At 64.0% G+C, this 113268-nt stretch carries 109 protein-coding genes (1 of these 109 running past the window's edge); 2 read left to right on the forward strand and 107 right to left on the reverse strand.

Going from position 1 to position 113268, the window contains the following annotated elements; genetic code table 11:
- A protein-coding gene (locus tag A9Z00_RS03610; protein WP_296974442.1) for a copper amine oxidase N-terminal domain-containing protein crosses the window boundary here: on the reverse strand, positions 1-1846 show its 5' portion. The gene continues 134 nt to the left of window position 1, outside the view; the window shows 1846 of its 1980 coding nt (coding positions 1-1846); it begins with the start codon at positions 1844-1846; the stop codon falls past the left edge of the window.
- A gap of 199 nt (positions 1847-2045) precedes the next feature.
- Positions 2046-2252: a hypothetical protein gene (locus A9Z00_RS03615; protein WP_296974443.1), complete on the reverse strand. Its 207-nt coding sequence runs from the start codon at positions 2250-2252 to the stop codon at positions 2046-2048.
- Positions 2253-2550: 298 nt separating this feature from the next.
- Between A9Z00_RS03615 and A9Z00_RS03620 the strand changes: the two genes are divergently transcribed.
- Positions 2551-2655 (forward strand): YjcZ family sporulation protein, encoded by a 105-nt coding sequence (locus A9Z00_RS03620; RefSeq protein WP_296974446.1) that lies wholly within the window; start codon positions 2551-2553, stop codon positions 2653-2655.
- A 92-nt stretch (positions 2656-2747) separates the two neighbouring features.
- Here A9Z00_RS03620 and A9Z00_RS03625 read toward each other — a convergent pair whose 3' ends face one another.
- Positions 2748-5303, reverse strand: coding sequence for an ATP-binding cassette domain-containing protein (locus tag A9Z00_RS03625; RefSeq protein ID WP_296974448.1), 2556 nt, complete (start codon positions 5301-5303; stop codon positions 2748-2750).
- 145 nt (positions 5304-5448) lie between these two features.
- Here A9Z00_RS03625 and A9Z00_RS03630 point away from each other — a divergent pair, with 145 nt between their 5' ends.
- Complete coding sequence (locus tag A9Z00_RS03630; protein WP_296974451.1) at positions 5449-6078, forward strand: biotin transporter BioY; 630 nt, start codon at positions 5449-5451, stop codon at positions 6076-6078.
- Between the two features lie 82 nt (positions 6079-6160).
- On the opposite strand, the gene A9Z00_RS03635 is transcribed toward A9Z00_RS03630, so the two are convergent.
- The 104 genes from A9Z00_RS03635 to A9Z00_RS04150 all read right to left on the reverse strand — a co-directional run.
- Entirely contained in the window at positions 6161-7072 is a 912-nt protein-coding gene (locus A9Z00_RS03635) for a glycine betaine ABC transporter substrate-binding protein (RefSeq protein WP_296974453.1), read from the reverse strand.
- 29 nt (positions 7073-7101) lie between these two features.
- Positions 7102-7758: an ABC transporter permease gene (locus A9Z00_RS03640; RefSeq protein WP_296974457.1), complete on the reverse strand. Its 657-nt coding sequence runs from the start codon at positions 7756-7758 to the stop codon at positions 7102-7104.
- Positions 7755-8891, reverse strand: coding sequence for an ABC transporter ATP-binding protein (locus A9Z00_RS03645; RefSeq protein WP_296974459.1), 1137 nt, complete (start codon positions 8889-8891; stop codon positions 7755-7757). The genes A9Z00_RS03640 and A9Z00_RS03645 overlap by 4 nt, the downstream gene beginning before the upstream one ends.
- Before the next feature lie 351 nt (positions 8892-9242).
- Complete coding sequence (locus A9Z00_RS03650; RefSeq protein WP_296974461.1) at positions 9243-9752, reverse strand: YlbF/YmcA family competence regulator; 510 nt, start codon at positions 9750-9752, stop codon at positions 9243-9245.
- 34 nt (positions 9753-9786) lie between these two features.
- On the reverse strand, positions 9787-11340 hold the full coding sequence (miaB, locus tag A9Z00_RS03655) for a tRNA (N6-isopentenyl adenosine(37)-C2)-methylthiotransferase MiaB (RefSeq protein WP_296974463.1): 1554 nt from the start codon (positions 11338-11340) through the stop codon (positions 9787-9789).
- A 111-nt stretch (positions 11341-11451) separates the two neighbouring features.
- Complete coding sequence (pduL, locus tag A9Z00_RS03660) at positions 11452-12021, reverse strand: phosphate propanoyltransferase (protein WP_296974466.1); 570 nt, start codon at positions 12019-12021, stop codon at positions 11452-11454.
- A 359-nt stretch (positions 12022-12380) separates the two neighbouring features.
- Positions 12381-13247 (reverse strand): 2-oxoacid:ferredoxin oxidoreductase subunit beta, encoded by an 867-nt coding sequence (locus A9Z00_RS03665; RefSeq protein ID WP_296974468.1) that lies wholly within the window; start codon positions 13245-13247, stop codon positions 12381-12383.
- Between the two features lie 3 nt (positions 13248-13250).
- Positions 13251-14984, reverse strand: coding sequence for a 2-oxoacid:acceptor oxidoreductase subunit alpha (locus A9Z00_RS03670; RefSeq protein WP_296974470.1), 1734 nt, complete (start codon positions 14982-14984; stop codon positions 13251-13253).
- Between the two features lie 186 nt (positions 14985-15170).
- A complete protein-coding gene (locus A9Z00_RS03675; RefSeq protein ID WP_296974473.1) occupies positions 15171-16112 on the reverse strand; it encodes a dipeptidase in 942 nt (313 codons plus the stop codon).
- 149 nt (positions 16113-16261) lie between these two features.
- Complete coding sequence (locus tag A9Z00_RS03680) at positions 16262-16522, reverse strand: stage V sporulation protein S (protein WP_296974475.1); 261 nt, start codon at positions 16520-16522, stop codon at positions 16262-16264.
- Positions 16523-16701: 179 nt separating this feature from the next.
- Positions 16702-17499, reverse strand: a complete 798-nt coding sequence (locus A9Z00_RS03685; RefSeq protein ID WP_296974478.1) for a TIGR00282 family metallophosphoesterase — start codon at positions 17497-17499, stop codon at positions 16702-16704.
- Between the two features lie 123 nt (positions 17500-17622).
- Positions 17623-19161, reverse strand: coding sequence for a ribonuclease Y (gene rny / locus A9Z00_RS03690; protein ID WP_296974480.1), 1539 nt, complete (start codon positions 19159-19161; stop codon positions 17623-17625).
- Positions 19162-19366: 205 nt separating this feature from the next.
- Positions 19367-20029, reverse strand: a complete 663-nt coding sequence (locus A9Z00_RS03695) for a regulatory protein RecX (RefSeq protein WP_296974482.1) — start codon at positions 20027-20029, stop codon at positions 19367-19369.
- 105 nt (positions 20030-20134) lie between these two features.
- The gene (gene recA / locus A9Z00_RS03700; RefSeq protein ID WP_296974485.1) at positions 20135-21190 is read right to left on the reverse strand and encodes a recombinase RecA; all 1056 of its coding nucleotides are present in this window, start codon (positions 21188-21190) and stop codon (positions 20135-20137) included.
- Between the two features lie 207 nt (positions 21191-21397).
- Entirely contained in the window at positions 21398-22657 is a 1260-nt protein-coding gene (locus A9Z00_RS03705; RefSeq protein ID WP_296974486.1) for a competence/damage-inducible protein A, read from the reverse strand.
- A gap of 1121 nt (positions 22658-23778) precedes the next feature.
- On the reverse strand, positions 23779-24354 hold the full coding sequence (gene pgsA, locus A9Z00_RS03710; protein WP_296974489.1) for a CDP-diacylglycerol--glycerol-3-phosphate 3-phosphatidyltransferase: 576 nt from the start codon (positions 24352-24354) through the stop codon (positions 23779-23781).
- Positions 24351-25679 (reverse strand): 30S ribosomal protein S12 methylthiotransferase RimO, encoded by a 1329-nt coding sequence (gene rimO, locus A9Z00_RS03715; RefSeq protein ID WP_296974492.1) that lies wholly within the window; start codon positions 25677-25679, stop codon positions 24351-24353. The genes pgsA and rimO overlap by 4 nt, the downstream gene beginning before the upstream one ends.
- Positions 25680-25800: 121 nt before the next feature.
- Positions 25801-26295 carry a YajQ family cyclic di-GMP-binding protein gene (locus A9Z00_RS03720; RefSeq protein ID WP_296974494.1) on the reverse strand — a complete coding sequence of 165 codons (495 nt, stop codon included), beginning with the start codon at positions 26293-26295 and terminating at the stop codon, positions 25801-25803.
- 127 nt (positions 26296-26422) lie between these two features.
- Positions 26423-26584 carry a hypothetical protein gene (locus A9Z00_RS03725; protein ID WP_296974496.1) on the reverse strand — a complete coding sequence of 54 codons (162 nt, stop codon included), beginning with the start codon at positions 26582-26584 and terminating at the stop codon, positions 26423-26425.
- A gap of 69 nt (positions 26585-26653) precedes the next feature.
- Positions 26654-27592, reverse strand: coding sequence for a helix-turn-helix domain-containing protein (locus tag A9Z00_RS03730; protein ID WP_296974498.1), 939 nt, complete (start codon positions 27590-27592; stop codon positions 26654-26656).
- A 19-nt stretch (positions 27593-27611) separates the two neighbouring features.
- Positions 27612-28379, reverse strand: coding sequence for a DUF3388 domain-containing protein (locus A9Z00_RS03735; RefSeq protein WP_296974499.1), 768 nt, complete (start codon positions 28377-28379; stop codon positions 27612-27614).
- Positions 28380-28521: 142 nt separating this feature from the next.
- On the reverse strand, positions 28522-28776 hold the full coding sequence (locus A9Z00_RS03740; protein WP_296974501.1) for a DUF3243 domain-containing protein: 255 nt from the start codon (positions 28774-28776) through the stop codon (positions 28522-28524).
- A 112-nt stretch (positions 28777-28888) separates the two neighbouring features.
- On the reverse strand, positions 28889-29635 hold the full coding sequence (ymfI, locus tag A9Z00_RS03745; protein WP_296974504.1) for an elongation factor P 5-aminopentanone reductase: 747 nt from the start codon (positions 29633-29635) through the stop codon (positions 28889-28891).
- Positions 29632-30915, reverse strand: a complete 1284-nt coding sequence (gene yfmH / locus A9Z00_RS03750) for an EF-P 5-aminopentanol modification-associated protein YfmH (RefSeq protein ID WP_296974507.1) — start codon at positions 30913-30915, stop codon at positions 29632-29634. Before yfmH ends, ymfI begins: the two co-directional genes overlap by 4 nt.
- Positions 30916-30918: 3 nt before the next feature.
- Positions 30919-32202 (reverse strand): EF-P 5-aminopentanol modification-associated protein YfmF, encoded by a 1284-nt coding sequence (gene yfmF, locus A9Z00_RS03755; RefSeq protein WP_296974509.1) that lies wholly within the window; start codon positions 32200-32202, stop codon positions 30919-30921.
- 103 nt (positions 32203-32305) lie between these two features.
- Positions 32306-33067 (reverse strand): spore cortex-lytic enzyme, encoded by a 762-nt coding sequence (sleB, locus tag A9Z00_RS03760; protein WP_296974512.1) that lies wholly within the window; start codon positions 33065-33067, stop codon positions 32306-32308.
- Between the two features lie 150 nt (positions 33068-33217).
- Positions 33218-35857 (reverse strand): FtsK/SpoIIIE family DNA translocase, encoded by a 2640-nt coding sequence (locus A9Z00_RS03765; RefSeq protein ID WP_296974514.1) that lies wholly within the window; start codon positions 35855-35857, stop codon positions 33218-33220.
- Positions 35858-35940: 83 nt separating this feature from the next.
- Entirely contained in the window at positions 35941-36162 is a 222-nt protein-coding gene (locus tag A9Z00_RS03770; protein ID WP_296974516.1) for a YlzJ-like family protein, read from the reverse strand.
- Complete coding sequence (locus A9Z00_RS03775; protein WP_296974518.1) at positions 36159-36917, reverse strand: ClpP family protease; 759 nt, start codon at positions 36915-36917, stop codon at positions 36159-36161. Before A9Z00_RS03775 ends, A9Z00_RS03770 begins: the two co-directional genes overlap by 4 nt.
- Positions 36918-37231: 314 nt before the next feature.
- On the reverse strand, positions 37232-38908 hold the full coding sequence (locus A9Z00_RS03780) for a ribonuclease J (RefSeq protein ID WP_296974520.1): 1677 nt from the start codon (positions 38906-38908) through the stop codon (positions 37232-37234).
- Positions 38909-39122: 214 nt separating this feature from the next.
- Positions 39123-40013, reverse strand: a complete 891-nt coding sequence (gene dapA / locus A9Z00_RS03785; RefSeq protein WP_296974522.1) for a 4-hydroxy-tetrahydrodipicolinate synthase — start codon at positions 40011-40013, stop codon at positions 39123-39125.
- Positions 39995-41269, reverse strand: coding sequence for an aspartate kinase (dapG, locus tag A9Z00_RS03790; protein WP_296974524.1), 1275 nt, complete (start codon positions 41267-41269; stop codon positions 39995-39997). Before dapG ends, dapA begins: the two co-directional genes overlap by 19 nt.
- A 350-nt stretch (positions 41270-41619) precedes the next feature.
- Positions 41620-42216, reverse strand: coding sequence for a dipicolinate synthase subunit B (locus tag A9Z00_RS03795; protein WP_296974526.1), 597 nt, complete (start codon positions 42214-42216; stop codon positions 41620-41622).
- Positions 42213-43112, reverse strand: a complete 900-nt coding sequence (dpsA, locus tag A9Z00_RS03800; RefSeq protein WP_296974742.1) for a dipicolinate synthase subunit DpsA — start codon at positions 43110-43112, stop codon at positions 42213-42215. Before dpsA ends, A9Z00_RS03795 begins: the two co-directional genes overlap by 4 nt.
- A 160-nt stretch (positions 43113-43272) precedes the next feature.
- On the reverse strand, positions 43273-43728 hold the full coding sequence (dut, locus tag A9Z00_RS03805; protein ID WP_483316259.1) for a dUTP diphosphatase: 456 nt from the start codon (positions 43726-43728) through the stop codon (positions 43273-43275).
- Positions 43703-44968 (reverse strand): M16 family metallopeptidase, encoded by a 1266-nt coding sequence (locus tag A9Z00_RS03810; protein ID WP_296974532.1) that lies wholly within the window; start codon positions 44966-44968, stop codon positions 43703-43705. Before A9Z00_RS03810 ends, dut begins: the two co-directional genes overlap by 26 nt.
- Before the next feature lie 43 nt (positions 44969-45011).
- Positions 45012-46013 carry a polysaccharide deacetylase family protein gene (locus tag A9Z00_RS03815; RefSeq protein WP_296974535.1) on the reverse strand — a complete coding sequence of 334 codons (1002 nt, stop codon included), beginning with the start codon at positions 46011-46013 and terminating at the stop codon, positions 45012-45014.
- Between the two features lie 177 nt (positions 46014-46190).
- Positions 46191-48293, reverse strand: coding sequence for a polyribonucleotide nucleotidyltransferase (gene pnp / locus A9Z00_RS03820; protein WP_296974537.1), 2103 nt, complete (start codon positions 48291-48293; stop codon positions 46191-46193).
- A 106-nt stretch (positions 48294-48399) separates the two neighbouring features.
- On the reverse strand, positions 48400-48669 hold the full coding sequence (gene rpsO / locus A9Z00_RS03825; protein WP_296974539.1) for a 30S ribosomal protein S15: 270 nt from the start codon (positions 48667-48669) through the stop codon (positions 48400-48402).
- A 146-nt stretch (positions 48670-48815) separates the two neighbouring features.
- Positions 48816-49772, reverse strand: coding sequence for a bifunctional riboflavin kinase/FAD synthetase (locus A9Z00_RS03830; protein ID WP_296974541.1), 957 nt, complete (start codon positions 49770-49772; stop codon positions 48816-48818).
- A gap of 164 nt (positions 49773-49936) precedes the next feature.
- Entirely contained in the window at positions 49937-50905 is a 969-nt protein-coding gene (gene truB / locus A9Z00_RS03835; protein ID WP_296974543.1) for a tRNA pseudouridine(55) synthase TruB, read from the reverse strand.
- Between the two features lie 24 nt (positions 50906-50929).
- Positions 50930-51931, reverse strand: coding sequence for a DHH family phosphoesterase (locus tag A9Z00_RS03840; RefSeq protein ID WP_296974546.1), 1002 nt, complete (start codon positions 51929-51931; stop codon positions 50930-50932).
- Position 51932: 1 nt separating this feature from the next.
- Positions 51933-52286 carry a 30S ribosome-binding factor RbfA gene (rbfA, locus tag A9Z00_RS03845; protein ID WP_296974548.1) on the reverse strand — a complete coding sequence of 118 codons (354 nt, stop codon included), beginning with the start codon at positions 52284-52286 and terminating at the stop codon, positions 51933-51935.
- Between the two features lie 6 nt (positions 52287-52292).
- Positions 52293-54872, reverse strand: coding sequence for a translation initiation factor IF-2 (gene infB / locus A9Z00_RS03850; RefSeq protein ID WP_296974551.1), 2580 nt, complete (start codon positions 54870-54872; stop codon positions 52293-52295).
- On the reverse strand, positions 54820-55197 hold the full coding sequence (locus A9Z00_RS03855; protein WP_296974744.1) for a L7Ae/L30e/S12e/Gadd45 family ribosomal protein: 378 nt from the start codon (positions 55195-55197) through the stop codon (positions 54820-54822). Before A9Z00_RS03855 ends, infB begins: the two co-directional genes overlap by 53 nt.
- Positions 55190-55498 carry an RNase P modulator RnpM gene (gene rnpM, locus A9Z00_RS03860; RefSeq protein ID WP_296974553.1) on the reverse strand — a complete coding sequence of 103 codons (309 nt, stop codon included), beginning with the start codon at positions 55496-55498 and terminating at the stop codon, positions 55190-55192. The genes A9Z00_RS03855 and rnpM overlap by 8 nt, the downstream gene beginning before the upstream one ends.
- A 39-nt stretch (positions 55499-55537) precedes the next feature.
- A complete protein-coding gene (gene nusA, locus A9Z00_RS03865; RefSeq protein ID WP_296974556.1) occupies positions 55538-56638 on the reverse strand; it encodes a transcription termination factor NusA in 1101 nt (366 codons plus the stop codon).
- 40 nt (positions 56639-56678) lie between these two features.
- Positions 56679-57152: a ribosome maturation factor RimP gene (gene rimP, locus A9Z00_RS03870; protein WP_296974558.1), complete on the reverse strand. Its 474-nt coding sequence runs from the start codon at positions 57150-57152 to the stop codon at positions 56679-56681.
- A gap of 157 nt (positions 57153-57309) precedes the next feature.
- A complete protein-coding gene (locus A9Z00_RS03875; protein ID WP_296974560.1) occupies positions 57310-61617 on the reverse strand; it encodes a PolC-type DNA polymerase III in 4308 nt (1435 codons plus the stop codon).
- Between the two features lie 145 nt (positions 61618-61762).
- A complete protein-coding gene (gene proS, locus A9Z00_RS03880; protein WP_296974563.1) occupies positions 61763-63211 on the reverse strand; it encodes a proline--tRNA ligase in 1449 nt (482 codons plus the stop codon).
- Positions 63212-63226: 15 nt separating this feature from the next.
- Positions 63227-64516: an RIP metalloprotease RseP gene (gene rseP, locus A9Z00_RS03885; RefSeq protein WP_296974566.1), complete on the reverse strand. Its 1290-nt coding sequence runs from the start codon at positions 64514-64516 to the stop codon at positions 63227-63229.
- Between the two features lie 265 nt (positions 64517-64781).
- Positions 64782-65930 carry a 1-deoxy-D-xylulose-5-phosphate reductoisomerase gene (locus A9Z00_RS03890; protein ID WP_296974567.1) on the reverse strand — a complete coding sequence of 383 codons (1149 nt, stop codon included), beginning with the start codon at positions 65928-65930 and terminating at the stop codon, positions 64782-64784.
- Between the two features lie 43 nt (positions 65931-65973).
- Positions 65974-66771 (reverse strand): phosphatidate cytidylyltransferase, encoded by a 798-nt coding sequence (locus A9Z00_RS03895; protein WP_296974569.1) that lies wholly within the window; start codon positions 66769-66771, stop codon positions 65974-65976.
- Positions 66772-66776: 5 nt separating this feature from the next.
- Positions 66777-67553 (reverse strand): undecaprenyl pyrophosphate synthase, encoded by a 777-nt coding sequence (locus A9Z00_RS03900; protein ID WP_296974572.1) that lies wholly within the window; start codon positions 67551-67553, stop codon positions 66777-66779.
- A 91-nt stretch (positions 67554-67644) separates the two neighbouring features.
- Positions 67645-68199, reverse strand: a complete 555-nt coding sequence (gene frr, locus A9Z00_RS03905; protein WP_296974575.1) for a ribosome recycling factor — start codon at positions 68197-68199, stop codon at positions 67645-67647.
- A complete protein-coding gene (pyrH, locus tag A9Z00_RS03910) occupies positions 68199-68927 on the reverse strand; it encodes a UMP kinase (protein WP_296974578.1) in 729 nt (242 codons plus the stop codon). Before pyrH ends, frr begins: the two co-directional genes overlap by 1 nt.
- 98 nt (positions 68928-69025) lie before the next feature.
- Positions 69026-69676 carry a translation elongation factor Ts gene (gene tsf / locus A9Z00_RS03915; RefSeq protein WP_296974579.1) on the reverse strand — a complete coding sequence of 217 codons (651 nt, stop codon included), beginning with the start codon at positions 69674-69676 and terminating at the stop codon, positions 69026-69028.
- A gap of 166 nt (positions 69677-69842) precedes the next feature.
- Positions 69843-70541 (reverse strand): 30S ribosomal protein S2, encoded by a 699-nt coding sequence (gene rpsB, locus A9Z00_RS03920; RefSeq protein ID WP_296974581.1) that lies wholly within the window; start codon positions 70539-70541, stop codon positions 69843-69845.
- A 173-nt stretch (positions 70542-70714) separates the two neighbouring features.
- A complete protein-coding gene (locus A9Z00_RS03925) occupies positions 70715-71356 on the reverse strand; it encodes a hypothetical protein (RefSeq protein WP_296974583.1) in 642 nt (213 codons plus the stop codon).
- Positions 71353-71907, reverse strand: coding sequence for a hypothetical protein (locus A9Z00_RS03930; protein ID WP_296974586.1), 555 nt, complete (start codon positions 71905-71907; stop codon positions 71353-71355). Before A9Z00_RS03930 ends, A9Z00_RS03925 begins: the two co-directional genes overlap by 4 nt.
- A 16-nt stretch (positions 71908-71923) precedes the next feature.
- Positions 71924-72244, reverse strand: a complete 321-nt coding sequence (locus tag A9Z00_RS03935) for a hypothetical protein (protein ID WP_296974588.1) — start codon at positions 72242-72244, stop codon at positions 71924-71926.
- Between the two features lie 56 nt (positions 72245-72300).
- Positions 72301-73704, reverse strand: coding sequence for a flagellar assembly protein A (locus tag A9Z00_RS03940; RefSeq protein ID WP_296974589.1), 1404 nt, complete (start codon positions 73702-73704; stop codon positions 72301-72303).
- Between the two features lie 22 nt (positions 73705-73726).
- Positions 73727-74536 carry a FliA/WhiG family RNA polymerase sigma factor gene (locus tag A9Z00_RS03945; protein WP_296974591.1) on the reverse strand — a complete coding sequence of 270 codons (810 nt, stop codon included), beginning with the start codon at positions 74534-74536 and terminating at the stop codon, positions 73727-73729.
- A 176-nt stretch (positions 74537-74712) separates the two neighbouring features.
- The gene (locus A9Z00_RS03950) at positions 74713-75144 is read right to left on the reverse strand and encodes a hypothetical protein (protein WP_296974592.1); all 432 of its coding nucleotides are present in this window, start codon (positions 75142-75144) and stop codon (positions 74713-74715) included.
- Between the two features lies 1 nt (position 75145).
- Entirely contained in the window at positions 75146-75628 is a 483-nt protein-coding gene (locus A9Z00_RS03955; RefSeq protein ID WP_296974594.1) for a chemotaxis protein CheD, read from the reverse strand.
- Positions 75625-76245, reverse strand: a complete 621-nt coding sequence (locus A9Z00_RS03960; protein ID WP_296974596.1) for a chemotaxis protein CheC — start codon at positions 76243-76245, stop codon at positions 75625-75627. The genes A9Z00_RS03955 and A9Z00_RS03960 overlap by 4 nt, the downstream gene beginning before the upstream one ends.
- A complete protein-coding gene (locus tag A9Z00_RS03965; protein ID WP_296974598.1) occupies positions 76242-76709 on the reverse strand; it encodes a chemotaxis protein CheW in 468 nt (155 codons plus the stop codon). The genes A9Z00_RS03960 and A9Z00_RS03965 overlap by 4 nt, the downstream gene beginning before the upstream one ends.
- A 46-nt stretch (positions 76710-76755) precedes the next feature.
- The gene (locus A9Z00_RS03970; RefSeq protein WP_296974600.1) at positions 76756-78807 is read right to left on the reverse strand and encodes a chemotaxis protein CheA; all 2052 of its coding nucleotides are present in this window, start codon (positions 78805-78807) and stop codon (positions 76756-76758) included.
- 63 nt (positions 78808-78870) lie between these two features.
- Positions 78871-80082: a protein-glutamate methylesterase/protein-glutamine glutaminase gene (locus A9Z00_RS03975; RefSeq protein ID WP_296974601.1), complete on the reverse strand. Its 1212-nt coding sequence runs from the start codon at positions 80080-80082 to the stop codon at positions 78871-78873.
- A 28-nt stretch (positions 80083-80110) separates the two neighbouring features.
- Entirely contained in the window at positions 80111-80974 is an 864-nt protein-coding gene (locus A9Z00_RS03980; protein ID WP_296974603.1) for a MinD/ParA family protein, read from the reverse strand.
- Positions 80967-82274 (reverse strand): flagellar biosynthesis GTPase FlhF, encoded by a 1308-nt coding sequence (gene flhF / locus A9Z00_RS03985; RefSeq protein ID WP_296974605.1) that lies wholly within the window; start codon positions 82272-82274, stop codon positions 80967-80969. Before flhF ends, A9Z00_RS03980 begins: the two co-directional genes overlap by 8 nt.
- Entirely contained in the window at positions 82271-84304 is a 2034-nt protein-coding gene (gene flhA, locus A9Z00_RS03990) for a flagellar biosynthesis protein FlhA (RefSeq protein WP_296974607.1), read from the reverse strand. Before flhA ends, flhF begins: the two co-directional genes overlap by 4 nt.
- Before the next feature lie 20 nt (positions 84305-84324).
- Complete coding sequence (flhB, locus tag A9Z00_RS03995) at positions 84325-85425, reverse strand: flagellar biosynthesis protein FlhB (RefSeq protein WP_296974610.1); 1101 nt, start codon at positions 85423-85425, stop codon at positions 84325-84327.
- A 21-nt stretch (positions 85426-85446) separates the two neighbouring features.
- A complete protein-coding gene (gene fliR / locus A9Z00_RS04000) occupies positions 85447-86226 on the reverse strand; it encodes a flagellar biosynthetic protein FliR (protein ID WP_296974612.1) in 780 nt (259 codons plus the stop codon).
- 12 nt (positions 86227-86238) lie between these two features.
- Complete coding sequence (gene fliQ, locus A9Z00_RS04005; protein ID WP_296974614.1) at positions 86239-86508, reverse strand: flagellar biosynthesis protein FliQ; 270 nt, start codon at positions 86506-86508, stop codon at positions 86239-86241.
- A gap of 27 nt (positions 86509-86535) precedes the next feature.
- Positions 86536-87291 (reverse strand): flagellar type III secretion system pore protein FliP, encoded by a 756-nt coding sequence (gene fliP / locus A9Z00_RS04010; protein WP_296974616.1) that lies wholly within the window; start codon positions 87289-87291, stop codon positions 86536-86538.
- The gene (locus A9Z00_RS04015) at positions 87288-87920 is read right to left on the reverse strand and encodes a flagellar biosynthetic protein FliO (protein WP_296974618.1); all 633 of its coding nucleotides are present in this window, start codon (positions 87918-87920) and stop codon (positions 87288-87290) included. The genes fliP and A9Z00_RS04015 overlap by 4 nt, the downstream gene beginning before the upstream one ends.
- A gap of 4 nt (positions 87921-87924) precedes the next feature.
- The gene (locus A9Z00_RS04020; RefSeq protein WP_296974621.1) at positions 87925-88287 is read right to left on the reverse strand and encodes a response regulator; all 363 of its coding nucleotides are present in this window, start codon (positions 88285-88287) and stop codon (positions 87925-87927) included.
- Positions 88288-88309: 22 nt separating this feature from the next.
- Positions 88310-89560: a flagellar motor switch phosphatase FliY gene (gene fliY, locus A9Z00_RS04025; RefSeq protein WP_296974623.1), complete on the reverse strand. Its 1251-nt coding sequence runs from the start codon at positions 89558-89560 to the stop codon at positions 88310-88312.
- Positions 89550-90548 (reverse strand): flagellar motor switch protein FliM, encoded by a 999-nt coding sequence (gene fliM, locus A9Z00_RS04030; RefSeq protein ID WP_296974624.1) that lies wholly within the window; start codon positions 90546-90548, stop codon positions 89550-89552. The genes fliY and fliM overlap by 11 nt, the downstream gene beginning before the upstream one ends.
- 43 nt (positions 90549-90591) lie before the next feature.
- Positions 90592-91062: a flagellar basal body-associated FliL family protein gene (locus A9Z00_RS04035; RefSeq protein WP_296974626.1), complete on the reverse strand. Its 471-nt coding sequence runs from the start codon at positions 91060-91062 to the stop codon at positions 90592-90594.
- A 3-nt stretch (positions 91063-91065) separates the two neighbouring features.
- Complete coding sequence (locus tag A9Z00_RS04040) at positions 91066-91287, reverse strand: flagellar FlbD family protein (protein ID WP_296974629.1); 222 nt, start codon at positions 91285-91287, stop codon at positions 91066-91068.
- A 70-nt stretch (positions 91288-91357) separates the two neighbouring features.
- Positions 91358-92179 carry a flagellar basal body rod protein FlgG gene (flgG, locus tag A9Z00_RS04045; RefSeq protein WP_296974632.1) on the reverse strand — a complete coding sequence of 274 codons (822 nt, stop codon included), beginning with the start codon at positions 92177-92179 and terminating at the stop codon, positions 91358-91360.
- A gap of 93 nt (positions 92180-92272) precedes the next feature.
- Entirely contained in the window at positions 92273-92659 is a 387-nt protein-coding gene (locus A9Z00_RS04050) for a TIGR02530 family flagellar biosynthesis protein (protein WP_296974635.1), read from the reverse strand.
- Positions 92652-93098 (reverse strand): flagellar hook capping FlgD N-terminal domain-containing protein, encoded by a 447-nt coding sequence (locus A9Z00_RS04055; protein WP_296974637.1) that lies wholly within the window; start codon positions 93096-93098, stop codon positions 92652-92654. The genes A9Z00_RS04050 and A9Z00_RS04055 overlap by 8 nt, the downstream gene beginning before the upstream one ends.
- Before the next feature lie 31 nt (positions 93099-93129).
- Positions 93130-94611, reverse strand: a complete 1482-nt coding sequence (locus A9Z00_RS04060; RefSeq protein WP_296974746.1) for a flagellar hook-length control protein FliK — start codon at positions 94609-94611, stop codon at positions 93130-93132.
- A gap of 50 nt (positions 94612-94661) precedes the next feature.
- Positions 94662-95549, reverse strand: coding sequence for a MotE family protein (locus A9Z00_RS04065; RefSeq protein ID WP_296974750.1), 888 nt, complete (start codon positions 95547-95549; stop codon positions 94662-94664).
- 39 nt (positions 95550-95588) lie between these two features.
- Positions 95589-96035: a flagellar export protein FliJ gene (fliJ, locus tag A9Z00_RS04070; protein ID WP_296974639.1), complete on the reverse strand. Its 447-nt coding sequence runs from the start codon at positions 96033-96035 to the stop codon at positions 95589-95591.
- A gap of 10 nt (positions 96036-96045) precedes the next feature.
- Entirely contained in the window at positions 96046-97371 is a 1326-nt protein-coding gene (fliI, locus tag A9Z00_RS04075) for a flagellar protein export ATPase FliI (RefSeq protein ID WP_296974641.1), read from the reverse strand.
- Entirely contained in the window at positions 97352-98188 is an 837-nt protein-coding gene (gene fliH, locus A9Z00_RS04080) for a flagellar assembly protein FliH (RefSeq protein ID WP_296974644.1), read from the reverse strand. Before fliH ends, fliI begins: the two co-directional genes overlap by 20 nt.
- Positions 98181-99200 (reverse strand): flagellar motor switch protein FliG, encoded by a 1020-nt coding sequence (gene fliG, locus A9Z00_RS04085; protein ID WP_296974647.1) that lies wholly within the window; start codon positions 99198-99200, stop codon positions 98181-98183. The genes fliH and fliG overlap by 8 nt, the downstream gene beginning before the upstream one ends.
- A 10-nt stretch (positions 99201-99210) precedes the next feature.
- Complete coding sequence (gene fliF, locus A9Z00_RS04090) at positions 99211-100785, reverse strand: flagellar basal-body MS-ring/collar protein FliF (protein ID WP_296974649.1); 1575 nt, start codon at positions 100783-100785, stop codon at positions 99211-99213.
- A 43-nt stretch (positions 100786-100828) separates the two neighbouring features.
- Positions 100829-101125 carry a flagellar hook-basal body complex protein FliE gene (gene fliE / locus A9Z00_RS04095; protein ID WP_296974652.1) on the reverse strand — a complete coding sequence of 99 codons (297 nt, stop codon included), beginning with the start codon at positions 101123-101125 and terminating at the stop codon, positions 100829-100831.
- A gap of 24 nt (positions 101126-101149) precedes the next feature.
- Positions 101150-101608 carry a flagellar basal body rod protein FlgC gene (gene flgC / locus A9Z00_RS04100; protein WP_296974653.1) on the reverse strand — a complete coding sequence of 153 codons (459 nt, stop codon included), beginning with the start codon at positions 101606-101608 and terminating at the stop codon, positions 101150-101152.
- Between the two features lie 5 nt (positions 101609-101613).
- Complete coding sequence (gene flgB, locus A9Z00_RS04105; protein WP_296974753.1) at positions 101614-102024, reverse strand: flagellar basal body rod protein FlgB; 411 nt, start codon at positions 102022-102024, stop codon at positions 101614-101616.
- A gap of 280 nt (positions 102025-102304) precedes the next feature.
- Complete coding sequence (gene codY, locus A9Z00_RS04110) at positions 102305-103078, reverse strand: GTP-sensing pleiotropic transcriptional regulator CodY (RefSeq protein WP_296974656.1); 774 nt, start codon at positions 103076-103078, stop codon at positions 102305-102307.
- Positions 103079-103160: 82 nt separating this feature from the next.
- Positions 103161-104555, reverse strand: a complete 1395-nt coding sequence (hslU, locus tag A9Z00_RS04115) for an ATP-dependent protease ATPase subunit HslU (RefSeq protein WP_296974658.1) — start codon at positions 104553-104555, stop codon at positions 103161-103163.
- A 40-nt stretch (positions 104556-104595) separates the two neighbouring features.
- The gene (hslV, locus tag A9Z00_RS04120) at positions 104596-105138 is read right to left on the reverse strand and encodes an ATP-dependent protease subunit HslV (protein ID WP_296974660.1); all 543 of its coding nucleotides are present in this window, start codon (positions 105136-105138) and stop codon (positions 104596-104598) included.
- 41 nt (positions 105139-105179) lie between these two features.
- Complete coding sequence (gene trmFO, locus A9Z00_RS04125; RefSeq protein ID WP_296974663.1) at positions 105180-106493, reverse strand: FADH(2)-oxidizing methylenetetrahydrofolate--tRNA-(uracil(54)-C(5))-methyltransferase TrmFO; 1314 nt, start codon at positions 106491-106493, stop codon at positions 105180-105182.
- A 66-nt stretch (positions 106494-106559) separates the two neighbouring features.
- Positions 106560-108650: a type I DNA topoisomerase gene (gene topA, locus A9Z00_RS04130; protein ID WP_296974665.1), complete on the reverse strand. Its 2091-nt coding sequence runs from the start codon at positions 108648-108650 to the stop codon at positions 106560-106562.
- A gap of 36 nt (positions 108651-108686) precedes the next feature.
- Positions 108687-109802: a DNA-processing protein DprA gene (dprA, locus tag A9Z00_RS04135; protein ID WP_296974666.1), complete on the reverse strand. Its 1116-nt coding sequence runs from the start codon at positions 109800-109802 to the stop codon at positions 108687-108689.
- A gap of 254 nt (positions 109803-110056) precedes the next feature.
- Positions 110057-110989: a succinate--CoA ligase subunit alpha gene (sucD, locus tag A9Z00_RS04140; protein WP_296974669.1), complete on the reverse strand. Its 933-nt coding sequence runs from the start codon at positions 110987-110989 to the stop codon at positions 110057-110059.
- 39 nt (positions 110990-111028) lie between these two features.
- Positions 111029-112186 carry an ADP-forming succinate--CoA ligase subunit beta gene (gene sucC, locus A9Z00_RS04145; protein WP_296974672.1) on the reverse strand — a complete coding sequence of 386 codons (1158 nt, stop codon included), beginning with the start codon at positions 112184-112186 and terminating at the stop codon, positions 111029-111031.
- A gap of 375 nt (positions 112187-112561) precedes the next feature.
- The coding region (locus A9Z00_RS04150; RefSeq protein WP_483316260.1) for a transposase family protein at positions 112562-113268 on the reverse strand (707 nt) is incomplete at its 5' end.

The following is a 113268-nucleotide window of genomic DNA, read 5'->3' on the forward strand; positions in this document are numbered from 1 at the left end:
GTTTCAGGATGCTGCCCTTCGTCACCTCAACGATCCGGCCGTTCACGGCGAACGCCCCCGAGTAATGGCCGCCGCGCGGATTGAGCGAGATGAGCGTGCGCGGCGCGACGTTCAGCTTCAGGCGATACAGCACGCCATAGTTCCCGAGGTTGAGCTCGTTCAGCCCGGTGTTGTCGTCGATGCCGTACAGGTACGGATCATATTTGCCGTCGCCGAACACGAGCCGCTGCTTCGTCCGCCCGAGCTGGCCGGCGACCGTGATCGTGCGGTCGGCGTAGTCGAAGGTGCCGCGCACGTGGACGCCGTCGCGGTCCAGAACCGGAAGCGTCTCGAGCGACTTCAGCGGATCAACCCCCTCCGGCACGACCACGATGCGATAGCGGATCGTTCGGTTCGATTGAATCTCCGCATAGGCGGAGATGACCTGATTCGGCTTGAGCGGCGCGGCGGACAGCTTGTCGGCCAGCAGCACGACGGATTCCTTGGGCGGGATGCGCACCGTCTCGCCGGAGACGCCCCGGCTGACCGCGTCGAGATAGCGGACCGTCGACATCTTGCCCGCGGTCGCCGAATAGGTGGCCGGTCCGCCGACGCCGTGGGCGCCGACGGCCACCTCCGCGGCGGCGGAATCGACGTTCGTCGCGATGAGGTACATCTTGACGTTGTGCGGCATCGAGCTCTGGTTGTAGATGAGGAGCCGCACCCGGCCGTTCTGGACCGTGTCGTACGCGACGCCGACCGACTTCAGGAACTCCGGACTGTTGCTCTTGAGCAGCCGCATGTCGCCCTTCTCGATCTGGTACTCCACCGGTTCGAACGTCAGCGCCTCGCCGGGCGAGATCGCATATTTTTCGCCGATCCCGGTGAACAGCCGGTAGTACTCCTCTCGCGTATACAGCACTTCGTCCAGGATCGTGATCGTCTTCGACACCCGATGCGTCAGGCCGTGCCGGTCTTCCACTTCCAGCTCGATCCGCTTCTCGCCGGGCTCGAAGAAGACCTGCTCGTTGCCGGTCCAGGTGCGGCGGACGATCGCGTTTTCGTCGTCCCTGCTGAGATCCGTATAGTGCACGGGCTCGCCGATCCGGTACGCCTGCTTGTCGGTCGTGAAATCCGCGACCGGCGGAAGATTCGGCGGCAGCACCTTCACGGTGACCGAATAAGGCTCGCTCCAGCGGCCTTCCGCGTCCATCACCCGGCGCGTCACGGTATAGGTTCCGGGTTCGGGAAAAATGTCCCGACGCCCTTCCCAGATTTCCTGTACGATCTCAAGTCCCATCGGATGGCTCGCCCTGTCCGTGTAGACGACCTGAGTCTGTCCGGCGTGGATTTCCTCCGGCCCGATCTCGAATGCGGCGATCGGTCCGGTGACGCCCCATTGGAGCGTAATGCCGCCGCCGGACATCCCGATCCGGGCTCCCGTTAGGTTCGCCCACGTCCGGAGCGGCACCATCATGTAGCCGTTCCGGATGAAGGACGGCCCCGCAGCCTGCACGTCGGTACCGTTCACCTTGACGACCGGGCTTCCGTCCCGGAATCGGAACTCGAGCGACTCCGATTTCACCACCGTTTCCCGCGTGTTCGCATCATAACCGATCTTGAAACCGAACATCGGCGCGATCGATTTGAGCGGGACATACACCCTGCCCTCCACGTAGACGACAGGTTGCACGCTCCGGATTTCCTTGCCGTCAAACCGCATGATGTCGCTGTCCCTGGCCAGCTCCAGCACGTGAACGCCGGCCGGAGGCAATTCGGCGCGGACGGATGCGGCGGGAAGGAACAACATGAAGGCGATGATCGGGAGGATGGCAATGACGAACGGTTTGTGCTTCGCGTGTTTCATCCTTTTCTACTCCTTCGCAATCCGCGCTTTATTTTCCGGCACAACACAATAGACGCCATATCGATGAAAAGGTTTCGCTGCCGTGCCCGACAAAATCATGCAGGCGCACGGCGGCCGGACGACGCGCAAGAGGAAAGCCCCCGCCGCCGGAGCCTGCGCTCCGGGCCGACGGGGGCGACGTGCCGCGCGCGGACGGCGTTCAGACGTACCACCGGTCGAGGATCAGAAAGAAAATGATCGCGCTGACGACAGCCCCTCCGAACGAAATCCAACCCGCGCGGAACCGCTGCTGGAACATGCGGAGAATGCCGAGGCTGAGCAGCGAGAAAATGAGCAGGATGAATACGCAGCCGAGAATGAACAAATCGGCAGGAATTTGCGATACGTCGGTTACGGTCAATGGCATGCACTCCCGGGTTCCGGGCCGCCGGAACGGGTTCCGCGGTCCCGTGTTCTACCCGAAATTATAGCGGATTCGTACGCCGTTCCGCTACGGGACGGCCCCTCCGAATTGTATCCGATATGTGACAATTCTATGCAGCGCGGACCCGAGGCGGATGCATCCGGGTGTCGTCCGCCCATCCGGGCGTTCGCGCAAATCCGCCGCAACCCGGACAAATGTCCAAAAGTCGCGGCGTCCGGGGGCATAGACTGCAACTGTGATCCGGGGATCACACGAATAACCGACGGGAGGGACAATGTTCATGAGCTACGCAGGCGGTTACGGCGGTTTCCTGAAGACGAGCACCGGTGTCATCCTGGTTCTCTTCATCCTGCTGGTCATCGTGCTGCGCTCCGGCTGGTTCTGACCGGCCGAAGCGGGGCCGCGCGGAACGGGACCTCCCGCCGCGCGGCCCGCGGTTTTTTTCGGACGCCGAAGCAGCAGGCGCGGCCGGACGGCTCAGACGGCCGCATCGACGAACCGGAGCAGCGCGAAGAGCGCGGCGGCGCCGGCGACGAGCGCCGCATCGCGGCGCGTGAAGCGGATCGGCAGCGCCGGCGCGGCCGGCCGTTCGCCGCCTCCGAACCCGCGCAGCGCAAGCGAAACGGCCACGCGTTCGGCCGCCTGCAGCATCGCGAGCAGGAACGGCGCGAGCGCGGCGGGCATCGCACGGAGCGGAACGCGGCCCGGAGGCACCGGATGCTTGCCGCGGGCGACGGCGATGCGCGCGAACCGGCCCCATTCCGCCGACATGAGCGGAATGAAGCGGAACAGCAAAGACACCGCCAGTCCCGTAGCCCGGACCGTCCGCACGGGCAGCCGGACGGCCGAGAGCAGCCGCTCGGCGGCCTGCCGCAGCCGGTACGGCGCAATCAGCGCGAGCAGCGGCATGCCGAGCAGCATGACCGCGAGAAGCCGCAGCATCGTGAGCGCCGTGTCACGCGCGGCGCCCGCATCCCGGGCGAAGGCGCCCGAGACGAGCACGAGCGCCGCGGTGAACGCGAGATACCAGACGATCGCGCCGCGGTACGGGCGCAGGAGCCGGCGGACGGGCAGGATCAGGGCGGCCGCGACGGCAAGGCCCGCCGCCGTGTCCGCCGGCCCGTCCGCCGCGAGGACGCCCGCCGCCGTCAGCAGATACGCGGCCCAGAGCGCGCGCGGGTCGAGCTCGGCGAGGCGCCGCTCGAGGGCGGCCTCCGGCTTCCCGCGCCCGGCGGAATCCGGGTGCGGCGCGGGCGCCGTCGCGGCCGCCTCATCGTCCGGCGCCGGTTCGCGCGTCCGCGCGGAAGCACCGGCCGGAGATGCCGCTCCGGCCGACGCGGCTTCGCCCCGCGGCACCGCGGCCGCCCGCAGCGCCGCGGCCGTCCGCAGCGCCTGCGGCAGCGCATCGGGCGGCACGATGCTGCCGCCCTCCAGCACGGTCCTCGCCCAGACCGCCTTCGGCGCCGCCTCGCGGATCGTGCCGCCGGCGAGGACGACGACGTCGTCGATGACCGGCCACAGCGCATCGAGATCGTGCGTCGCGACGATCGCGCCGCCGCCCGCCGCGCGATGGGCCGCCAGCCAGGCGCGGAGCGCGTCCGCTCCGGCGGCGTCGAGCCCGGCCGTCGGCTCGTCCAGAATGAGCCACGGCGCGCCCGCCGCCTCCAGGCAGGCCCGGGCCAGCCGGCGCTGCTCGCCGCCGCTCAGGGTCCACGGCGCAAGATCCAGCGCGGCCTCATCCGTCAGCCCCGCCCGCGCAAGCGCCGCCTTCGCCCGCCCTTCCCTTTCGCCCGCCGGCACCCCGTACGGCCGCATCGAATCGTACAGCTCGCCGCGCGCCGTGTCGCGAAACCAGGCGGACTCCGACCGCTGCATCGCGAAGCCGAACAGCAGCAGCCGGTCGCGGCGCGGCCGGCCGCCTGCCCATACCGGAACGCCGCCGAGCGTCACGCCGCCTTCGGACGGACGGCGCAGCCCGGCCATCGTTTCGAGCAGCGTCGTCTTTCCCGCGCCGTTCGGCCCGACGACGGCCGTGATGCGTCCGGCGCGGAAGACGGCCGAAACCCCGCGCAGCGCGGCCGCGCCGCCGTCGAGGCGCACCGTGAGCCCGTCGATCCGCCAATCCCCGGGGCTTCCGTCCGCGGGCGGCGCACCCCCGCGCTCCGGACATGCGCCTCCGCCCTCCGGACGCGCGCCTTCGCCCGCAACTTCCGCGAGGAACCGCTCCGCCTCCTCCGGCAGATCGCCGAGCGCCGCGATCGCGCGCGCCAGCTCCTCCGGCTTGAGCGGCAGCGGCTCGAATCCGAGGCCGAATCTCCGCAGCGCGAGCGCCGTCCGGACGGCGTGCGGCACCCCGCACCCGATCCGCTCGCACGGACTCGGTCCCCCGTCTTTTGCGAGGAAGAACGCCTCCGCCGGCCCGTCGAACACGATCTGTCCGTCCTTGAGCCCCAGCACCCGGTCTTCCCGGTCGATGTCTTCCGCCGAATGGGTAATCCAGACGACGGCGGCGCCCGCCGCCCGCATCCGGCGCGCGCCCTCCAACACCAGCGCCCGGCCGGCGGCATCCAGCATCGATGCCGCCTCGTCGAACACGAGGAGCGGCGCGCCGGAGGCGAGACATCCCGCCGCGGCGAGGAGCTGCTTCTGCCCGCCGGACAGCCGCTCCACCGGCATGAAACGCCGCTCCCACAGTCGGCACAGCCGGAGCAGGCGCGCGATCTCGCGAAGCGCCTCCTCTCCGCCGATTCCCCGCGCCTCGAGGGTCAGCGCGAGATCCTCCCAGGGCGTCGACCCGGCGATCGCCGCCTCCGGATCCTGCGTGACGAAGGGAATCGGCCGGTCCCCCGCGAAACCGCGGCTGATCCCGCCGCGGAACGTCGTTCCGGTCCCGGCCGACGGGATGAGCCCGGCGATCAGCTTCGCCAGCGTGCTCTTGCCGCTGCCGTTCGGCCCGGCGACGTGCACCCATTCGCCCGGCGCGATCTCGAGCCGGTCGACCCTCAGCAGCGTGCGCCCGCCTTCCGCCTCCACGCTCCCCCCGCAAATCCGAAAAGGTTCCGCCCGCGCCATTTTTTTCATCAAACCCCTGTACCTTCGGATTCAAACGTGCTACAATGCGAAATGGTTAACCGCAAGTCCATAATAAGGTTAACAATTAAGGGGTGAAAAAGCAATCATGAACCTTCCGATTCGCGGCATTGTCCATGTGGCGCTGTTCGCCGCCCTGTTCATCGTCATGAGCATGATCAAGATTCCGCTTCCTTTTACACCGGTTCCGATCACGCTGCAAAACCTGGCCATCATGCTGGCCGGCGCGTTTCTCGGAGCCACGGGCGGATTCTTCGCCATCGGCCTCGTCATCGCGCTGACCGCCCTCGGGCTGCCGCTGCTGCACGGGCAGGGCGGGCTCTCCTACGTGCTCGGCCCGACCGGCGGCTTTCTGCTCGCGTTCCCGTTCTGCGCGGCGGCGGTCGGCTGGTGCACCGGGAAGCTGTTCGACACGCGCCTGCACCGGACGAACCGCATCCTGTTCACGCTGGTGATGTTCTTCATCTTCCTGATCTGCGGCTCGCTTCTCTCCTATCTTGCCGGTCTGCCCTGGCTGGCGCGCGTCGCCGGTCTCTCCTTCGCCGGCGCGATCGCCGCGGGCTTCGCGCCCTTCATCGGCGGCGACATCGTGAAGTCCGTCATCGCCGCCGTGACCGTCTCGGCGCTCGCTCCGCACGTGATCGCGCTGCGCGGCCGGATGCGGTCGTCCCGCGCGGCGGACGCAGGGGTGCCTGCCGACGGGACCCGCGCCGGATGAGACGCGCGCCGTCCCGGCCGACAACCAAAACATCCAAACCTCCGTCCGCCCCATGCGGTCCGGCCGGAGGTTTGGATGTTGATCAACCTTCAATCAGGCCGAGCTCGACGAGAAATTCCCTTGCCACGTCTTCCTCTTTCAACCCTTCGGCATCGACCTTCGCGTTCAACCGCTGCATCGTCACGTCATCCAGTTTGCCCGCCAGCCGGTTGAACAGCGCTTCGAGCCCCGGATACCGTTCCAGCGCGTCCTGACGGACCAACGGCGCCCCGTGGTACGGCGGGAAGAACGACTTGTCGTCCTGCAGGATCTTCAGCTGATGCACGACGAGCATGCCGTCGGTCGCATAGGCGTTGATGACGTCAACCTTTCCTTCCCCGATGGAAGGATAGCGCAGTCCGGCATCCATGCCTTTCTCGTCCGCGAACGTCATGCCATAGACTTCCTTCAAACCAGGCAGACCGTCCGGGCGGTCCAGAAACTCGAACTCGCAGCCGATCACCAGCCGGTCCGACACTTTCGCCAGATCGCTGTACGTCTCGAGGCCGAGCTCATCCGCCAGGTCCTGTTTGACCGCCAGCGTATACGTATTGTTGAAGCCCCAGGGCTCCAGGAACTTCAGATTGTCCCGTTCCACCAGTTCCTTCGCCCTCGCGAGCGTTTCTTCCGCATTTCCGGTTTCTTCCTGATAATAATTGGCCACAATCGTGCCGCTGTAATCGACATACATCTGGATATCGCCGTTTCGCAAGGCCTGCCATGCGACATTGGAACCGCCGAGGTTGACTTTCCGTTCAACCCGGATGTCCATGTTTTCTTCGATCAGGATCGCCATCATGTGAGCCAGCAGAATGTTTTCCGTGAAGTTTTTCGAACCGACCGTCAGTTTGCCCGCTTTTTCGCTTCCGCCGTTTCGTTCGCCTCCGCCGCCGCAGCCTCCGAGCACCAGGACCAGCACCAGCGCGAGAGCGGACAGCGACTTGACAGCTTTCATCCATCACGACTCCTTTCCCATGGTTTTTGTCAGATTTTCAGACCTTTCGGCGTGACCGCCCGTTCCAGTCTGCCCAGCACGAAATCGAGCAGCAGCGCCAGCAGCGCCGCGGGGACCGCGCCGATCAGCACGAGCGCGTCCATGCTGCGGGATATGCCCAGAAAAATGAAATCGCCCAGTCCGCCCGCCCCGATGAAGGCCGCCAGGGTGGCGGTGCCGACATTGATGACCGTCGAAGTCCGGACGCCGGCCATGATCACCGGAAAAGCGATCGGCAGCTGAATGCGGAACAGAATTTGCGTATCCGTCATCCCCATTCCGGAAGCCGCCTCGATGACCGACTTGTCCACGCTCACGATGCCGGTGTGCGTGTTCCGGATGATCGGGAGCAACGAATACAGGAAAAGCGCGATGATCGACGGCAATTCACCGATTCCGAACAATGGAATCATGAAGCCGAGCAGCGCCAGGCTCGGAATCGTCTGCAGCATGCCGGCCGTCCCGATGACGGGACCTTCCAGCCTCCTGAACCGGCTGACGGCGATGCCCAGCGTGACGCCGATGACGATCGCAATGCCCACGGAGACGGCGACCAGCTTGATATGCTGGAGGACGGCCATTCCCAGTTCCGCATGCCTCATCTCCAGTTGCTGCACGATTTGTTCCCACAACGACCGTCTGTTCATGAACCCACCCCGGCTTCCGCTTCCTTCCATCGACCGGCAAGCACGGTCAGGAGCGATCCCTTGGTCACAACCCCCGTCAATTTGCCTTGGCTGTCGACGACCGGGATCAATCCGAAGCGGGATTCCGATATTTTGACCAACGCGTCCCTGGCTGTCGCTTCGAGGGGAAGGATCGGATCGGCCGGCTGCATGATTTCGCCGACGGACTGAATGCGGGCGGCATCCCCCTGCAGGTCGTACGCGCTGACGATTCCGAGCAGCCTGCCCTGCTCGTCGACGCACAGCAGCGTATCCGTATGTCGTTGCCGCATGTGGGAAATCGCGCGCTCGGGGGATCGATGGGGGGAAATGGTTGCCGGGTCGGAACGCATCACCTCGGTGACGGGGAGCAGCTCCGGATTTTGGAATATTCGATTTTTTCCGATAAATTGCTCCACAAATCCGTGCACCGGGTTCGTGAGCAGCCGTTCCGGCGTATCCAGCTGCAGCAGTTCCCCGTCTTTGAGGATGGCGATGCGATCGCCCATGCGGATCGCCTCGTCCATGTCGTGGGTAACGAAGATGATCGTCTTTCGGAATTCCTTCTGCAGCCGCAGGAACTCGTCTTGCAGCTGTTCGCGCGTGATCGGGTCCAATGCGCCGAACGGCTCGTCCATCAGGATCAGCTCGGGATCCGCGGCCATCGCCCTGGCGACGCCGACCCGCTGCTGTTGTCCGCCCGACAGCTCCTTCGGATAGCGCCGCGCGAACACCGCCGGATCGAGCCCGACGAGATGAAGCAGTTCTTCCACGCGCTGGCGGATCTTTTTCCGGTCCCAACCCTTCAGGGCGGGCACGAGCGCAATGTTCTCCTCAATCGTATAATGGGGAAACAGTCCGATCTGTTGGATCACATAGCCGATATTTCGCCTGAGCTCCACGACATTCTGTTTGGCGATGTCTTTGCCGTCCACCGTGATGGTGCCTTCCGTATGCGGAATCAACCGGTTGATCATTTTCAGGGTGGTCGTTTTTCCGCATCCGCTCGGGCCGATCAGGACGAGAAACTCGCCCCGCTGGACCCGGAAGCTGAGCGATTTCACGGATCGAAAACCGTTCTTGTAAGTTTTGCTGACATTGTCGAATACGACCATGGACTTCCTCCCTTCCGATTTCTTTCGTTCATCCCCCTCCGTCTTGCGCCCTGTCCTTCCCACATTCGCCGCTTGAGACGCGGACGAACCGATTTCTTTCAGTTTAGGCAACCGTGCGGAATCCTGTCAAAAGGAGTGAGCCCGGGCATTCGGGGTCATCGGAGCCTCATCCGGCATGAGGGGAGACAGGCGGAGGTATTCTCACATATCCACCCGTATCCTGCCCGATGCATACCGGAACGGACTTGTAAACGCTTTCAATCAAAAGGTTAAAAAGGCTCCCGCAGGCAGACCCCATGGTCCCCCGTCGGAAGCCGGATCGCTGGCCCCTTCGCCGCAGAATCCGAACGGTCAGCCGTCGCGGCCCGCAGGTTCCGGCGCGCCTTCGACATCCAGCTTCTGCGCGATCGTGTCGCGGATGACCGAGACGACGAGCTGCAGCAGATAGTTGATGTCCGACTGGTACTGCTTGAAGTCGGCGACGATCGGAATCCGGTCGAGCTCGTCCTGCAGCGCCTCGATCTCGGCCTCGATCTTCTTCACCATCGCCGGATTCTCGAACCGTTCGAACGCGACGATTTCCTTCTGCTTCTTCTTGATCTGCGCGATGATCGACTGCACCTTCTCGTTGCGCTTGATCTGCGCCTCGGCGCGGCGGTAATGCTGCACTTCGTCCGAGGTGTAGATCATCTCGGCGAGTTCCTTCGCCTTCGCCATGATGTCGGCGCGGATCACGAGATCGCGCGAATCGTATTTCGGAATGCCGCAGCCATGCCCGCGGCCGTGATCATGGTCATGATCGTGACCATCCCCATGGCCGCGGACGTCTGCGTTTGCGGCTCCAACCGTATGTTCGGCCATCCTGCCTCTCTCCTTGGCGCGCGGACCCTGCGCTTTAGGACGCCGCTCCGGCCTTCTGCAGCACGGGTTCCGCCTTGATATACCAGGTCTGCGGGTCCGTGACCCGCACGTGCGCGAACGTGCCGATCCATTCCTCCGGCCCCTCGAAATGAACGAGCTTGTTCGTCCGGGTCCTGCCGGACAGCACGTTCGGGTTGTTCTTGCTCCGGCCTTCCACGAGCACTTCGACGATCTGCCCGCGCAGCTTCTCGTTGCTCATCCTGCTCAGCTCCGCGATCAGCTCGTTGAGCCGGGTGAGCCGTTCCTTCTTCACTTCGGGCGGCACGTTGTCCTCCATCTCGGCGGCCGGCGTGCCGGCGCGCGGCGAGTAAATGAACGTGAACGCCGAGTCGAAGCCGACCTCGCGGACGAGCGACATCGTCTCCTCGAACTGCTCCTCCGTCTCGCCCGGGAAGCCGACGATGATGTCCGTCGTCAGCACGACGTCCGGGATCGCGGCCCGGATCTTGCGCACGAGCTCCAGATACGACTCGCGCGTATACTTGCGGCCCATCCGCTTCAGAATCTCCGTGCTGCCGGACTGCACCGGCAGGTGGATGTGCTCGACGAGATTGCCGCGCCGGCTCAGCACCTCGATCAACCGGTCGTCGAAATCGCGCGGGTGGCTCGTCGTGAACCGGATGCGCGGAATATCGATCTTCGACAGGTCCTCCATCAGATCGGCGAACCGGTAGCGGCGATCCGTGAAGTCCTTCCCATACGCGTTGACGTTCTGGCCGAGCAGCGTGATCTCCTTGTAACCCTGGCGGGCCAGATCGCGCACCTCCGCGATCACGTCCTCGGGCAGCCGGCTGCGCTCCTTGCCGCGCGTGTACGGCACGATGCAATACGTGCAGAACTTGTCGCAGCCGTACATGATGTTCACCCACGCGCGCATGCCTTCGCGCTTCTTCGGCAGATTCTCGATGATGTCGCCTTCCTTCGACCACACTTCGACGACCATCTCTTTGCCGAAATACGCGTCCCGAAGCAGGATCGGCAGGCGGTGGATGTTGTGGGTGCCGAACACGAGATCGACGTAAGCGTATTTCCGCAGGATGCGCGCGACGACGGCCTCCTCCTGCGACATGCAGCCGCAGACGCCGAGGATGAGCTCCGGCTTCTCGAGCTTGAGCGATTTCAGGTGGCCGAGCTCGCCGAACACCCGGTCCTCCGCGTTCTCCCGCACGGCGCACGTGTTCAGCAGGATGACGTCCGCTTCGCGGCGGTCGTCCGTCCACTCGAAGCCCATCCGCTCGAGCAGGCCCTTCATCACTTCGGTGTCATGCTCGTTCATCTGGCAGCCGTAGGTGTAGATGATATATTTTTTCCCCTTGCCGAACGTGCGGAGCTCCTCCGGGACCGCCTCCTCGTACAGCACCCTGACCGGCTCCCGGCCGCGCTGCCTTTCCAGGCGGTAGTTCGGTTCGGACTTCAGCAGAATCTCGCGTCCGCCGATCCGGATCCGCTTGCCGTGTTCGTCTTCGGAGATGACCTTCATGTCCGAGAAGTCGAAGTAGCGGCTGTAGTCCTTCGTCTCGCTCGCCACGAACCATCGCCTCGCTTCCGTAATCCTGCCCATTATAGCATGAAACGAAGCCGGAACGCTACAGGAAGCGCCCGGCACGGCGGATTCCGGAAGCGAACCGAAGGACAAGCGTCAGTCGAGGATTTCGCCGACGTCGCCGGTCTTGACTCCCGCCGCGTTCGCTTCGTCCGTGTCGATGTGCATGTCCAGCGCGAACTGGTCCGAGACGCGCGCGATGACGTTCTCGAAAATGAGCCCGCGCTCGCCGCCGACCCGGACGCGCAGCCGCTGCTTGTCCCGGATGCCCCACTTCTCGGCGTCCGACGTGTGGAAATGGATGTGGCGCGCCGCGATGATGACGCCCTCCTCCACCGTCACCCGGCCCTTGGGACCCACGATCGTGATGCCCGGCGATCCCGCGATGTCGCCCGACTCGCGCACCGGCGGGTTCAGGCCGAGCGCGATCGCATCCGTGCGCGATATTTCGAGCTGCGTCTTCGGACGCGCCGGCCCGAGGATGCGGACCTTCGGGAAGCTTCCCTTCGGCCCGATCACCTCGACCGTCTCGTTCGCCGCAAACTGGCCGGGCTGGCTGAGCGGTTTCAGCACCGTCAGCTCCGCCCCTTCGCCGAACAGGGCGGCGATATGCTCCTTCGTCAGATGGATATGACGGGCCGATACGCCGATCGGCACTTGTTTCATCGGACTCATCCTTTCCCGACGGATTTCTGTGAATGGCGCTGACCCTTCCATTTTACTGTATACCGACCGCCCGGGCGAGGCCTGTGACGGACGTCACGTTCCCCGCCGCGGCCTGCGGCCGGCGTTCGGCTTACCCGGGGCCTGCGGAGGGTCGCACTCCCCGGCAGCCTGCCGGGAGTCGCATTTCTCCAGCAGCCTGCTAGAGCGTTCCCGCGGCCTGCGGATTCGTCCGCTCGCCTCCCGCGGCAAGTGACGGGCGATGACGGGCGAGGCGCTCGCCTCCGTTCCGGCGGAAGGCGCAGGGCGCGCGAGACGACGAAGGGCACGCGGCCGAACCGGCCGCATGCCCCGCATGCCGATCAGTAGAATTCCGCCACCAGTTCCTCGAATGCTTCCCGGCTCAGGCGCACATCCTGACGAGCCAGCCCCTCTTCCCGGAACCCCGGGATCAGCTCCTCGTAAGGCTTGCGCGTCGTGTCGCGATAGATCAGGCCGGTCAGCAGGCCGCCCGTCTCCATGATCTTGTTCATCGCGGCGACGCGGTTCGTCGGATCGTAATCCGGGAACTGGTCGAGATTGACGATGTTCTCCTTGAACCAATCGTACGTGTTCACCTTGTTGAACGTGACGCACGGGCTGAACACGTTGATGAGCGCGAATCCCTTGTGCTTGATGCCTTCCTCGATCAGCGACGTAAGCTGCTTCAGATCGCTCGAGAACGACTGGGCGACGAAGGTCGCGCCGGCCGCCATCGCGATCTCGAGCGGAGACAGGGGAGACTCGATCGAGCCGTGCGGCGTCGATTTCGTCTTGAAGCCGAAGCCGCTGCGCGGCGACGTCTGGCCCTTCGTCAAGCCGTAGATTTGGTTGTCCATGACGATGTACGTGATGTCGAGGTTGCGACGGATCGCATGGACCGTATGCGCCATGCCGATGGCGAAACCGTCGCCGTCGCCGCCGGCCGCGATGACCGTCAGTTCCCGGTTCGCGAGCTTGACGCCCTGGGCGATCGGCAGCGCGCGGCCGTGGATGCCGTGGAAACCGTACGCGTTGATGTAACCGGAGATCCGGCCCGAGCAGCCGATGCCGGAGATGATCGCGACCTGTTCCGGCTCGAGCCCGACGTTCGCGCACGCGCGCTGGATCGCGGCCTGCACCGAGAAATCGCCGCAGCCGGGACACCAGTTCGGCTTGACGTTGTTGCGGAAATCTTTGAAGGTCGCCATCGGTCATTTCATCTCCTTGCAAGCTTTGTACACTTCGGCGGGCAGGAACGGCGTGCCGTCGTACTTCAGCACGCTCCGGATCTTGTCGGCGCCGCCGACATGCAGCTTGATCTGGTTCGCAAGCTGCGCGGTCGCGTTGTGCTCGATGACAATGACCGTCTTCGCCGACTGGATGTGGGGTTTGAGCTCTTCCGCCGGGAACGGCGCGATCTGCCGGATCGTGATGTGGTTTGACGTGATGCCGTCCGCCGCGAGACGCTCGCGCGCCTCGTCGATCGTGCCGCCGGTCGAACCCATGCCGATGATGAGGAGATCCGGCACCTCATGCGGCGCGTCGACCCGGATCGCTTCGCGGATCCTGAGGCCTTTGAGCTTGCTCAGCCGTTTGTCCATCATCCTGCGGCGGTTCACCGCGTTCTCGTTCGGCCGGCCTTCCTCGTCGTGCTCGACGCCGGTCACATGGTGCAGGCCGCCCTTCTCGCCGGGCAGGACGCGCGGCGAAATGCCGTCCTCCGTGAATGCGTATCGCTTGAACAGCTTGTTCTCCTCGAGCGGCGGCAGATTCGAGACGAGCTTGCCGCGCCGGATCTCGACCCGGTCGTAATCCAGCGGCTCACAGGATTGCTTGCCGAGCGAGAGCTGCAGGTCCGTCATGACGATGACCGGAACCTGATACTCTTCGGCTATGTTGAACGCCTCGATCATGTCGTAGAAGCAATCCTCGATCGTGGCCGGCGCGATGACGACCTTCGGGATTTCGCCGTGCGTGCCGTACACCAGCGCGTTCAGGTCGGACTGTTCTTGCTTCGTCGGCAGGCCGGTCGACGGACCGCCGCGCTGCGTGTCGACGATGACGAGCGGCGTCTCGGTCATGCCCGCGAGGCCGATCGCCTCCATCATGAGCGAGAGCCCCGGGCCCGCCGACGCGGTCATCGCGCGCACGCCGGCGTAGTTCGCGCCGATCGCCATCGTGACGGCGGCGATTTCATCCTCGGTCTGCACGACCGTGCCGCCGAACTTCGGCAGCTTCTTGATCATATATTCCATTATCTCGGAAGCCGGTGTGATCGGATAGGCGGACATGAGCCGGCATCCCGCGGCAATGGCGCCGAGGCCGATCGCCTCGTTGCCGATGATGAACAGCTTCTTCTTGCCGTCCGCGGGCTCCAGCCGGAATTCCTCCAGCGGTCCTCCGGCCTGCTCCAGGATGTACGCGGCGCCGCGGCGTACCGCTTCGATGTTCTTCTCCACGATGGCCGGGCCCTTGCGGCCGAACTCCTCTTCCACCGCCTTGTTGAACACGTCGAGCGGCAGTCCGAGCAGCGCCCAGGACGCGCCGGACGCGACCATGTTCTTCATGAGCGAGGTACCGAGCTCCTCGGCGATGGCCGTGATCGGCACGGCGAACAGCCGCGCGTCGACGCCTTCCGGAACCTTCGGATCGAACTTGGCGTCCGCCACGATGACGCCGCCCTTGCGCAATTCGCGCGCGTTCAGATCGATCGTCTCCTGGTCGAAGGCGACCAGGATGTCGAGATCGTCCGAAATCGCCCGCTTCGGCGTCGTGCTGATCCTGAGCTTGTTGTTCGTGTGGCCGCCCTTGATCCGCGACGAGAAATGCCGGTACCCGTACAGATAATACCCGAGCCGGTTCAACGCGGTCGAGAAGATCCGGTCGGTGCTCTCAACGCCTTCCCCTTGCTGTCCTCCGATCTTCCAAGACAACTGACTGATCAAACTGTCCATCTCCCCGATTCGGTCATTCGCTAGGTTTCGACACGGCCGCAGATAATAAATTTTTTTCTCTGCGATCAAATAAATTTTATGTCCGACCGTTCACATTTGCAAGCCATTTCAGGCAATTCTCGCATAGTTCTTTTCGAACGAATCGATATCGTTCCGATATCGAATCCGGAAGCCGCATCAGGCGGGCGGAAGCTGATTCGACAAGAATCGGAAAGCGTTTCCGCACGCGATCGCATCCGCCGTCTCCTCTCCGTATCGCGCGGCCAGCATCTCCAGAAACGCCGCCGTCCCGCCCGGGCCCTCAAGCCCCGGAATGTGGCGGTCGATTCCGTCGTAGTCGGAGCCGATTGCAAGATGATCCCTGCCGCCGAGTTCCAGCACCTTCTCGATGTGCGGAATCAGGTCCTCCGGCCCGTTCGGCTCCCCGTCCCGGACGAACCAGGGAACGAACGTCAGGCCGATCAGGCCGCCCGATTCGATGATCGCGCGGATCTGGCCGTCGGAGAGATTGCGGGGATGATCGCAGACCGATCGGACGTTGGAATGGGATGCGACGACCGGACGTCCGCCCGTTTCGAGGGTCTCCCAGAACGCGCGCTCGGACAGGTGCGACACGTCCACTATTATGCCCAGCTCATGGCAAGCCCTAACCAGCTCGCGTCCGGCACGCGTAAGCCCGCCGCCGCGCGGCTCCATGACGCCGTCGGCCGCCCAGTTCGCGTCGTTCCACGTCAGGCCGAGCATGCGCAGGCCGAGACGGTGCAGCAGGCGGAGCGCGGCGAGGCTGCCCTCCAGTCCTTCCGCGCCCTCCAGCGCGAGCAGCGCCCCCGGACGCCCGGGACCGCAGACGGCGAGATCCTCCCGCGTGCGGACAAGCGTCACGTTCGGCCGGGACAGCACATGCCGATAGAAGGCGTCGACCGCCGCCGCAACCGAAAGAAACGTCTGCGGCACGCGCTTCGGCAGCCAGACGGCAAACGTCTGCAGGACGGCGCCCGCTTCGGTCAGACCTTCATGGGTGACGTCGAGCCCGTCCGATCCCGGGCCGCCGAAGGCGGCCGCCTCCCCCGTGAGCAGCTTCGCCAGCACATCGCAATGCAAATCCGCAAATGTCCGCAAGCCGTTCCGTCGCTCCTTTCAGCGGTTTCCGTATCCGCCTCGCGGCAGCAAAAAAACCCGTTTACGGGCGTAAACGAGTCGCATGGAATTCCATTCACTCTCCCCTCGGATAGGGCGAGCGTATTTTATATTGATATTTGATGATCCGATCAGCGCGGTTCAACGATCAGCTTGATGGCCGTACGGTCTTCCCCGTCAATCACAATGTCGGTGAAGGCCGGAATACAGATCAGATCCATCCCGCTGGGCGCGACGAACCCCCGGGCGATTGCCACCGCCTTTACCGCCTGGTTCAGCGCACCAGCCCCGATTGCCTGCAACTCTGCGCATCCGCGTTCACGCAATACGCCCGCCAATGCGCCTGCGACAGCATTTGGATTGGACTTTGCTGAAACCTTTAATACCTCCATCGTGAAGTACCTCCTCGGGAATGATGGATGGAATCCACTATTCATCTTATTCGAGAAGGGTCCAAAAATTCCTGCTCTTGTACACACACTTTGCACAATGTTCCGAATAGAGAGACAATTTCCGCGGCAAAGGCGCACCCCGAGGTGCGCCCGTTCACGCTTTATCGCATATCATGCGGCTATCCCAACATCAGCCATTCGTCCTCCGTCAGGCGGATTTTCGTGATCGATTTCGCCTTGCCGGTCGCGTCGTCGATCTCCGCCACCACGGCGTGAAACTGCCACTTCCCCTCGTCGACCGTAAAGCGCGACGGAAGCTGCGTCAGAAAACGGTATTCGACGCTCGACCGCTCCATCCCGAGGATGCCGTCCCGGGAACCGACCATTCCGACATCGGTGATGCAGGCCGTTCCGCCGGGCAGGATCCGCTCGTCGTTTGTCTGCACGTGCGTATGCGTGCCGACGACAACCGACGCCCGGCCGTCCAGATACCAGGCCATCGCGATTTTCTCCGACGTCGCCTCCGCATGGAAATCGACGAGAATGCAGGGCGTCTGCTTCCTGAGCTTGTCGATCCACTCATTGGCGGCACGGAACGGGCAGTCGAGCGGCGGCAGGAACGTTCGCCCCTGCAGATTGAGGATGCCGAGCGTCTTGCCGTTCGCCTTCACGATCGTCGCCCCCCTGCCGGGCGCTCCGGGCGGGAAATTCGCCGGACGCACGAGGCGCGGCTCTTCGTCGATCCATTCGAAGATATCCTTGTTGTCCCAGGTATGATTGCCCATGGTGATCGCGTGCACGCCGATATCGAAAAATTCCCGCGCGATCGCCGACGTGATGCCCCGGCCGTGCGCCGCGTTCTCGCCGTTGACCACGATCAGATGCGGACGGTATTTGCTCTCCAGCGACGGCAGCACCTGCTTCAAGGCGGCCCGGCCCGTGCTTCCGACGATGTCGCCGATGAAGAGGACAATCATGCGTTGCGTTCCCTCCCGGACGCCGTACGGCCGGCGCCCCGACTCATATTCTGCGCAAGAGAGCGGCTGGGATGTACCAGCCGCTCTCCGGTTCGCCCAATGGCGGGCTCGTTCGCGTATTCCTTACTTTGCGTATTCCACGGCGCGCGTCTCGCGAATGACCGTGACCTTGATATGGCCCGGATAATCGAGTTCCGCCTCGATCTTCTTCGTGATCTCGCGCGCCAACCGGTACGCTTCGAGGTCGTCGATCTTGTCCGGCTGCACCATGACGCGAACTTCGCGTCCTGCCTGGATGGCGTACGATTTCTCGACGCCTTCGAACGATTCCGTGATTTGTTCGAGCTTCTCAAGCCGCTTGATGTACGCCTCGAGCGTCTCGCGGCGCGCGCCGGGACGGGCCGCGGACAGCGCGTCCGCCGCGCCGACCAGCATCGCGATCACGGAAGTCGCCTCCGTATCGCCGTGGTGCGAAGCCACGCTGTTGATGACGACCGGGTGTTCCTTGTACTTCTTCGTCAGCTCGACACCGATCTCGACATGAGAACCTTCCACTTCGTGGTCCAGCGCTTTGCCGATGTCGTGCAGAAGACCCGCCCGCCGTGCCAGCATGACGTCTTCGCCGAGCTCGGCGGCCATCAGGCCGGCCAGATAGGCCACTTCGATCGAGTGCTTCAGGACGTTCTGGCCATAGCTGGTGCGGTAGCGCAGGCGGCCGAGGATCTTGATCAGGTCCGGATGCAGTCCGTGGACGCCGACCTCGAACGTCGCCTGCTCGCCGTATTCGCGGATCCGCTCGTCGATCTCCTTCCGGGATTTCTCGACCATTTCCTCGATCCGCGCCGGGTGGATGCGGCCGTCCGCCACCAGCTTCTCCAGCGCGGTGCGCGCGATCTCGCGGCGGATCGGATCAAACCCGGACAGGATGACCGCTTCCGGCGTGTCGTCGATGATGAGATCGATGCCGGTGAGCGTCTCCAGCGCGCGGATGTTGCGGCCTTCGCGGCCGATGATGCGGCCCTTCATCTCCTCGTTCGGCAGCGCGACGACCGACACCGTCGTCTCCGCGACATGGTCGGCCGCGCACCGCTGGATCGCGAGCGCAATGATGTTCTTGGCCTTCTTCTCCGCTTCCTCCCTGGCCTGCTGTTCGATGTCCTTGATCAGCTGGGCCGTCTCGTGGCGGATCTCCTTCTCGACATTCGACAGGATGATCTGTCTGGCTTCTTCGGAAGTCAGGTTGGAGATGCGCTCCAACTCCTGCACCTGTTGTCGGTAAAGCGCGTCAATTTGCTCCTGCGTTTCCTCGATTCGCTTCTCTTTGTTGGCCAACTGCTCTTCCTTGCGCTCCAGTGCTTCGAGCTTGCGGTCCAGCGATTCCTCCTTCTGCTGCAGCCGCCGTTCCAGGCGCTGCAATTCGTTCCGGCGCTCTCGCGTTTCCCTTTCCGCTTCGGCCCGGATTCTGTGTACTTCGTCTTTCGCCTCGAGGATCGTCTCCTTCTTCAGCGCGTCGGCTTCCTTGCGTGCGTTCTCCAGGATCTGCTCGGCAGCCTTTTCCGCGCTTGCGATTTTCGCTTCGGCGATCGATTTCCGTACCCAATAGCCAACGCCAAAACCTGCTGCGCCAACAACGAGAACGATCGGGAGCCAGATTTCGAGCATCCTCTCACCTCCCCGTTCTCAACAAAGCCGAAGCCATGGATCCTGTTTCGGTTGTAAACCGGCGGGCCACCGTCAGTTTCGGTTCATGTCGAATGGGATCGGATCGAATCAATTTCTGGAAAAAAATCGATTTAAAAAAAGAAGGAATACAGAATCATTTTAGCTTTTGCGAAAATCGATTGTCAAGGAGACCCCCCGCGCCCTGTCAGTCCTCGAACGGAAGGACGTCCTCCGCGTCCGCCCCGTCTCCGGCCGCCGCACGCACCGCCTCGCGTACGACGCCGCCGGCATACCCCCGGCGGAAGAGATACTGCGCGAGCTTGCGCACGCGGTCCCGGCGCTCGCCCTTGAGCGCAGGCCATTTCCGGAGCGCCGCCTCGATCGCGGCCCGGCGCTCCGTCTCCGGATCGAGGCCGCCGATCGCCTCGTCCGCCGTTTTCCGGCTGACGCCCCGCCGGATCAGCTCGCTGCGGATCAGGTTTCTACCTTTATAATGGTTTTCCGCCCGCCTGCGCGCGAATTCCGCCGCAAACCGGCCGTCGTCGAGCCAGCCGTCCCGCTCGAGCGCGTCCAGCGCCGCCCTGGATACCGGTTCGGCAAATCCGCGGCGCTTGAGGTACAGCTCCAGCTCCCGGCGGGTGCGCCCGCTCCGGCCGAGGATCGCCAGCGCGGTGCGGCGCGCTTCGTCCTCGTCCGCCTCGCGACGAATGTCGGCGAGGCGTTCCGCATCCAGCACCGCTCCCTTGAGCAGACGGTGACGGATCAGCACATCCTCGCGCACGGCAAGGACCGGTTCGTCTTCTCCTTCGCAATAAACGAGATAACGGCCTGAAGCGTCCCGTTCGACCGCACGCACTTTCAGCGGCATGAACGATCCTCCCCGAAAACGAATGCGGGCATCCGATCCGCCGGATCGGAGCCGCCCTCCCCACGGAAGGCGCCCGCCCGATCCGGCGGAAGGTGCCCGCTTCGATTACGCATCGAATTCGTCCGCGTATCCGTCATCATCCGACGAAGCCGAGAAGGCCGACACCGTCGACGTGCCGAGCAGGTTGCTGGCGTCGCGAATCTGCTGTTCGATCCTGGCTGCGATCTCGGGATGGTCCTTCAGGAACTGCTTGGCATTCTCCCGGCCCTGGCCGAGACGCTCGCCCTCGAACGAGAACCACGCGCCGCTCTTCTGGATGATGTCCAGCTCCGTGCCGATGTCGATCAGACTGCCTTCCTTCGAAATGCCTTCGCCGTACATGATGTCGATCTCGCATTGCTTGAACGGCGGCGCCACCTTGTTCTTCACGACCTTGATGCGCGTCCGGTTGCCGACGATCTCGTTGCCCATCTTGATCGTCTCGACGCGGCGGACCTCCAGCCGGACGCTGGCGTAGAATTTCAGCGCCCGTCCGCCCGGCGTCGTCTCCGGATTGCCGAACATGACGCCGACCTTCTCGCGAAGCTGGTTGATGAAGATCGCGATCGTCTTCGACTTGCTGATCGCGCCGGACAGCTTGCGCAGCGCCTGCGACATGAGCCGCGCCTGGAGGCCGACGTGGGCGTCGCCCATCTCGCCCTCGATCTCGGCCTTCGGCACGAGCGCGGCGACCGAGTCGATGACGATGATGTCGATCGCACCGCTGCGCACCAGCGCCTCCGCGATCTCGAGCGCCTGCTCGCCCGTATCGGGCTGTGACAGCAGCAGCTCGTCGATGTTCACGCCGAGCCGGCCCGCGTAGATCGGGTCAAGCGCGTGCTCCGCGTCGATGAACGCGGCCGTGCCGCCGAGCTTCTGCACTTCGGCGATCGCATGGAGCGCGACCGTCGTCTTGCCCGACGACTCGGGACCGTAGATCTCGATGATCCGGCCCCTCGGCATCCCGCCGACGCCGAGCGCGATATCCAGCGCAATGGACCCGCTGGGCACGGTCTCGACCTGCAGGCTGGCCTGCTCGCCCAGCTTCATGATGGAGCCTTTGCCGAACTGTTTCTCGATCTGGCGCAAAGCCATTTCCAACGCCGCACGGCGATCCGACACAATACCACTTCCTTTGTCGTTATGATCCCATATTAATGCATTTTCGGGCGGTTGCCAAGTCGTTTTTCGAACATATATTCGCATTTTTTTTCCGGACAGGCCGGTCCGTGCTCATGAAAAAAGAACCGCAGCAAAGCACGCTTCGCCACGGTTCTTCCGTACACCGAAACCCATTATATCCCGAGGGGAAACGGTTGGCAATTCCGTTCAAAAATTTGTCATACTTTCCTTCATCCGTTCCCAGAGCCGGTACAACGCGTGCTTCGCGGCGCGCAGCCGGACGCCGTCCCGCCCGCCCGACAGCTTCAGCTCGTGCACATCCGTGCGGCCGCCGCGTTCGGCAAGCGCGACATAGACAAGGCCGGGGGGCTTGCCCTCCGCCGGCGACGGCCCGGCGACGCCGGTGGTCGCGAGCGCATAGTCCGCGCCGCAGCGCTCCAGCGTACGCTCGGCCATCAGCGCCGCGGTTTCGCCGCTGATCGCGCCGGGTGCGCCGGGCCCTTCGAGCAGTTCGGCCGGCAGGCCGAGCAGCTCGCGCTTCATCACGTTCGTATATACCACGAAGCCGCCTGCGAACGCCTCGCTGCTGCCCGGCACGCTCGTGATGAGCTCCGCGATCAGCCCGCCCGTGCAGCTCTCCGCCGTCGCCGCCGTCCTGCCGGACGCCCGAAGCATGCCGACGACGGTTTCCTCGAGCGGCACATCTTCCTTCGCGTACAGATACCGTCCGGCCAGCCGTTCGATCGCCCTGACCGTCTCCTCCAGTTTCGCCGCTGCCTCCGCCTCGTCCGCCGCCTTTGTCGAGAGCCGGATCGCCACTTCCCCTTCCTTCGCGTACGGCGCGATCGTCGGGTCGGTCTGTCCCCGGATCAGATCGATCAGCAGATGTTCGAGCGCCGACTCGCCGATGCCGGCGAAGCGGAGCGTGAGCGAATGGAGCGGGCGGCTCTCCCCGAGCAGCCGAAGCAGCCAGCGGGTGGCCGGCCCGTCGAACATCGCCTGCATCTCGACCGGCGGACCCGGCAGCAATATGTAATGCGTGCCGTCCGCGGTGAGCGCGTTGCCGACCGCCATCCCCTTCTCGTTCGGCAGCGGCTCGCTGCCTTCGATCATGAGCGCCTGCCGCCTGTTGCTCTCGATCCGGATCAGATTTCCCGCCAGCCGCTCTTCGATTTTCCGGAGCGACGGCTCGTGGATGACCAGCTTCCTCCCGAGATATTCGGCGAGCACGTCCTTCGTCAGATCGTCCTGCGTCGGCCCGAGGCCGCCCGTGAAGATCAGGAGATCCGCGCGGCTCCGCGCCGTCTCGATCGCACTGCGGATCCGGCCCGCGTTGTCACCGACGACCGTCTGGAAGTATACGTCGATGCCGAGCGCGGCCAGCCGCTGTGACAAATACTGCGCGTTCGTGTTGACGATTTGTCCGAGCAGCAGCTCCGTCCCCACGGCGATGATTTCGGCTTTCAACGGTCATGACCCCTTTCGCGCGCCGCGCCTTGCCTCGCATGGCCGGCGCTGTCGGCCCGGATGGTGAAGAGCCGGTTCGATCTTTGAATCAAGCATATTTCAAGCATACAAGGGAGCGCTAAGGTAATGCAACCGGAAGACGCCAGCACGAGGCTTACCCTCCCGCTCCCGCGCAAACCCGCATGGCGATCCCCGCGTCCTTCCGCTGCCCGCCGGGGGTGAATAACGGTCTGTGAGACCGTTAACGACGGCCCGAACCGGGCTCGAAGGCGCATTAACGGTCTGCGGAACCGTTATGCCCGCCTGATGCGGGCCTTCCCCCACGCGCCGCGTGCGAATAACGGTCTGTGAGACCGTTAACGACGGCCCGAACCGGGCTCGAAGGCGCATTAACGGTCTGCGGAACCGTTATGTCCGCCTGATGCGGGCGTTCCCCCGCCCCCTGTGCGCAAATAACGGTCTGTGAGACCGTTAACGACGGCCCGAACCGGGCTCGAAGGCGCATTAACGGTCTGCGGGACCGTTATGTCCGCCTGATGCGGGCGTTCCCCCGCCCCCTGTGCGCAAATAACGGTCTGTGAGACCGTTAACGACCGCCCGAACCGGGCTCGAAGGCGCATTAACGGTCTGCGGGACCGTTATGCCCGCCTGATGCGGGCGTTCCCCCGCCCCCTGTGCGCAAATAACGGTCTGTGAGACCGTTAACGACCGCCCGAACCGGGCTCGAAGGCGCGTTAACGGTCTGCGGGACCGTTATGCCCGCCTGAAGTGGGCGTTCCCCCACACGCCGCGTGCGAATAACGGTCTGCGGAACCGCTAACGGCCGCCCGGACCGGGTTCAAAAGCGCGTTAACGTTCTGTGAGACCGTTAATAGGGACGCGTGTGCGACTCCTCCGGGCCGTCGTCCCCTTCCGTCCACAGGATGCGAAATCGGGGACGATCGACAAGTCCCCCGCTGCATTCCGTTGGCGGATCCATGTCCGACTAACGCCGACCGGGACACGATCCGCTGCCCGTTTGCCCGCCCGGAGCCTACATAACAGGCCGACATGCGCAACGTCGGCGGCACCGCCATACAAGCCGGGCGGAGACACATTCCCGTCTCCGCCCGTTGGGCCGCCTATTGCACCGGAATGAGATCCTTGTTCTTGACGAAATAGTCGATACCCGAGTATACGGTGATGACGGCCGCCACCCAGGTCATTGCGACATCGAACGGAATGCCGACCAGCGCGAACGGAAAGTTGTTGATCAGGAGGGCAATGATCATCGTGATCTGCACGCCGGTCTTCCATTTGCCCCAGCGGCTGGCGGCGAGCACCTTCCCTTCGAGCAGGGCGACCTGCCGGAGGCCCGTCACGGCGAACTCGCGGCTGATGATGACGATCGCGATCCAGGCGTCGAGCTTGCCCATCTCGACGAGCGAGATCAGCACGGCCGCGACGAGCAGCTTGTCCGCGAGCGGATCAAGCAGCTTTCCCAGATTCGTCACCAGCTTGTTCTTTCGCGCAATGTAACCGTCCAGCCCGTCCGTGCTCGCGGCGATGATGAAGATGAGCGCGGCGACGATCTGGTTGTAGGTGATCGAGAAATTTTCGAATTTGATCGGCGCGAAATCGATCTTTGCAAGCAGGAAGAACATGATGATCGGGACAAGGAAGATGCGCGCCAGCGTGATGCGGTTGGCGAGATTCACACCACTCCCTCCCCGGACAGGTCATACTCGTAGGCGTGCGTGATGCGGACGCGCTGAATCGTACCGATCTCCGGACGGCAGCCGGTGATGAATACCTCGCCGTCGATCTCGGGAGCGTCATATTGGGAGCGGCCGACGTAGACGTCGCTCCGTCCGTCGTACCGCTCGACCAGCACGTCGATAACCTGCCCGATGCGTTTCGCGGATGCCTGCTTCGACACTTCGCGCTGCACTTCCATGAGCACCGCCGCGCGATATTCCTTCACATCCTCCGGCACCTGGTCCGGGAGCCTCGCGGCCGGCGTATCTTCCTCCTTCGAATAGGTGAACACGCCCAGCCGGTCGAACTGCATCTCGCGGACGAATTCGCACAGCCGCTCGAAATGCTCCTCCGTCTCGCCCGGAAAGCCGACGATGATGGACGTGCGGATCGCGGCGTCCGGAATGCGCGCGCGGATCTTCGCGATCAGCTCGCGGGCATCCCGTTGCCGGCCGGGCCGGCGCATCCGCTTCAGGATGAAATTCTCGCTGTGCTGCAGCGGGATGTCGAAATAATTGCAGATCTTCGGGTTGTTCGCGAACGTCTCGATCAGCTCGTCCGTGAAAAATCCGGGATAGGCGTAATGAAGCCGCACCCAGGCGATGCCATCGACCTCGCTCACGCGGTTCAGCAACTCGGGCAGCTTGAACGTCCCGTACAGATCGGTGCCGTAATTCGTGGAGTCCTGGGCGATCAGGCAGATCTCCTTCACGCCCTGGGCCGCCAGCGTCTCGACCTCGCGGACGATCGATTCGATCGAGCGGCTGCGGAATTTGCCGCGCATGAGCGGAATGCTGCAGAACGTGCAGGCGTTGTCGCAGCCCTCCGCAATCTTCACATATGCGGTATGGCGCGGGCGCATGACGCGGCGCGGAAGCGCCCGTTCATAATCGAAAGCCGGATGCCCCACCCGCACCGGCTTCTTCCCGCGCAGCGCCTCGTCCACGATATCGGCGATATGGTGGAAATCGCCGGTTCCGACGATGCCGTCGATCTCGGGCATCTCCCGCATCAGCTCCTCCTTGTACCGCTGCGTGAGACACCCCGAGACGATGAGCGCCTTCAGCTTCCCGGTCTCCTTCAGTTCGGCCAGCTCGAGAATCGTGTTGATCGACTCTTCCTTCGCCGCATCGATGAAACCGCATGTATTGACGATAACGACCGTCGCATCCTCCGGACGGTCGACCAGTTCGTAACCGCGCTCGTGCACGAGACCGGACATGATCTCCGAATCGACGAGATTTTTCTCGCAGCCGAGCGTGACGACGCTTACCTTCTCTCTCATGCAGCATCCTCCAGACCGTGCCCGCAAACTGTCCAATTCAGTATAATACACGGGCAAAACGGCTGTCAAAAAGAAGGCGGACCCGCACGGACCGCAAAGAGCGGACCGCACGAGTCTGCCGTCAGGACCGATAGTTGGTAAACTGGAGTTCGATGCCGACGTCGGCATCCTTCAGCATCCGGATGACCGCCTGCAGATCGTCGCGGCTCTTGCCCGATACGCGGATTTGGTCGCCCTGGATCTGGCTCTTCACCTTCAGCTTCGAATCGCGGATGATCGTGTTGATCTTTTTCGCCGCTTCCTGGTCGATGCCCTGTTTCAGCCGGATCCGCTGGCGCACGGTGCCCTGCGCGGCCGGCTCGACCCTGCCGTACTCCAGGTTGCGGATCGGTACGCCGCGCTTTACCAGTTTGCCCTGCAAAATGTCAATGACGTTCTTCAGCTTGTATTCGTCGTCCGACACGACGACGAGCTCGTCCTTCTCGATCTCGATGCTGCTCTTCGAGCCCTTGAAATCGAAGCGGGTCTCGATCTCCTTCATCGCCTGCCGGACGGCGTTGTTCACCTCCTGCATGTCCACCCTCGAGACGATGTCGAAAGACGCTTCCGAAGCCATGGGACGCACTCCTTCCACAAAGTTCCTGCCTCGCATTCTAGCATATCATGTTGCGGGACAAGACGAAAGCCGCCCGGGCTGCCTGAGGCAGCCGGGCGGCCGTGTGTTCCGTGCGTTGCCGGCGGGCTTACCGCCCGCGCGCCGGACTTCTGAACATGTCGAGGATGCCGAGCACGACGTGGGCAAGTCCGAAGCCGAGTATGCCGTAACCCCAGGCGTTCGGAATCAGCGACCAGCCGAGCAGGCTGACGACGACGCCGAGACCGGTCACGATCCAGCTTGTGGTCATGCAAACCGCTCCGTTTCGTGTGGAATGACTATTGTCGCCGTCATTGTGCCCGCCGGTCCCGCCTTTTATTCATCCCGCCGGATTCCCCGCCGGATTCGCGGCCGCGCCGCCGTCCGTCCCTTCTGCCGGCTCGATCAGGAAACGGCGGACGTCGGTGTCGCCGTCCGGCAGCACGACGCCGTCGATCCGGATCTCGACGCTCCGCGTCGAGCCGATGTTCAGATACACCGGACCCTCCAGATCATAGGAAATGAGGACGGGCCCCCGCTCTTCCTTGTAATGAATCTTCTCGCCGTTCCGGCTTCCCGCGCGGATCTCGACCCAGCTGCGCATGCCGTCCGCCACCTCGATTTCGTAGCGGTGGACGCCGGCGGGCGAGACGGCATACCGCTCGGTATTTCCGGTCCTTTCGATGAAGGTGAGCGTCGTTTCCACCGTCTCCGGCTCGTCCTGTACGAGCGGCGCCTCCGTCCCCGCATCTTCCGACCCCGCGGCCTCCGTGCCTCCCCCGACCGCGCCGGCCTGGTTCTCCTCCGCCCCGGTATCCGGCTCGATCGCTTCGGTGATCGGCGTCGTATTGTCCGCCGTCCGCTTGTCACCGGCGTCCTGGTTTTTCACCACATAGGTATAGATCACCGCGCCGATCAGCAGCAAAAAGGACCACATGAGCACCCGGAAGCCCCATTTGCCCCACCGGTCCGAGGAACGAACCGAAGCGCGCCTGGGCTTGACCATCGGTTGATCCGCCGCGACGTCCGCCGCGGGCGACGGAAGTTCCCGCTGATAGAGGCGAAACACTTCTTCCGCGTCAAGGCCGACCGTCTCCGCATAGCTTTTGACGAAAGCGCGGGCGTAGAAACTGCCGGGCAGTACTTTGTAGTCGCCTTCCTCGATGGCTTCCAGATAGCGTTTGCGAATCTTCGTGATGTCCTGTACATCGTCCAGCGTGTAGCCGCGCTGCTCACGGGCGTTGCGGAGCAGTTTGCCCAGTTCCGACAATTCGCACACCTCCAGGGGACTTCTTCGTTCACAGGTCGTCCAGGAATTCCGGGCTGAACGATTCGTATGTAATCTCCTCATCCGGCGAGTTGCGCAGTTCGATGATGCAATCGAACAGACCCGGGTCGAAGCCCGTCTCCCGCACGAAAATGTCGGGATGCTCGATGACCTTCGTGCAAGGCATGGCCATGATTTCCTTCAGCAGCGCGTCGTGCCGCTCGTTCGAACGAAGCGTGCTGACGATGCCGTCGATGATGAAAATGTTGTTCGGATTCCGCTCCTCGGGGGACAGCTGGCTTCGCACCGTCTGGCGCAGCATCGTCGAGGACAGGAAGGTCCACCGCTTGTTGGCGCACACGCTGCCCGCGATGATCGATTCGGTCTTGCCGACGCGCGGCATCCCTCTGAGCCCGATCACCTGGTGGCCTTCCCGCTTGAACAGCTCGCCGAGAAAATCGACCAGGAGACCCAGCTCGTCGCGGACAAACCGGAACGTCTTCCGGTCATCCGAATCCCGGTTGATGTATCGTCCGTGGCGGACGGCCAGAATGTCGACCAGCTTGGGAGGACGCAGCGCGTTGACGGTGATGCTGTCCACCTTTTTGAGCAGATTGCCCAGCAGCAGGATCTTCTCGTCGTCATCCGTCTGCAGCAGCATGCCGCGCGTCCGGTCCTCCACGCCGTTGATCGTCAGGATGTTCACTTCGAGCATGCCGAGCAGTGAGGCGATATCGCCGAGCAGACCGGGGCGGTTCTTGTGGATCGTGTATTCCATGTACCATTGCTTCAATTCCAAGACACCATCACTCCGGTCTGGTGTGAATCAGGTCACATTTTCTGTTCTTTTTCTACAATTCCCGCCATAATTCCTGCACACACGAGGAAGACAGCAGGAAAAGCCTCCGCTCCCCGGGAGGCTTTCCGTGACTGATCCGAAGTTATGCGCTCTTCTCCGCAAGCTTGACCATCAAGCGCGCGATCGCTTTCCGCTCCTCGGTGTCGCCGACGTCCCACAGTTCCTTGAGCAGGCGTTCCTCGTCGTTCTTCGGGTCGACTTTCTCGTCGAGAAATTCGCCGATCTCGAAGGCGAGCTTGTTGATCGTCTCTTCGCTCAGCCCGATCTCCTTCGCCTTCTTCACGCGCTCGCCCAGAAAATGCTTCCAATGTTCGAATTTCGTCAGTACCGTCGACATGCTTTCTGCCTCCTTCGTCTCGTTGTGCGACAAGCAAGTCAACGGTCATAGTGTGGGCGGGGATCATCCCGATTATTCGACGCCGGAAGTGCGGGAAAGGTTGCAGGCCCGGTCAGGCGATCCATCCGCCGTTCGGGCTGATGATCTGGCCAGTGATGTATCCGGCCTCGGGCAGCGCCAGATAGCGGATCAGCGAAGCGATCTCTTCGGGGCGGGCCAGGCGGCCGGCCGGTATCGCTTCCTTCAGCGCGGCAAGCTCTGCTTCATCGAAATCGCGCATCATGTCCGTCTCGACGGCGCCCGGCGCGACGGCGTTCACCGTGATCCCCGACGGAGCCAGCTCCTTCGCGAGCGCCTTCGTGAAGGCGTTGACGCCGCCCTTCGTCAGCGAATACAGCACCTCGCACGAGGCGCCGGCGATTCCCCAGACGGAGGAGACGTTGATGATCCGGCCGTACCGCCGGCGCACCATCGCCGGCACGAGCAGCTGCGTGAGCCGGAATAAGCCCCATAAATTGACGCCGACGACCTCGTTCCAGTCCTTCTCCGTGACGTCGGTGAACAGGCCGTAACGGGAAACGCCGGCGTTGTTCACGAGGATGTCGGGCGCAAGGCCCGCTTCATCCAGCGCGCGCTTCAGCCGGTCCGGCCCGTCGGGGCTGCCGAGATCCGCCTGGAGGACCAGCGCGCCCGCGCCCCGGCGCCCGCATTCACGCGCCGTTGCTTCGGCTTTGTCCCGCGCGGTGTGATAGTGCACGACGACGTAAGCGCCCGCCTCCGCGAGCATGACCGCGGCCGCCGCGCCGATGCCGCGGCTCGCGCCGGTCACGAGCGCCGTCATGCCCTCCAGCGGCTTCATGCCCCGCGGCTCCGGACGATCGAGACCGCCATCCGCTCCCGGTCAAAATGGTCCCTGAGCCGCGCGACGGCCTCCCCGAGATCGATCTCCCGGTACACGTCCGGCAGCCGGAACAGATCACCGCCCCGCATCCGCCAGCGCAGATACTCGTTCGCAGCCGCTTCCGGACGGTCCAGCATCCGGATCAGCGCGCCGATCCGCCGCCGCTTCGCCCGCTCGAAGCGCCCCGGATCGAGGCCCTTCTCCTTCGCGCGCTCGATCGCCTCGCCGATTCGCGCGACCAGCTCGTCGGGATCGCGCGTCTCCCCGCCGATGACCGAGAACGCGTACTCCGGCGTGATGTTGTACTCGCTGCCGAACGAATCCGTGATGAGCCGGTCGTCGTAAAGCGACTGGTACAGGTCGGAACCCGGCCCGAACAGCGCCTCGAATACGAGCCTCGTCGCCGCCTCCCGGCGCATCAGGGCATCCGCGTCGCGGACGAGATCCGTCTCCTTGAATCCGATCATGCATTTCGGAAGCGACACGGACAGTTCCCGCTCGACGCGCGGCGCGGCGACTTCCGGCGGCTCTTCCTCGAACAGCCGCACGACCGTCGGCGCGGGATCGAACGACTTCTTCGCCTGGTTGTCCCGGACGAGCCGGATCACGTCCTCCGCGTCGACCCCGCCCGCCACGACGAGCATCATGTTGGACGGATGGTAAAACGTCTCGTGGCAGCGGTACAGCGTCTTCTTGTCGATCATGCGGATCGATTCCGCCGTGCCGGCGATGTCGATCCGGACGGGATGCTTCCGGTACAGGGCAGCGATCAGACCGAAATAGACCTGCCAGTCCGGGTTGTCCCGATACATGTTGATCTCCTGCTCGATGATGCCCTTCTCCTTCTCGACGTTTTCGTCGGTGAAGTAGGGGCGCTGCACGAAATCAAGCAGCGTCGTCAGATTTTCCCGGATGTTCCCCGCGGCGGAGAACAGGTAGACGGTGCGGTCGAAGCTCGTGAACGCATTGGCCGAGGCGCCCAGCTTCGCGAACTTCGCAAAGACGTCGCCGTCCGGTTCCTCGAACATCTTGTGCTCGAGGAAATGCGCGATGCCGTCCGGCACGCGGATCTCCTCGCCGTCGACCTCGAAGCGGCTGTCGATCGACCCGTAGCGGGTGCCGAACACGGCGTACACCTTGCTGCAGCCCGCCTTCGGCAGCACGTGGACCGCAAGGCCGTTCGGCAGCGTCTCGATCGTCACGGTCTCGTCCACGTCCGGATAATGCCTCGTCTCCACCCGTCACTCCTCCTTCCCGTCGCGCAGGAAATAGATCGTGTCGAGCTTTACCCGTCCGGCGACGCGGACGACGTCCTCCCGCGTCACCGCCTCGACCTCGCGGATCAGTTCCTCCGGTTCGCGCGCCCGTCCCGACAGGACACCGTTGAAATGGAAGCCGATCATCTCCTGGGCGGAATCCGTGAGCTCCCGGAGCTGCCCCGTGATCATCGCGCGCGTCTGCTCCAGCTCCAGATCGCTGATGTCGCCGCGGGCCATCGCGTCCAATTGCTCGCGGATGATCGCCGACGCGCGGTCGAAGTTGGCGATGTCGATTCCGGACTGGATCGTGAGGATGCCCTTGTGCCCGTCGTAGCGGGAAGCGGCGTAATAGGCGAGGCTCGCGCGCTCGCGCACGTTGAGGAACAGCTTCGAATGCGGATAGGCGCCCAGGATGCCGTTGTACACGAGCGCCGCCGGATAGTCGTCATCCGCGTGGCGGACGCCGATCCGGAGCCCCATGTTCAGCTTGCCCTGGGTGACGTCCATCCGCTCGACGACGGTCTTCACCCCGTCCGGCGATCCGCAGGCGGAGGGCGCGGAATACACGGTCGGTTCGCCGTCCGGCATCCGGAACGCTCCGGGGACGAGGGCGGCCACTTCCTCGAGGCTCGTGTCGCCGGTCACGTACAGGTCGAAGGAGGCCCGTTCCAGCCATTCGGTGTACCAGGCGTGCAGCGTCTCCGGCGTAAGATGCGGCAGATCTTCGATTTTCCCCAGCGCGTTCAGGCGGTAGGCTTCGCCGGCGCACATCTCCTGGATGCAGCGCTCGGCGGCGTACCGGATTTTGTCGTTCACGATCGCTTCAAGGCGCTTCCGGACCGTCGTCTTCTCCGTCTCGACATAATGGGAGCGGAAGACGCCGTCCGCGAGCGCCGGCTGCGTCACCACCTCGCCGAGGAGCCGCATGCCGGCCTCAAGCAGCGACTCGCCCGCGCCGTGCGCGAAGCGGTCCTGCAGCACCTCGAGCTGGAACACGACGATCTGGGAGTCGCCCCGCTTCATGACGTCGAAGCCGAAACCGGCGCCGTACAGATCGTCCAGGCGCTCGCGGAACGCCCGCGTCTCCGGCAGGGACGCCGTGCCGCGCCGCAGCACGAACGGCAGCAGCGCCGTCCGCGTCACGTCCTCCTCGCTCAGGGGGACGCCGGCGTACAGCGCAAACTGGTACGTCTTGAACCGTCTCGTCGGCATGACATGCAGCCGGATGCGGCCCGACTGGCCCCGTTCAAACCATGGTCCGGTCAACCGGTTCAGCTCCTTCCGTTCGGTTGGAAAGCCTTTGCCAACCTTCATTCTACCCGATCGCAAAAGGAAGAAGCAACCTGAGACAAGGCTGCTTCCTCCGGCCTTACATGCAGAAGATGTGCTTGCCGATCTGCTTCACCTGCGGCCGCGTCCAGATCCATTTGTTGGTCGCGGTCGCCGGATTGAAGTAGTACAGGCATCCGCCCGTCGGGTCCCAGCCGTTGATCGCGTCCATCACCGCTTTCCGGGCCGTCTCGTTCGGCGTCAGCCAGATCTGCCCGTCGGAGACGGCGGTGAAGGCGCCGGGCTGGAAGATGACACCCGGTATCGTATCGGGAAAATTCGGCGATTTGACGCGGTTCAGGATGACCGCCGCGACGGCCACCTGGCCCTCGTACGGTTCGCCGCGCGCTTCCCCGTAGACGGCGTTCGCCATCAGGCGGATGTCGTTCTCCGAGACGTTGTGCGTCCTCGCCAGATTCGACGTGTTGCCGGAAGTCGTCTTGCCGGCGCCGGCCTTCGGCACGTCCTTCTCCGTCGGCCTCCAGTCCTTCGTTGCCTGCCACAGCTTCAGCTTCGTCTTCGGACCGACGATGCCGTCCGCCTTCAGGCCGAATCTCCACTGGAACCACGTCACCGCGTTCTTGGTCTTCTCGTCGAATACGCCGGTAATCTCCCCGTCGTAATAGCCGAGGTAGCGGAGCCTGCCCTGCAGCTCCACGACATCCTGGCCTTTGAAGCCGACGGTCAGCACCGCGTCGCTGAACGCTTCGTTGGAAATCCCCTTGCCGTACTCCTTCAGGGTGTAGGCGCCGAACACCAGGCATACGATGGCGACGGTCGCTGCCAACAGTCGCATTTTCATCCTGTCCGACTCTGCCTTTCTGTCTCGTGTTGGATTCGCCTCTAGTATGGTTTGGCGGCTGAAACCCTATGCAGGAAATGTCGGAAGGACGAACGGGCGCCGAGCCCTCAGGCCCGGCGCCCGGAACATGGCCGGCGGGGACAGGCGCCTTCAGGATGAGACGTGTCCCTGCGGCGGATATTGACCGTCGGTGATGAGCACCTCGCGCGGCTTGCTTCCCTCGTACGGGCCGACGATGCCCCGCGCCTCCATCTGGTCGATGAGCCGCGCCGCCCGCGCGTACCCGATCCGCATCCTGCGCTGCAGCAGCGAGACGGAGGCCTGCTTCGCCTCGAGCACGATCTGCACGGCCTGGTCGAACAGCTCGTCCAGCTCGTCGTCCGGGTCCTGCGTCTCTTCGGCCGGATCGGGCACGAGATCCTCCCGGTATTCGGCCTGCGCCTGGTCGCGGGCAAACTGGACGACCGCCTCGACCTCCTGATCGGACAGGAACGCCCCCTGCACGCGGATCGGCTTCGACATGCCGACCGGCAGGAACAGCATGTCGCCGCGGCCGAGCAGCTTCTCCGCCCCGGCCATGTCGAGGATCGTGCGCGAGTCGACCTGCGACGAGACGCCGAAAGCGATCCGGGACGGAATGTTCGCCTTGATGACGCCGGTGATGACGTCAACGGACGGCCGCTGCGTCGCGATGATGAGATGGATGCCCGCCGCACGCGCCATCTGCGCGAGCCGCGTGATCGAATCTTCGACGTCGCTCGCCGCGACCATCATCAGATCGGCCAGCTCGTCGACGATCACGACGATGTACGGCAGCCGCGCCTCCGGATTGTCGCGCATTTGCGCGTTGTACCCTTCGATGTTGCGGGTGCCCGTCTTCGAGAACGCCTCGTACCGCTTCTCCATCTCGACGACGATCTTCTTCAATGCGAGCGAGGCGCGCCGCGGGTCGGTCACGACCGGCGCGAGCAGATGCGGAATCCCGTTGTAGACGTTCAGCTCGACCATCTTCGGGTCGACCATCAGGAATTTCACTTCATCCGGCGCCGCCTTGTACAGGATGCTCGTGATGATGCCGTTGATGCAGACGGACTTGCCGGAACCGGTCGCGCCGGCGACGAGCAGGTGCGGCATGCGCGCGAGATCCGCAATGACCGGCTGGCCCGAAATGTCCCGCCCGAGGGCGATCGTCAGCTTCGAGGCCGCGTTCTGGAACACGGGCGATTCCATCACTTCGCGCAGCGTCACCGTCGCCACTTCGGCGTTCGGCACCTCGATGCCGATCGCCGATTTGCCCGGGATCGGCGCCTCCATCCGGATGTCCTTCGCCGCGAGCGCCAGCGCGATGTCGTCCTGCAGGCTCACGATCCGGCTCACCTTCACGCCGGCGGCCGGCTGCACCTCGTAGCGGGTGACAGCCGGGCCTTGCACGACGTTCAGCACCGTCGCCTTCACGCCGAAGCTCTCCAGCGTCGCCTCGAGCTTGCGCTTCGCCTCGCCGTGATCGGCGGCGCCGGGCTTGCCGGGCTGCGGCCGCGCAAGCAGCGAGAGCGGCGGCAGCAGATACGGCCGCGACGGCTTCGGCGGCGGCGCGGCCGAGGCTTCGGCGTCGTCCGCCTCGCCGCCGGTATCCGTCCGGGCCGCGCCCCCGCTTTTCGCGCCGATCCGGACGACCGGAGAGGCCGGGGATGCGTCGGCCGGAGCCTTCGATGCGGCGCGGGATTCCGGCAACATCGGCAACTCCGGCTCATCGGGGACGGATGCGGCCGGCGGCTCCTGCGGCGCCTGCGGCAGCGGTTCCGGCTGCCAGGGAAGCCGGTCGGCCGGCACGGCGCCTTCCGCCTCCTCCGGCCGGTCGCCGGCTGCGGTGAAGGCTTCGGCCTCCGGCGCGTCCGTGCCGGCCGGGAGCGCTTCCTCCCGCTCCGCCGGAACGGGTTCCTCCGGTTTCGGCGGCTCGTTGCGCCACGGGAAGAACAGCGTGCGGCGGCGGACCTTCGGCCTGCGAGGCGGCACGAACGTCTCGTCGTCGTCGATCAAATCCTCGTCATCGATCATGATGAGCGGAGAGCCCGCGTCGTACGCGCCGCCGCCCTTCGCTCCCTCCTCGGACCCGGCCGGATCCGGCGCCGCGGCGTACGCTGCCGCCCGCCTCCTCCGGGAATCGGCAACCTTCAGCCGGATCAGCTGAATGAACCGCGCGATTTTCTTGCGCAGCAGGATCGCCAGCTCGACATACGATTTGCCGGTCGCCAGCATGATGCCGATGAGCAGCAGCACGATGGCGATGAATTTGGCGCCGAAGCCGCCGAACAGGAAGAAGAGCAGCGCGTAGGACAAGGCGCCGATGTAACCGCCGCTCAGGTTTTTCTTGATGACCGGCATGTCGTAGAATTCGCCGGGCGTCGCCAGCTCGCGGATGTCGCCGGCATGCGCCATGATCGCGGACACCGTCACCGGCTCGCTCGTGGGTTCCATTTTATTCTCCACGTCGATCCACGTATAACGCAGCAGGAGAAAAAGCACGATGAGCGCGATTCCGGTCATGCGGGAAGTCCAGCGCGACGGCCACTGCCGACGGATCATCGTCGCAAGCCCCACATAGATCCCGGCGATCGGCACGACAAAATACCAGTCGCCGAAGAACAGCCCGAACAGGTTGGCCAGCGCCCGGTCGACCGGCCATCCCTGACCGGACATGGCGATGACGGAGAGCGTGATCAGCAGGATGCCGTATACCTCGTATTTCAATGTCGCGCCGACGGCGCTCTTCTTGCGTTTGCGCTTCGCCAACTCGTTCACCTCAGTGCGATTATACCATATCGGCGAAGCGCCGGATATTTGTTCCGATGCAGCGGAATGCGGACGGCGGACGGTCAGGGATGCATGCGGATCAGGCTGCCGGGATTGAGGGAGGGATCGAGATAGGCGTCGAGCGGACAATCGAGCAGCCGGACGACGCGGCCGAGCCCGTCTCCGACGGGCTCGACCTCCAGCAGCATGCCGCCTCTCCGAATCTCCACCGTGCGCCGCATCCGGTTCGGATCGCCGAAGCCGTCGAGCACGATCTCGAGCGGCAGAATCGTGTGGAACGTCATGGCAGCGCACCCCCCGCAGCAGCCGGCTGCCTGCGCTGCGCGATCAGCCGGTTCAGCTCGGCCAGCGCTTCGCCGATGCCGCCCACCGCGTCGATCAGCCCGTCCTTCACGGCGTCCGGGCCGATGACGGTTGTGCCGATGTCGCGCGCGAGCTCCCCGGTCTTGAACATCAGCTCCTTGAACCGCGCTTCGCTGATCCGCGAATGCGAGGTGACGAACCGGACGACCCGCTCCTGCATTTTGTCGAGGTATTCGAACGTCTGCGGCACGCCGATCACGAGCCCGTTGAGACGGATCGGATGGATCGTCATCGTGGCGGTCTCGGCGATGAACGAGCGGTCGCCGGCGACGGCGATCGGCACGCCGATCGAGTGGCCTCCCCCGATCACGAGCGTCACCTTCGGTTTCGTCAGCGACGCGATCATTTCGGCGATCGCGAGCCCGGCCTCGACATCGCCGCCGACCGTGTTGAGCACGATCAAAATGCCCTCGATCTTCGGATTCTGCTCGGCCGCGGCGAGCTGCGGAATGATGTGCTCGTACTTCGTCGTTTTATTCTGCGGCGGCAGCACGATGTGACCCTCGATCTGGCCGATGATCGTCATGCAGAAAATGTTCGATTCCGGCTGCGGCACCGTCGTCTGCCCGAGCTGCTGCACCGCCTGCGCGGGCGCCATGGCGCGCGCCGGCTCGGCATCGCCCGGATTCGGTCCCTCCGGCGGACCCGATGCGACCGCCCTGCTCACAGCCGACATTGGCCATCCTCCTTCCGTGCTTGCGCTCCACCTAGTATGGGGCCGGCTTGCGGTTTTATGCGCCCGCCGGGACGAGGGCCGAATCCATCCGTCCGCCGGGCCGGACACGGCCGCTGCTGCGGCGCCGTGACGCGACGCGGATGCCTCGCCGCGGCTGCGCCGAAGCGCGCATGCCGTCCGGAAGGAGAACGCCTCGTTGCAACAGAGCCGCCGAACCGCGCGGGAAAGCCGCTGAACCCGTGGCGGAAGCCAAAAACCCCGCCACCCGGTCGGATGGCGGGGATCATGATCGAAGTCGGCAATGGGGCCGGCCGTCACACTTCCATGATGATCGGAAGAATCATCGGACGGCGGCGGGTCTGTTCGTACAGGTAACGTCCGAGCACATCCTTGACGTTCGTCTTCAGCGAAGCCCATTCGTTCACGTTGTCGTTCGTAAGCTTGTTGAGCGTCTGCGTTACGATGCGGGTTGCCTCTTCCATGAGCCCCTCGGATTCCCGTACATAGACGAATCCGCGGGAAATGATGTCCGGTCCGGACAGAATCGTGCCGTCCTGCTTGCTGAGCGTAACGACGACGACGAGGATGCCGTCCTGCGACAGCAGCTTCCGGTCGCGGAGCACGATGTTGCCGACGTCGCCGACGCCGAGACCGTCGATCAGCACGCTGCCCGAGGGGACCTTGTTCCCCTTGCGGGCGGCGCCGTTCTGGATCTCCACCGTATCGCCGATGTCGAGCAGGAAAATGCGGTCCTTCTCGATGCCGACGCTCTCCGCCAGCAGCGCGTGCTGCCGCAGCATCCGGTATTCGCCGTGAACCGGAATGAAATATTTCGGCTTCATCAGGTTGAGCATCAGCTTCAGCTCTTCCTGGCTGCCGTGTCCGGACACGTGCACGGTCGAGGACGCGGTCGGACCGTAGATGACGTTCGCGCCGAGCCGGAACAGCTCGTCGATCGTGCGGCCGACGAAGCGCTCGTTGCCCGGAATCGGCGTCGCCGAGATGATGACGGTGTCGCCGGGCAGGATGTCCACCTTCTTGTGCGCCGAGCGCGCCATCCGCGACAGCGCGGACATCGGCTCGCCCTGGCTGCCGGTGCACAGGATGACGACCCGGTCCGCGGGCAGTTTGCCCACATCCTCCGGCTCGACCAGCATGCCCTCCGGAATGTGCAGGTAGCCGAGCTCCGACGCGATCGACACGACGTTCACCATGCTGCGGCCGATGACCGTCAGCTTGCGCCGCGTCGCCATCGCGGCATTGATGACCTGCTGGATGCGGTGTACGTTCGACGCGAACGTCGCGACGACAACGCGCTGCCGCGATTTGCGGAAAATGTCCTCCAGCTCCTGCCCGACCTTCCGCTCCGAAGGCGTGAAGCCCGGCCGCTCGGCGTTCGTGCTGTCGCTGAGGAGCGCGAGCACGCCGCGCGAGCCGATCTCCGCCATCCGGTGCAGATCGGCGTACTGGCCGTTCACCGGCGTATGGTCGAACTTGAAGTCGCCGGTGATGACGACCGTGCCTTCCGGCGTGTCCAGGCAAATGCCGACCGAATCCGGAATGCTGTGGTTCGTGCGGAAGAACGACGCCCTGATGGAGCCGAGCTGCACGACGGAATCCGGATGGATCAGCACGCGCTTCGTCTCGCCGAGCAATCCGGCCTCCTTCAGTTTCACTTCGATCAGTCCGAGCGTCAGTTTCGTGCCGTACACCGGAACATTGAGGCTCTTCAGCACATAGGGCAGTCCCCCGATGTGGTCTTCATGGCCGTGCGTAATCAGGATGCCGCGCACCTTGTCGCGGTTCTCCGTCAAGTACGTGATGTCGGGGATGACGATGTCCACCCCGAGCATGTCTTCTTCGGGAAATTTCAGCCCCGAGTCCACGACGACGATGTCGTTCCCGTACTGGACGCAATACATGTTCTTCCCGATCTCGCCGACGCCGCCCAATGAGAAAATCAGCAGCTTGTCCTGGTTCTTCTTTGACAATGGAATTTCGTACCTCCCGTAACTGTTGGACGTCGATCCAAACGCTATCAAAGTTTTCAAAGAATTGCCGATCCCGATCACTTGTTACCCATTATACATGAAGCCGGATGCGCGGCACAAGCGACCGACCGCCGGCGGCGCGGCGGGCTCAAGGACCGCACAAAGAAAACCGATGCGTCGCATCGCGCATCGGTTCCTCCGGCAACGCACGCTGCTATTGGCGTTCAAGACCCGACAGCAGATTCCGCACGAACGCCGCTTCCGCCTCGTCGAGCGGCACGAGCGGCAGGCGAACCCCGCCGACCGGTATGCCGAGATGGTTCAGCGCGAACTTGACCGGCACCGGATTCGGGACCGGATGCGGGCAGTTGAACAGCCCTTTGAATATCGGCGACAGGCGCTGATGCAGCTTCGCCGCCTCGGCCGTACGGCCTTCGACGTAAGCCTGGATCATCCGCTTCATGTCGCGGCCGACGATGTGGCTCGCAACGCTGACGATGCCGTAGGCTCCGACGGCCAGTGCGGGCAGCGTCTGGCTGTCGTCGCCGCTGTACACGCGGAAATGCGCCGGCGCCGCGGCCGCGATCGCGGTCAGCTGCTCCGTCGGCGCGCAATCCTTCGTCGCGACGATGTTCGGAATCTGCGCGAGCCGGAGCGTCGTATCCGCGTTCAGGTTGACGCCCGTCCGGCCGGGAACGTTGTACAGCATGACCGGCAGCTTCGTCGACTCCGCGATTGCGCGGAAATGCTGGTACAGCCCCTCCTGGCTCGGCTTGTTGTAATAGGGCGCGACAAGCAGCACGCCGTCGGCGCCGGCCGCCTCCGCCTCCTTCGTCAGATGGATCGAATGCGCGGTGTTGTTGCTTCCCGTCCCGGCGATGACGGGCACGCGGCCGCCCGCCCGCTCGACCGCGAACCGGAAGAGCTGGATCTTCTCGTCGTCGTCCAGCGTCGGCGATTCGCCGGTCGTGCCGCTCACGACGATGCTGTCGGTTCCCTGCTCGTCGATCAGATAGTCGATGAGCCGGCCGACCGCCTCCCAGTCGATCCTGCCCTCCGCGTCAAACGGGGTGACCATGGCGGTAATCAATCTTCCGAAATCCATAGCGATTCCTCCTGTACCGGTTGGGACGCGGCCCGCGCCGCCTCCGCCGTCCGGCCCAAGCCGAATTTCGCGTGGAGCGCCCGCACCGCATCCGCCATATCCGCCTGACGGACGAGCACCCAGATCGACGCGTTCGAATCCGCGCTCTGCAGAATCGGAATGCCTTCGTCCGTCAGCGCTTCGACGATCGCCGCCATGATGCCGGGAACGCCGTTCATGCCGCCGCCGACGACGGACACCTTGGCGCAGTTGCGGATGGCCGACCAGGCGCATCCCAGCTCGCCGAGCAGTCGGATCGCCCGGTCGGCGTCGGCGTCGAACACGGTGTATACGCATCCGCTCGGCGTCACGTTGATGAAATCGACGCTGATGCCGTGCCGCGCCATCGTGCCGAACACCTTGACCTGCATGTCTCCCGGATCCGCGCTCCCGTAGGAGACGGTGAGCTGCGTCACGCCGGCCGTGTGGGCGATGCCGACGATCGGCCGGTCGGGCACTTCGCCCGATTCGAGCATGCCCGGCCCCGTCACGAGCGTGCCTTCATCATCCGAGAACGTGGAGCGGATGCGAAGCGGGATGCCCGCCTGCGCCGCGACTTCGACCGCGCGCGGATGGACGACCTTCGCCCCCTGCCGGGCCAGGTTGCAGATCTCGGCGTAGGTAACCGCCTTGAGCGGCCTCGCCTCGGCCACGACGCGCGGATCGGCCGTCAGGATGCCGTCCACGTCGGTATAGATGTCGATCCGCTCCGCACGCAGCGCGGCGCCCAGCGCCGCGGCCGTCGTATCGCTGCCGCCGCGGCCGAGCGTCGTCGTGTCGCCGTCGGGCGACAGGCCCTGGAATCCGGTGACGATCACGACGGCGCCTTCCTTCAGCCGCCTCTGCACCGGTTCGGTCTCGATGCGCGTGATGCGCGCGGAGCCGAAGCGTCCGTCCGTGCGGATGCCGGCCTGCGCGCCGGTCAGCACGACCGACGGCACGCCTTCGGCCCACAGCAGGCCGCACAGGACGACCGCGGAGATGACCTCCCCGCAGGACGCGATCAGATCGCGCTCCCTGGCGGGGACGTGCCCGCCGCCCGCCAGCGCGAGCAGCGTATCCGTCGCATACGGATCGCCCATGCGGCCCATGGCCGATACGACGACGACAACGGAATAACCGGCTTCCCGCTCGCGGACGATATGCCGCAGCACGTGCCTGCGGGCATCGTCCGTGGCCAGCGAGGTGCCGCCGAATTTCTGGACCAAGAGGCCCATGTCCGCTTCACGCCCCCTGCAGGACGACGGCAAGCCGCTGTCCCCCGGCGACGACTGGCGGAACGAAGGATGACAAGCCGGGCGGGATCGGCGGCGATCCCGTCCCGGCGGGCGGCGATTGGGCGATCCGTGCGGCATTTCGGGAATCGCGGAACCCGGGAGCGTCAACAGACGCTCCCGGCGCTATCGACAGCGGCCATGCTCGCATCATCCGGCTCGTAATCGCTTGTCGGTATGGCGACCGGCCGACGCCGGCCCCCGCGCGCGGCGGGTACCGCCGGAAAACGAAAAGTTCCGCTGCTCTTCCGGCGGATTCGCGCGAACCGGGCCCGGCCGGCGCCGTCGCGGAATCAAGCCCGGAACCGTTCGATGAGCAGCGGCTGGATCTGCCGGCCTTCAAGCGCCGCTTCGCACGTCTCGAGCAGCAGGTCCATCTTCGCGACGAGCGAATTCGGCTTCTGCTGCGGATTGTCCTGACCAAACGGGACGAAATAAATGTTCTTGGCGTTGAGCAGCTTCGCGATGTTCGGTGCGTTCAGTCCGAGACCATCGTTCGTCGAAATCGCGAGCACAAGCGGACGTCCGTTGCGCATCTGGGCCTTCGCCGCCATCAGCACGGGGCTGTCCGTGATCGCGTTCGCGAGCTTGCTCGTCGTGTTCCCCGTGCACGGGGCGATGACCATGATGTCCATGAGCTTCGACGGGCCGAGCGGCTCGGCCTCCACGATCGAGGAAATGACCCGGTTCCCCGTGATCTCCTCGAGCTTCCGCAGCCATTCCTCCGCCGTGCCGAAGCGGGTGTCCGTCGTGAGAACGCTGTACGAAACGATCGGCACCACGTTCGCGCCCGCTTCGACGAACCTGCGGATCTGCGGCATCACTTCGTCAAACGTGCAGTGTGAACCCGACAAACCGTACCCGACCGTCTTGCCCTGCCAAATGCTCACCGCTTCTCCCTCCCGAGCCGCAAGTCTTCCATGAGCAGCCGGCCGAGACAGTCCGCCATGATACGTCCGGCGGTTTTCGGCGCCACGATGCCGGGAAGACTGGGCGCGAGCAGCGCCTTGATGCCGCGCCGCTCGGCATAACGGAAGTCGGTGCCGCCGGGCTTCGACGCAAGGTCGATGATGACGGCGCGCGATGGCATTTGGGCAATGATCTGTGCTGTGACTATCATAGTCGGAATCGTATTAAAAAGCAAGTCGAGATTGGCAGCGTGAACCACCAGGTCCTTGAGGTAGAAGGGGTCCAGCCCCATCTCGTACGCCCGGGCGAAATGCTCGTCGCGCCTCACGCCGATCTTCACCTTCGCCCCCATGGCCTTCAGCGTCCGCGCAAGCGTCAGCCCCGTCCTCCCCATGCCCAGCACGACCGCATTGGATCCGTGGATCGTGATGTCGGTGTGCTGGATCGCCATCATGACGGCGCCTTCGGCCGTAGGAATCGAATTGTAGATCGCCACGTCGTCCCGTTCGAACAGCTCGACGAGTCCGATGCCGTATTTTGCGCACAGCTCCCGGAGATACCGGCTCGCCATGCCCGTATAGACCTTGCAATGCCTGGACAGACGGGCGATGTGGGCCTCCTCCAGCCTGAGCTCCCTGTCGCTGAATACGGCCGTGACCGTTCCGTCTTCATCGGTGCCGACCGCAGGCAGGATGAGCGCGTCGGCCTCCTCGAACAACTGGCCGTCCGGCTCGGCCTGCACGGCTCCGTCCAGCGGCGTGCTCAGCTTGTCGAAGCCGACCGCCAGCACGGTCGCATCCAGCTCGGTCAGCCGGCGGATCACCTCGAGCTGCCGGGCGTCTCCCCCGAGCAGCACGATATTCGCGCCCGTGAGCAACCTTCCCACTCCTTTCCGCACCTGGGCTACAGACCATCGTATGCGGAAGGAACCCGGCGGGTGATAGGTTCGCAAGAACGCCAAAAGGCCGCCCCGAACGGCGTTTGCCGTCGGAACGGCCTTCTCCGATCCCTCGCCCTTCTCCGGTCCGGCGGAAGCTTCACGAGCCGGTCCCGGTATGCCCGAAACCGCCCGCACCGCGGCCGGTATCGTCGAGTTCGTCCGTCTCGACGAGCCGGACGGGCGGCACCTCGTGGAACACCATCTGGGCGATCCGGTCGCCGCGCCGAATCGTGAACGGCTCGCTGCCGAGATTGATGAGCAGCACCTTCACTTCGCCGCGGTAGTCGGCGTCGATCGTGCCCGGCGTGTTGAGGCAGGTGATGCCGTGCTTCAGCGCCAGTCCGCTGCGCGGCCGGATCTGCGCCTCCAGCTCGCGCGGCATCGCGATCGCGAAGCCTGTCGGAATGAGGCGACGCTCGCCGGGCTGAATCGTCACCGGCTCCGTGACGGCGGCATGGATGTCGAATCCCGCCGCCCATTCGCTCATCCGCTGCGGCAGCGGCAGGTCCTCACCGCCGGGCAGCCGCTTAATGCGCACTTCGTACAAGACCATCCCTCCTGACGGCGGACACCGCCGCATCATCCGGACCGACGGCCGCAAGCGCGAACGGCGCGGAGAACATCCGGTCGATCATCTTGCGGACGTCGTCCAGCGTGACCGCGTCGATCCGCTCGAGCATCTCGTCGAGCGTGTCGTGGCGGCCGAGCATCAGTTCGTTCTTGCCGATCCGGTTCATCCGGCTGCTCGTGCTTTCGAGGCTCAGGATGAGGCTGCCCTTGAGCTGTTCCTTGCCGCGCACGAGCTCCGCTTCGGTAAGCCCCTTGTCGGCCAGCTCGGCGAGCAGTTCGAGCGTCACGTCCAGCACTTCCTTCGTCTGCTTCGGAGCCGTGCCCGCATAGATCGTGAAAATGCCGCTGTCGGCGTAGGAGGTATGGTAGGAATAGACGGAATAGGCCAGCCCGCGCTTCTCGCGGATTTCCTGGAACAGGCGGGAGCTCATCCCGCCGCCGAGCGCGTTGTTGAGCAGCACCATCGCGTACAGCTTCGGATCGCCGATCGGGCATCCGGGGAACGACAGACAGATGTGATGCTGCTCGGTCTGTTTGTGGTGATAGACGTAGCCGCCGCGGAACACCGGCGGCTCGGGCTTGGGTCCGCCGCCGCTCCGTTCGAAGCGGCCGAAATAGCGCTCGATCAACCCGGGCAGCGCCTGCTCGTCCACGTGGCCGGCGACCGCGATGACCGTGTTGTCCGTCCGGTACTGACGGGCCATGTAATTCCGCAGATCGTCCGGCCTGAGCGCGCGCAGCCGGTCCTCCAGCCCGAGAATCGACCAGGCGAGCGGATGGTCGCCGAACGCGGCCCGGGACGCCTCGTCGTGCACCTTGTCATCCGGCGTGTCCTCGTACATCGCGATCTCCTCGAGGATGACGTTCTTTTCCTTCGCCAGCTCCCCTGCGTCGAACCGCGATTCGAAGAACATGTCCGCCAGCGCTTCCACGGCGATCGGAAGATGCTTGTCGAGCACCTTCGCGTAGTAGCAGGTATATTCCTTCGACGTGAACGCGTTCACGTTCCCGCCGATGCTGTCGAACAGGACCGCGATGTCCTTCGCGCTGCGCTTCGCCGTGCCCTTGAAGAGCATATGTTCGATGAGATGGGAAATGCCGTTCACTTCCGGCGTTTCGTCGCGCGAGCCCGTCCTCACCCAGATGCCGAACGAGACGGAGCGGGCGGTCGGGATCGGCTCGACCACAATGCGCAGACCATTCTGCAGCGTATAACGAATCACCGCGCATCCTCCCGATGAAGTCAATGATTCAACTATACCAAAATCAAGGGGCGGGCTCAACCGGAGGATACCGGGAGCTCGACAGCGTCCGCGACACCGTGCCGGGCTCGATCCCCTTGTCTCTCAACGCGTCGATCAGATCCGCCAGCGCGGCCTTCGCCGATTCGGTGGGATGCATGAGGATCAGCGAGCCGGGACCGGCGTCGCGCCTAATCTTCGCGACGATGCGCTCCGGCGGCGGATTTCGCCAATCCAGCGTATCGACCGTCCAGAGCACGGTCTTCAGCCCGAGCTGCGCGGCCGTCCGGACCGTCGTCGTATTGTACGATCCGGAAGGCGGAGCGAACCACCGGTTGTCCGTCACCCCGAGCTTCTCCCGGAGCAGCGCCTCCGTCCGCGCGATCTCCCGGTATTGCGCGTCCCGGCCGAGCCTGGCCATGTCCGGATGGGAATAGGCGTGGTTCGACAGCTCGTGGCCGCCCTCCGCGATCATGCGGGCGAGCTCTTCATTCTTCTCGAGCCACGAACCGTCGAAGAAGAAAGTCGCCTGCACATGCTTCGCCTTCAGCGTCTCGAGCATCGGCGGAATGTGCTCGTTCCCCCAGGCGACGTTGATCATGATCGCCGCCATCCGCTTCTTCGGATTGCCGCGGTAGATCGGATGCGGACCGAGATCATCGAGGCCGATCTTCGGCTCCACCTCCCGCAGCACGGGCCGGATCGGCGCTCCTTCGGGCAGCATGCGCATGGCCTCGTACGTCCGCTCCACGTCCAGTTCGACGCCGTTGTATCCCGGGATCGCGTGCCAGACGCGGTCGACGACCGCATCGACGGGAGGCTCCGCGTAATCCGGCGCGGCGGCCCGGATCCGTTCCATCAGCGCGTCGTCGCGCCCGACGACGAAAACCCGCGAAGCGGCCGCCTGCGCGAAGCCGCCGTCCCGCTCCTTCACCGCCAGAAGATAAACCGCCACCGGTCCCGATGACGCAAGTCCCCAGACGGCGGCCGCGCACAGGCCGGCCGCCGCCAGCTTCTTCCATGCCATGGCCGCGCTCCTTCGCCTTTTACGATTTGCCACCATATGTATGTATGGAAGGACAAGAATATAACGCCGGACCGGGCGGCGGCCCCTGGCGGGCGGCCGCAATAAAAAAAGAGACAGACGGAAATCTGGCTCTTTCTTCGGGGCTTTGAACTTGAACAACGAACCTGGCGAACGAACTCAACGGCGTTTCGGTCCCTGCGGAACAAGCAGCGCCTTGCGGGACAGATTGATCCGGCCCTGCGGGTCGATCTCGGTGACCTTGACCGTGATCTTGTCGCCGATCTTCACGACGTCCTCCGTCCTCGCAACCCGCTCGGTCGAGAGCTGCGAAATGTGTACAAGCCCTTCCTTGTTCGGCAGTATCTCGACGAAGGCGCCGAATTTCTCGATCCGCTTGACCGTGCCGACATAGACTTCGCCGACGACGACGTCCTTGACGATCCCCTCGATGATCTGGCGGGCCTTCTCGTTCGCCGATTCGTCCGCCGAATAGATGAACACCCGCCCGTCCTGCTCGATGTCGATCTTGACGCCGGTGTCGTCGATGATCTTGTTGATGATTTTGCCGCCGGCGCCGATGACGTCGCGGATCTTCTCCGGATTGATGTGCATGATGAGGATCTTCGGCGCGTAGGGCGAGAGCTGCTTGCGCGGCTCCTTGATCACCTCGAGCATCTTGCCGAGGATGTACAGCCGGCCTTCGCGCGCCTGCTCCAGCGCCTGGGCGAGAATCTCGCGGCCGATGCCGTGGATCTTGATGTCCATCTGGATCGCGGTGACGCCCTTCGCCGTGCCGGCCACCTTGAAGTCCATGTCGCCGAGATGGTCTTCCATGCCCTGGATGTCGGACAGAATCGAGAACTGGTCGCCGTCCTTGATGAGCCCCATCGCGATGCCGGCCACGGGCGCCTTGATCGGCACGCCCGCATCCATCAGGGCCAGCGTGCTCGCGCAGATCGACGCCTGGGACGTCGAGCCGTTCGACTCCAGCACTTCGGACACGAGCCGGATCGTGTAGGGGAACTCGTCTTCCGAAGGAATGACCTTCGCCAATGCCCGTTCGCCGAGCGCGCCGTGCCCGATCTCGCGCCGCCCCGGAGCCCGGATCGGTCTCGCTTCCCCGACGCTGAACGGCGGGAAGTTGTAGTGGTGCATGAACCGCTTCGATTCCTCGAGGTCGATGCCGTCCAGAATCTGCTCGTCGCCGAGCGCGCCGAGCGTGCAGATGCTGAGCGCCTGCGTCTGTCCGCGCGTGAACAGCCCGGAGCCGTGGGTGCGCGGCAAAAGCCCGACTTCGCATTCGATCGGCCGGATTTCGTTCAGGGCCCGGCCGTCCGGACGGATCTTCTCGTGGGTGATGAGCCGGCGCACTTCCGCCTTGACGATGTCGTGAAGCACTTCCTTCACGTCGGCGATTTTCTCCGGCGTCTCGACATAGAGCTGCTCGAAAAAGGCGATCGTCTCCTCGTTGATCGCGTCGATCGCGTCCTGTCTGGCCTGCTTCTCGGGAATGCGGATCGCCTCGATCAGCCGCGCGGCCGCGTATTCGCGGACGGCCCGGTCGACTTCTTCATCGACCTTGTGCAGCTCGACTTCCATCTTCGGCTTGCCCGCGGCGAGCACCAGCTCATCGATGACGTCGATGATCTTCTTGATCTCCTCGTGGCCGAACATGATCGCCTCGAGGATGACCTCCTCCGGCACCTGGTCGGCTTCCGCCTCGACCATCATGATCGCGTCACGCGTGCCGGCAACGACGACGTGGATATCGGACCGCTGCTCCTGCTCCACCGTCGGATTGATCACGAACTTGCCGTCGACGCGGCCGACGATGACGCCGCCGATCGGTCCGTTGAACGGAATGTCGGAGACGGAGAGCGCCGCAGACGTGCCGATCATCGCCGAAATTTCCGGCGAACAGTCCTGGTCGACGCTCAGCACGAGGGCGACGATCTGCACCTCGTTCCGGAAGCCCTCCGGGAACAGCGGCCGGATCGGACGGTCGACGAGCCGGCTCGCCAGAATCGCCTTCTCGCTCGGACGGCCCTCGCGCTTGATGAATCCCCCCGGGATTTTGCCGACGGAATAGAGCCGCTCTTCGAAGTTCACCGTAAGCGGAAAGAAATCGAGATCCTTCGGCTCCTTCGAAGCGGTGGCCGTACACAGGACGACCGTGTCGCCGTAGCGGACCAGCACGGCGCCGTTCGCCTGCTTCGCCAGCCTCCCGGTCTCCAGCACGAGCGGACGACCGGCAAGCTGCATCTCGACACGATGTACCATCTGACTCCTCCTTCGTGTGTGCCTGTCCAATGGCAAAAAGCAACCAGTCGCCGACCTCCGTCCGGAAAGGACGGTTCGGCAGCCGGTTGCTTTCCATCCACCTGCGTCAATGGCGCAAGCCGAGCTTCTCGATCAGCGCGCTGTACCGGTTGATGTCCTTCTTCTTGAGGTACGCGAGCAGCTTCCTGCGCTGTCCGACCATCTTCAGCAGCCCGCGGCGGGAATGATGGTCCTTCTTGTGCACCCGAAGGTGCTCGGTCAGATTCGCGATGCTCTCGGTCAGGATCGCGATCTGGACTTCAGGAGAACCGGTATCGGTGGGATGCGTTCGGAACGCTTCGATCACTTCCTGCTTCCGTTGCTGCGTAATGGCCATCCCCGTTCACCTCCCTCAGTTCAATCGCCGACAGCCTCGCCGCCGATGGTGAGGTCGCGCGGCCAAGCTGCGGTTCATCCGATGCGGAACATCGTCCGCAACCTTAACAAGTATAGCATATGCGCGGATCGAAGTAAACTGCCGGGCTATCCGCGGACGGCCGCCAGCAGCCGACGCGCCTGCTCCGCATCTTCCCGGATCTGCGCGACCAGCGCGTCCGCGCCGCCGAACTTCAACTCCGGCCGGATGAACGCGACGAAGTCGACCGCGAGCCGCTCGCCGTACAGATCGCCGGAAAAATCGAGCAGATGCGCCTCCAGCCTCGGCGTCCCGCCGTCCGGGCGGAAGGTCGGCACGACGCCGACATTCATGACGGCCGGATGGATCCGATCGCCGCGGCGCACGTACACCGCGTAGACGCCGTGCCGTGGGATCACGTACCGGCCGTCGGGTTCGATGTTGGCCGTCGGGAAGCCGAGCGTGCGGCCGCGCGCCTCGCCGCGCGCGACCGTTCCGGAGATCCGGTAGGGGCGCCTGAGCAGCGCGGCGGCGAGCGCCACGTCACCCAGCTTGACCGCTTCGCGGATGCGCGAGCTGCTCACCTTCGCGCCGGCCGCCGACACCGGCTCGACGGTGTGGACGGCGAGCTCCGCACCGCCGAGCTCCGCGAGAGACGCGGGGTTGCCTGCGCCGCCGCGGCCGAACGTAAAATCGAAGCCGACGGCCGCGTCGGTCACGTGGAGCCGGCCGATCAGCAGCTCGCGCACGAATGCTTCGGGAGTCATGGCCGCGAACATCCGGTCGAATACGGCCACGTAGACGATGTCAACGCCAAGGGATTCGAGCAGCCGGATCTTCTCCGGAAGCGGCGTCAGCGACTCGGCGTATGTCGCTTCTCCTCCGAGCAGCGTGCGCGGATGCGGATCGAAGGTCATGACGGCGGCCTGCCGGCCCGAAGCCCGCGCCAGTTCCACCGCCTTGCGGATGACGGCCTGGTGCCCCGGATGAACGCCGTCGAAGGTTCCGATCGCCATCGTCTTCGGCAGACGGTCCTCCGGCGCTTCGGCCCCGTCGGGCGGGTATCGCAACGTGATCGTGATCAAAGCTCAGCACCTGCATTTCCTGTCTGGGTCTATTGCGGGTATTGCGGATCGTCTCCCGCGCGGCGGCGGTTCCGCCGCACGGTTCGCGGATCCTTCGCGCGGCGGCGGTCCTCCGCAGGGTGCGGATCCGTCGCGCATTTGCGGGCCGTTCGCCCGCGTGCGGATCAGCCGCGCGCCTTGGGATCGTCCGTGCGTTGGCGGGCCGTCCCGCGCCCGAATTCGTCCGCGGAAGCGAACACCTTCACCGGCTTCAGCACGCCCTCCCCGACATCCGCCTCGAACAGGCCGACGAACCGTCCCTCGCCGTACAGGCGGACGAGGCCGCCGGTCGCCGCCTGCGGCATCCGGATCCGCTGCCCCTGCACGGCCCGGGCGGCCGCCGCCGCGCCGACATCGACGCGCGGATACTGCCCGAGCGCCCGGTCGACCGGCAGCAGCGCTTCGGCCAAACCTCCGGACGCCGCAAGCTCCGCAATGCGCTCCAGCGTCAGGCAATCGGACTCGCGGAGTCCCGCGGACATCGTCCGCACGAGCGATTCCATCGCGGCCGGCACGCCGAGCGCGCGGCCGATGTCGACGCACAGCGTGCGGATATAGGTGCCCTTCGAACAGACGACGGAGAAGCCGATGCGCGGCTCGGGACCGCCGAGCTCGGCGAATCGGAGCTCGAGGGAATGGATCGTCACCCGGCGGGCCGTCCGCTCGACGGTCTTGCCCTCGCGGGCCAGTTCGTACAGCCTGCGGCCGCCGATCTTCACGGCCGAATACATCGGGGGCACCTGTTCGATCTCGCCGGTGAAGCGCGCGAGCGCTTCCCGCACCATCTCCCCGGTGACATGCGAAGCGTCCGCCGTCTCCGTCACCGTGCCGGTCAAATCCTCGGTATCGGTCGCCACGCCGAGCCGCACGACCGCGTCATACGCCTTGGGCAGCTCCTGCAGGTATTCGACCGCCCGCGTCGCGCGGCCGAGACACAGCGGCAGGACGCCGGTCACCCCGGGGTCCAGGGTGCCGGCGTGCCCGATGCGCCGCATGCGCGTCAAAGCCCTCACCTTCGCCACGACGTCGTGCGACGTCCAGCCGGCCGGTTTCCATACGGCGAGAACGCCTTCCAGTTCCTTCCGATCTTCCATCGATGATGCCAACGCCTTTCCGTCCTAAGGCATGCTATCCAACGCCCGGCGCACCGTATCGACGACGAGCCGCATCGCCTCGTCCAGCGGCATCGCGAGCCGGCATCCGGCCGCCCGGATATGACCTCCGCCGCCGAACCGCTGCGCGATCGCGGCGACGTCCGCCTTGCCGGCGGAGCGGAAGCTCACCTTCACGGTGCCGTCCTCCATCCCCTTGAACAGCAGGCCGACCTCCACGCCGTCGATGTTGCGGGCGTAGTTGACGAGCCCCTCCAGGTCCTCTCCGGACGCCCCGGTCTCCTCGAGGTCCTTCGGCTCGATGTAAAGCCAGCCGACCCGCCCGTCCTCCGTGAACTCGAGGCGGGCCAGCCCCCGCTGGAGAATCCTGAGCTGCGAAACCGTCATCCGCTCGAGCAGCCGGTCCGCGAGCCGGTGGGCGTCCGCGCCCGCGGCCAGCAGCTTCGAAGCGGCGGCCATTACGTGCGGGCTCGTGTTTGAATAGCGGAACCCCCCCGTGTCCGTGAGCAGGCCGGTGTAAATCACGGTCGCCGCTTCCGCGTCGATGGCGAGGCCCGCATGTTCGATCAGATCGAACAGAATCTCGGCCGTCGCCGCCGCGTCGTGGCGCAGCAGGTTCACGGTGCCGAAGGCGTCGTTCGTCGGATGATGGTCGATGTTGAGCAGCGCGCACGGCTCGTCGAACAACTCGCTTACGAGGCCGATCCGGGAAAAATCGGCGCAGTCGACGGCGACGACGGCGCGGAACCGGCGCTCCGGCTTCCGTCCGCCGTAGTTGACGATTTCCCCGGCGTACGGCAGAAATGCGAGGCGGGGCGGAACCCGCCCTTCATTGATCATGAGCGAACGCTTGCCGAGCCGGTCGAGCAGCCAGCGGACGGCGATCGTCGAGCTGATCGCGTCGCCGTCCGGCTGCACGTGCGAGACGATCAGGAAATCGTCATGTTCGCGCAGGAAGCGGAGCGCTTCGTCGAGCCGGGCGACGTACGGATCGCCTGCCGCCGCCATCCTACGACTCCCGCTCCCGGTTGAGTTCGGCCAGCAGCCGCTCGATGCGGCTGCCGTACTCGATGCTCGAATCGAACTTGAAGGCGATCTCCGGCACGTGACGAAGCTGGATTCGCCGTCCGATCTCGGTGCGGATGAAACCCTTGGCCTTCCCGAGCGCCGCGAGCGTCGCTTCCTTTTGTTCTTCGTTTCCGAGCACGCTCAGATAGATCGTCGCCTGCGACAGGTCGTTCGTCACATCGACGCCGGTGACGGTTACGAAGCCGATGCGCGGATCCTTCAGCTCCCGCTGCAGAATCTCGCCCATTTCCTGCTTGATGCGTTCCGCGACGCGGCTGACGCGGACTCTGGCCATCTATGCTCACCTCTCAACGGTTTCCATCACGAACGCTTCGATCATGTCGCCTTCCCGGACGTCGATCGCGCCGTCGATGATGAGGCCGCACTCGTAGCCTTGCGTCACTTCCCGCACGTCATCCTTGAACCGCTTGAGCGACGTGATCTTGCCCTGGTGCACGACGATGCCGTCGCGGATGAGCCGCGCTTCGGCCGAGCGCGTGACCTTGCCCGACGTCACCATGCAGCCGGCGATCGTCCCGACCTTGCTGACCCGGAACACGTTCCGCACTTCCGCATGGCCGATGACGACCTCGCGGACGACCGGGTCGAGCATGCCCTTCATCGCCTGCTCGATCTCGTCCGTCACGTTGTAGATGATGTTGTGCAGCCGGATGTCGACGCGCTCCTGCTCGGCAGTCGCCTTCGCCTGCGGCTCCGGCCGCACGTTGAAGCCGATGATGATCGCGTTCGACGCGGAAGCGAGCGCGACGTCCGACTCGGTGATCGCGCCGACGGCGGCGTGAATGATCTTCACGCGCACTCCCTCGACGTCGATCTTGAGCAGCGCGCCCTTGAGCGCTTCGACGGATCCCTGCACGTCCGCCTTGATGATGACGTGCAGCTCTTTGATCTCGCCTTCCTTGATCTGCTTGTACAGATCATCCAGCGTCACGCGGGCGGTCGCATTGCGCTCGGATTCGCGCGCCTTGGCGGCGCGGCGTTCGGCGATCGCGCGCGCCTTGCGCTCGTCCTCGAACACCATGAACGGATCGCCGGCCTGCGGCACCGCGTTCAGGCCCGTGATCTCGACCGGCGTCGACGGTCCCGCTTCCTTGAGCCGGCGGCCGCGGTCGTTCACCATCGCCCGGACGCGGCCGAAGCAGTTGCCCGCCACCAGGGCGTCGCCGACGCGGAGCGTGCCGTGCTGGACGAGCACCGTCGCCACCGGCCCCTTGCCCTTGTCGAGCTCCGCCTCGATGACGGTGCCGCGCGCCCGTTTGTCCGGATTGGCCTTGTAGTCGTTCACTTCCGCGACGAGCAGGATCATCTCGAGCAGTTCATCGAGGTTGATCCGCTGCTTCGCCGAGATGTTGACGTAGATCGTGTCGCCGCCCCACGCCTCCGGCACCAGGCCGTACTCGGTCAGCTCCTGCATGACCCGGTCCGGATTCGCCTCCGGCTTGTCGATCTTGTTCACCGCGACGATGATCGGCACGTTCGCCGCCTTCGCATGGTTGATCGCCTCGACCGTCTGCGGCATGACGCCGTCGTCCGCCGCGACGACGAGCACGGTGATGTCGGTCACCTGGGCGCCGCGCGCGCGCATCGTCGTGAACGCCTCGTGGCCCGGCGTGTCGAGGAAGGTGATCTTCTTGCCGTTCACTTCCACCTGATAGGCGCCGATGTGCTGCGTGATGCCGCCCGCTTCGCCGCTCGTCACGTTCGTGTGGCGGATCGCGTCAAGCAGCGTCGTCTTCCCGTGGTCGACGTGGCCCATGATCGTGACGACGGGCGGACGCGGTTTCAGATCCGCCGGATCGTCCTGCTCCTCGATCTTCTCGAATGCGTCCTCGTCCACCGGCAGCTTGATCTCGACTTCGACGCCGTATTCGCTCGCGACGAGCTGGATCGCGTCGAGATCGAGCACCTGGTTGATCGTCGCGAGCACGCCGAGGAACATCAGCTTCTTGATGACGTCGGAGACGTCCTTGTGCAGCAGCTTCGCGAGCTCGCCGACAGTCATCTCGCCGCGGACGATGATCTTCTTCGGCGTATTGTCGACCTTCTCGCGGCGTTCCTGGTTCTTCTTTGCGCTCTTGCCGGGAGCGAGCTTGACCGTGCGCTCCTCGTATTTCCTGCTGTCTTCGTTCTTGTTGCGGCGATCCCTGTCCTTGTCCTTGCCGCCGCCCTTCTTCCGGTCGGGCTGGGGCGGAGCGGCCGGAGCGAGCGCCGCGCCGCGGAAGCCGCCGCCCGCGCCGCCGCGGAAACCGCCGGGGCCTTTGCCGCCTTGCGGACGGTCGCCGCGCCGTTCACCCTGACCACGGGGCTGCTGCCGGCCGCCCTGGGCGCCCTGCTGCGCGCGGGCGCCGCCATGCTGCCGGCCGCCTTGTCCTCCCTGTCCGCCTTGCGGACGATCGCCGCGCCGCTCTCCCTGTCCGGCCTGCTGCTGCCGGTTCGCCTGTCCGCCCTGGGCCGGCTGCTGTTTGCCGCCCTGGGCCTGCTGCTGAGCGCGGCCGGCCTGGCCGGACTGCGCGCGCGCCGCGCCGGCCTGCTGCTGCGCCGCGCCCGCCGGCGCCGTCCGGCCCGCTACCTGCGCCGCCTGCTGCCGCGCGGCTTCCTGCGCCTTCGCCGCCTGCCGCTGCTGCTGCGCGGCCTGCAGTTCCTGCGCCCGCTTCGCCGCCGCGTTCTCCTTGATGCTGCGGAAGAATCCTTCGACCATCTCCACCATATGGTCTTCCATCACGCTCATGTGATTGTTGACCTGCACGCCGAGGCGTCTCAGGATGGTCAGGATCTCCTTGCTGCTCATGTTCTGCTGCTTGGCGTATTCATAAATGCGAAGCTTCTCCTTGTTTTCCTGCTTGTTTTCCTGTTTGCTCAATATTGTCCACCTCCGAAAGTTCGCCGAGCCGGGCCGCGACGAGCGCCGCAAGCCCCGCGTCCAGCACGGCCGCGACGACCCGTTCCGCCTTGCCGATGGCGGCGCCCAGCGTCCGGCGGTCGAACGCCTCGACCCGCTTGACACCGTAACTCAAGCATTTGTCGCCGTATTTCTTCTTCGCCTTGTCCGACGCGTCGGCCGCCACGATGACGAGCTTCGCCTTTCCGCTGCGGATCGCGCGAAGCACCGCCTCGTCGCCCGAAGCCAGCCGGCCCGCCCGTGCGGCCAGACCGAGCGCCGACAAGGCGCGGGCCGGATCACGCATCTTCTTCACGGGCGCTTGCCGCCCGGAATTCCTCCTCCACCTTGATGAATTCCTGCTCGAGCCGGTCGTAGATGGCCGGGTCGACGGGGACGCCCAGCGCCCGATCGAACGCCTTGCTCTTCTTCGCCAGTTTGAAGCAGGAAGCCTGGCCGCACAGATAGGCGCCGCGCCCCGATTTCTTGCCCGTCAGGTCGATCGACACCTCGCCTTCCGGCGAGCGCACGATGCGGATCAGCGTCCGCTTCGGCTTCATCTCCTGGCAGGCGACGCATTTGCGGAGCGGTATCTTGCGCTGCTTCATCGTCGACTCCCCCCTTGCGGGCCTAAAAAAGTCGGCCCGTCATCCGTCAACGGAGGCGGAATCCTCTTGCAACGCCTCGCCCTGCGGTTTCGGGCGGTCGGGTTCCGCCTCGGCCTGCGACTCGCTCTTGATGTCGATTTTCCAGCCGGTCAGCTTTGCGGCCAGCCGCGCGTTCTGTCCCTTGATGCCGATCGCGAGCGAGAGCTGGTGGTCCGGCACGATGACCCGGGCCACCCGTTCCTGCTCATGGATGATCACGTCGAGCACCTTGGACGGGCTGAGCGCGTTGGCGACGAATTCCTCCACATTCTCCGACCAGCGGACGATGTCGATCTTCTCGCCCCTCAGCTCGTTGACGATCGTCTGGACGCGCATGCCCTTCGGCCCGACGCAGGCGCCGACCGGATCGACCTCCGGATTGCGCGAATGGACCGCGATCTTCGAACGGAAGCCCGCTTCCCGCGCGACGGAGCGGATCTCGACGATGCCGTCATAGATTTCCGGCACCTCGAGCTCGAACAGCCGCTTGAGCAGACCGGGATGCGTGCGCGACAGGATGATCTGCGGGCCCTTCGTCGTGTTCTCCACCTTCACGATGTACGATTTGACCCGGTCGCCCTGCTTGAACTTGTCGTTCGGCATCAGCTCGGAAAGCGGCAGCACCGCCTCCGCCTTGCCGAGGTCGACGTACAGATTGCGCGCGTCCATGCGCTGCACGATGCCGTTGACGATGTCCTCTTCCTTGTCGATGAAAGCATCATAGATGAGGCCCCGCTCGGCTTCGCGGATGCGCTGGGTCACGACCTGCTTTGCCGTCTGGGCCGCGATGCGGCCGAAATCCCGCGGCGTCACCTCGATCTCCGCGATGTCGTCGAGCTGGTAGTGCGGGTTGATCTCCCGCGCAGCCTCCAGCGAGATCTCGAGCCGCGGATCCATCACTTCCTCCACGACGGTCTTGCGCGCGTACACCTTGATGACGCCGGTGTCCCGGTTGATGTCGACGCGCACGTTCTGCGCCGTGTTGAAGTTGCGCTTGTAGCTCGAGATGAGCGCCGCTTCGATCGCCTCGAGCAGCACATCCTTCGAGATGCCCTTCTCCCGCTCGATCTCGGCGAGCGCCTCGATGAACTCGGTATTCATGGAAACGGGATGCCTCCTCTCCGGTTGAATGCGCGATGCGTCACTCGAACACGATGGCCAGCCGCGCGCTGGCGATCTTCGCCCAAGGGAGCGCGTGGCGCTTCTTGCCGACCTCGACGACGGCCGTTCCGTCCTCGAACGAGACGAGCCGGCCTTCGAACTCCTTGAGGCCGTCGATCGGCTCATACGTCTTCACGAACACGTGACGGCCCACCGCCTTCGCCATGTCCTCCGGTTTTTTGAGCGGCCGCTCGGCTCCGGGCGACGACACCTCGAGAAAATAGGCCTCGGGAATCGGATCGACCTCGTCGAGCCGGGCGCTGAGCCATTCGCTGATCCGGCCGCAGTCCTCGATATCGATGCCGCCGCCTTCCCGGTCCGCATACACGCGCAGGAACCGGCTTCCGCCTTCCTTCACATACTCGACGCCGTAGAGCTCGAAGCCGTTCTCCTCCAGGTACGGCTTCACCAGCTCTTCGACGATGGATTCGATCTGGGCACGATTTGCCGCCACCTCTCGATTCCTCCCGATATGCTTCGATAGCCGCAGACAAAACGCAAAGAGTGGGTTTCCCCACTCTTCGTCGTCGGCGAACCTTCAGTTGCAACATTACCGGAAAAATTATAGCACAGTCGACTGAGGCCTGGCAACTGTCCGCCCAAGATTCGCCTCAGAACAGCGACAGCTGGTTCGTCTCCGGCAGACCGCGGAAGCAGCCCATCGCGGCGAGCTGTTCGACGACCGTCTTCGATACGCGCGTGCGGGTCTGGAAATCCTCGATCGACAGGAACGGACCCTCGTCGCGCGCGGCGGCGATGCTGCGGGCCGCGCTCTCGCCGATGCCGCTGATCGCCGCGAACGGCGGGATGAGCGCATTGCCGTCGATTTTGAACTTGACCGCGTCCGAGCGGTACAGGTCGATCGGCTTGAACACGAACCCGCGGGCCGTCATCTCGAGCGCCATTTCGAGCATCGTGACGCTGTTCTTCTCCTTCGTCGTCGCGTTCACGCCCTTCTCCTCGATCTCGATCAGCCGGCGCAGGATCGCGTCGTAGCCCTGGCACAGGAGCTCGAGGTCGAAGTCCTCGGCCCGGACCGTGAAATAAGCGGCATAGAATTCGATCGGATAATACAGCTTGAAGTAGGCGGTCCGGACCGCCGAGATGACGTAGGCGGCGGCGTGCGCCTTCGGGAACATGTACTCGATCTTGAGACAGGACTCGATGTACCATTCGGGCACGCCGCAGCGGCGCATCTCCTCGATCCATTCCGGCGTGAGCCCCTTGCCCTTCCGCACGCTCTCGGTGATCTTGAACGCGAGCCCCGCGTCCATGCCCGCCTTGTAGATCAGGTACAGCATGATGTCGTCGCGGCAGCCGATGACCGTCTTGATCGTGCACGTGCCGTTTCGGATGAGCTCCTGCGCGTTCCCCAGCCAGACGCCGGTGCCGTGCGACAGGCCGGAGATCTGCAGCAGGTCGGCGAACGTCTGCGGCTTCGCCTCCTCCAGCATCTGCCGGACGAACTTCGTGCCCATCTCGGGCACGCCGTAGGTGGCGACCGGCGTCCGGATCTGCTCCGGCGTGACGCCCAGCGCCTCCGTCGAGCTGAACAGGCTCATCACCTTCGGGTCGTTCATCGGGATCGTCGTCGGATCAACACCGGTGAGATCCTGCAGCGTCCGCATCATCGTCGGATCGTCGTGGCCGAGGATGTCGAGCTTGAGCAGATTCGCCTCGAAGGCGTGGTAGTCGAAATGGGTCGTCATCCATTCCGAGGTCGTGTCATCCGCCGGATACTGCACCGGCGTCACGTCCTCCACCTCGATGTAGTCCGGCACGACGATGATGCCGCCGGGATGCTGGCCGGTCGAGCGCTTGACGCCGGTGCAGCCCGCCGCCAGCCGGTTCATCTCGGCGCTGCGCCATTTCTTCCCGTGGTCTTCCGCGTATTTCTTGACGAAACCGTAGGCCGTCTTCTCCGCCACCGTGCTGATCGTGCCGGCGCGGAAGACGTTCTTTTCCCCGAACATGACCTTCGTGAAGTTGTGGGCATGCGGCTGGTATTCGCCGGAGAAGTTCAGGTCGATGTCCGGCACCTTGTCGCCCTTGAAGCCGAGGAACGTCTCGAACGGAATGTCCTGCCCGTCGCCCTTCATCACATGGCCGCATTTGGGGCAGGGCTTGTCCGGCAGGTCGAAGCCGCTCGGCACGCTGCCGTCGAGGAACCATTCGCTGTGCCGGCAATCCTTGTTCCGGCACAGATAGTGCGCCGGCAGCGGGTTGACCTCGGAGATGCCGAGGAACGTCGCGACGACCGACGAGCCGACCGAGCCGCGGGAGCCGACCAGGTATCCGTCCTCGTTCGACTTTTTCACGAGGGCGGCCGAGATCAGGTAGTTCGCCGAGAAGCCGTATTTGATGATCGGCGTCAGTTCCTTCTCCAGCCGCTGCTCGACGACCTCGGGCAGCGGATCGCCGTACATCTCCTTCGCGCGGGCGTAGCACCGCTTCCGGATTTCCTCGTCCGCGCCCTCGATGACCGGCGTGAACAGCTTGTCCGGGAACATCTCGTACGTCTCGAACCGCTCCGCGAGCTCGACCGTGTTCTTCACGACGACCTCGTACGCCTTCTCCTCGCCAAGAAACGCGAATTCCCGGAGCATCTCGTCCGTCGTGCGGAAATGGGCCTCCGGCTTGCGCTGCTCCTTGAGCGGGCTGTAGCCCGTGATGCCGTGAATCGTGATCTCGCGGAAAATCTTGTCGCGCGGGTGGAGATAGTGCACGTTGCCCGTCGCGATGACCGGCTTGCCCAGCCGCTCCCCGATCTCGCAGATGCGCCGGATCGCCTGCTCGATCTCGGCGCGGCTCTGCACGAGCCCCTTGTCCACGAGATGCATGTAGAATTCGACCGGCTGAATCTCCAGCGCATCGTAAAACTGCGCGACCTGCTCCGCTTCCTCCACCGTCTTGTTCAGCACCGCCTCGAAAAACTCGCCCTTCTCGCAGCCGGAGAGGATGAGGAGGCCGTCGCGCATCTCGTTCAGCTTCGATTTCGGCATGCAGGCGACCTTGTTGAAATATTGCGTGTGCGACAGGGAGATCAGCTTGAACAGGTTCTTTTTGCCCTTCGCATTGAGCGCGTAGACGCCGCAATGGAACGGGCGGGCGTTGGACAGATCCTTCCCGGCGTGCTCGTTCAGCTGATGAAGCCCGGTGATGCCCCGCTGCTTCGCGTCGGCGATCAGGCCGTACAGGATGCCGCCGAGCGCCGCCGCGTCGTCCACCGCGCGGTGGTGGTTCTCGAGGCTGACGCGGTATTTCTCGGCCAGCGTGTTCAGCCGGTGGTTCTTAAGCCCCGGATGGAGGAGCCGCGCCATCTCGAGCGTGTCGAGCACCGGGTTGCCGAGCTCCGGCATGCCGAGCTTCTTCAGGTTCGCCTGGATGAACCCGATGTCGAAGCGCGCGTTGTGGGCCACGAGCACCGCGTCGCCGACGAACGCGACGAATTGCCGGAGGACGGGCTCGAGATCGGGCGCGTCCTTCACCATGTCGTCCGTGATGTTCGTAAGCTGCTGGATGTTGAACGGAATCGGCTCGTGCGGGTTGACGAACGTCTCGAATTTGTCGACGACTTTTCCATCCCGCATCTTGACGCCGGCAAGCTCGATGATCTTGCTGTTCAGGATCGAAAGACCGGTCGTCTCGATGTCGAACACGACGTATTCCGCCGACGCCAGGGGCTCTTCCCGCGGGTTCAGGACGATTTGCACCGTGTCGTCCACGACGTTCGCCTCGACGCCGTAGATCACCTTCATGTTGTATTTCTTCGCCGCCTTGGCCGCCTCCGGGAAGCAGTGCACGTTCGCGTGGTCCGAAATCGCGATGGCCGGATGGCCCCATTGCGCGGCCGTCTTGATGTACGCCTCGACCGGCGTGACGGCGTCCATCGTGCTCATCGTCGTGTGCAGGTGGAACTCGACCCGCTTCTGTTCCGCCGTGTCCGTCCGCTCGGGCGGCGGCGGCACTTCGTTGAGGTCGTTCGGAATCATGACGAGCTCCGGTTCGGCCATGAACCGGTCGTATTCGACGCGGCCGCGGGCGCGGACCCACATGCCGTCCTTCAGGAGCTTGAGCACGGCCAGATCGTCCTTCGTCTTCGCGAACACCTTCAGCGTGATCGAGTCGGTGTAATCCGTCAGGTTGAACGTGAACAGCGTGCTGCCGTTGCGCAGCTCCTTCGACTCGAGGCCGAAGACGGTGCCCTGGATCGTGATCCGCTTCTCTTCCTCCGTGATGTTCGAGATCGGAACCGGTTCGTCGCGGATTTCATAGCCGAACACGAGCTTCTCCGCCACCGGCTGCTCCGGCGGCGCGGCCGTCACGGCGCTTTCCATGATCGCCTGCGCGATCTCGCGGTCGGCCTGCTCGCGCTCCTGCAGAAAGCGCTCGTACTCCTCCCGCCCCGCGTCGCCGGCCATGAGCTTTACGCGGCACGGGCGGCCGAAACGGCGCTCGAAGAATCTCGCGGCCGCCTCGTCGATCCGCTTCTTCCGCGCGAGCGTAAGCCCCATCCCGTCGAGCAGGATGACCGTCAGCTTCCCGTCCTCGACTTCGATGCCCGCCTTGCCGAGCCAGCCGTTGACGGACACCATCTCGCTCGCCGCCCATTCGACGAAATTGTCCCAATGCGCGCGGATCACTTCGTCCGTATCCGTCTCCGGCCCGTATTCGATCACGAACTCGACATCGGCGATCGGGGCGAACGTCTCGCGGGCGCGGGCGACCAGTCGGCTGTACGCCCTGGCCGGCAGCACGGACGTTCTCCGAATGAAGAAGGTCCACCGTCTGTTCGCGGCGGACACTTCCACACGGTCAAGCAGGCCGTCGGCGAAATCCGCCGCGGCTTCCCCGCTTGCCAGGCCGATTTTCTCGATTAGCAGCTCGTAACGTTCGCGCTTGACATCGGCACGGTTCATTCCGTTCGATCCTCTCCCGCCTGCGGGTCCGGCGGCGCTAGGCCGCACCCGCGGGTTGCATCCGTTGCGCCCTTCACCGGCGGCCGAAGCCCGGGTCGGCTCCGGCGGCCGAATGGCCCGCCGCCCGGTCCGGGCAGCGCGGGCATCAATAGGCGCGGGCAAACACGACCGTATGCGCTGCCGCTTCGCCGCACACGAGGCATTTCGTCTTGCGCGTCTTCGGTTCGAACGGGATGTTCCGGCTCGTCGCGCCGGTCTCGTCCTTCACCTTCCGTTCGCACTCGCCGGAACCGCACCAGCCGGCCTCGACGAATCCGCGCTTCTCTTCCATGAACGCCTTCAGCTCGTCCAGCGTGTCCAGCGAAGCGGAATGTTCTTCGCGGAACTGCTTCGCGAGCTCGAACATCGCCCGGTGGATTTCCTCCAGCAGGACGGGCACTTCCTCGGCGATCCGGTCCAGCGGCACCTGCCGCTTCTCGCCCCCGACGCGCGGCGCGAGCACGGCGACGCCGTTCTCGAGATCCCGCGGCCCGAGTTCGATGCGCAGCGGCACGCCGCGCATTTCGTACTCGTTGAACTTCCAGCCCGGCGTGACGTCGTCGCGGTCGTCAACGCGCACGCGCACGCCCGCATCTTTAAGCCGCGCGTAAATCTCGTGCACCCTCGGGAGCACCTCTCCGCGCGTCTTCGGCGGACCGACCGGCACGATGATGACCTGGGTCGGCGCGACCTTCGGCGGCAGCACCAGTCCGCGGTCATCCCCGTGCACCATGATGATGCTCCCGATGAGCCGCGTCGACACGCCCCAGGAGGTCGTGTGGACGTACTGCAGCTTGTTGTTCCGGTCCAGATACTGGATGCCGAACGCCTCCGCGAACTTCGTGCCGAGATAGTGGGACGTGCCGGCCTGCACCGCGCGGCCGTCCTTCGTCATCGCCTCGACCGAATAGGTGTCGACGGCGCCGGCGAATTTCTCCGACGGCGTCTTCTGGCCGGCGATGACCGGAATCGCCAGGTAGTTCTCGATGAAGTCGCGGTATATCTCGAGCATGCGCATCGTCTCGGCGCGCGCGTCCTCTTCGTTCTCGTGCGCCGTATGCCCTTCCTGCCACAGAAACTCGCTCGTGCGGAGGAAAGGCAGCGTTCTTTTCTCCCACCGGACGACGTTCGCCCACTGGTTGATGAGCACCGGCAGGTCGCGGTACGACTTGATCCAGCGCGCGTACATGTACCCGAACATCGTCTCCGACGTCGGCCGGATCGCGAGCCGCTCCTCCAGCTTCTCGCCGCCCGCCTCCGTCACCCAGGGCAGCTCGGGATTGAAGCCCTCGACGTGCTCCTTCTCCTTGAGGAAGAAGCTTTCCGGGATGAAAACGGGAAAATACGCGTTCCGGTGGCCGGTCTCCTTGAACCGGCGGTCCAGTTCGCGCTGTATGTTCTCCCACAGCTCGTAGCCGTCCGGCCGGAAGACGATGCAGCCCCTGACCGGCGCGTAATCCATCAGCTCGGATTTCCGGATCACGTCGATGTACCAGCGCGAGAAATCCTCGCTCTGCGGAGTGATTTCGGTTACGAATCCTTTTTCCTTCGACATAAGCGCCTCCTGCCATCAGCCTGATCCGTCGCCGTCGCGGATCAGGTACAAAATGTCATTGTAAGTGACAGCCAGCATGATCAGCATGAGCATCGCAAAGCCGATGAAATGGACCATGCTTTCCCGGTTCGGATCGATCGGACGGCCGCGCAGCGCCTCGAGTCCGAGAAACAGGAGGCGGCTGCCGTCCAGCGCCGGAATCGGAAGCAGGTTGAAAATGCCGAGGTACAGGCTCAGGATCGCCGTCCAGCTCGTGAGCTGCTCGATGCCCCGCGCCGCGATCTGGCCCGTGACCTGCGCGGTTCGGAGGATGCCGGCCACGTTGTCCGGTTCGAAATCGGTCACGAGCATCCGGAACCCGGTCAGGATGCTGAGCGTCATGTTCTTCATCGCGTTCAGCCCGAACTCCACCGTCTCGAGCGCCGTCGCCCGCCGTGACGGGTAAGCGGGCATGATGCCGACCTTGCCGGTCTTGCTCTCCTCGTCGTATTCGGGCGTGACCTCGATCGTCATCAACCGGCCGTCGCGCTCGATCTCCCAGGTCATCGGCTTGCCGACGGATTCGCCGATCATCCTGAGCATCTTGTCGGAGTCGGTGCCGATCGTCTCGCCGTTGATCCGGATGATCGCGTCGCCGGGCTTGAGGCCCGCCTTCGCCGCGGGAACGTCGTCGCCGATCACGCGGCTTACAATGAGCCGGTCCGCGTTCGTATCGGGCAGACCGACCATCTGCACGTACGCCATGAACAGCACGAACGCGAGCAGGATGTTCATCAGCGGTCCCGCGAAGATCGCCATCGCCCGCTGGCCGACCGTCTTGCCGCCGAACTGCCGGTCGATCGGCGCGATCTGCGTCTCCTGACCCCGCGCGATGATGTGCGCCTTCGGATGAACCTTGAAGGTCTCCCGCGCGCCGTCCACCTCCAGGACGATCTCCAGCGCGCGCTCGAGGTCGATCGTCACGACTTCGCCGCGCACGACGTTCGTCCGCTCGCCGAGCCGGTCGAGGTAGATGCGATCGACGACGCCGTCCTTCAGCCCCACCGCGATCGTCTGGCCGGGCTTGGCCTCGATGACCTCCGGATCTTCGCCCGCCATCCGGACGAAGCCGCCCACCGGAATCAGGCGCAGCGTGTAGCGGGTTTCACCCCGCTTGTATGACAAAAGCTTCGGTCCGAAGCCGATCGCGAACTCCCTCACGAGTATGCCCGCCCGTTTGGCGAAAAAAAAGTGTCCCCATTCGTGGATCGTGATGATCACGAAGAAGACGAGGGCGCTCATGAACACGATCTGAATCATCTGCATGCGGAGAGCCTCCGTTCGTAACGGCCTGTACATAGATTAACATTATTCCGCCGTACGAAACAAGAGAACCTGACGGTCGGACCGCGGCCCTTGCGGCGAAGCGGCAACGCCTCCATGGCGACGGTCGCGGCCGGCCGGAACGAATGCGCGTCCGGCTGTCGCCGGGGGTTAAGCGCTCGACGCTCCGCCGCGATGACGGCCGCGTGCAAAAGCGGCCGGGCGCGCGGCCCGCCGCCCGCAGCGGCTCGGCCGCAACCGATCCGGATCACGGCCAGCGGATTGCCATCGCCTCGCGCCGCACGCGTTCGTCCAGCTCCGCGATCGCCTCGTAGGTGTCCACCGGCTCCGGCGGGAACCGTTCGAGCATCGCCGCGATCGTATCCTCGATCTGAAGGAACGAGATGTCGCCGCGCAGGAACCGCTCGACCGCCGCTTCGTTCGCGGCGTTGAAGACGAGCGGCGCGGAACCGCCGGCGCGCCCCGCCTCGTAGGCCATCCGGAGGCACGGGTAGCGCTCGTAATCCATCGGCCGGAAATGGAGCCTCCCGATCGCCGCCAGATCGAGGGGCGGCGCGGGCGAAGGCCGCCGCTCCGGCCAGGTGAGCGCGTACTGGATCGGGATGCGCATGTCCGGCATGCTGAGCTGCGCGATCACGCTGCGGTCCGCAAATTCGACCAGGGAATGGACGATGCTCTCCGGGTGCAGCAGCACGTCGATGCGGTCGTAATCCATGTCATACAGCCAGCGGGCTTCGATGACCTCGAGCCCCTTGTTCGCCATCGTCGCCGAATCGACCGTGATCTTCGCCCCCATCTTCCAGTTCGGATGGGCGAGCGCCTCCGCAACCGTCACGTCCTTGAGCTGGTCGCGCGTCCGGTCGCGGAACGCGCCGCCGGACGCGGTGAGCGTCAGCTTCATCACGTCGGCGCGCCGCTCGCCGTTCAGGCACTGGAAGATCGCGGAATGCTCGCTGTCCACCGGCAGGATCGGCACGCCGCGCTCCCGGGCGAGCCTCGTCACGAGATGTCCCGCCGCCACGAGCGTCTCCTTGTTGGCCAGGCCGATGGCCGCGCCGGCTTCGATCGCGGCGATCGTCGAACGGATGCCGCGGCTGCCGACCAGCGCCGTCACCACCAGCTCGGCGCCGGCTCCCGCCGCCGCTTCGATCAGCCCCTCTTCGCCGTGGAGCACGCGAATGTCGTCGGGAAGCATCGATCTGGCCCGCTCCGCCGCCTCCTTCGTCGCGAGGCAGACGACGGCGGGACGGAATTCGAGCGCCTGCCGGACGAGCAGGTCGACGTTCGATCCCGCCGCCAGGGCCGCCACGCGATAGCGCCCGCGGTCGTGGCGAATGACGTCAAGGGTCTGGGTGCCGATCGATCCGGTCGATCCAAGTATCGAAATCGTCTTCATGCCGTCCTCCGTTGTCGGTTGTCCAGGTTTGCGCGGGCGGGATTCATGACGGAGGAATGAGACCGGTCAGCACGAGCAGCGGGAAGACGATCAGCCAGCTGTCGCATCGGTCCAGCACGCCGCCGTGTCCGGGCAGCAGCTTTCCGGTATCCTTCACGCCGCGCAGCCTCTTGTATGCCGATTGGATCAGGTCGCCCATCTGGCCCGCGACCGACGCGGCCAGCCCGATCGCGACGGCGCGGCCGACGGACAGCCAATCCGGCGCGGCCAGCGCGAAGACCACCGCGACGGCGAGGGCCGCCAGCACGCCGCCGACCGCGCCTTCGACGGTCTTGTTCGGGCTGATGGCCGGCCACAGCTTCGTCCGGCCGAACCAGCGCCCCGTGAAATACGCGCCGGTGTCCGAAGCCCAGATGCAGCCGAACGCGAGGGCCGTCCAGAACAGGCCGTTCGGTTCCGCATCCCGCACGTCGATCATCGCGGAAAATCCGGCTCCGATATAGACGACGCCCATCAGCAGCAGCGATGCGCCGTCGAGCGTCGCCTTGTTCCGCGTCAGCACGGTGACCGCGAGGAGCGCCGCCGCGAGCGGCCAGACGGCCTCGTGAACCGGGAAATCGGAAAGCCCGGTCTGTTCCCACGGAAAAACGATTGCGGCCAGACCGGCGTAGCCGACCGGCACGAGCGGATGGCCGAGCTTCATGCCGTTGAGCTGGACATATTCGTAAAATCCGATGACGGCCATGAGCATGAGCAGCGCGTTGTAAACCCAACCGCCGAGCACGGCCGCCGCGGCGAACAGCAGACCGGCCGCCAGGCCGGTCGCGATCCGTTGTCTCATGCCCGCTATTCGCCCCCGTCCTTCAGTCCGCCGTAGCGCCGCGTGCGGCGCTGGTATTCGCCGACCGCCTCGTAGAAATGGGCCTCCGTGAATTCCGGCCAGTAGACGTCGGTGAACCACAGCTCGCTGTAGGCGAGCTGCCACATCATGAAGTTGCTGATTCTCAGTTCGCCGCTCGTCCGGATGAGCAGGTCCGGCTCCGGCATCCCGCTCGTCTGCAACCGCGCTTCGATGTCGGCTTCGGTAATCGCGTCGGGGTCGATGCGGCCTTCCACGGCGTCGCGGGCCAGCGCTCGGGCCGCCTCCAGCAGTTCTTTCCGGCTTCCGTAATTGAGCGCGAAGTTGAGCACCAGCCCGCAGTTGCCGGCCGTTCGCCGGATCGCCTCGTCGATCGCTTCGAGCGTGTGCGCCGGAAGGCCTTCGCGCTGGCCGATCATCCGGACCTGGACGTTGTTCGCGATCAGCTCATCCAGCTCGATCGCGAGAAATTCCTGCGGAAGCCGCATCAGAAAGTCGACCTCCGCCTTCGGACGCTTCCAGTTCTCGGTGGAGAACGCATACAGCGTCAGATAGCGGATGCCGAGCCGGTTCGCCGCGCGCACCGCCCGCTTGACCGCCTGCATGCCGGAACGGTGCCCCGCGGCGCGCGGCAGCCCGCGCTCCCTGGCCCATCTTCCGTTGCCGTCCATGATGATCGCCACATGCTGCGGCAGATTGTCCGGCGACAGCGCTTCCGGCCCCGTTACGCGCGTCTCCGTCCGTCCGCGAATTCGCTCGAACATGCGCATCCTCCCCGTCCGCTGACTGCGGCCCGCCGCAAGGCCGCCCAAACTGTTGCAGCCCCGCCGGTCGGAGGGGCTGCCTGAAGCCGCATCACACTTCCAGGATTTCTTTCTCTTTGGCGGCGATGATGCGATCCACTTCGGCGATGAACCGGTCCGTCAGCTTCTGGATGTCGTCCTGGTGGCGGCGCGATTCGTCCTCCGAAAGCTCGCCCTTCTCCAGCTTCTTGATCTCGTCGTTGGCGTCCCGGCGGATGTTGCGGATCGCCACCTTCGCTTCCTCGCCGAACTTTCTCGTCTGCTTCACGAGATCGTTCCGCCGCTCTTCCGTAAGCGGCGGAATGCTGAGCCGGATGACCGAGCCGTCGTTGGCGGGAGTCAGGCCCAGTTCCGACTTCAGGATCGCCTTCTCGATCTCGCCCAGCACCGATTTGTCCCACGGCTGGATGACCAGCGTCCGCACGTCGGGCGTGTTGATCGTGGCGAGCTGGTTGATCGGGGTGGGAACCCCGTAATAGTCCACCGTAATGCGGTCCAGCATCGCCGGTGTGGCCCGGCCCGCGCGAAGCGTCGCGAGATCCCGGCGCAGCGCGGCGATCGCCTTGTCCATCCGCTCCTCGGCGTTCTTTTTGATCGATTGCGGCATCACTTCCCACTCCCTTTGACGATCGTTCCGATTTTCTCGCCCATGACAACCCGCTTGATGTTCCCTTTCTCCGTGATCGAGAAAACGATAAGCGGAATGTTGTTGTCCATGCAGAGCGACGAAGCCGTCGAATCCATGACGCCCAGATTCTGGTTCAGAACGTCGAGGTACGTAAGCTCATCGTATTTGCGGGCGTTCGCGTCCTTCAACGGATCGGCCGAATATACGCCGTCGACCTTGTTCTTGGCCATCAGGATGACTTCCGCCTCGATCTCCGCCGCGCGCAGCGCGGCCGTCGTGTCGGTGGAGAAGAACGGATTGCCCGTACCGGCCGCGAAAATGACGACGCGCCCCTTCTCCAGATGGCGGATCGCCCGGCGCCGGATGTACGGCTCCGCGATTTGCTGCATCGCGATCGAAGTCTGCACGCGCGTCGGAACGCCGATCTTCTCGAGCGCATCCTGAAGGGCAAGCGAATTCATCACGGTCGCCAGCATGCCCATATAATCCGCGGTCGCGCGGTCAATCCCCTTCGCCGAACCCGCGATGCCGCGCCAGATGTTGCCGCCGCCGACGACGATCGCGACCTGAACCTTCATCTCGACGACTTCCTTGACCTGTTCCGCGATCGACGAGACCATTTCGGCATCGATGCCGTATCCCGTTTGTCCGGCGAGCGATTCACCGCTGACCTTCAGCACGATCCGTGAGTATCTCGGTCGCTCCAATCGGATTACCTCCATCTTGCTCTCTGGCTGGGGCTGTCTGTGTTGTGAACAGAGCGACGGCGGAGCGGTCCGTCCGCCCCGCCGTCACCGGATGTGGATTACTTCTTCACCTGGGCCATGACTTCTTCGACGAAGTTGTCCTGCTTCTTCTCGAGGCCTTCGCCGAGTTCGAAGCGGGCGAAGCGGCGGATCGTGATATTTTCGCCGATCGTGCTGATCTTCTCGTTCAGAAGCTCCTGGATCGTCTTGTCGGGATCCTTGACGAACTGCTGCTCCAGCAGGCAGTTCTCTTCAAAGTACTTGGCGATGCGGCCTTCGACGATCTTGTCGACGACCTTCTCCGGCTTGCCTTCGTTGAGCGCCTGGGCGCGCAGGATTTCGCGCTCCTTGTCGAGCACTTCCTGCGGCACGTCCTCGCGGCGGATGTACTTCGGATTCGAGGCCGCGATGTGCATCGCGATGTCGCGGACGAATTCGCGGAACTGATCCGTCTTCGCGACGAAGTCCGTCTCGCAGTTCACCTCGACGAGCACGCCGATCCGTCCGCCGCCGTGGATGTACGATTCGACAAGACCTTCCGTCGTGATTCTGCCCGCCTTCTTCGCGGCCGCCGCGAGCCCCTTTTCGCGCAGGATTTCCATCGCGCGCGTCATGTCGCCGTTCGCTTCCTCAAGCGCCTTCTTGCAATCCAGCATGCCTGCGCCCGTCTTCTCGCGCAGTTCTTTCACTTCTGCAGCAGAAACCGCCATATGATTCTGGAACCTCCCGCATATCGTTTCGTTCATGCCGCTCCCGCGGCGGTCGGCCCGGCACCCTCCGGCAGGGCGCCGGCTGATCGCACATGCTCTTAAAAAAAGGGCGGCGAGAGGTTTGCACCTTCCAACCGCCCATGCTGCCGGGTCATTGGCCTCGACGTCAAGCGGACGTCTCTTCCCCCTGATTCGCTTCCAGGATCGCGTCCGCCATTTTCGAGGTCAACAGCTTGACCGCGCGGATCGCGTCGTCGTTGCCCGGAATCACATAATCGATCTCGTCCGGATCGCAGTTCGTGTCGACGATGGCGACAATCGGAATGCCGAGCTTGCGCGCTTCGGAGACCGCGATGCGCTCCTTGCGCGGGTCGATCACGAACAGCGCCGCCGGCAGGCTGCGCATGCCCTTGATCCCGCCGAGGAACTTCTCGAGCCGCTCCTTCTCCTTGCGGAGCAGGATGACCTCCTTCTTCGGCAGCACGTCAAACGTGCCGTCTTCCTCCATCTGCTCGAGCTCGCGCAGACGGTCAATCCGCTTCTGGATCGTCTGGAAGTTCGTCAGCGTGCCGCCGAGCCAGCGTTGATTGACGTAAAAATGGCCGCAGCGTTCCGCTTCTTCCCGGACCGAATCCTGCGCCTGCTTCTTCGTGCCGACGAACAGCACCTTCCCGCCGCTCGCGGCGACGTCGCGGATGAAGTTGTAAGCTTCCTCGACTTTCTTGACCGTCTTCTGCAGGTCGATGATGTAAATGCCGTTCCGTTCCGTGAAGATGTACTTCTCCATCTTCGGGTTCCACCGGCGCGTCTGATGGCCGAAGTGGACCCCGGCTTCCAGCAATTGCTTCATGGAGATGACCGCCATCTTCACCGCACCTCCTCCGTTGGTTGATATCCTCCGCCGATCGCATCTTCCGCCAAAACTTCCCGACCGGGAAGCACCCTTGGCGGAATTGACCGACGTGTGTGCTGAACACCGTCAACTACTATACCATATCTTGTTCGGGGGCGCAAGGCGAACGCCGGACGCCGCCCGCGTCATTCCGCGGGCGGACTCGTGATGATCGTCTGCACCTCTTCCAGCGTCTCGCGGCCGGTAAAGTTGTAATACCCCGCCCGGATTTTGGTGCTCTTCCGGGCCATCCGTTCGATCAGGGCGTCCGCGTCCTCGATGACGCCTTCCGATTCGAGCAGCCTGGCCGTCTGCGTAAGCGTCATGCCCGGCCGGATGCGCACGCGGATGGCGGTTTCCGCCGCGCCGTCCGCAGCCGCTTCCGAAGCCGTCTCCGAAGCCGCTTCCGCGGTTCCTGCGTCCCCGCCGTCCGCTTCCGGCCGTTCGCCGCCTTCCGTCGATCCGCCCGCCGTGTCTTCCGGCGCGGCGTCTTCCCTGCCGGCATCCGCTCCGAACGCCGCACCCTCCGGAGACGGATTGCCCGCTTCAGCCTCTTCCGGCCGACCGTCCGGCGATTCCCGCGCGAGCTCGCGGCGGATCCGCTCCTCCGCCTCCGCGATCATCTCGTCCACTTCGGATTGGGTGTAAAGCGCCTCTTCCCCGGCCAGCCTTCCGAGCTCCGCCAGCCGCTCGTTCTGCTCCCTTCCGGCCTGCATGAGCTGAAGCGCCAGCGCGCCGGCGACGAGTCCGATGCCGAGGCCGAGCAGCAGGGATCGCTTGTCGATCATGCCTTTTCTTCCTCCCGCTTCGCAAGCTGCAGGATCAGCATGACTTCGCCCTTGTTCATGCCGGTCTGCTTCGCGATCGCTTCGACGGACTTGCCCTGTTCGTGCAGCGCGAACAGCTCCGCGTACCGGCTCCGGATGGTCGGCTCTTCCCGCTCCCTGCCTTCGCCGTCCGGCAAGCGTTCCGGAACGGCGGCCGCCTCGGCCGCGCCGGCCGTGTCGATGCGGCCGAGTCCTTCGATCCGTTCCGCGAGCCTGCGCTCGGTCTGGCTCAGCATCCGCTCCAGTTCCTCCGTCCGCCGTTCGAGCGCGGCGATCCGCTCGTCGCGGCCCGCGTTCTCCTCGCGGACCCTGCGCTCGAACCCGGCGATCGACGCGGCGATCTCCCGGTTGTCCGCTTCCATCGTCTCCATGAATTGTTCAAGCGCCGTCTGCAATTGCACGGCGCTTGCGTCATCGGGCCGGGAGCCGGTCCCGCGCCGCGGCATGAGAAGCGCGGCCGCAACGGTTACGGCTCCGAGCAGCACGATCAGCTGCCATGGCTCCACACTCATCCCCCGCATTTCCTGTTCAGAACGAGATATCGATGTGCCTGCCCTTGTACGGATGCGAAGCATCCTTCGGCGGACGGGGCCCGTCCGGCTGGACCGATCCCTGTTGCCGCCGCTGCCGCCCGCCGCCCTGCTGCCTCGGCTGTCCGTCGCGGATCGGGCGGTTTTCGGTTTCCTCCGGAGCGGTGCTCTTCTGCCGGAGCCGCTCCGTCTCCTTCTCGCTTTGCGCGGCCAGCATCTGCTGTTCGGCGGCCGGCCTCGCCATCTGCTGGCCATACATAGTGGAAGCGTCCGGTGTGCGCGGGATCGAGGTCTGAAAATCGATCGGTCTGAACGGCATCGCCGTGCCCCCCATTCGTTCGGATCGTCATCCTGATGCTCGCAGCCGGCTTCGGGTCAGTACAGCGGCAGCATCGTGATCTCGCCGTCTGCGAACTTGAAATAGACGCGCGAGCAGGGTTCCTTGACGAACCGGGTGTACCTGCCGATGACGATCTTGGTCCCGCCATAGACGGTGTTGAAGACTTCGACGCGCGCGTTTTCCGTATTTTCCAGAATTTTCTCGATTTCGAGAATCCGCTCCTTGACCACTTCCAGCTCTTCCGTCAACTGGCGCTTCGTCGTCGCGAGCTTCTGCCGCATGATCAGCTTGTCGGGGGCAAGCTGTCCGGTTGCGGCCATCTGGTCCAGCAGGGCAAGGGCCTTGTTCGTCTTGTCCAGGTTGTCGGACAGCTGGCGCTGCTGCTGCCTGAGCTGGGTCAGTTCGCTGCGCAGTTCGGGCGCAACCCCGACTTCGATCGACGTCGCCGTGGACAGCGTGTTGCCGATCGTCCGGGCCTTCACCCGCTCGCCGGCCTGAACCGATCCGCCGACGATCAGTCCCTTCGAGCCAAAGCAGATGACGTTGCGCGAGGCGCGGATGTTCGAGTGCATGATGCTCTGCGAGACGATGATATCCTCATTCGCGAACACGTTCGCATCCTGGATGAACGCGCAGCGGACGTGGCGGCCGGCCTTCACATGCCCCTTGCCGCCGGCCATGATGCCGCCCGTGATTTCCACGGAACCTTCCGCTTCGACCTCGGCGCCTTCGACGCCGCCGATGATGCGGATGTCGCCACCCGCCCTGACGCGGAAGCCGGTCAACACGTTGCCGCGGATGACGACGGTGCCGACGAAATCGATGTTGCCCGTCTTGTAATCGACATCGCCGTTCACTTCGTAGACGGGGAAGACATTGATCCTCTCCCGCTCCGTCTTGGTCACCATGCCGTCGATGGCCGCGTACATCGCGGTCTGCTCCTGGTTGACCACGACGTTCTTCCCCACGCGGAACCGGGCTTCCTTGCCGTTCTTCGCCGGAATGACGGCCCCGGTCACCGACATGCCCGGAATGCCCGCTTCCGCGGGAATCCGCTCGGCGATCAGCTGGCCTTTCTTCACACTGCAGATTTGCGTTATCGCCTTGAAATCGACCGTGCCGTCCTCGAGCTCGACGGGTCCTCGCTGTTGTTCGTCGGGATCGACGAAGAGCCGGATCATCCCGTCCTTGCCGTCAACCGGCGGCTGGCCGACGGCCACGACGGTCTGGCTGTAAAAGTAGGCCTTCGGATTGCGGGCGATGCTCTCGAGCACGTCGTCGCGAATTCCGAAGACGACGCCGCGGCTTCGCAGATACGCGTCCAGCTGCTCGGCCGTGCAGCTGAAGTTGTCCACCGCCTTGTGGAAATAGAGAACGGCGGTCAGATTGTCGGGTGAAATGGTGACGCCGATGGTCGATCCCAGGTCGGTCGGTTCCATGGTGACTCCCCCCTTTGGCGGATCAGTTCTCAAGCAACTGTTTTTTCTGCTTGTCCAGCGCGCCTCGCAGACGAAGGATGGCTTTCGAATGCAGTTGGGATATGCGGGATGGCGAAAGCGACATCACTTCGGCAATCTCGCTGAGCGACAGTTCCTCGTAATAGAAGAGCGAGATGACGATGCGCTCCTTCTCCGTCAGCCGCTCGATCCCCTTGATGAGGGTCTCCTTCAGGAATTGCTCGTGAACTTTGTAATCCGGGTTCTTCGCCTTCTCGTCCACGAGCATGTTGAGCCGCGTCTCCGCCTCTTCATCCCGGATCGGATCCTCGAGCGAACAGACCGTCGTCACCGCGATCTCCTGCAGCATCTGCTGGAACTCGCGTTCCGACACGTTCAGATACGCGCTCACTTCCGCATCGGTGACGGATCGGAGCAGCTGCTGCTCCAGGGTCGCATAGGCCTCTTCGATCTTCTTCGCCTTCTCGCGGACGGAGCGCGGCACCCAGTCGCCCTGGCGGAGTCCGTCGATCATCGCGCCCCGGATCCGCCAGGAAGCGTAGGTCTCGAATTGGAGCCCGCGCCGGTGATCGAATTTCTCGATCGCGTCGATCAGGCCCATCACGCCATGGCTGGTCAGGTCTTCCTTCGAGACGTTCTTCGGCAGCCCGATCGCCATCCGGTTCGACACGTATTCGACAAGCGGAAGATAATATTCGATCAGTTGCTTCTTCGCCTCGATGTCGCGGTTTTCCTTCCATTTCCGCCACAGCTCGAAGGTGGATTCCCGGGATGTATTCGGTTCGGACGGACGGGAAATCTTCGGTTCGATCATCGTCCTCTCACCCCTTCCTGCTTCCCGCAAGCAAAACGGCCCGCGTCTTCATCGCCGGAGGTGCGCCCGTCCGCGCCGCGGACAAGCCGGACGGCTGCGGGCTTCACGCGGGCGCATCGTTCCGTCCGGACTTCCCCGTCTTGTTTGAAGGAAGCGTTCCTGGCCATCCGGATGCGTCAGTTGTCGCCGTCCCGGGCCAGATGGCGGACGGCATCCGCCAGTTCTTCCGGGTTTTTGCCCTCGATGGAGAACAGCCGCTTCGGTTCAAGCGGCCGGAATTCCGCCGCCGGGTCGGACGGACGGCCGTTATCGCGCTGCGCCTTCAGCATCTCGCCCAGCTCCGCCGCGTCGTCCGGCGTCCGAAGATCGACGTGCGCACCGGTCTCCCGCGCTTCTTCGGCGGCCATGAGCACCCGTTCGGCTTCGTTCGAAGCGACGATCAGCTGCAGTGCTCCGCGCAGCAGCCAGCCGGCGGCGAAGAACGCGGCAAACGCGTAGACGGCGCGGATGCAGGACACGACGAATCCGTTGTTGCCCAGCGAGAAGAAGAACGTCAGCAGCATGCCCGTCAGTCCCAACACGAGATTCCAGCGAATGGATCCCAGCATGTCAAAGCTCCTTTGTCCCGTACTGAATGCTCCGAATGGTCAAGATCCCGGTGGCGCTGTCCAGTTCGATCGTCCGGCCGTAGTTGGCGCCGGTGTCCTCGGCCACCAGCGGAATGCCGAGCTTTTCCAGCATCTGCTTGCAGGTCTCGACGTTGCGCGGTCCGATCCGCATCGTATCCTGCCCGAAGGCGAACATCTGGGCGCCTCCGGCCAGCTTGGCGACGAGCCGCCTGCGCGACGCGCCCGCCGCAATCATCGCCTCGAGCATGTCCGGCAGCGCGGTGTCCGCGTATTTCGCCCGATTAAACGAGGTCTCCCGCGCAATCTCCGAGGAGGGCAGCATGATGTGGGCCATGCCGGCGATATGCTCGGCTTCGTCGTACAAGGTGAGGCCGACGCAAGATCCGAGGCCGGTCGTCTTGAGCACGGCGCCCGATCGCGCGATCTTCCAGTCGGCCATGCCGACCTTGATCGTTTCCGTCATGAGCCCGGCACTCCCAGCGCCCGGAAGATCGTGCCGAACGAATCCGGATCCGGGATGAGAAAGAATTGGCCCTCGACGGTGTCTCGGCCCTCGAGGAACTTCGTTTCGATGAGCAGGGCGGCGTCGCCCATCTGACCGAACTGCAGCAACCCGTACGACAGGATGGCACCGGCCATGTCGATCGCGAGCGACGGCACGGTCGGCGTCAGGTTCAACCCGGTAAAATCCGCCAGCGATGACAGATAGGATCCCGCCAAAATGTTGCCGATCTCATTGAGCGCAGACAATTCCATCTCCGAAAAGGCGCCTTCTTCCGGATCGATGGACAGCAGGTGCTTGAGCAGGCGCCTGGCCGAATCTTCCCGGATGATGAAGAACATGTTGCCCGGTGCGTCACCCTCGACGCGCAGGAACACGGCGATGACGACCTGTTCCGAGCCGCCGACGCGGTCCGCGATTTCCTCGAACGGCACCAGGCTCACCGTCGGCACGGACATGTCGACCGGCTGGTTCAGGATGCGGGACAGCGCGGTCGCCGCGTGTCCCGCTCCGATGTTGCCGACTTCCTTCAGGACGTCGAGCTTGAACTCGTCCTTGAATTCGTTCCAGAAATTCACGATTCGGACCCCAACTGCTCGAGCTGGATGATCTCGTCCTTGTTCAGCACTTCGACCAGGTTCAGCATGATGAGGAGGCGGTCGTCGTCCAGCTTCGCGACGCCGCGCAGGTATTTTGCCTTGACGCCGCCCACGACTTCCGGCGGCGCCTCGATCTTGTCGCTGTCGATGTCGATCACGTCGTTCGCGGAGTCGACGATGAACCCGACCTCGATGTCGTTCACCTGGACGGTGATGATCCTCGAGTTCTCCGTCGTCTCGGCCTCCGGCAGGCCGAACCGGCCGCGCAGATCGATCACCGGCGTGACGACGCCGCGCAGGTTGATGACGCCCTTGACGAACGGCGGCGTCTTCGGCACGCGCGTGACGGGCATCATCCGCTCGATCGTCCGGACCTTGTCCACCTCGATGCCGTACTGCTCTCCCGCCAGCGAGAATACGATGACTTTCAGCTCTTCACCCATGGGAAGCCCTCCTTGCATTGGTATCAGGCAGAGTCGGCGGCTGTGTCTACTTGATCAGCGCGTTGGGATCGATGATGAGCGCCACCTGGCCGTCGCCCAGGATCGTCGCGCCGGATATGACACTGTATCCGGACAGATATTTGCCGAGCGATTTCAGCACGATGTCGCTCTGGCCCAGGAAATCGTCGACAAGGACGGCGGCCCATTTGTCGCCCTTCCGGATGATGACCGCTTCGCACTCTTCCTCCCGCCTGTCATCGTAATCCGGCGAATCGAGCACCTCCGCCAGCGACACGACGGGGATGATCGCCCCGCGGAACTCGATCATGGCGCTGCCGTGGATGTTGTGGATCTGGCTGCGCTTCACGATCGTCGTTTCCATGATGGAAGACAGCGGGATCGCATATTTCTCGGAACCGAGCTTGATCAGCATCGCCGAGATGATCGACAGCGTCAGCGGCAGCTGGATCGAGAATACCGTTCCCTTGCCGAGTTCCGACGTGACCGTAACCGAGCCGCCGAGGGAATTGATCTTCGACTTGACGACGTCAAGCCCGACGCCGCGCCCGGAGATGTCGGACACCTGCTCGGCCGTGCTGAAGCCGGGCGAGAAGATCAGCATGTAGACTTCCTCGTCGGTCATCGACTTGCCCTGTTCCTCGGTGATGATGCCGCGCTTCACCGCCGTCGCGAGCACCTTGTCCCGGCGGATGCCGCCGCCGTCGTCCTCGATCTCGATGAAGACGTTGTTGCCGCTGTGGAAGGCGCGCAGATGGACGGTGCCCGTCTCCGGCTTGCCGGCTTCCCGGCGCTTCTCGGGCGGCTCGATGCCGTGGTCGACCGAGTTGCGGAGCAGGTGGACGAGCGGATCGCCGATCTCGTCGATGACCGTCCGGTCGAGCTCGGTCTCCGCGCCGGTGATGACCAGATCGACCTTCTTGTTCAGCGATTTCGCGAGATCCCGGACCATCCGCGGGAAGCGGTTGAACACCGTCTCGACGGGAACCATCCGGAGCTTCAGCACGATGTTCTGCAGATCGGCGCTGATCCGGGCCATGTGCTCGACCGTCTCGGTCAGCTCGGCGCTCTTGATTTCGCTGGCCAGCTGCTCGAGCCGGACGCGGTCGATGAGCAGCTCGCTGAACAGGTTCATCAGCACGTCCAGCCGTTCGATGTCGACGCGGATCGTCTTGCTGGCGACGGCGCCCGTCGCCGGCCGCCTGTCCGCGGCTCCCGCGGGTGCGGAACCCGCGGCCTTCGGCTTGTCCTGTCCGTCCGCCGGCCGCGCCGGTCCGGACGGCTGCGAAGGCTTGGACAGCGCGCTGAGCGCTTCGGCGTCCAGTTCGGTGACATGCACCGATTCAATCTCCGAGATGTCCTCGATCCGCTTCTTCAACTCGTCGGCCGCCCATTGCGAAATCAGGAACACGGTGAAGGAGCTGTCGAACTTCTCCTGCTCGATGTCCTGCACCGAAGGCAGGGATTTCACCACTTCGCCGGCCTGCTCCAGCACGTTGAACACCATGTAGGCCCGGGCGGACTTGAGCACGCAGTCCCCGCGGAGCGTCACGACCGCCTGATACACGCGGTGTCCGGTGCCGAGCGACTGCTGCAGGACGGAATATTGAAATTGGTCAAGCACCGCTTCCCCGGCCTGCGGTGTTCCCGTCCCGGCGGGCGCTTCCGCCGCCGCGACCGTCTCCGCGGCGGCCGTGTATTCGCCGCTCACGATCTTCCGAAGCTGGCCGACCAGCTCCGAGACGTCCAGCTTGCCCGTCCCGCCGCCCACGATGTCCCGCACCATCGATTCGAGCGCGTCAAGGCCTCTGAAGAGCGTGTCGAAGATGTGGCTGTCCATCTTCAGCTTCCCGTTGCGCACGAGATCGAGCACGTTCTCCATCTCGTGCGTCAGATGGGCCAGGTCCTCGAACCCCATTGTCGCGGACATGCCCTTCAGCGTATGGGCGGAGCGGAAAATGTCCTGCACGATCGACAGGTCGTCGGGCGAGTTTTCCAGCCTGAGCAGATTCTCGTTCAAAGCCTGCAGATGGTCGTTCGATTCGTCGATGAACATCGACAGGTACGCGTTCATGTCCATGGCCTTGCACCTCCTGGTTGGACTCGGTTCACGGCGGAACAACGGCGCATCAAGCTTCGGACGTCAATCCCTGACGGCTGCGTTCAGCCGGGCGGGAATTTCATGGAGCGGCAGCACGAGCGAGGCGCCTCCTTCCTCGATGGCGGAACGCGGCATGCCGAATACGACGCAGGTCTCCTCCGCCTCGGCGATCGTCGTAACGGCGCCGCTCTCCGCCAGCCGCCGCATCCCCCGGGCGCCGTCGCTGCCCATGCCCGTCAGGACGACGGCGTGGCGTCTGAGCTCGGTGAACGGCACCAGCGATTCGAACAGCACGTCGACCGACGGGCGGTGTCCGTTCCGCTGCGGCGCATCCGTCAGACGGATGACGAACCCGCGACCGCCGGACGCCAGCTCCATGTGCCGCCCGCCGGGAGCGATATAAGCGACGCCCGGCTGAACCGGCTCCCCGTCCTCCGCTTCCTTCACCGTCAGGGCGGAGTGGCTGTTCAGCCGCTGCGCCAGCGACCAGGTGAACTTCGGCGGCATGTGCTGCACGATCAGGATCGGCGCCGGCAGATCGGCCGGCAATTCGCTGAGCAGCCGGTGCAGCGCCCGCGGACCGCCGGTCGAGGTCCCGATCGCGACGATGTGCCGGAACGTGCTTGCGGCTTCCGCGGCCGCCGGCTTCGCGGGCGCGGGAGGCGCAGGCCGTACCGGTTCCGGACCGGCTCCCGCAAGGTCCGGGACGGTTCGTTGCGATGCGCGGGAGCGAGGAGGGGCATCGATCTTCCGCGCCGCAGGTTGCCGCTCCGGCCGCTTCGGAACGACCGGCTTCGCCCTCGCGGAAGGGCGGGACGGCACCGACTCCGGCAAACGCCCGGACATCGGCCGCCGGCGAATCGTCACCGCCGTCCTCAGCCGGAGCATCAGCGCGTCGGCCGTCTTGCGGATCTCTTCGCCCGGTCCGGAAGGCTTGCGAATGAAATCGAAGGCGCCGAGCGAAAGCGCCGTGATCGTCTCCTTCGTGTGCTCCTCGCTGATGCCGGACAGCATGATGACGGGGCAGCCCGCTTCGGCGACGATTGTCTTGAGCGCCTCGATCCCGTTCATCTCCGGCATTTCCAGGTCGAGCGTGATGGCATCCGGCTTCAGCCTGCGATGGAGCTCCACCGCCTCCCTTCCGTTCTTCCCGACGGCAACGACGGTGAAGGCCGGATCGGATTCGATGATGTCCGTGAACAGCTTCCTCATGAAGGCGGAATCGTCCACCACCACGATCCGGTAAGGCTCCACCGGTGTTCACCCCCTATGCTGCCGAACATCATGGCTGTCTGAACATGCGTTCCAGGAAGCCCCGGATGCCGCCGGTTTTTTTCGCGGCCGGCATGGAGATGAACCTGCGCGCGATTTCCTCGACCGCCCTTGCCGCGCTTCCTCCCGGATAGGCGATCGTGAACGGCACCTGCCGTTTCACCGCCTTCGGCACGTTCGCGTCGTCCAGGATGATGCCGAGCAAGGGCAGGTTCAAGGAGAGAAACTGCTGCGCGACCAGGATGATCTTCTCCGCCGCCTGCCTTCCTTCGCGATTGTCGGCCGCCCGGTTGACGACCAGCTTGAATTCGACCTCGGGGTTCGTGGCCCGCACCATTTTGATCAGCGCGTAGGCATCCGTGATCGCCGTCGGCTCCGGCGTCGTCACGACGACCGTCTCCTGCGCCGCCGTGATGAACCGGACGGTCTCCTTCGTCAGCCCGGCCCCCGTATCGAACAGGATCAGGTCGTAATGCCCGTGCAACTTGTTGATCTGATCGCCGAAATAATCGAGCTCCCTGTCCGACAGGTTGAGCAAATCCCTGAACCCCGAGCCGCCGGCGATGAAGTGGAGCCCGAGCGGCCCCTCGTGGACGATCTCCCAGATCGCCTTCTCCCGGCGGAGCAGGTGGACGAGGCTGTAGGGCGCCTGCATCCCCATGAGCACATCGATGTTGGCCATGCCCATGTCCGCGTCGAAGACGAGCACGCGCTTCCCGAGCTTCTGCAGCGCCAGGGCGAAATTCAGGCTGAAGTTCGATTTTCCGACTCCGCCCTTGCCGCTCGTGACCGCGACGACCCGGGTCTGCAGCGGTTCCCTGTCCGCCCCCCGAAACTGCATCATGCTGCGCAGCGCTTCCGCCTGGTCAGTCATCGTCGTACGCCCCCAGGAGCTGCGCCACATATCGGTCGGAGCGGAACGGCTCGATGTCATCCGGCACGTTCTGACCGGTCGTGACATAGGCCGCCTTCAGATTGTGCTGCATGGCCAGATTCAGCACGGGACCGATCGAATCCGTCTCGTCCTGTTTCGTGTAGATGACCTTCGTCACGCCGTAGGCCTTGAAGCGGGATGCGACCGCTTCCAGATCCCGCGTCTTCCCCGTCAGACTGAGGACCAGGTACGTGTCGCAGTCTTCCTCCCGCTGGATGAGGCTGTTCACCTCGGAGACATACAGTTCGTTGCGGAAATTCCGGCCGGCCGTATCCATGAAAATGATCTCGCGGTCTTCGAGCTGCTTGAACGCGCGCGCCAGCTCAAGCGGAGAGAAGACGACCTCCATCGGCACGTTCAGGATGTTGGCGTAGGTCCGCAGCTGGTCGACCGCGGCGATGCGGTATGTATCCGATGTAATGAATCCGACCTTGCGCTTGGATCGCAGCACCTGATCGGCGGCCAGCTTTGCGAGCGTGGTCGTCTTGCCGACGCCCGTCGGGCCGACGAGGTGCACGACGCGTATGCCGTCGCGAATGCCCGTCGGCTCACCCGGATTCACCCATTCCTCCAGGACCTCGGCGGCAATCCGCCAGATGGTTTCCCTTCCCGCCTCGGGCGTATAGCCGGGATGCACCTTGATCTTGTCAATGAGCAGATCGATCCATTCCCGGTCGACATCCTGGTCCGTCAGCCGTTGGCGGAGCTTCGCGATCGCGGCCGATTCCTCTTCCAGCTCGCGGCTCCGCGCCAGCTTCGCCATCATCGCCTTCATCTGCCGGATCTCTTCCAGCACGGCATCCTGATCGACGACGAGACGGGAAGCCGGACGGGCCGGCGGCTCCTGCGGATCGGCCTGTCCGTTCTCCCGGTGATGGAGCGGAGCCGTCGGGGTTCCGGCCGCCCCGGCTTCGGCCGCCGCGTCCGATGCAAGGGACGGCGACTGCAGGAGGACGGCGGGATTCGGCGCCGCGCCCGCCGCCCCGGTCCCCGAGGCCCCGGTTGCGGCCGGCCTGGCCGGTGCGGTTCCGGCGCCGCCCGTCCGCCGCGGAACGGCGGGTAACGGGGGGTTCGTCTCGACGGCGGCGATCACCTCCATCTTCTTCTTGCGGAACAGACCGAGAAATCCGCCCACGTAAATCTCCTTCGTGTTCAGAATCACCGCATCCTGACCAAGCTCGCTGCGGATCATCGGGAGCGCCTGGGGCACATCGTCCACGACGTAGCGTTTGACCCTCACAGATTCACCACCCCGACACTCTGAACTTCAACGGTCGGTTCAAGCTCGCTGTACGACAGCACCGGAACGTCCTGCATCGTGCGCTCGATCAGCTGGCGCAGATACATGCGGATCGTCGGAGACGTGAGGACGATCGGCTGCTGTCCGGCCTGAATCTGCTTCGTGACCTGTTCGTTCAGCTTCTGATAGATCTGCTGCGTCGAGACGGGATCAAGCGCAAGATAGCTGCCGTGTTCCGTCTGCTGGACGGCTTCGGCGATCTTCTTCTCGAGCTGCGGTCCGACCGTGATGACCTTGAGCGTCTCGCCCGGCTGCGCGAACTGGTTCGTAATCTGGCGCGACAGCGCCTGGCGGACGTATTCGGTCAGAATGTCGGGATCCTTCGTGTAGGTGCCGTGATCCGCCAGCGTCTCGAAGATCGTGACGAGATCGCGGATCGATACCTTCTCCTTGAGCAGCTTGACCAGCACCTTCTGCACGTCGCCGATGGACAGAATCCCCGGGATCAGCTCGTCGACCAGCGCCGGATACTGTTCCTTCAGATTGTCGATGAGCTGCTTCGTCTCCTGGCGGCCGATCAGTTCGTGCGCGTGGCGCTTGATCACCTCGGTCAGGTGCGTCGCCACGACGGACGGCGGATCGACGACGGTGTAGCCGGCCAGTTCCGCCCGCTCCTTCATGGCATGGTCAATCCAGAGCGCCGGCAGGCCGAAGGCCGGTTCCTTCGTCTCGATGCCGACGATGGATTCGTCTTCGATTCCCGGGCTCATCGCGAGGTAATGGTTGAGCAGGAGCTCGCCCCGGGCGACCGTGTTGCCCTTGATCTTGATCACGTATTCGTTCGGCTTGAGCTGGATGTTGTCGCGGATCCGGATGACCGGAACGATGAGACCGAGCTCGAGCGCCAGCTGTCGGCGGATCATGATGATCCGGTCCAGCAGATCGCCGCCCTGCTGCGTATCCGCCAGCGGAATGAGGCCGTAGCCGAACTCGAATTCGATCGGATCGACCTGCAGCAGGCTGACGACGCTTTCCGGGCTGCGCACCTCCTCGATCTGCTGCTCCTCGACCATGAGCTCTTCCTCCTGCTTCTTCCGCTCCATGTTCCGGCTCATCCGGTATCCCGCGATCGCGAGGACGGCCGCGAACGGCAGCGTCGTGATCCAGCCGATCGGCGTGAACAGGCCGAGCATCGCCACGGTGCCGGCGACGATGTAGAGCAGCCGCGGATACTTGAACATCTGGCTCGTCACGTCGAACGCGAGGTTGCCCTCCGATGCCGTGCGCGTCACGACGAGACCCGCGGAGGTCGAGATGAGGAGTGCCGGAATCTGGCTGACGAGGCCGTCGCCGATCGTGAGAACCGAGTAAGTCTCCAGTGCTTCGGCAAACGACATGCCGTGCACGACCATCCCGACGACGAAGCCGCCGATCAGGTTGATGAACAGGATGATGATGGCCGCGATGGCGTCGCCCTTGACGAACTTGCTCGCACCGTCCATCGCGCCGTAGAAGTCGGCTTCCTTCTCAATCTTCTCGCGCCGCTCGCGCGCCTGCTGCTCGTTGATCAGGCCGGAGTTCAGGTCGGCGTCGATGCTCATCTGCTTGCCGGGCATCGCGTCGAGGGTGAAGCGCGCCGCGACTTCCGCGACCCGCTCCGCGCCCCGCGTGATGACGATGAACTGCACGACGACAAGGATGAGGAAGACGATGAAGCCGATCGCGATCTCGTTGCCGGCGACGAACCGGCCGAACGTCTCGATGACGTGGCCGCCCTCGCCCTTCGACAGGATGTTCCGCGTCGCCGAGATGTTGAGCGCGAGCCGGAACAGCGTCGTGATCAGCAGGAGCGAGGGGAAAATGCTGAAGTTGAGCGCGTCGTTCGTGTTCATCGCGATGAGCAGAATCATGAGCGCCAGCGAGATGTTGACGACGAGCAGAAAATCGAGAAGCGGGAGCGGGATGGGAATGACCATCATGAGCACGATGCCGATGATGCCGATGAGGATGATCAAATCTTTGGTCTTCATGCGGTACTCCCCCTTCCCGTTCAGGACGTCCTGATGCGGCCTTTCAATCTATAGATGTAAGCCAGCACTTCCGCCACAGCCTGGAACAGGTCGACCGGGATCGTCTGTCCGACCTCGGTCCGTTCATACAGCGCTCTGGCGAGCGGCTTGTTCTCCATGATCGTAACGCCGTGCTCCTTCGCGACCTCCCGGATGCGAAGGGCCAGATAATCGATCCCCTTGGCGACGACGACCGGCGCGTCCATCTCCGCCGCGTCGTATCGCAGGGCGACCGCGTAGTGCGTCGGGTTCGTGATGACCACGTCCGCCTTCGGCACTTCCTGCATCATCCGCATGATCGCCATGCGGCGCTGCTTCTCGCGGATCCGGCTCTTGATGAGCGGGTCGCCCTCCAGCTTCTTGTGTTCTTCCTTGATGTCCTGCTTGGACATGCGCAGGCTTTTCTCGTGCATGTATTTGTTGTACAGGAAGTCCAGCAACGCCAGCACGACGAGCAGAACGGCGATCTTGATGCCGAGGGACAGCGTCAGCGACGCGGCGAACGACAGGATCTGTTCGGGCGTCGCCTGGTCCAGCAGCACGATCGAATCCATCTCGCCGCTGATGGTCACATAGACCATGAGTCCCACGATCAGCAGCTTCAGGATGCTCTTTGCAAACTCGACCAGCGCGCGGCTCGAGAACAGCCGCTTTACGCCCTGGATCGGGCTGATGTTGCGGAGCGAGGGCTTGATCGGTTCGAACGTGAACAGCCAGCCGAACTGGAACAGGTTGCTCGCGATGCCGACTATGACGGCGATCGCGAAGATCGGCAGCAGGAGCAGCGCGATTTCCGTCATCCAATGCGAGACGAACCGGCCCAGCGAGTCCGCGGTCAGCTCCGCCGTGAGCCCGCTCTCGAAGGATTCGCCGAACAGGCGGTACAGCCGGTCCCTGTAGTAACCGCCCAGCATCAGGAAGCCGAGAAACGCGAACAGCAGGACGAACGCCGAAGGAATTTCCTGGCTCGAGGCGACCTGGCCTTTCTTGCGCGCTTCCTGCCTTCTGCGGGGCGTCGCCGGCTCCGTCTTCTCCTGGCTGAACAGCTGCAGGTCAAGGATGAGCCGATACCGTCGTTGCATCCCATGCCACCCTTCCCGGATTCAGCCCGTGATCGCGGCCATCAGCAGCCGGAGGTGATGGAACAGGACCGACATCAGATACGAGCAGAACGCCCCGAACCCCGCAAGGGCCGCCATCATGACGAGCAGACCGACCAGAATCTTGACCTGCAGGCCGACCACGAACACGTTGAACTGCGGAGCCGTCTTGGCGAGAAATCCGAGCCCGACGTCGGTCAGGAACATCGCGACGAGAACCGGTGCGGCCAATTGGAATCCGAGAAGGAACGTCGTCGCAAACGTCCGGGCAAGCTGTTCCGTCAGATTCCCCGCCGCAATCGCCGCGTACAGATCGCCGGCCATCGGCAGCCATTCGTAGCTGTCCATCAGCGCGGCCAGCATGTAATGGTGGCCGTTCATGGCGAGGAATACGAGGATCAGCAGATAATATTTGAAATTGCCCGTCAGCGGGGCCGAAGCCCCGGTCATCGGATCGACGATGTTCGCCATGCCGTATCCCATCATGGTGTCGACGAAGGCGCCGGATATATGGGCCACCTCGAAGAACAGGTAGAAGAGATAACCGAGCAGAAGCCCGGCAAGCACCTCATGGATGACGTGCAGCAAATAGGTCGCGTCCTGGGGCACCGTCCGCGGCATGCCGCCCGCAAGGTAGACGATCAGCGATACGAAGAATCCGAGCCCGATCTTGAACGGCGCCGGCACCTGCCGAATCGCGAACAACGGCGATGCGACGAAAAACGAAGTGATTCGACAAAAGACCAGCAAAAAAACAGAAAATCCTTGCAAGAAGCCGTCCATGATCCGTTGGTCCTATCCGATGTACCTATGCAGGTTGTTGAGCAGGGTGTAGGCAAAATCGACGACCGTGTTCAAGATCCAGGGCCCGAAGATGATCAGCGCCACCAGCACCGCCGCGATCTTCGGTATGAAGGCCATTGTCGGTTCCTGGATGTGCGTCGTGGCCTGGAAGATGCTGACGATCAGGCCGACGGCCAGCGCGATGATGAGCAGCGGCGCCGCCGCCTTGAGCACCGTATAGACGGCCTGGCCCGCCAGACCGATGATGAAATCCTCGCTCACGGCAATCGTCCTTTCCCTTGCGCGGCGTTAAGGATTGAAGCTGAGCAGCGCCGACTTGACGACGAGATACCAGCCGTCCACCAGCACGAACAGCAAAATCTTGAACGGCAGCGAGATCATCATGGGCGGCAGCATCATCATCCCCATCGCCATGAGCGTGCTCGCGACGATCATGTCGATGATCAGGAACGGCACGAAGATCATGAAGCCCATCTGGAATGCCGTCTTCAGCTCGCTGATCGCGAACGCGGGAACGAGCACGGATATCGGAATGTCCTCGACGGATTCCGGCCGTTCCATCTTCGCGTAGCGCATGAAGAGCAGCAGATCTTTCTCCCGCGTATGCTTGGCCATGAACTCCTTCATCGGCACGGCCGCCGCTTCGAGCGCCTCCGTCTGCGTGAGCTCGCCCCTGAGGTAGGGCTGGAGCGCGGTCTCGTTCACCTCGGACGGCGTGGGCGCCATGATGAACAACGTCAGGAACAGCGCCAGGCCGATGATGACCTGGTTCGGCGGAGTCGTCTGCGTGCCGATCGACATCCGGACGAATCCGAGCACGACCACGATCCGGGTGAAGCTCGTCATGAGCACGAGAATCGCGGGCGCGAGGCTCAGCACCGTGATAAGGAGCAGAAGCGACAGCGCGGACGTGTTCGGTTCCTCCGATTCTCCGCCGATCGATATGTCAATGTTCGGCAAGATGGCGGCGGAAGCCTGATGATCGCCGAACAGGGCGAACAATGCCGCCGTCAGGACAACGGACAGCCACAGTTTGGTCCTCATTCGTCCATCAACCGATCTTTCGACTGCGATTCTTTCATCAGCGACGCGAACTGCTGTTTTGTACCGGCATGCCGTTCCAGATTGTTCCGCAGCACGGCTTCGAATTCGGTGATGCTCCACTCCTGGTCCGGCGTCGCCTTGTTTCGTCCTCCGCGCATCCGGTTCAGCCAATCGCCGAACGACGAAAGGTTGAACGGCTGCGGGGCGGGATTTTCCAGAACGGCGATCAGCCGGGCGGCCTCCTCCGCATCGTCAATCCGGTCGATGAGCGTCACGTTCTCGCCGACGCCGACGAGATACACCTTCCCGCCGACCTCGATGACCTGAAGCGATTTGTTCTGCCCAAGCGCGATTCCGCCCAGCGAACGGAGCGATCGGTTTTGTCCCCAGGCGCGCGTGCGGGAAGCAAGAAAGCGGAGCGTAAGCACGATGAGAATGATGACGATGACAAGCGCGACGATGACCCACACGGCGTGGCCGAGCGCGTCCATTCCGTCGGGAAGTTCCGGCGGCGCGTTCTCCGTGCCCGAAAGATCGTCCTCGGGTGCCGATCCGAACGCCGCCGCGGGATGCAGCAAGGCCGCCGCTGCCACGGGCAGCGCGGCGACGATATGCGGGCGGATACGCATCTTGTCACCCGAGCGTCTTCTTGATCGCTTCGATGACGCGGTCCGCCTGGAACGGCTTGACGATGAAGTCCTTCGCTCCCGCCTGGATGGCATCGATGACCATCGCCTGCTGCCCCATGGCGGAGCACATGATGACCTTGGCGCCGGGGTCGATCTTCTTGATCTCCTTGAGCGCCTGGATGCCGTCCATCTCCGGCATCGTGATGTCCATCGTGACCAGATCCGGCTTCAGCTCCTTGTAACGTTCAACCGCCTGCATGCCGTCCTGCGCCTCGCCGACGACTTCGTAGCCGTTTTTCGTCAGAATGTCGCGGATCATCATTCGCATGAAAGCTGCGTCGTCAACAATCAGAATGCGGTGTGCCATCGTACTTTTCCTCCCGGGATGTCTATTGTAGTTTTTGGATCCGGTCCCATTGGCTGACGATTTCGGTCACACGAACGCCAAAATTCTCGTCGATGACGACGACCTCGCCCTTCGCGATCAGCTTGTTGTTGACGAGAATGTCCACCGGCTCGCCCGCCAGCTTGTCCAGCTCGATGACCGACCCTTGGGACAGCTCGAGAATTTCCTTGATCTGCTTGGAAGTCCTCCCTAATTCTACCGTTACCTTGAGCGGAATGTCGAGCAGCAGATTCAAGTTGTTGTCTTCAGCCTGCACGTAGGGCGGGTTGCCGAAGCTCGGGAATTGTACCGGCTGCACGTTCACGCCGCGGGTCGGTACGTTGCCGTAGGTTTGCGGTCCCTGCGACGAGATCGGCGGTTGTATGTACGGCTGCTGTTGCGGCGGCTGCTGCGCGTACTGCTGATAGGGCTGCTGGGCGTACGGCTGTTGCTCGTACGGTTGTTGGGCGTACGTCTGCTGCATCGCCGGCTGCGGTTCCGGTTGGGCAGGCTCTGCCGCGGCCGCGCTCGCCGGTTCCGCAGCCTGCGCGGATGGCGCCTGCCGGGCCGGATCGCCCCCGAGCAGCGTCCGGACGAGCTCTTTGGCGAACGTAACCGGAAGCAGCTGCATGATGGTCGAGTCGATCAAATCGCCGATCGTCAGACGGAACGCCACCTTGACGAACACGTCGACGGGCGGCAGGCTGTTCACGCCGTCCCCCTTCATCACATCCAGGATGTTGACGGTCGGCGGCGAAATGTTGACCAGGCGGTTGAAGATCGTCGACATGGAGGTCGCGGACGAACCCATCATCTGGTTCATCGCTTCCTGTACGGCGCTGACATGGATCTCGTTCAGCTCTTCGTCGTCGCCGCTGACTTCTCCGGATCCTCCCAGCATCAGATCGGCGATGATCCGCGCGTCCCTCGTCTTGATGACCAGCGAATTGATGCCCTGGAATCCTTCCACATACTGGACGTGAACGGCGACGTGGGGCTTCGGGAACTCGGCCTCCAGATCGTCGCGGCGGATGATCGACACCTTCGGCGTCGTGATGTCCACCTTTTTGCCCAGGAGCTGCGAAAGCGCCGTGGCTGCGCTGCCGAACGTGATGTTGCCGATCTCCCCGATCGCGTCCGCTTCAACCGGATCGAGCATTTCCTCCTGCGGTTCCGGCTGTACCGGGTCCGGTTCGCTCGCTTGCCGCAGCAAGGCGTCGATCTCTTCCTGTGACAAGTAATCTTTACTCGTCATTTTCCTCCTCCGCTCCTTCCACGATCTGGTCGATTTGCACGGCCATGCGGTCCCGGATCGTGCCGGGCGTGCCGATGAATTTCAGCTTTTCGCCAACCCTGATGTGCAGCCCCTCGTCGGTGCGCCGGTTCAGCGTGATCACGTCGCCGGGCTGCAGGCTCAGGAACTCGCGGATGGTGATCGTCGAAGTGCCGAGCTCCGCGATGATCGGCAATTTCGCCTTGTTGACCCGGTTGCTCAGTATTTCGATCTCTTCAGGCGCGCGGTTCTTCTTCTGGGCAACAAACCAGTGATGCACCGAGAGCCGGTGCATGATCGGCTCGATGACGACGTGCGGTATGCACAGGTTGATCATCCCCGTCGTATCGCCGATTTTGGTGCTGAGCGATATGAGCGCGATTGTCTCGTTCGGCGACACGATCTGCATGAACTGCGGATTCGTCTCCAGTCCTTCCAATCGCGGATGGATCTCCAGCACCGTCTTCCACGCTTCCGCAAGGCTGTCCAGCGCCCGGTTGAAAATGCGCTCCATGATGCTGTTCTCGATGTCCGTCAGCGCGGTGATCTTGTTCGGCGCGATGCCTTGTCCGCCCAGCATGCGGTCAAGCATGGCGTACGCGACGTTCGGGTGCACTTCGAGCACCATCCGGCCTTCGAGCGGTTCGGCTTCGAAGATGTTCAGGATCGTCATTTTCGGAATGGACCGGATGAACTCGTCGTACGGAAGCTGCTCGACCTGCACCACGTTGATCTGGACGAACGTCCGGAGCTGCGCGGAGAAATAGGTGGTCAGGTAACGCGCGAAGTTCTCGTGGATGCGCGTCAGGCTGCGCAGATGGTCTTTCGAAAAGCGGACGGCGCGCTTGAAGTCGTAGGTGCGGATCCGCCTCTGCGTCTCTTCCTTCTTCAGTTCCTCCGCGTCCATCTCGCCGGATGACAACGCAGCGAGCAGCGCGTCGATCTCGTTCTGCGAAAGCACATCCACCACTGTATCACCCCCTGGAAGGAACCGGTGCGGCCCAACGCCGCGATCAGATCCGGGTAATGATGAAGTTCGTGATTTCGACCTTGGTCAGTTTGCCGTGCGTCAGTTCGGGGTTGATCAGGTTGAACAGCTTGGCGTTCAGCTCGTCCTTGCCCTTGGAACCGCGCAACTGCTCCTCCGTCATGTCGGACAGCGTCCGGATGATGAGCGGCTTGATCGCAATCTCCTTGATCTTCTCGAATTCCTCTTTCGCTTTCTTGCTGTCGAGCTGGAAGGCGAAACTCATGACGACGATGTAATCGGTATCGAGCAGATTCGTGCGGATGTCCTGGATCTCGGCAGTCATGGCGACCCGTTCATCGGCCGTCAGTTTCTCCCGTTCCACCTGTTCGACGATCTTCGCGGCTTCGCTTCCCCGATCGTCGTTGAACACCCGGTCATAGATGAAGATGGCCGCGACGACGATCAGCGTTATGGCGAGCAGGATCGTGATCAGCCAAGGCAACATTCTTTTCATGACTCAAGGACCCTCCAATTGTTCGCTCCGAATGACGGACGCCACCAGGCCGATTCCGCGCAAGTATTCCTGCGTCCTCGCGATGAGTTCGGCCGCGGATTCCGCAGCCATCACCTTCTTTCCGTTCAGCAGCGTGACGATCGTGTCCGGAACTTCCTCGATCGTCTCGATCAGAAGCGCGTTGATGTACACCTTCGTCCCGTTCAGGCGCGTCACCTCGATCATGAGTTTCCCCCTTCGCCGCCGCGCGGGGAGGCGGACGAGCCGCCTCCCGCCCGGCCTAGTGAACGAGATATCAACGCTTCAGATTGACGACTTCCTGCAGGATTTCGTCCGAGGTCGTGATGATGCGCGAGTTCGCCTGGAAGCCGCGCTGCGCGACGATCATTTCGGTAAATTCCGTCGTCAGGTCGACGTTGGACATTTCAAGCTGCCCGGAAATGATGATGCCCGTGCCGGCTTCCGGATCGCCCGGCGCCGTCAGCTCGATTTCCCCTTCCGGGTTCGCGTTCGGCGTCACGCGGTACAGGTTGCCTCCGATCTTCTCCAGGCCGGCGGGGTTCGCCACCCGCACGACCGCGATCTGGATGCCCGTATCTTCCATCGTGCCGTCCGCCGTGATCGAGATGATCGATCCGTTCTGGCCGATCGTGAAGGCCGTGATTTCCGGATCGAGCACGATCGGCTCCCCGTCAACGCTCAACACGAAATAACCGTCGGCCGTCACGAGCTGTCCCAGCGCATCCAGCATGAAGTTGCCGGCCCTGGTCAGATACGGCACTTCCTGGTCCGGCGTGGCGGCGATCGCGAAGAATCCGTCGCCGTCGATGCGCAGGTCCGTCGCGACGTTCGTCGTCATCGCGCTGCCGGGCGTATGGATCGTGTCGATCGCCGAGATGGCAACGCCGAGGCCGACCTGCTTCGGATTGACGCCGCCGTTCTCGCCTTCCACCGGCATCGTGAAGCTCGCAACCGTCTGGCTCAGGATATCCTTGAACATGACGCGCCCAGCCTTGAAGCCGATCGTGTTGACGTTGGCGATGTTGTTGCCGATGACGTCAAGCTTCGTCTGGAAGCCGCGCATGCCGGACACGCCGGAATACATCGATCTCAGCATGGATAACGTTCAACCTCCCGTAACGTGGATTCGGTCAGCCGCTTCCGTCGATCCGCGGCTGAAGGGCCCCCGTCAAGGTCCGGCCCGCTAACGTCACGAAATGACTACCGCACTGTCGATCTGGGTGAACACGTTGCCTTCGGCGGAACCGCCGTCGAGCGCCGTCACGACCGTCTTCGACGGCACGTTGACGATCATCGCGATGCCCCGGTACAGGATCAGCGAATCCTTCGCTCCCTTCGCCTCCGCCGCTTCGATCGCGGACGCGATCTCGCTGAGCTGCTCGGGTTTCAGACTGATGCCCCGCTGCTGCATCCGCATTTCCGCGTGCCGGCTGAATTTCAGCTCGCTCGCCTTGAGCCATGCCTGGAACGACACGCCGGCATCGCCTGCGGGCGGCTTCCGGACATGCGCCGGACCGCCGATGCCGGGCGGCTTGCCCGCCGGATAGAGATGTCCGATCCGGATGCCGTCAGCCATCCGCACCGCCTCCTTCCCCGGGCAGCGAGATCGCCGTGATCCTGTCGAGCGGTATCTCCCGGTCGCCGACCTTCGCCAGCGCCTCTCCATCGCGGACGACGATCGAATCGACGACGCCCTGCACGATGATCAGTTGTCCGGTCGCCGGATCCGTCTCGGTCCATTGGACGCTCATGCCGATCAGGCCGGAAGCGATGCCGAGATTGTTGCGGAGCGCCGACATTTCGTTCGCCAGGTTCATGAGCTGCTCGACCGCCGTGAACTGGGCCATCTGGGCGATGTACTCGGTGTTCGAGAGCGGTTCGAGCGGGTTCTGGTTCCGGAGCTGGGTGACGAGCAGTTGAAGGAAGGCATCCTTGCTCAGCACGTTCCTTTCCCTGTCGACCCCGGCCGCTCGGACGTTGCTCACGTGATAGCTCGGCCAGACCACGCTTGCCATGCATCATCACCTCCGTCCGGGCCGTTTTCCGTCAAGCCTTCACGTTGATCGCTCGCCCGTAACCGAGTTCCCGGATGGCGGCCTGTTCGATCAGTTCCGGCTCGAACACGCTCATCGCATCGTCGCCGCGCCGGTCTCTGCCGCCTTCATGCCGGGCCTGTCCGCCGCGCTGCCGCTGTTCCTGGAACAGATGGCTCTGCATCGCCGCGTTGCCCTGGGTCGCCTCAAGCCGGTCGACCTGGATGCCCTGGTTCTGCAGCATGATCCGGAGCTGTGCGAACTGATGCTCAATCAGTTCCCGCGCCGCCGCGTTCTCCGTCACGAACTGCGCCGTGAGCTGGCCGTTCTGCAGCGTGATGCGGACGGCCACCTCGCCGAGATGCTCCGGCACGAGCAGGATGCGCGCTTCCGATACGCCTTCGCCGGCGGTCAACCGGATGTGCCTGACCGCCATGCCCGCGACGATCTCATGGAACCGCTCCACGGGAACGGCGGGCGCAGGCTGGCTAACCGGCGTCTCCGTCCTGGAGGCATGCGTCGCCGCGTTCGCGTTCGCCGTCTGGACGGCCTGTGCAACCGGCACCGGCTCGACCGCATCGGATGCGGCATTCTGCACCGCCTCGGCGTCAGCCGCCATCTGCGGCAGCGCACCTTCGGCCGGGAACCGGGTTTGGATGGCGATTTCCGCCTCCTGTGCCGCGGACGCCGCCCCCGAAGTTCCGGCGGCATTCGTCCGCTGCGCCTCCGACATGAGCGCCGCCACCGACGCCTGCATCGGCTGACGGGCCAGCCGGGCGAGCAGCGCCTCCGCCGATGGGCGGTTGCCCGTCTCCGAAGTCCGGATCTCGATGACCGGTCCGGACGCTTCGCCGGCTTCCGGGTACTGCGCGGCCGTCTCGTCCGCCGGGTCGAACGCGTTCTCCAGTCTGGCGATCAGCGATTCGAACATCGCCTGCTCCCGTCCGGTAAGGGGCCGGAACGTGCCTTCCGCGAGGAACGACCGCACGAAGGCAATCGTCTCGTGCCATCCGCCGCGAACGGCGACGCGCAGCGACACATCCGCCGACTCCTCCGCCGCCGTGTCCGCCGCGGATTGCTGCGGCTCGGCAACGATTCGGCCGTCATCCGTCACCGGAAGCTCGATGCCGAACAACGCCGTCATGAGCGCCCCCAGTTCCTTCAGCGCGGCCTCGATTGCCTCCCGCCGTTCATCCGGAATCCGGATATCGCCGCCTTCCAGCAGCGTCAGCAGCGCATCCAGCCTGTCGATCAGCGACACGCCGCTCATGCCGGCCGGAAGATTCGACCAGCCGCCGTCGGGCATCTTCCGGACGATCGCCGGAGCGGAGTTCGTCTGGCCGTTCTGCCCGCCGGCCGCTTCGCCTACCTTGGCCACCAGGATGCGCCCGAACGGCCGGTTCGTCTGCACGACCTGCGCCTCCTGGCCCGCGTTTGCCGGCTGCTGCGGCTGCGCGTTCGCCATCGGCGCCGCCACCATCATTGCCAAATCCATCGTCACCTGTCTCACCTCCTTTCAAGCGCGTTGCCCGCTTCCCGCGCCGGTCAGCGCGCGACCAGCCGGTGGACGAGCTGCGCCGTGGCCTGCGAATCCCGGCTGTTCATCGCTTCGATGATGTTCGCCCGCGCGGCCGCCGGAATCGAGCCGAGCAGTTCGAGCACCTTCGCCTGGTTCAGGCTGGCCATCTGCAGCAGAATCTGCGCCGCGCTGTCCGGACTCATCGAGCTGAACGTCAGGATGATCTGGTCGTCGCTCAGGTTGGCCGAATGTTCGGCCCGTTCGGACTCATATTCGTTGATCCGCGCCTGCAGCGCGGCGATCTGCCGGTCCTTCGCCGTGACCGTATCCTTCAGGCGGATCGTCGCTTCCGCCGCCACGCCCGGCGTCATCTTCTCCATGATGGAGACGCGGATCTCCGGACGCATCGCGTCCATGATCAGCACCATTTCTTCGATCGTCATGCTCTCGAGGATCGGCGCCGCCTTGCTCGGCGATATCTGACCGAACATCTGGGCCAGTTCGCTGATGCGCGCCTGGTATTCCTCGTCGGTGAGCTGCCGCTCTTCGTTCTGCCGCGTCAGCTCTTCAACCCGGGCCTCAAGCTGCGCCACCTTCGCTTCCAGCTCGGCCCGGATGCCGGCAAGCTCGGCGAGCTCGGTTTCCTTCGCCGCAAGCTGCGACTCCAGCTCCGCGATCTTCTCGCCCATGTTCCTTTCGCGGATCGCCTTCTCGTCGAACGGCTTGCCGCCCGCCGGGGGATCGGGGACGATCCTTTCCAGCAGCGGAATCCGGTTCGCCGTCTCGAGCATCCGGCTGCGCACATCCGGACTGAACAGCGTGAGGAGCACCCCGACCAGCACGAGCGTGAACAGGATCGGCGTCAGGAAGAACATGAACCGCTCCAGTCCGCTGTAGCTTTTTTCCGCCTCCACTTCCGTCAAGCCTGACTCCTCCTTCCTGCCGGCCCGCCGTCAATTCGCCGTGATGACGAACCGGACGGATGCGATTTCATCCAGTTCGTTCTGCTCGGACCGCTGCTGCATCAGCATGAAGTGCCTGAAATCCCGTTCCCTCGCCTTGAGCCACACCTTCTCGTCGATCATCCGGTCGGCGAGGTGTTCCCGGCGCCGCTCCTTCTCTTCCCGGGCGAGCCGGACGTTCTCCTGCTGCCTGCGGATCGCTGCATCCAAATACTCGATGTACGACTGCATCATCTGAATTTCGGCCAGGCTGGCGCCGCTTGCGGCCTCCGTCTGCATCCGGCCGAGCCACGCCGCCCGCTCTTCCTCCAGCCGCTCGAGCGTCCGCTCCTCCTGCTCCAGCTTGCCGACGGCCGCCGCGAGCAGCCATTCGGCCTGCGTCTTCTCGCTGGATTTCAGGTCGACGATCTTCTGGTACGGATACCGGTACTTCGCCATCTCCGAGCGCTTAACCTCCCAGGAACTCGCGGATCAGCCGCTCCTGCGACTCCTCGAAACGGACCTTCTCTTCCGTCCGCTGCATCGAATAGCTGCGGATGCGGTCGTAGTATTCGATCGCGCGGTCGATTTCCGGATTGGATCCGCGCTGATACGCCCCGATATTGATCAGGTCCTCCGAATCTCTATAGATGGAGAGCAGCCGTTTGAACTCGTTGGCTGCTTCGAGCTGCTTCGGCGGCACGATGTCGTTCATGACGCGGCTGACGGACGCCAGCACGTCGATCGCCGGATAATGCCCCTTGTTGGCGAGGCTGCGGCTGAGCACGATGTGCCCGTCGAGAATGCCGCGGACGGCGTCGGCGATCGGTTCGTTCATGTCGTCCCCGTCCACGAGCACGGTGTAGAACGCCGTGATCGAGCCGCTTTTGCCGGTGCCGGACCGCTCCAGCAGCTTCGGCAGCATCGCGAACACCGACGGCGTATAGCCGCGCGTCGCGGGCGGTTCGCCGATCGCAAGGCCGACTTCGCGCTGCGCCATCGCGAACCGCGTCACCGAATCCATCATGAGCATCACATCGAGCCCGCGGTCGCGGAAATATTCGGCGATCGTCGTGGCGATCAGCGCGCCCTTGATCCGGATGAGGGCGGGCTGGTCGCTCGTCGCGACGACGACGACGGAGCGCGCGAGCCCTTCCGGCCCGAGATCCCGCTCGATGAATTCGAGCACTTCGCGCCCCCGCTCGCCGATGAGCGCGATCACGTTCACGTCCGCGGACGTGTTCCGGGCGATCATGCCGAGGAGGGTGCTCTTGCCGACGCCCGATCCCGCGAAAATGCCGATCCGCTGCCCGCGTCCCACGGTGAGCAGCCCGTCGATCGCGCGCACGCCGATGCCGAGCGGCTCGGTCACCCGCGGGCGCGACAGCGGGTTCGGCGGGACGTTGTGCGTCGAATAGTGCGGCATGCGCGACGGCAGCCGGGATCCGTCCAGCGGCTGCCCGAGGCCGTCGAGCACCTTGCCGAGCAGCTCGCTGCCAACCTGGACCGTGAGCGGCTTGCCGGTGCTGACCACGTCGCAGCCCGGCGCGACAGCGTGCAGCTCGCCGAGCGGCATCAGCAGCACCCGGTTGTTGCGGAAGCCGACGACCTCCGCCCGGATCGGCTTGCCCGACTTGGCGGGATAGATGAGGCAGACGTCGCCGACCCTCGCATCCGGGCCTTCGGATTCGACGGTCAGGCCGATGACCTGCGTCACCTTACCGTTCATCCGGATCGGATCGACGGACCGGAGCGCCTCCAGGTAGGGTGCGGTGTCAAGCCGATAAGCCCTCATCCGTCTGCCTCCGCTCCCCGGCCTCCGCCGCGGCCTGCAGCAGCGCCTTCTTGATCTCTTCGAGCTGGGTATCGATGCGCGCATCGATGCTGCCGAAGGACGTGCGGATGACGCAGCCGCGGTCCGTCACGGTCGGATCCGGAACGATTTGCAGCTCGGCCTGGGAATCGACGGCCATCTCGAGCTCGTCGCGTGCCGCCAGCACAAACGCGAGCTGGTCCGGCGCCACGCACAGCGTGATGATGCCCTGTTCCCGGCGCCGCGCGAGCGCCTTGCGGATCAGATCGATCACCCATTCGGGATTCCGCTCCAGCACGCGGTCGACAATCTTGCCGGCGATGGCGACGCTGAGCTCGACGAGGAACGGTTCCGCCTCCTGGATGATGCTTTCCTTCATCCGGTAGGCTTCTTCGATCAGCGCCTTCGCCTCCCCGAGCCTGCCTTCCCATTCCCGGCGGACCGCTTCCTCGGCCTCGGCCCGGCCTTCCGCGTACCCCTGTTCGTAGCCGGCCCGGCGGGCGGATTCCGTGATCTCGAGATCCTGCGCACGGCGTTCTTCCCACCAGCGCGCGATCTCCTGCTCGGCTTCGCGCTTCAGCCGTTCGGCGTGCTCGGCCGCCTGGCGCACGCGCTCCTCGGCTTCGGCTTCGGCGTCGCGCAGAATCTGTTCCCTGAGCGCCGCCGTCCGTTCGTCCGGTTCGCCCGGACCGGCGTCCTCCGGCCGCCTTCCGGAGGCCGGCTGGTGCTTCCGGACGATCTCGAGCCGCTTCAGATCATCGAGCGAGACGACGAAGGAGGACTTGATCAGGTTAGACAATGATGTCGTCACCTCCGCCGCGCGCAATGATGATCTCGCCGGCTTCCTCGAGCCTGCGGATCGTCGCTACGATGCGCGTCTGCGCCTCTTCGACGTCACGCAGCCGGACGGGACCCATGTATTCCATTTCTTCCTTGAACTGTTCGGCCATGCGCTTCGACATGTTGCGGAAGATGACCTCGCGCACTTCCTCGCTGGCGACCTTGAGCGCAAGCATGAGGTCCGTGTTCTCGATGTCGCGGATGATGCGCTGGATCGAGCGGTTGTCGAGGTTGACGATGTCCTCGAACACGAACATCCGCTTCTTGATTTCTTCCGCCAGCTCCGGATCCTGGATTTCGAGCGAGTCGAGGATCGTCCGCTCGGTGCTGCGGTCGACGCCGTTCAGGATCTGGACGATCGCCTCGATGCCGCCCGCCGACGTGTAGTCCTGGGTGACGGTCGAGGACAGTTTCTGCTCGAGAATCCGTTCGATCTGCGAGATCACTTCCGGAGACGTACTGTCCATCAGCGCGATCCGCCGCGCCACATCCGCCTGCTTGTCCTGGGGCAGGGACGACAGGATCGCAGCGGCCTGCTCCGGCTGCAGATAGGACAGGACGAGGGCGATCGTCTGCGAATTTTCGTTCTGGATGAAGTTGAGAATCTGCGCCGGATCGGCTTTTCGCGCGAAGTCGAACGGCCGGACCTGGAGCGTTGCGGTCAGCCGGTTGATGACTTCCATCGCCTTGTGCTCGCCGAGCGCTTTCTCCAGAATCGTCTTCGCGTATTGGATGCCGCCTTGGGATATGTATTCCTGCGCCATGCAGATTTGGTGAAACTCGGTCAGGATCGCCTGTTTCTCTTCCGGATCGACCTTGCGGACGTTCGCGATCTCCAGCGTCAGCTGCTCGATCTCTTCGTCGCGCAGATGCTTGAAGATGTGTGCCGAAACCTCCGGACCGAGCGTGATCAGCAGGATGGCCGCCTTCTGCCTGCCCGTCAATTGCTGCTGTGCCGCTGCCCTAGCCATCGTTACACCCCTATTCTTCCACTAGCCAAGTACGGAGCAGATTGACGAAGTCGTCCGGTTTGCGCTTCGCGAAATGTTCGATCTGTCTGCGCATTTGCGACTCGTTCGTGACCTGGTCGAGATCGATCGTCGGCAGTTCCACCTTCTGCTGTTCGGCCGCAAGCGCCGCCGCCTCTTCCTCGGCCCGGATCCGCTCCAGCCTCCGCTTGCGCAGATACCAGAACAGGACGGCCGCCGCCGCAAGGACGAGCGCGCCCACGATCGCGAGAATCGCCGCAAGCGGCAGACCGGCGGAAGGCTCCGCGGTGTCCTGGACGAAGGGTTGCGTGATGAGGGACACCTTGGCGGCGATCGCCTCATCCGTCAGCTCCATTCCGGATTGCGCGAGCTGCGTCCGCACGAGCCGCGTGAGGTAATCCGTCACGAAGGCGCGGTTCTCCTCGGAGAGCACGCCTTCCTGGATGCCGACGCCGATCGACAGGTCCTTCACGACGAACGGAGCGGACACGATCTGGTTCTGGATGCGGCTGACCTCGTAATTCGAAATGCGGGTGGTCTCCTCCGAACTGGTCGTGCTGGTTCCGTCCACCGCGTCGTAGCCGGGGATGTCGGTTTCGCCGGTTCCGGCCACGCCGCCGGGCCCTGTCTTGCCCGTCGACGTGCTGGAGCGGACCTCTTCGCTGATCACGACGCCGGTCGAGCTGCCCGGCTGCGGCTGCACCAGATTTTCCACCGAAGTCTTCTGGTCGAAGTTCAGCGTGCTGTTCACGCTGATCGCGAGGTTGTGCATGCCGAGCATCTGGCCGAGGAACTGCTGGATCTCGCGCTTGAGCTCCGATTCGTACTGCCGCTTGATCCTGAATTGCGCCTCCGCCACGGACGAAGGGAACGTCGTGCCTCCGCCCGCCTTCTCGGAAGCGACCAGCTCGCCCTGCGGGCTGGAGATCGTGATGTTCTCGATGCTCAGATTCGGCACCGCCGTCTTGACCAGGTTGTAATAGGCGTCAATCTGTTCCTGCGTAGGTCTGAAGCCCCGCTTGAACTCGATCGTGATCGAAGCCGACGCCTGGTCGCGCCCATCGTTCAGAAAGACGGAATCCTCCGGCAGGTTGATGAGCACGTTGGCGCGCTGGACGCCTTCCATCGAGTTCAGCAGCCGCGCCACTTCGCCGTTCAGGGCGTCGCGGTAACGGACCATGAACTCATTGTCCGTCATGCCGAACCGGGATCCGGAGTCCCTGAACTGCTCGAATCCGATCGTACCGTTGCGGACGATTCCCATGGAACCGATCTCCACTTTCACCCGGGAAGCGACCGCGGCGGGCACCGAGATGCTCGTGCCGTCATTGCCCAGCCGGTACGGAATGCCTTCTTCGTTCAGGTAATCCATGACGGCTGCCGCATCCGTGGCGTCCAGATTCTGGAATGCCAGCTCGTATTCGGTTCTGGATAACCAGTACGTCAACATGATGATCAGCAGGATGAGGCCGCCCGCCGTCGCGGCAAGGTAGATGCGCTGCTTCTTGCCGAATTGCCGCCAATATTGCGCGATCCGTTCGCGATATTGGGCAAGTTTTTCGTTCACGTTTTCACCTCACCCGGTAACCGTGCTATGACTGGTGGTGCGATCAGACCTGCATCCGCATGATCTCCTGATACGCTTCGATCACCTTGTTGCGGATTTGGGCGGTGAGCTGAAGGCTCAGTTTGGCCTGTTCGGAAACGATCATGAGCTCCGACACGTCCACGTTGCCGAGGATGAACTGCTCGGTCGTGCGTGCGACGGCTTCCTCCTGCCTCGCCACGCTGTCAAGCGCCCGTTTCAGGTAGTCGCCGAATTGCTCCATCGATTCGGCGGGCGTCGGACGGTTGTCTCCCCCCGCCGCGCCAAGCGTCGATCCGACGCCGGTCAATCCTTGGATCATCCGCGATCGGCCCTCCGTTTCTCATCAGGATTGTCTTCCGATTTCAAGCGCTTTGGTGAACATGGCCTTCGAAGCGTTGAGCGCCGTCACGTTGGCTTCGTAGGAACGGGTGGCGGATAGCATGTCCACCATTTCCTTCAGAATGTCGACGTTCGGCAACCGCACGTATCCGTTCTCGTCGGCGTCCGGATGGGTCGGATTGTAGACGAGCCTGGGGGGCGTCGAATCCTCGACGATGCGCGCCACCTTGACGCCGGCCGTCCGGACCTTGCCGCCGGACAGCTTCGAATGGAGCAGGTTCGAAAACGATTTCTGAACCGGCTCCAGAACGACCATCTTGCGCGCATAGGGCACCCATCTGCCGTTCACGTAACGCCCGCGGGTCGTCTCGGCGTTCGCGATGTTCGACGCGATGACGTCCATCCGCAGCCGCTGCGCGGTGAGCGCGGACGCGCTGGCTTCGAATCCGTCGTTCAGTCTCACGGCAATTATCTCCCTTCAATACCGATCCGCAGCATCGAAATCTTGTGGTTGAGCTGCTGGATCATGGCGTTGTAGCGCAGCTGGTTCTTTGCAAGCAGCGCCATCTCGCGGTCGATGTCGACGTTGTTATCGTTGTTGTTCATCCGCGTGGTCTCGTCCATCACGATCCGCGGCCGGACGACGCCCGCACCCCTGCCGGCCGGGATGTGCCTCGCGTGCGTCCGCCTGAGCTCCAGCTTCGATTCCGTCCGTTTCCCCAGCTGTTCGGCCAGCAGTTCTTCGAACAGCACTTCGGACCGTTTGAAACCAGGCGTGTCGACGTTGGCAATGTTGTCCGCGATGACCTGTTGCCTGACCTCCGCGGCCGAGATGGCCGTCCTGAGCAGAGCCGTTTCGGATCCGCCCAACACATTCATCAAGCATCCCCGCCTTCCCGCTTGGTTTGAACCGTCCAATCTTCCCAGACTATTCAGACTATTCAACAAAATATTGGGCAAATCCTTCTCCGTTTCGACAAAACCATATAAAAAACTACAGTTCGATTGTCGATATTCAATGGATAAAGTCAGACGGTTCCTCAATTTGCCGGCTAATCTAATCATGAGATTTTTTTAATTCCGTAACAATACGAAAAAAGCACTATCTTCGCGTGCGAAGAAAGTGCTTTTTTTACCTGCGCTATATCTTACAAAAGTCTTACGTCCTCATCTTTTCCAGTTCCTGAAGCAGCAGAGGGTTCAAAATTTTGATATACGTCCCCTTCATCCCGAGCGAACGCGTCTCAATGACACCCGCGCTTTCCAGCTTGCGCAGCGCGTTGACGATGACGGACCGCGTGATGCCCACCCGATCCGCGACCTTGGACGCAACCAGCAGGCCTTCCTGCCCGTTCAGTTCCTCGAAAATGTGTTCAACCGCCTCCAATTCGCTGAAGGAAAGGGAATTGACCGCCACCAGGACGGCCGCCCTGCTGCGCGCCTCCATCTCGACCTCCTCCGCCCGCTCGCGGAGGATCTCCATGCCGACAATCGTCGAACCGTATTCCGCAAGGATGAGATCATCTTCGCCGAACGCGCCGGAAGGCCTGGTGAGCACGAGGGTTCCGAGCCGGTCGCCGCCTCCGATGATCGGGACGACCGTCATGATCCGGTGTCCGGACATCTCGGGAAACGTGACGGCAATGCCGGGATCGGGCTCCGCATTCGTCACCGTCTCCTGCATGTTCATGAACCGCTCGTTCGTCTCCGGCGGAAAATACATGTCGCCGGATGACGACACGGCGCGAAGATGCTCGTTCTCCCACGCCCGCGCGCCCCCGCATCCGAGCAGCTTGCCCCTTCTGCTGACGACGAACACATGGGCCTGTATCGTCGAACCGAGCACCTCGGCCATCTCCCTGAAATTCAGCGGCTTCCCGGCCGCCTTCTGCAGCAGCCGGTTCAGCGCCCTGGTCTTCGCTAGCAACGTCATGCCTGATCCTCCCGAGATCTCCGTAGCCGGCAGCGACCGCCCGGGCGGCGTTGCCGGAGCAAATCTTGTGACAATTCAGACATTATAGAATATATTGGCTCAAATCACGGTTCCGCGCAATATCGCCGACCTTCTCCCGGACGTATTCCGGCGTGATCACGAAATGCTCGAGATTGAGATCCGGCGCTTCGAACGACAGGTCCTCGAGCAGCTTCTCCAGTATCGTGTGAAGCCGCCGGGCGCCGATGTTCTCGGTCCGCTGGTTCACGTCCGCCGCGATCTGCGCGATTTCCTCGATCGCTTCCTTCGAAAATTCGATTTGGATCCCCTCCGTCCCGAGCAGCGCCGCGTACTGCTTCGTCAGCGCGTTCTTCGGTTCGGTCAGGATTTTCACGAAATCCTCTTTCGTCAGGCTGGACAGCTCCACCCGGATCGGGAACCGGCCCTGCAGTTCCGGAATCAGATCCGACGGTTTCGCGATGTGGAACGCTCCCGCGGCGATGAAGAGCACGTGATCGGTCTTCACCGGTCCGTATTTCGTCATGACGGTCGAGCCTTCCACGATCGGCAGGATGTCGCGCTGCACGCCTTCGCGGGAGACGTCCGGTCCGTGGCCGCGCGATGCGCTCGCGATCTTGTCGATCTCGTCGATGAAAATGATGCCGGATTGTTCGGCGCGGCGCGTCGATTCCGCGATGACTTCGTCCATGTCGATCAGCTTGTTCGCCTCTTCCTGGATCAGCACCTTGCGCGCTTCCTTGACCGGCAGCTTGCGCTTCTTGACCCGCTTCGGCAGCAGATGGCCGAACAGCTCCTGCATGTTCACGCCGAACGACTCCATCCCCTGCCCGGACAGCATGTCGAACATGCTGGGAGCGGCGTCCTCCACCTCGATCTCGACGAGCTCGTTCTCCAGCTCGCCGGCGGCGAGCCGCCCGCGGACGGCCCGGCGGCGCTCGATGATCGCGGGATCCGTCTCGGGCTCCTCCTGCTGCGCGCCTCCCTGCTGGCCGAACAGCATTTCAAACGGATTGCGGCCCGTCTTCGGCCGGTGTCCGCCCGGCACGAGGATCTGGACGAGCCGCTCGTTCGCAAGCCGCTCCGCCTTGTCCCTGACCTGTTCCGTCCGCTCGGCTTTGACCATCCGGATCGCCGTCTCGACGAGATCGCGCACCATCGATTCGACGTCGCGCCCGACGTAGCCGACTTCCGTGAACTTCGTCGCCTCCACCTTGACGAACGGCGCGCCGACGAGCTTCGCGAGCCTGCGGGCGATCTCCGTCTTGCCGACGCCCGTCGGGCCGATCATCAGGATGTTTTTCGGCACAATCTCGTCCCGCATCGATTCGTCCAGCTTGCTCCGGCGGTAACGGTTGCGCAGCGCGACCGCCACGGCGCGCTTCGCGGCCTTCTGCCCCACGATGTATTTGTCCAGTTCCGCGACGATCTGACGCGGAGTCAGCGCTTCGCTGTTCATCTGGTTCCCTCCGAACGCCTGCCGCTTGACCGGCCAGGAATCAGATTTCTTCGAGAATGATCTGCCGGTTCGTGTAGACGCAAATGTCGGCGGCCGTCTCGAGCGCGGCCCTGGCAATCTCGCCCGCCGTAAGGTGCGGCGCGTGCCGCTTCAGAGCCCGCGCGGCCGCCAGCGCGAATCCGCCGCCGGAGCCGATCGCGAGGATGCCGTCGTCCGGCTCGATGATCTCGCCCGCTCCGGACAAGAGCAGAAGGCCGGAGGCGTCCATGACGATCATCATCGCCTCCAGCCGCCTGAGCACACGGTCGGAGCGCCATTCCTTCGTGAGCTCGACGGCGGCGCGCTGCAGGTTGCCCTGATGTTCTTCCAGCTTGTTTTCGAACTTCTCGAACAGGGTGATCGCGTCCGCGACCGCTCCCGCGAAGCCGGCGACGACCTGTCCGCGGTAGAGCCGGCGAACCTTCTTTGCCGAATGCTTCATCACCATGTTGCCGCCGAACGTCACCTGACCGTCGCCGGCGACGGCGCCGCGGCCCTCGTGCCGGACGGCGCAGATCGTGGTGGCGTGGAACGTCATGTCCATCGCTTCTCGCTCCTTTCGCGACGGGCCGAGCGCGAACCGCATCAGGCCAGCGTCCGCCTGAACGCCTCGATCGCCTCGAGCGCGCGCCGGGCCAGCGCCTCGTTCTTTTCCTTTTTCCCGCGGATCCGCTCTTCCAGCGGCGGGAACAGCCCGAAGTTGGCGTTCATCGGCTGGAAGTTGCGGAAATCGGCGGTCGTGATGTAGCGCGCCATGCTGCCGTGCGCCGTCTCCGGCGGCGGCACGACCGGATCGAGCCCGCGGGCGAGCCGGCCCGCGTTGATGCCGGCGATCAGGCCGGAGGCGGCGGACTCGACGTAACCTTCGACGCCGGTCATCTGCCCGGCGAACAGCAGCGTGTCCCTGCGCCGGAATTGGTAGGTGGGCATGAGCAGCTTCGGCGAGTTGATGAACGTGTTGCGGTGCATGACGCCGTACCGCACGAATTCCGCGTTCTCCAGCCCCGGAATCATGCGGAACACCCGCTTCTGCTCGCCCCATTTCAGATGGGTCTGAAAGCCCACCAGGTTGTAGAGGGTGCCGGCCGCGTTGTCCTGGCGGAGCTGGACGACGGCGTACGGCAGCTTGCCCGTGCGCGGATCGGGCAGGCCGACCGGTTTCATCGGACCGAACAGCAGCGTCTGGCGGCCGCGGGCCGCCATCACTTCGATCGGCATGCATCCTTCAAAGTAGATTTCCTTCTCGAACGATTTCAGCTCCGCCGTCTCCGCCGTCACGAGCGCCTCGTAAAAGGCGTTGAACTCGTCCTCCGTCATCGGACAGTTCAGATAGGCGGCCTCCCCCTTGCCGTAGCGGGAAGCGACGTACACCTTCTCCATGTCGATCGAATCCCGTTCGACGATCGGCGCGGCCGCGTCATAGAAATAGAAAAATTCCTCGCCGGTGAGCTCCCGGATCCGGTCGGACAGCGCCGGCGACGTGAGCGGGCCGGTGGCGACGACGACGATGCCTTCCTGCGGAATGTCCGTCACTTCCTCGTTCCGCACTTCGATGAGCGGATGCCCGCGGATCGCGTCCGTCACCGCGGCCGAGAAGCCGTCCCGGTCGACGGCCAGCGCGCCGCCCGCCGGCACGGCGTTGGCGTCAGCCGCGCGCAGGATGAGCGAGCCGAGCCGGCGCATCTCCTCCTTCAGCACGCCGACCGCGTTCGTCAGTGCGTTCGCGCGCAGGCTGTTGCTGCAAACCAGCTCGGCGAATTTGTCCGTATGGTGCGCCGGCGTGCTTCGCACCGGCCGCATTTCATAAAGCGTGACCGGCACGCCCTGGGCAGCGATCTGCCACGCGGCTTCGCTTCCCGCAAGGCCCGCCCCGATCACGGTTACCTTGCCGTATCCCACGATGCTAGCTCCTTTCGCGGATGCCTGACATGACTTAAGGCATCGGGTGCGCATGCCCGATGCCGGTCAGGCCTCCTGTTCTTCCGGCAGCTCCTCGCTGTGGCCGCAATCCGGACACTGCAGCCTGCCGCCGGAACGGCTTCGCTTTTCGACAAGCCGGGTGCCGCAGGCGGGGCACGATTTGTCCGTCGGCCGGTCCCACGACACGTAATCGCAGCCGGGATATTTGTCGCAGCCGTAGAAGACGCGGCCCTTCTTGCTCCGCCGTTCGATGATCCGGCCTTCCCCGCACTTCGGACACGAAACGCCGATGTCCTTCAGGATCGGCTTCGTGTTCCGGCATTCCGGAAATCCCGAGCAGGCGAGGAAACGGCCGAACTTGCCCGTCTTGTAGACCATCGGACGGCCGCATTTGTCGCAGGCCACGTCCGACATCTCCTCCTGGAGTTCCACTTCGCGCATCTCGTCCTCGGCGATCTTCAGCCGCTTCGAGAACGGCTCGTAGAACTCGTGCAGCACCTCGACCCAGTCTTTCTTGCCTTCCTCGATATGGTCGAGATCGTCCTCCATGTGGGCGGTGAACTCGACGTTCAGAATTTCGGGGAAGAATTCCTCCATCAGCTTCGTGACGAGAATGCCGAGCTCGGTCGGAACGAATTTCTTGTCCTCGATCCGGACGTAGCCGCGCTTGTGGATCGTCTCCAGCGTCGGCGCGTACGTGCTCGGGCGACCGATGCCGAGCTCCTCGAGCGTGCGGACGAGCCGCGCTTCGGTATACCTCGGCGGCGGCGACGTGAAATGCTGTTTCGGCTCGATCGCTGTGCGCTCGGGCGTCATGCCCTCGCGAAGCGGCGGAAGAAGGTTTTCCTCTTCCGGCGCGCCGTCGTCGCTGCCCTCCACGTACACCTTCATGAAGCCCGGGAACCGGATCTTCGATCCGGTCGCGCGGAAGGTCGCGCGGCCCGCGCGAATGTCGACGGTCATCGTGTCGAGCACGGCCGAGCTCATCTGGCTCGCGGTGAACCGTTCCCAGATCAGCTTGTAGAGGCGGTACTGGTCGCGCGTCAGATACGGTTTCACCGCCTCCGGCTCGCGGTAAACCGACGTCGGCCGGATCGCCTCGTGGGCGTCCTGCGCGTTCGCGTTCTTCTTCGCGTAGATCCGGAACTCCTCCGGCGCGTATTCCGCGCCGAATTTCTCGATGATGTACGCCTTCGCCTCCTCCTGCGCGACCGGCGACACGCGGGTCGAGTCGGTGCGCATGTAGGTGATGAGGCCGACCGAACCCTCCTTGCCGAGCTCGACGCCCTCATAGAGCTGCTGGGCGATCGACATCGTCTTCGCGGCGCGGAAGCCGAGTTTGCGCGCCGCTTCCTGCTGCAGCGTGCTCGTGATGAAAGGCGGCGCCGGATGGCGCTGCCGCTCGCGCTCCTTCACCTCGGAGACGACGAACGGCTGCCCCTCGATCAGCTCCAGCACCTGCTTCACGTCCTGCTCGCTCTTCAGTTCCGTCTTCTCGCCGTCGAGCGCGTGGAATTTCGCTTCGAACGACACGCCGTCCTGGACCAGGCGCGCGGTGATCGTCCAATACTCTTCGGGAACGAACGAATTGATCTCGTTCTCGCGGTCGATGATCAGCTTCACCGCGACCGACTGGACGCGGCCGGCGGACAGCCCTTTCTTCACTTTCTTCCATAATAATGGGCTGATCTTGTAGCCGACGAGCCGGTCGAGGATGCGCCGCGCCTGCTGGGCGTTGACGAGATCCATGTTGATCGGGCGCGGGGATTTGAACGCTTCCCGGACCGCCTGCTTCGTGATCTCGTTGAAGACGACGCGGCACGGTTCCCCCTCGTCAAGCTCGAGGTAGTTGGCGAGGTGCCAGGCGATCGCCTCTCCCTCGCGATCGGGGTCGGCCGCGAGATACACCTTCTTGACCTTCTTGCTCGCGTCCTTCAGTTCCTTCAGCACGCTGCCCTTGCCGCGGATCGTGATGTATTTCGGCTGGAAGCCGTTCTCGATCTCGACGCCGGTCTGGCTCTTCGGCAAATCGCGAATATGGCCCATCGACGCCTTGACGATATATTTGCTTCCCAGATATTTGCTGATCGTCTTCGCCTTCGCCGGCGATTCGACAATGACAAGCGAATCAGCCATGAATCAGCCTCTCCTCTTCGGGTTCGGATTCCGAAATTACCGGATGCTGTACAGGGAACCCGGGTGCTGCTCGATTGCGCGTTTTACTGTTAAATTTAGCAGAAGCGCATGCAAATGTCCAAACGGGATGCCGGTCAGTTCCGCCAGCTCGTCGGCCGTCTTCGGCCCTTCCCGCAGCAGCTCCACGATGAGGTGTTCCTCGTCCTTCAGCTCCGCCGCCATGCGGCGCGCCGCTTCGGCCATTCGGCGGCGGCGCTCGGCGCCGGCCTCGCTCAGCCACAGATCGGCCATCACGTCCTCCGGACCGGTCAAAATCGTCGCTTTCTTCTCCTTGATCAGCCGGTTCGTGCCGATGCTCTTCGGCGAGCCGATCATGCCGGGCACGGCGTACAATTCCCGATCGAACTCCATCGCCATGTCGGCCGTGATGAGCGCTCCGCTCCGTTCCGCGGCCTCGACGACGATCGTGCCGCGCGCGAGCCCCGCGATGACCGCGTTGCGCGCCGGGAACAGGCCCGGATGCCCGGCCGTGCCGTGGGGAAAGGGCGACACGAGGAGGCCCTGTTCGGCGATCCTGTGATAGAGCGCCGCGTTCTGCGGCGGATAGATGACGCCGATCGGCGTGCCGAGCACCGCGATCGTGCTGCCGGGGCCGCGCAGCGCGCCTTCGTGCGCGCAGGCGTCGATGCCGCGGGCGAGCCCGCTGACGATCGTGATGCCGACGTCGGACAGCCGCTCGGCCAGCATCCGCGCCGTCTGGCGGCCGTACGCGGTCGGCAGGCGCGTGCCGACGATCGCGTACGCCGGATGGTGCAGCAGCTCCCTGCGTCCCTGCACGTAGAGTACGCCGGGCGGCGTCTTCAGTTGACGCAGCAGCTCGGGATAGTCCTCATCCTCGAGCGTCAGCCACTCCACGCCCATGCGCGCGTACAGACGCTTCCGCTCTTCGACGAACGAAGGCGTGAGGTTCCGCCGGACCGCGTCCGCCTGCCGCGGCGTTAGGCCGAACTTCAAGATCCATTCTTCCGGGGAAAAATGGACGCACGCCTCCAGCAGACCCTGCCGGCGCAAATCCCTGATTTTGGCGGCTCCCACTCCCTCCGTCTCCACGAGGGCGAGCAGGATGTCCCGCCGCGACAATGCCTGGCCCATGTCGTCACATCCTCCACGGGCCGCATGCATTCTCATCCTATTGTGCGTCAGGCCGATTCAGAATGCAAGCGGCGCCTCAAGATTTGGAATTTCGGGAAAAATGGGATTCCGGTCGTGTCCGGACGGCGGTTCCAAATAAAAACAGCCTCCCCATCCCCTTCAAGGGTACGGGAAGGCTGCCTGCCTTCCTGCGGCCTGAACAAGCCGCCGGTTCCGCTGTTCGATTTTGCTCCGTCCGCCGGAAACCGGACCGCTCACCGGCGGGTGATGCACTTCTCGAGCAGGCCGCGCTCCTCGAGCACGGACACGAGCGTCGCGCCGATCTCGGCCGGCGTAGGCGCCACCCGGACGCCGCACGCTTCGAGCTTCGCGATCTTCTCCGCGGCCGTGCCCTTGCCGCCGGAGATGATGGCGCCGGCGTGGCCCATCCGCTTGCCCGGAGGCGCGGTTACGCCGCCGATGAAGCCGATGACCGGCTTCGTCATGTTCGCCTTGATCCATTCGGCCGCCTCTTCCTCGGCCGTGCCGCCGATTTCACCGATCAGGATGACCGCGTAGGTGTCGGGATCCTCGTTGAACATTTTCAGCACATCGATGAATTCCGTGCCCTTGACCGGGTCGCCGCCGATGCCGACGGCCGTCGACTGGCCGATGCCGCGCGTCGTGAGCTGATGCACCGCCTCATAGGTCAGCGTTCCGCTGCGCGACACGACGCCGACATGGCCCTTCATGTGGATGTATCCGGGCATGATCCCGATCTTGCACTCGCCGGGCGTGATGACGCCCGGGCAGTTCGGCCCGATGAGGCGCGTCTTCTTTCCTTCCATATAGCGCTTGACCTTGACCATGTCAAGGACCGGGATGCCTTCCGTGATGCAGATGACGAGATCGAGCTCCGCGTCGACCGCCTCCATGATCGCGTCGGCCGCGAACGCCGGCGGAACGTAGATGACCGAGGCGGTCGCGCCGGTCGCATCCACCGCTTCCCGCACCGTGTTGAACACCGGCATCTTCGCCGTGGTTCCGTTCTCCAGCTGGATCTCGACGGTCGTGCCGCCCTTGCCCGGCGACGTGCCGCCGACCATCTGCGTGCCGTAATCGAGCGCGCCTTTTGCGTGGAAGAGCGCCGTCTTGCCGGTAATGCCCTGCGTGATGACTTTCGTATTTTTGTCCACCAGAATGCTCATCGAAGGCTCACTTCCTCTGTCATAATGGTCGTCAGGCGGTCATTTCACGAGTTCGACGATCTTCTTCGCGCCGTCGGCCATCGAATCGGCGGGCGTGATGTTCAGGCCCGACTCGGCGAGCAGCTTCTTGCCGAGTTCGACGTTCGTGCCCTCCAGCCGCACGACGAGCGGACGGTCGAGGCCGAGCTCGCGCACCGCGGCGATGATGCCCTCCGCGATGACGTCGCAGCGCATGATGCCGCCGAAGATGTTGACGAAGATCCCCTTGACCTTCGGGTCGGACAGGATGATCTTGAACGCCTCCGTCACCTTCTCCTTCGAGGCGCCGCCGCCGACGTCAAGGAAGTTGGCGGGCTCGCCGCCGTAGTACTTGATGATGTCCATCGTCGCCATCGCGAGGCCGGCGCCGTTCACCATGCAGCCGATGTTCCCGTCGAGGGCGATGTAGCTCAGGTCGAACTTCGAGGCCTGGATCTCTTTCTCGTCCTCTTCGTCAAAGTCACGCAGCGCGACGATTTCCGGATGGCGGTACAGCGCGTTGGCGTCGAAATTCAGCTTCGCATCGAGCGCCAGAATGTCGCCGTCGCCGGTGACGACGAGCGGGTTGATCTCGGCGATCGAGCAGTCCTTGTCCACGAACGCGTTGTACAGCCCCGTCATGAACTGGACCGCCTTGCCGACCAGCTCGTTCGGGATGTTGATGTTGAACGCGAGACGGCGCGCCTGGAACGGAAGCAGGCCGACCGCCGGGTCGATCACTTCCTTGAAAATCTTCTCGGGCGAACGCGCGGCGACTTCCTCGATCTCCGTGCCGCCCTCCTCGGACGCCATCATGACGACGCGGCCGGACGAGCGGTCGACGACGACGCCGACATAATATTCCTTCTTGATGTCGCAGCCCCGCTCGATGAGCAAACGCTTCACTTCCTTGCCCTCCGGTCCGGTCTGGTGCGTGACGAGCACCTTGCCGAGCAGCTCGGAAGCGTATTTGCGGACTTCGTCGATCGATCTCGCCACCTTGACGCCGCCCGCCTTGCCGCGCCCGCCGGCGTGGATCTGAGCCTTCACGACGACGGGCAGGCCGAGCTCCCCGGCGGCCTCGACCGCTTCGTCCACCGTGAATGCCACGCGGCCTTCCGGCACGGCGACGCCGTACTGCTTCAGGATTTCCTTGCCCTGATACTCGTGAATGTTCATGCCGTAGTCCTCCCTCGAGCGTCGGCGGCAGCGCTTTCGGACCGGAAGATGCGGGAGGTCCGGCGCCGCGGCCGTGGATGCAAGTCACAGTATGTACACAAACATCCCTATTGTATCACGATTTTGCGCCGCTTGCCTATTTTTTGTCGGGACGATCGAACACTTTTTGCTATCGGTATGATCGCGGCGCGCGAACGAAAGGAAAAAATGGGTTTGCCGCAAAATCCGGTGAGCCGCCGAAAACAAGAAAAGGCCGGCGGGCTTGATGGATCATCCGGCCGCATGGCCCGGGTCGCGCGTCGATGCGAACAAAGCCGGCCGTTTCCGGGTGTCAAGCGTCTGTGAATATGTCAGGTTAACTGTTCTATGAAAATGTCAGGGATGATAGCTGATTAAACAGCCGCCGTCCTCTTGCAGACTAGCCGGATGCTGTGCTACGCTGTAACTGCTTGCTGGAGAATGTTTTCTCCAGGGATGGTTTGCAGCGGGCTTGCGGGGGGACGCAGGCGCCGCTTCTTTTTTGGCCGTTGTTGGCGCCGGGGTCTGTGTGGCCTGTGTCTCCACACAAGGCCAGGCCCGCCCTTGATCCCACAGCCACACTTGTCCATCCATGCCGACACGCACTTCGACGACGCTCTTCGCTTCCCAGCGCGGAACACCGGGGACGGGCTTTGGCATGTAGCATTTCCCTTTCCAGGAGAACGTCTGCCCGCCGCTGATTCGCCGGTATTGCCGCCGGGCGAAGATGTGCTCCAGGGGTGTTTCGGGCAGCGGACGGTAGGCCGGTTCGGCATTTTGTGGTGCGACAGCGAACTGGCGGTTGTGCTTGGCGATGAGTTCCGGTAACACGCGATTGGCTTCCTCCATCGTGCACACGTTGCGCAGCCTAAGTTCGATCACCAGGCGATCCTGAAAGGTTTGCCAGAGCCGTTCGATCCGTCCTTTGGCTTGGGGTGACAGCGCCTCGATATGGGTAATGCCCAGATCGGCGAGGGCCTGTCCGAAGGTGGAAAGCGACGGCGGCTCACCGGCCAATTCCTGCTCGAGGGTTGGCTTGCCCTTGGGCGGGTGAAAAATGGAGT

The sequence above is a fragment of the Thermobacillus sp. ZCTH02-B1 genome, from assembly GCF_002159085.1.
Classification (GTDB): domain Bacteria; phylum Bacillota; class Bacilli; order Paenibacillales; family Paenibacillaceae; genus Thermobacillus.

What these genes read in the sequence shown, in the direction of transcription:
- A9Z00_RS03615 (WP_296974443.1), bottom strand. Translation starts at nt 2,252, where the DNA reads ATGCCATTGACCGTAACCGACGTATCGCAAATTCCTGCCGATTTGTTC.
- A9Z00_RS03620 (WP_296974446.1), top strand. Translation starts at nt 2,551, where the DNA reads ATGAGCTACGCAGGCGGTTACGGCGGTTTCCTGAAGACGAGCACCGGT.
- A9Z00_RS03630 (WP_296974451.1), top strand. Translation starts at nt 5,449, where the DNA reads ATGAACCTTCCGATTCGCGGCATTGTCCATGTGGCGCTGTTCGCCGCC.
- A9Z00_RS03635 (WP_296974453.1), bottom strand. Translation starts at nt 7,072, where the DNA reads ATGAAAGCTGTCAAGTCGCTGTCCGCTCTCGCGCTGGTGCTGGTCCTG.
- A9Z00_RS03640 (WP_296974457.1), bottom strand. Translation starts at nt 7,758, where the DNA reads ATGAACAGACGGTCGTTGTGGGAACAAATCGTGCAGCAACTGGAGATG.
- A9Z00_RS03645 (WP_296974459.1), bottom strand. Translation starts at nt 8,891, where the DNA reads ATGGTCGTATTCGACAATGTCAGCAAAACTTACAAGAACGGTTTTCGA.
- A9Z00_RS03650 (WP_296974461.1), bottom strand. Translation starts at nt 9,752, where the DNA reads ATGGCCGAACATACGGTTGGAGCCGCAAACGCAGACGTCCGCGGCCAT.
- pduL (WP_296974466.1), bottom strand. Translation starts at nt 12,021, where the DNA reads ATGAAACAAGTGCCGATCGGCGTATCGGCCCGTCATATCCATCTGACG.
- A9Z00_RS03665 (WP_296974468.1), bottom strand. Translation starts at nt 13,247, where the DNA reads ATGGCGACCTTCAAAGATTTCCGCAACAACGTCAAGCCGAACTGGTGT.
- A9Z00_RS03680 (WP_296974475.1), bottom strand. Translation starts at nt 16,522, where the DNA reads ATGGAGGTATTAAAGGTTTCAGCAAAGTCCAATCCAAATGCTGTCGCA.
- A9Z00_RS03685 (WP_296974478.1), bottom strand. Translation starts at nt 17,499, where the DNA reads ATGATTGTCCTCTTCATCGGCGACATCGTCGGAAGCACGGGCCGGGCC.
- rny (WP_296974480.1), bottom strand. Translation starts at nt 19,161, where the DNA reads ATGCTCGAAATCTGGCTCCCGATCGTTCTCGTTGTTGGCGCAGCAGGT.
- A9Z00_RS03695 (WP_296974482.1), bottom strand. Translation starts at nt 20,029, where the DNA reads ATGCCGCTGAAAGTGCGTGCGGTCGAACGGGACGCTTCAGGCCGTTAT.
- rimO (WP_296974492.1), bottom strand. Translation starts at nt 25,679, where the DNA reads ATGAGAGAGAAGGTAAGCGTCGTCACGCTCGGCTGCGAGAAAAATCTC.
- A9Z00_RS03720 (WP_296974494.1), bottom strand. Translation starts at nt 26,295, where the DNA reads ATGGCTTCGGAAGCGTCTTTCGACATCGTCTCGAGGGTGGACATGCAG.
- A9Z00_RS03725 (WP_296974496.1), bottom strand. Translation starts at nt 26,584, where the DNA reads ATGACCACAAGCTGGATCGTGACCGGTCTCGGCGTCGTCGTCAGCCTG.
- A9Z00_RS03740 (WP_296974501.1), bottom strand. Translation starts at nt 28,776, where the DNA reads ATGTCGACGGTACTGACGAAATTCGAACATTGGAAGCATTTTCTGGGC.
- ymfI (WP_296974504.1), bottom strand. Translation starts at nt 29,635, where the DNA reads ATGAAGCCGCTGGAGGGCATGACGGCGCTCGTGACCGGCGCGAGCCGC.
- sleB (WP_296974512.1), bottom strand. Translation starts at nt 33,067, where the DNA reads ATGAAAATGCGACTGTTGGCAGCGACCGTCGCCATCGTATGCCTGGTG.
- A9Z00_RS03770 (WP_296974516.1), bottom strand. Translation starts at nt 36,162, where the DNA reads ATGACGTTCCACACGATTCTGCCGCTCGAGATCGTGCTCGACGGCTTC.
- A9Z00_RS03775 (WP_296974518.1), bottom strand. Translation starts at nt 36,917, where the DNA reads ATGTCGGCTGTGAGCAGGGCGGTCGCATCGGGTCCGCCGGAGGGACCG.
- dapA (WP_296974522.1), bottom strand. Translation starts at nt 40,013, where the DNA reads ATGGATTTCGGAAGATTGATTACCGCCATGGTCACCCCGTTTGACGCG.
- dapG (WP_296974524.1), bottom strand. Translation starts at nt 41,269, where the DNA reads ATGGGCCTCTTGGTCCAGAAATTCGGCGGCACCTCGCTGGCCACGGAC.
- dut (WP_483316259.1), bottom strand. Translation starts at nt 43,728, where the DNA reads ATGGTCTTGTACGAAGTGCGCATTAAGCGGCTGCCCGGCGGTGAGGAC.
- A9Z00_RS03815 (WP_296974535.1), bottom strand. Translation starts at nt 46,013, where the DNA reads ATGGCATGGAAGAAGCTGGCGGCGGCCGGCCTGTGCGCGGCCGCCGTC.
- pnp (WP_296974537.1), bottom strand. Translation starts at nt 48,293, where the DNA reads ATGGTACATCGTGTCGAGATGCAGCTTGCCGGTCGTCCGCTCGTGCTG.
- rpsO (WP_296974539.1), bottom strand. Translation starts at nt 48,669, where the DNA reads ATGGCCATTACGCAGCAACGGAAGCAGGAAGTGATCGAAGCGTTCCGA.
- truB (WP_296974543.1), bottom strand. Translation starts at nt 50,905, where the DNA reads ATGGAAGATCGGAAGGAACTGGAAGGCGTTCTCGCCGTATGGAAACCG.
- A9Z00_RS03840 (WP_296974546.1), bottom strand. Translation starts at nt 51,931, where the DNA reads ATGGCGGCGGCAGGCGATCCGTACGTCGCCCGGCTCGACGAAGCGCTC.
- rbfA (WP_296974548.1), bottom strand. Translation starts at nt 52,286, where the DNA reads ATGGCCAGAGTCCGCGTCAGCCGCGTCGCGGAACGCATCAAGCAGGAA.
- A9Z00_RS03855 (WP_296974744.1), bottom strand. Translation starts at nt 55,197, where the DNA reads ATGCGTGATCCGGCCCGCGCCTTGTCGGCGCTCGGTCTGGCCGCACGG.
- rnpM (WP_296974553.1), bottom strand. Translation starts at nt 55,498, where the DNA reads ATGAAGCAGCGCAAGATACCGCTCCGCAAATGCGTCGCCTGCCAGGAG.
- nusA (WP_296974556.1), bottom strand. Translation starts at nt 56,638, where the DNA reads ATGAATACCGAGTTCATCGAGGCGCTCGCCGAGATCGAGCGGGAGAAG.
- A9Z00_RS03875 (WP_296974560.1), bottom strand. Translation starts at nt 61,617, where the DNA reads ATGAACCGTGCCGATGTCAAGCGCGAACGTTACGAGCTGCTAATCGAG.
- proS (WP_296974563.1), bottom strand. Translation starts at nt 63,211, where the DNA reads ATGTCGAAGGAAAAAGGATTCGTAACCGAAATCACTCCGCAGAGCGAG.
- rseP (WP_296974566.1), bottom strand. Translation starts at nt 64,516, where the DNA reads ATGCAGATGATTCAGATCGTGTTCATGAGCGCCCTCGTCTTCTTCGTG.
- A9Z00_RS03890 (WP_296974567.1), bottom strand. Translation starts at nt 65,930, where the DNA reads ATGAAGACGATTTCGATACTTGGATCGACCGGATCGATCGGCACCCAG.
- A9Z00_RS03895 (WP_296974569.1), bottom strand. Translation starts at nt 66,771, where the DNA reads ATGAGACAACGGATCGCGACCGGCCTGGCGGCCGGTCTGCTGTTCGCC.
- A9Z00_RS03900 (WP_296974572.1), bottom strand. Translation starts at nt 67,553, where the DNA reads ATGTTCGAGCGAATTCGCGGACGGACGGAGACGCGCGTAACGGGGCCG.
- frr (WP_296974575.1), bottom strand. Translation starts at nt 68,199, where the DNA reads ATGCCGCAATCGATCAAAAAGAACGCCGAGGAGCGGATGGACAAGGCG.
- tsf (WP_296974579.1), bottom strand. Translation starts at nt 69,676, where the DNA reads ATGGCGGTTTCTGCTGCAGAAGTGAAAGAACTGCGCGAGAAGACGGGC.
- rpsB (WP_296974581.1), bottom strand. Translation starts at nt 70,541, where the DNA reads ATGGCGGTCATCTCCATGAAGCAATTGCTGGAAGCCGGGGTCCACTTC.
- A9Z00_RS03925 (WP_296974583.1), bottom strand. Translation starts at nt 71,356, where the DNA reads ATGATCGACAAGCGATCCCTGCTGCTCGGCCTCGGCATCGGACTCGTC.
- A9Z00_RS03930 (WP_296974586.1), bottom strand. Translation starts at nt 71,907, where the DNA reads ATGAGTGTGGAGCCATGGCAGCTGATCGTGCTGCTCGGAGCCGTAACC.
- A9Z00_RS03935 (WP_296974588.1), bottom strand. Translation starts at nt 72,244, where the DNA reads ATGCCGTTCAGACCGATCGATTTTCAGACCTCGATCCCGCGCACACCG.
- A9Z00_RS03940 (WP_296974589.1), bottom strand. Translation starts at nt 73,704, where the DNA reads ATGGAACCGACCGACCTGGGATCGACCATCGGCGTCACCATTTCACCC.
- A9Z00_RS03945 (WP_296974591.1), bottom strand. Translation starts at nt 74,536, where the DNA reads ATGATCGAACCGAAGATTTCCCGTCCGTCCGAACCGAATACATCCCGG.
- A9Z00_RS03950 (WP_296974592.1), bottom strand. Translation starts at nt 75,144, where the DNA reads ATGCTGGGATCCATTCGCTGGAATCTCGTGTTGGGACTGACGGGCATG.
- A9Z00_RS03955 (WP_296974594.1), bottom strand. Translation starts at nt 75,628, where the DNA reads ATGACGGAAACGATCAAGGTCGGCATGGCCGACTGGAAGATCGCGCGA.
- A9Z00_RS03965 (WP_296974598.1), bottom strand. Translation starts at nt 76,709, where the DNA reads ATGGGTGAAGAGCTGAAAGTCATCGTATTCTCGCTGGCGGGAGAGCAG.
- A9Z00_RS03970 (WP_296974600.1), bottom strand. Translation starts at nt 78,807, where the DNA reads ATGGACATGAACGCGTACCTGTCGATGTTCATCGACGAATCGAACGAC.
- A9Z00_RS03980 (WP_296974603.1), bottom strand. Translation starts at nt 80,974, where the DNA reads ATGACTGACCAGGCGGAAGCGCTGCGCAGCATGATGCAGTTTCGGGGG.
- flhA (WP_296974607.1), bottom strand. Translation starts at nt 84,304, where the DNA reads ATGAAGACCAAAGATTTGATCATCCTCATCGGCATCATCGGCATCGTG.
- flhB (WP_296974610.1), bottom strand. Translation starts at nt 85,425, where the DNA reads ATGCAACGACGGTATCGGCTCATCCTTGACCTGCAGCTGTTCAGCCAG.
- fliR (WP_296974612.1), bottom strand. Translation starts at nt 86,226, where the DNA reads ATGGACGGCTTCTTGCAAGGATTTTCTGTTTTTTTGCTGGTCTTTTGT.
- fliP (WP_296974616.1), bottom strand. Translation starts at nt 87,291, where the DNA reads ATGAGGACCAAACTGTGGCTGTCCGTTGTCCTGACGGCGGCATTGTTC.
- A9Z00_RS04015 (WP_296974618.1), bottom strand. Translation starts at nt 87,920, where the DNA reads ATGCGTATCCGCCCGCATATCGTCGCCGCGCTGCCCGTGGCAGCGGCG.
- A9Z00_RS04020 (WP_296974621.1), bottom strand. Translation starts at nt 88,287, where the DNA reads ATGGCACACCGCATTCTGATTGTTGACGACGCAGCTTTCATGCGAATG.
- fliY (WP_296974623.1), bottom strand. Translation starts at nt 89,560, where the DNA reads ATGACGAGTAAAGATTACTTGTCACAGGAAGAGATCGACGCCTTGCTG.
- A9Z00_RS04035 (WP_296974626.1), bottom strand. Translation starts at nt 91,062, where the DNA reads ATGAAAAGAATGTTGCCTTGGCTGATCACGATCCTGCTCGCCATAACG.
- A9Z00_RS04040 (WP_296974629.1), bottom strand. Translation starts at nt 91,287, where the DNA reads ATGATCGAGGTGACGCGCCTGAACGGGACGAAGGTGTACATCAACGCG.
- flgG (WP_296974632.1), bottom strand. Translation starts at nt 92,179, where the DNA reads ATGCTGAGATCGATGTATTCCGGCGTGTCCGGCATGCGCGGCTTCCAG.
- A9Z00_RS04050 (WP_296974635.1), bottom strand. Translation starts at nt 92,659, where the DNA reads ATGGCTGACGGCATCCGGATCGGACATCTCTATCCGGCGGGCAAGCCG.
- A9Z00_RS04055 (WP_296974637.1), bottom strand. Translation starts at nt 93,098, where the DNA reads ATGGCAAGCGTGGTCTGGCCGAGCTATCACGTGAGCAACGTCCGAGCG.
- A9Z00_RS04060 (WP_296974746.1), bottom strand. Translation starts at nt 94,611, where the DNA reads ATGGATTTGGCAATGATGGTGGCGGCGCCGATGGCGAACGCGCAGCCG.
- fliJ (WP_296974639.1), bottom strand. Translation starts at nt 96,035, where the DNA reads ATGGCGAAGTACCGGTATCCGTACCAGAAGATCGTCGACCTGAAATCC.
- fliI (WP_296974641.1), bottom strand. Translation starts at nt 97,371, where the DNA reads ATGAGGGCTTATCGGCTTGACACCGCACCCTACCTGGAGGCGCTCCGG.
- fliG (WP_296974647.1), bottom strand. Translation starts at nt 99,200, where the DNA reads ATGGCTAGGGCAGCGGCACAGCAGCAATTGACGGGCAGGCAGAAGGCG.
- fliE (WP_296974652.1), bottom strand. Translation starts at nt 101,125, where the DNA reads ATGATCCAAGGATTGACCGGCGTCGGATCGACGCTTGGCGCGGCGGGG.
- flgB (WP_296974753.1), bottom strand. Translation starts at nt 102,024, where the DNA reads ATGAATGTGTTGGGCGGATCCGAAACGGCTCTGCTCAGGACGGCCATC.
- codY (WP_296974656.1), bottom strand. Translation starts at nt 103,078, where the DNA reads ATGACGTTGCTAGCGAAGACCAGGGCGCTGAACCGGCTGCTGCAGAAG.
- hslU (WP_296974658.1), bottom strand. Translation starts at nt 104,555, where the DNA reads ATGAACAGCGAAGCGCTGACTCCGCGTCAGATCGTCGCGGAACTGGAC.
- hslV (WP_296974660.1), bottom strand. Translation starts at nt 105,138, where the DNA reads ATGGACATGACGTTCCACGCCACCACGATCTGCGCCGTCCGGCACGAG.
- topA (WP_296974665.1), bottom strand. Translation starts at nt 108,650, where the DNA reads ATGGCTGATTCGCTTGTCATTGTCGAATCGCCGGCGAAGGCGAAGACG.
- dprA (WP_296974666.1), bottom strand. Translation starts at nt 109,802, where the DNA reads ATGGGCCAGGCATTGTCGCGGCGGGACATCCTGCTCGCCCTCGTGGAG.
- sucD (WP_296974669.1), bottom strand. Translation starts at nt 110,989, where the DNA reads ATGAGCATTCTGGTGGACAAAAATACGAAAGTCATCACGCAGGGCATT.
- sucC (WP_296974672.1), bottom strand. Translation starts at nt 112,186, where the DNA reads ATGAACATTCACGAGTATCAGGGCAAGGAAATCCTGAAGCAGTACGGC.